The following is a 111,587-nucleotide window of genomic DNA, read 5'->3' as shown; positions in this document are numbered from 1 at the left end:
ACGCTCGCCGACCATCACACGGACATCGCGTTCCTCGGCGTGGACGGCATCAGCGCCGCCCACGGGTGCACCACGCACGACCAGTTGGAGGCGGCCACCGACCGTGCCTTCGCGGGACACAGCAGTCGTACCGTCGTGGTCGCCGACCACACCAAGATCGGCAGGGCGACGTTCGCCAGGATCTGCCCGACGGGAGGGGTGCACACCCTCGTCACCGACGCCGGGGCGGCCGGTGGCGAGCTGGACGCCATCGCCGCCGTCGGCGTGCGGGTCACCGTCGCGTGAGCACCCTCGGTCGAGAGAGGTTCAGTGCGCGATCGAGTCGATCAGCTCGCGCGCGCCCTGGCGCAGCAGCGTGACCGCCACGGACGTGCCGAGTGTCGCCGGGTCGAGGGGCCCGGCCCACTCGTGGGCGTTGAGGACCGTCTTGCCGTCCGGGGTGAAGACCCGGGCGCGCAGCGAGAGGTCGCCGCCCCGCTCGCAGCGCGCGTACCCGGCGATGGGGGAGTTGCAGTGCCCCTGCAGGACGTGCAGGAACATGCGCTCGGCGGTGGCCTCCCGCCAGGCCTCCGGGTCGCCGAGGCCCGACACGGCGTCGATGGTCTCTGTGTCCTCCTCGCGGCACTGCAGCGCCAGGATGCCCGCCCCGATCGGCGGGCACATCGTCTCCACCGAGAGCACCTCGCTGACCACGTCCATCCGGTCGATGCGTTCGAGGCCCGACACGGCGAGGAGCAGCGCGTCCGCGTCGCCGGCGGCCAGCTTCTCCATCCGGCGGCCGGCGTTCCCGCGCATCGGGACGCACTCCAACTCCGGGTGTGACGCGGCCAGTTGCGCGATGCGGCGCACCGACGACGTGCCGATGCGAGTTCCAGCGGGCAGCTCGTCAAGGGTGAGACCGCCGGGGTGGATGAGCGCGTCACGGATGTCGTCGCGCTTGAGGAACGCGGCGAAGGTGGTGCCCGCCGGAAGCGGCCGGTCCGCCGGTACGTCCTTGACGCAGTGCACCGCGAGGTCCGCCTCACCGGCGAGCAGCGCCGCGTCGACCTCCTTGGTGAACGCGCCCTTGCCGCCGAGCTTCGCGAGGTCCCCCATCCAGCGGTCCCCGGAGGTCGTGACCGGTACGACCTCCGTACGGATCCCGGGGTGCAGCGCGGCGAGTTCGGCGCGTACGCGCTCCACCTGGGCCAGCGCCATGGGGGAGGAACGGGAGACGATGCGGATCAGCTCAGGAGCGGACATGCGCACCACGATAGGCGCTTACCGCAGCAGTCTGTTAAAGGGCTCCGCACTTGAGCCGTGGGCCCCGCGGCGGCCGGTCCTGGCGTGCGCGACGCCCCGCGCCCTCATAGCGTGAGAAGCAGCCGGTCACCGCCCCCGCCCCGCGCAGGTCCCGGCGTCAGTGACCCAGGAGGTCCCCATGTCAGCCGCCGCCGCCCACCAGCGGTCCCCGATCGTTCTCGAACGGATGGCTCCCACCCATCTGGCCGACGTGCTCGCCCTGGGGCGTGAGCTCTACGACACCTCGGTGAAGCCGTACACCTCCTGGTCGCTGTCGGCGATCGCCCGGCATCTGGACGCCGACGCCTCCTCCTGCTGGGTGGCGCTCGACGGTGACGATCTCGCCGGGTTCGTCCTCGGCTCGATGGGGTTCGACCAGCGCGCGGACTGGGGGAACCTGGAGTGGATCGCCAGCGCCCCCGCCCATCAGGGCAAGGGTGTCGCCAGCCATCTGGTGCAGGCCTGCTGCGCCACGCTGACCGCCGCCGGTGCCACCGCCGTGGTGACCGACGTCGAGTCGCGCAACACCGCGTCCGCCACGCTGATGCGGCGCAACGGCTTCAAGGAGAGCGTGACGGTCACCCTCTTCGTGCGCGAGGCGCCTGACGCGGCGGTCTGACGCTCCGGGCACCGCTACCCCGCGCAGTCCTTGCCCGGCTCCAACGGCGGTGCCCCGACGCCGAGGTGGGACTTGCAGCGCGGCGTGTTCCCCGCGTCCTCGTGCCAGGAGTCGGGTCGCGGGCGGATGAAGACCGCCGCCGCTGCCGCCGCGAGGACGAACAGGCCCGCACAGCCCACCGCCGCCTTGCCGAAGGCCGAGTTCAGCGCCTCGGGGTCCGCGTACGCCGTCCCGGACAGCCCCACGGCCAGCGGCAGCGCGGCGACGACCAGCATCTGGGCCACCCGCGCCGCGGTGTTGTTGACGCCGCTCGCCAGACCCGCGCGGCCCGCGTCGACCGAGGCGAGGACCGTGGCGGTCAGCGGAGCCACGAACAGGCTCATCCCCAGGCCGAGGACCACGACCGCGGGAAGGACTTCCGTGACGTACGCCGCCCCGGGCTCGATCCGCAGCATCAAAAGCGCCCCGGCGGCCGCGGTCAACGGCCCCGCGACCAGCGGCAAGGTGGGCCCCACCCGCCGCGCCAGATCGCCCGCGGCCGCCGAGAGCAGCAGCATCAGGACCGTGATCGGCAGCGTCGCCGTGCCCGCCTGCAACGCGTCGTAGCCCAGCGTCGTCTGCAACTGCACCGGCAGCATGAACAGGAGCCCGCCGATGGCCGCGTACAGGCACAGCGTCATCACGTTGGCCGCGCTGAACAGGCGGGAGCGGAAGAGGGAGAGCGGCAGCATCGGGTTGCGGCGGCGGTGCTCGACGACGACGAAGGCAATACCGGCGGCGAGCCCGCCGAGCCCCGGCAGGAGCGCCGCTGCCTTCGACGCGTCTCCCGCGGCGCCGATCAGCGCGAAGCTGATGCCCGCGAGGAACAGCGCCGCCAGGCACGCCCCCGTCACGTCGAACGGCTTCTCGGCGGCGCCTTCGGCCCGGCTCTCCGGCACATGCCGGACCGCGAGGAGCACGAGCGCCGCCAGCGGCACATTGATCAGGAAGATCCACCGCCAGCCGGGCCCGTCGATCAGCCAGCCGCCAAGGAACGGCCCGACCGCGCCCGCCACCCCGCCGAGCCCCGACCAGGCGCCCACCGCGCGTGCCTGGTCCTTCGGCCGGAACGACGTACGCACCAGGGCGAGCGATCCCGGCGTGAGGAGCGCGCCGCCGATGCCCTGCAGCGCCCGCGCCGCGATGAGTGTCCCCGCGTTCTGCGCGAGCCCGCAAAGGGCCGAGGCGACGGCGAACCACACCACGCCGATGACCAGGGTGCGCCGCCGCCCGATCCGGTCGCCGAGCGCCCCGCCGAGCAGCAACAGCGCGGAGAGCGTGAGCATGTAGGCGTTGACGACCCACTGCAGGGACGCGAGTGACGTGTCCAGGTCCCGGCCGAGGGTGGGCAGGGCGACGTTCACCACCGTGCCGTCCAGCATCGCCATGCCGGACGCGAGGACGGCGCAGGTGAGCACCCAGCGGCCCCGGGCCGAAGCCAGCGCGACGCCTCCGTCGCCGTCCTGCGCCGGTGCGGCCTCCGGTGCGGTTGCCATCGCCCCTCCGTCCTACATGTGCACCGCGCCGCCGCCCGCGTCCGAGTGGACCGGAGCTCCCCTGCGGTACAGCACGACCGTAACGATCAGCCCGACCGCGAAGAAGACCGCCGACCATGTGTACGCGGTCGAGTAACTCTCCATCGCTGACTGGGCCTTCACCTGGGGCGTCGGTTCCCTGCCCACGAGGTAGTTGGCGGCGGCGCTCGTCGCCAGGGAGTTGAGCAGGGCCGTGCCGATCGAACCACCCACCTGCTGGCTGGTGTTGACCATCGCCGACGCCACTCCCGCGTCATGCGCGGCGACGCCGGCGGTGGCCATGCTCATCGCCGGTGCGAAGACCAGGCCGAGCCCCAGACCGGCGACGAGCAGCGGCGGCAGCACGTGGGCCGCGTACCCGCTGTGCACGTCGAGCGCGGTGAGCCAGGCCATCGCGGCAGCCGCCAGGCCCATGCCGAGCGGGACGATCGGCTTCGCGCCGAACCGCGGCACGAGCACGTTGGTCGTGACGACCGAGATCACCACCATCACGGCGACCATCGGCAGGAACGCGAGCCCTGTCTTGACCGGCGTGTAGCCCAGGATCTGCTGGAGGTAGTACGTCAGGAACAGGAAGACGCCGAACATGCCCGCGCCGGAGATGAACATCGCGAGGAACGACGCCCCGCGGTCCCGGTCGAGCACCACCCGCAGCGGGAGCAGCGGATGCGCGGCCCGCGTCTGCCACCAGGCGAAGGCCGCCACGAGGACGGCGCCGACCACGAGGAAGCCCCAGGTGTCCACGTCGCTCCAGGCGTGCGTCTCGGCGTTGGAGAAGCCGTAGACGATGCAGAACAGGCCCGCGGAGACCAGCAGGGTGCCGGGCACGTCCAGCTTCGGGCGGTCGGCGGGCCTGCCGCCGTGCAGCAGCCGGGCGCCGCCCAGCATGGCGAACACCGCGAAGATCAGGTTCACGTACAGGCACCAGCGCCAGTCCAGGTACTCGGTCAGGACGCCGCCGAGGAGCAGACCGACCGCACCGCCCGCGCCCGCGATGGCGCCGTAGATGCCGAACGCCTTGGCGCGTTCCTTGGGGTCGGTGAACGTCGTGGTGAGCAGGGAAAGCGCGGCGGGCGCCAGGAGCGCGCCGAACACGCCCTGCAGGGCGCGGGCCACCACCAGCATGGTGAAGCTGGACGCCGCGCCGCCGAGGGCCGAGGCGAGCGCGAATCCGCCGAGACCGGCGAGGAAGACCACTTTGCGGCCCACCAGGTCGGCGATGCGCCCGCCCAGGAGCAGCAGGCTGCCGAAGGCGAGCGCGTACGCGGTGACGATCCACTGGCGGTTGCCGTCGCTGAACCCGAGGTCCTGCTGGGCCGAGGGCAGCGCGATGTTCACGATCGTCGCGTCGAGGACCACCATGAGCTGGGCGATGCCGACGATGCCGAGGATGAGCCAGCGGTGCTCGTGGCTTCCGCCGCTGGGATGTGGGGGAGCGGAGGCGCTTGATCCTGCGGTCTGCCCCGCTTCGAAGGGCTCGGGCGCGGGCGAGCGGTCCATCGGTGCCTCCAGACGTCCCCCCGCCTCCCAAGACATCCCCGTCACACCGTAGACGCGCTGCTCAGAGCCCGCGACCGGGGCGCGGCGAGGTCCGGGCCCCGCACCTTGGACTGCTCGCTGCTCGGTCTGCGCGAACTGCTCGGTTCAGCGGCGGGCGATCAGCGTCAGCTCTGCGGCTCGCTGATGTTGACCATCCAGGGGATGCCGAAGCGGTCCGTGCACATGCCGAACACGTCGCCCCACATCTGCTTCTCCAGCGGCACGGCCACCGAGCCGCCGGCGGACAGCTTCTCCCAGTAGCCGCGCAGCTCGGCCTCGTCGTCCCCGCTGAGGCTCACCGAGAAGTTGTTGCCCGGGGTGTGGTCCATGCCGGGCGGTGTGTCGGCGCCCATCAGGGTGAAGCCGTTCGGCGCCGACAGCATGCCGTGCATGATCTTGTCGGCGGACGGGGTGTCCTGCTGGCCGGCTTCACCGAAGGTGTTGAGCGCGAGCTCGCCGCCGAAGACCTCCTTGTAGAACTCCAGGGCTTGGCGGGCGTCGCCGCCGAAGCTGAGATACGGGTTGAGGCGCGAGACCATGGAAACCTCCGGGAACGGGGTGAAACGGTCAGTAGCGCGGAGACTAGCGCGAGGCACTGACAACGGCCCGGCGAGCGGCGGGCGCTCGGCCGGGCGCCGGGCATGCGGGGACGCGACGGGCATGCGGCACGTCGTCCCCTGATGGACGGAAAGTCCGCTGCATGTAGCGTGCAGTCATTTGTCGCACCCGGTTATTCAATCTTCATCAAATACGGTCCGGCATCCGGACGGACCTCTTGTGTGCGGACTGTATGCGAAATACGTTCTGCCGTATTCCTTGATCGTCCACGATCAGCCCGGAACCACCCTGGCGGAGGTACCTACCCGTGCGCCGAAAAACGGTTGCCCTCGCGGCAGTTGCCCTGGTGATGTCCCTGACGGCGGGCTGCGGCTCCCTGCAGTCCTCGGCCACCGAGGTCGGTGGTGAGCGCAAGACCGACGACCGTCCCGTGCGGGACGGCGGCACCCTCACCGTCGCCCTCAACGCCGACCCGGACAAGCTCGACCCGACCCTGGCGCAGACCCTCGTGGGCCGCACCGTCTTCGCCGGGATGTGCGAGAAGCTCTACGACATCGACGAGCACGGGACCGTGATCCCACAGCTGGCCAGGGCCCTGCCCAAGACGTCGAAGGACGGCCGCACCGTCACCTTCGGCCTGCGCAAGGGCCTGCGGTTCAGCGACGGAACCAAGCTGGACGCGGACGCCGCGGTCACCTCGCTGCTGCGCCACCGCGACCTCGCGGGCTCCGCGCGCGCCACTGAACTCGCCCCGCTCGCCGGGGCGGAGGCGACCGGACCGTACACCGTGAAGCTCACGCTCAAGCAGGCCTACGTCCCCCTCACGGCCGTCCTCGCGGACCGCTCGGGCATGGTCATGTCGCCCGCCGCGCTCAAGAAGTACGGCAAGAACTTCACCAACCACCCTTCCTGCGTCGGCCCGTTCAAGTACGAGGAGCGTGTCGGCGGCGACCGCATCGTGCTCACCAAGGACCCGAACTACTACGCTGCCGACCAGGTCCACCTCGACAAGGTGATCTACAAGCCGATACCCGACGGGAACGTACGCCTGGCCAACCTGCGCTCCGGCGACATCCAGGTCGGCGACCAGATGACGCCCGTCGACGTACGCAGCGCGCTGACCGAGCCCGATCTCCAGCTCTTCAACTCGCCCTCGCTCGGCTATCAGGGCATTGGCTTCAACGTCGGGAACGTCAAGGGTCTGGGCGAGAAGCCGGGTCCCATCGACACACCTCTCGCGCGTGAACCCCGGGTCCGCGAGGCCTTCGAGCTCGCCATCGACCGTGACCTCATCAACAAGGTCGTCTTCCAGGGCATGTACGAGCCCGCCTGCGGGCCCGTCTCGCCCGAATCCGCCATCGCCCCGGGGGTGAAGGCGACGGCCTGCCCCAAGCGGGACGTCGCCAAGGCCAAGCGGCTCCTTGAGGAAGCGGGGGTGAAGACACCGGTGCGCATCGAGCTGAAGGTGTCCACGACGCCCGAATCCAGCCGCCTCGGGCAGGTCGTGCAGGCCATGACCAAGGAGGCGGGGTTCGCGGTCACACTGCGCCCCACCGAGTACGCCACGATGCTCGAAGAGACCGACTCCGGGCACTACGACGCCTTCACCAGCGGCTGGTCGGGGCGGCTCGACCCGGACGGCAACATCGCCAGCTTCCTCCAGACGCGCGGCGCGATGAACGCCTACGGGCTCTCGGACCCGGACATCGACCGGCTGGTCGAGCGCGGCCGCGCCGAGGCGGACCCGGACGAACGCACCAAGATCTACGCGGAGTTGACCCGGCGCGCCCAGGAGCGACGCGGACTCGTCTACCTCTACCGCCAGAAGAACTACATCGTCGCCGGCAAGGACGTCGCGGGCGTGCGCGTCTACGGAGACGGCCTGGTCCGCGTCTCGACTGCGGGGTACACCCGATGAGCCTGAGTCCCCCTCGTCCGAAGGCCGCCCGCCCGGGCGCTCCGCGCCTGAGCCCCATGACGTCCTATCTGCTCACCCGCGTCCGCCAGTCCCTCATCACGCTCGTCCTGGTCAGCATGGTCGTCTTCGCCGGGATCCGCGCCCTGCCCGGCGACCCGGCACTCGCGCTCGCCGGTGAGGAGCGCAGCCCCGAGGCGCTCGCCGCCATCCGCGAGAGCTACGGCCTGAACGACAACATCGTCGTCCAGTACGGGCGGTTCATCGGCCATGCGATCACCGGCGACCTGGGAACCTCCTCACGCACCGGCCTCCCCGTCTCCGACGCGATCGCAGCGGCCCTGCCCATCACCCTGGAACTGGCCGCGCTCTCCCTGCTGCTGGCGGTCACGGTCGGCATCGGCGCGGGCATCGTCGCCGCCGTGCGACGCGGCAAGCCGGAGGAGTGGCTCGCCAACGCGCTCGCCCTGCTCGGGCTGTCCGTCCCCACCTTCTGGCTGGGCATGGTCCTGGTCCTCGGCTTCGCCATCGCCGTGCCGGTCTTCTCGGCCTCCGGATACGTGCCCTTCGCCGCCGACCCGCTGGACAACCTGCGCCGCATGGTGCTGCCCGCGATCGTCCTCGGCTCGGGGCTCGCGGCCGTCGTGATGCGCCAGACACGGGCGGCGATGCTCGACTCGCTCTCCGCCGACTACGTCCGCACCGCCCGGGCCAAGGGTCTGTCACGGCGCGAGGTCATCGGCGGGCACGCACTGCGCAACTCGCTGGTCACCGTCGTGACCGTGCTCGGCCTCCAGCTCGGCCACCTCATCTCGGGAGCGGTCGTCACCGAGCAGATCTTCGTCCTGCCCGGCTTCGGGAAACTCACCATCGACGCCGTCTTCACGCGCGACTACGCGACCCTGCAAGGCGTGGTGCTGTGCACCTCCGCCGCCTACATCCTCATCAACCTGCTGGTCGACGTGGCGTATTCGGTCATCGACCCGCGCATCCGGCTCGGAGGTGCCCGGTGACGACAGCGGTGCTCACACGACTGACGCGGACTCGTTCCGCCGGAGCGGGCGGCGGCAGCGGCAAGCTGCGCGCCCTGCGCAGGAACCGGCTCGCCATGACCGGCGGCGTCATCGCCGCCGTGTTCGTCCTCGCGGCGCTCTTCGCACCACTGGTCGCGCCGTACGACCCCGCGCGCCCCGATTTCGCCAATGCCCTTGCCGCGCCCGGCTGGTCGCACTGGCTCGGCACCGACGATCTCGGCCGCGACCAGCTCTCCCGTGTCGTGTACGGGGCGCGGGCCTCCATGCAGGTGGGCGTGGTCGCGGTGGCGCTCGCGTTCGTCGTCGGGGTGCCGCTCGGCCTGCTCGCGGGCTACTACGGCAAGTTCACCGACAGCGTGGTCTCGCGGCTCACCGACACGATGCTGGCCTTCCCCTTCCTGGTGCTCGCCGTCGGGCTTGCCGCCGTGCTCGGCCCCTCGCTCACCAACGCGACCATCGCGATCGGGATCTCGCAGATCCCGGCCGTCATCCGCATCACCCGCGCGGAGACCTTGCGGCTGCGGCACGTCGACTACGTGGCCGCCGCCGTGGCCAACGGAGGTGGTGATGCCACCGTCCTCTTCCGGCACATCCTGCCCAACGCCACCTCCGCGCTGACCGTCCAGGCGACCGTCGGCATCCCCGCCGCGATCATCGGGGAGGCGCTGCTCAGCTTCCTCGGCCTGGGAGTTCAGCCACCGGAGGCGTCGCTCGGCGTGATGCTCTCCGGCGCCCAGTCCTTCCTCGCGCCCGCGCCGTGGATGGCGGTCTTCCCCGGCCTCGCGGTCGTCGCGGCCACCCTGGCGTTCAACTTGCTCGGCGACGGCCTGCGGGACGTCCTGGACCCCCGAGGAGCCACCCGATGACCGAGCCGGTACTGAGCGTGCGCGACCTGTCGGTCTCCTTCCGCTCCGACACCCGCACCGTGCACGCCGTCGACCATCTTTCCTACGACGTCGCGCCGGGCGAAGTGCTCGCCGTGGTCGGTGAGTCGGGATGCGGCAAGTCCGTCACGGCGATGGCCGTGATGGGGCTCCTGCCGCCCACCGCGCACATCGAGGGGTCCATCAGACTCGGTGGCGCAGAGATCGCCGGAGCGAGCGAGAAGGAACTCGGACGGGTCCGTGGCAAGGACATCGCGATGATCTTCCAGGAGCCGATGACCTCGCTCAATCCGGTCCTGACCGTCGGCCGGCAGATCGGCGAGGTGCTCCGCCGCCACCAGGGTTTGTCGAAGAAGGCGGCACGCGCGCGTGCCGTCGATCTCCTCGGCCTGGTGGGCATCCCCGCGCCCGCCCAGCGTGTCGACGAGTATCCGCACCAGCTCAGCGGCGGCATGCGGCAACGCGTCATGATCGCCGTCGCGGTCGCCTGCGACCCGTCCGTCCTGATCGCGGACGAGCCGACCACCGCGCTCGACGTCACCGTCCAGGCGGGCATCCTCGAAGTCCTGCAGTCCCTGCGGGAACGGCTCGGCACCGCGATCGTGCTGATCACCCACGACCTGGGCGTGGTGGCCGACACAGCCGACCGTGTCCTGGTCATGTACGCGGGCCGCCCCGTCGAACAGGCCCCGGTGCACGAACTGTTCGCCGAGCCGCGCCACCCGTACACCCGTGGTCTCCTCGGCGCGGTGCTGCGCCCGGGCGGCGAGGGCAAGCGGCGTCTTCCCGAGATCCCCGGCCTCGTGCCGAGCCTCGACGCACAGCCGGACGCCTGCACGTTCGCCCCGCGCTGCGCACACGCCGACGACCGGTGTACGACAGGCAGGCCCGGCTTCAAGGCGGTCTCACGGAACGCCGGTGCCGACGCCACGCACCGGGCGTCCTGCTGGCACCCGCAGGACGCCGCCGTTCTCACGCCCACCATCCAGGAGGCCGGACAGTGATCCCCACGCAGACGCGCGACGACGAGACGGCGCCGGTGCTCGAACTGGTCGATCTGGAGCGGCACTTCGCCTCGCCCGGCGGCTTCGTGCGCGCCGCCGACGGTGTCACGCTCACCGTGGGCAAGGGCGAAGTCGTGGGGCTCGTCGGCGAGTCGGGGAGCGGGAAGTCGACCGTGGGGCGCTGTGCCGTACGGCTCGACGAACCCACCGGCGGCACGGTCCGCATCAACGGCACGGATGTGACCCGCCTCTCCCGCCGCGCCCTGCGGCCCCTCCGGAAGGACTTCCACCTCGTCTTCCAGGACCCCTCCTCCTCGCTCGACCCGCGCATGACCGTCGGCCAGATCATCACCGAACCCCTGCGCCTGCACTCCATCGCCAAGGGGGACGCGGCACGCGAGCGCGTGGCCGAGCTCCTCGGCCAGGTCGGCCTGCGCCCCGAGCACGCCGACCGGCACCCGCACGAACTCTCCGGCGGGCAGCGCCAGCGCATCTCCATCGCCCGCGCGCTCTCCGTCGACCCGGACCTCCTGGTGGCCGACGAACCCACATCGGCCCTCGACGTCTCCGTGCAGGCCTCGGTCCTCAACCTCCTCGCCGACCTGCAGCGCGACCGCGGCTTCGGATGCCTGTTCATCACGCACGACCTGGCCGCCGTCGAGTTCCTCGCCGACCGCATCGCGGTCATGTACCTCGGACAGATCGTCGAACAGGCGCCGACCGCCGAGCTGTTCGCCGACCCCAAGCACCCCTACACGCAGGCGCTCCTGTCCGCCGCGCCCGTGCCCGACCCGGCGCTCCAGCGCACCCGCGAGCGCATCGTCCTCAGCGGTGAGCTGCCGAGCCCGCTCGCCCCTCCGCCAGGGTGCCGCTTCCACACGCGCTGCCCGCTGGCCGTCGACCGGTGCCGTGCCGAGGTGCCCGAGCTGCGCCTCCTTCCCGGGGAGGACGGGCGCGAGGTTTCCTGCCATCTGGTCGCCGACGACGGCACGGCTCCGGACGCGGCAGCCGCCCCGACCCTCCGTACGATCCCCAGTACCCGCACCGCACGCTAGGAGCAGCCCACTTGTTCACCACTAGGCCGACCCTCCAAGGCACCTTCGGCATGGTGTCCTCCACCCACTGGCTCGCCTCGCAGTCCGCGATGGCCGTCCTGGAGGACGGCGGCAACGCCTTCGACGCGGCGGTCGCCGCCGGTTTCGTCCTGCACGTCGTCGAGCCGCACCTCAACGGCCCGGCGGGCGAGGTGCCGATCATCCTGGCCCCCGCCGACGGGGACGTGCGGGTCCTGTGCGGGCAGGGCGTCGCGCCCGCCGGAGCCAGCGTGGACCACTACCGCTCCCTCGGCCTCGAACTGGTGCCGGGCACAGGGCCGCTCGCGGCCGCAGTGCCGGGTGCCTTCGACGCGTGGATGGTGCTCCTGCGCGACCACGGGACCAAGTCCCTGGCCGACGTCCTCACGTACGCCATCGGGTACGCCGAGGACGGCCACGCCCCCGTGGAGCGCGTCGGCGAGACCGTCGAGACGGTGCGCGAACTCTTCGAGACCGAATGGCCGTCGTCGGCCGAGATCTACCTGCCCGGCGGCCGGTCCCCGCAGCCCGGCGAGCTCCTGCGCAACCTCGCGCTCGCCGCGACCTGGCGCCGCGTGATCGAGGAGGCGGGCACCGGCTCGCGCGTCGAGCAGATCGAGGCCGCGCGCAAGATCTGGAGCGAGGGGTTCATCGCCGAGGCGCTGATACGCCAGGCGGGCCGCCCCACGAGGGACACCAGCGGATCCCGGCACACCGGAACGCTGACGGCGGCGGACCTCGCCGGATGGGAGGCGACCTACGAGGCCCCGGCGACGTACGACTGGAACGGCTGGACGCTGTGCAAGGCGGACGGCTGGAGCCAGGGCCCGGCCTTCCTCCAGCAGCTCGCCGTGCTCCCCTCGGCGCTCGCGGACCTGCCCGCCTACGGCTCGGCCGACTACGTGCACCTGCTGATCGAGGGCTGCAAGCTCGCCATGGCCGACCGCGAGGCCTGGTACGGCGACGCGGACGGCGCCGGCACGGTGCCGGTCGCCGACCTGCTGTCCGAGGCGTACAACGAGGAGCGGCGCACGCTCATCGGCGAGAAGGCGTCGCACGACCTGCGTCCCGGGAGCCCCGGCGGGCGCACCCCGAAGGTCTCCGCCCACGCGAGCGCCGTGGCCGCGGGTGAGCCCGGCTTCGACGCGCTCGGCCTGCCCGGAGCGGGCGCCGGTGAGCCGACGGTCGCCAAGAGCGGCACCTCACCGGTGCCCGGCGAACCGGCCGTCTCGGCGGACGGCGCCACCCGCGGCGACACCTGCCACCTGGACATCGTCGACCGCTGGGGCAACATGGTCGCGGCCACGCCGAGCGGCGGCTGGCTGCAGTCCAACCCGGTGGTTCCGGAGCTGGGCTTCCCGCTCGGCACCCGCCTCCAGATGGCCTGGCTGGAGGAGGGCCTGCCCAACTCCCTGACGCCCGGCCGGCGCCCGCGCACCACCCTGACTCCGTCCCTCGCGCTCAAGGACGGCATACCGGTGATGGCGTTCGGCACGCCTGGCGGAGACCAGCAGGACCAGTGGCAGCTCCACTTCTTCCTGGCCGTGGCGCTGCGTGGCTCCGTGCGGGGAGGCCTCGACCTGCAGGGCGCGATCGACGCCCCGAACTGGCACAACGACAGCTTCCCCGGCTCCTTCTACCCGCGCGGCATGCGTCCGGGCAGCGTCACGGTCGAGTCCCGCATGGACGAGGCGGTCATCGAGGAGCTGCGGCGGCGCGGGCACGACGTGACGGTGGGCGAGCCCTGGTCGGAGGGGCGGCTGTGCGCGGTGGCGCGCGACCCGCGGACCGGGGTCCTCTCGGCGGCGGCCAACCCGCGCGGGATGCAGGGGTACGCCGTGGGGCGGTGAGACGCCCGACGCGAAAGGCTCCGGCCGAGCCCGGCCGGAGCCTCTTCCGGGGCGCGTGCCCTCAGCCCCGCGGTGGCCTCAGGCCGATGCGCGTGTGGGGCGGCGCACCAGCTCGCCGCCACAGTTCGGGCAGACATGCTGCATGCCGACGGCGCACGGCTCGCAGAACGTGCACTCGTACGAACAGATACGCGCCGGCGCGTCGAGCGGCAGGGCCGCCTTCTCGCAGCGCTCGCAACGGTCCCGCATCTCCAACGCCATCGTTCCTCCTGGACCGGACTCTTCGGAGCTTCATCTTCGACGGCGGTTGCGGCTTTGGAAGCAGGGTGGACGGCCAATGCTCGACATGATCGGGCCATGGCCGCGCCTCGGCGCCCACCCTGCGCCGCAATCAGGAACGGCCGCCCGTGCCCTGCCCGTCGAGCGAGTCCTCCGTGGCCGGGACCGGCTCCCGCTGAGGCGGCAGCGACACCGTGGCCGTGGCTTTGCGGCTGCGGGAGAGCCGTGCGGCCACCGGCTGCGCGAAGCGTGCGGTCAGCGGGCCGACGATCACCAGGATCAGGACGTACGCCGTGGCCAGCGGGCCCAGTGACGGCTCGATGCCCGCGGTGACGGCCAGACCCGCGATGACGATGGAGAACTCGCCGCGCGCCACAAGGGCGCCGCCGGCCCGCCACCGCCCCTTGACGGAGATCTTGGCGCGGCGTGCCGCCCAGTACCCCGTGGCGATCTTCGTGCACGCCGTCACGACGGCGAGCAGGAGCGCGGGAAGCAGCACCGGCGGGATGCTCGCCGGGTCGGTGTGCAGGCCGAAGAAGACGAAGAAGACGGCGGCGAACAGGTCCCGCAGCGGCGCGAGGAGACTGTGCGCGCCCTCGGCGACCTCGCCGGACAGCGCGATGCCGACCAGGAAGGCGCCCACGGCGGCGGAGACCTGGAGCTGCTGCGCGATCCCGGCGACCAGGATCGTCAGACCGAGGACGACCAGGAGCAGCTTCTCGGGGTCGTCGCTCGACACGAAGCGCGAGATGACGCGGCCGTAGCGCACGGCGAGGAACAGCACCAGACCGGCCGCCCCGAGCGCGATGCCCAGGGTGAGACTGCCCGCGGCCCAGCCGACACCGGCCAACAGGGCGGTGATGATGGGCAGATAGACCGCCATCGCCAGGTCTTCGAGAACCAGGATGCTGAGGATGACGGGAGTCTCGCGGTTGCCGAGCCGGCCCAGGTCGTTCAGGACCTTCGCGATGACGCCGGACGAGGAGATCCAGGTGACGCCCGCGAGCACGACGGCGGCCACCGGACCCCAGCCCATCAGCAGCGCGGCGATCGCGCCCGGCACGGCGTTGAGCCCCATGTCGACGAGCCCGGCCGGGTACTGGGTCTTGAGATTGCTGACCAGGTCGCTCGCGGTGTACTCGAGCCCCAGCATGAGCAGCAGCAGGATGACGCCGATCTCGGCGCCGATCGCCACGAACTCCTCACTGGCGCCCAGCGGAAGCAGCCCGCCCTCGCCGAACGCGAGCCCGGCAAGCAGGTAGAGGGGGATGGGGGAGAAGCGGAACCGGCCGGCGAATCTGCCGAGCAGCCCGAGCGCGAGAATGATCGCGCCGAATTCGATCAGGAAGACAGCGGAGTGCATCGAATCACTCCCGCCCGAGTATCGCGGCGGCGGTCTCCACACCCTCGCGGGTGCCGATCACGATGAGGGTGTCCCCGCCCGCGAGGCGGAAGTCGGGCGCGGGCGACGGAATCGCCTCGGCCCTGCGAAGGACCGCCACGATGGAGGCGCCGGTCTCGGTGCGCATCTGGGTCTCGCCGAGCACGCGTCCGTTCCAGTGCGAGGAGCCGGCCACCTCGATGCGCTCGGCGACCAGACCGAGATCGGTGGTGTGCAGGAGATTGGGGCTGTGGTGCGAGGGCATCAGCGCGTCGATCAGCGCGTCCGCCTCGCCCGAGCTCAGGCGCAGCGAGAGCGCGCACTCGTCGGGGTCGTCGGCACGGTAGGCGCTGAGGGTGCGCGCCCCGTCCCGGTGCGCGACGACCGAGATCTGGCGGTGTTCCCGGGTGGTCAGGTCGTACCGGATGCCGATGCCTGGGAGTGGCGTCTGGCTGAGACGTGAAGCGGACACAGCTCTTCCCCTGGTTGCTGATTGGCTGATGGGCGTCAATACGGCGTTAAGGTCACCCTATAGGCCCGTTCTTTGCCAGAACTTGGTGGTAGAGGTCCTTCTCCAGGTCTAGCGCTGATGTTCCGCAAGCACGGTCTCGACGGAATCGGCTTCCGCGGGCGACTTGTCCTCGCGGTAGCGGACGACGCGGGCGAAGCGGAGCGTGACGCCGGCCGGATAGCGGGTGGACTTCTGCAGCCCGTCGTAGGCGATCTCGACGACGAGCTCCGGACGTACGGTCACGACGAAGCCGTCGTCGCCGACCGCGAGCTCACGCAGCCGCTCGGTCTGCCAGGCGAGCATCGCGTCGGTCATGCCCTTGAAGGTCTTCCCGAGCATGGCGAACGTCCCGTCGTCGCGCCGGGCACCCAGATGCAGGTTGGACAGCTTGCCGGTCCGCCGCCCGTGCCCCCACTCGGCGGCGAGCACGACGAGGTCCAGGGTGTGCACGGGCTTGACCTTCAGCCAGCTCGCACCGCGGCGCCCGGCGATGTACGGGGCGTCGAGCGCCTTGAGCACGACGCCTTCATGGCCGCGGCGCAGCGTGTCGGCGAAGAACTTCTCCGCGGCGCCGATCTCCGCCTCGTCGGCGGGGTCCGCGACGACGGCGCGACGCACCCGCATCGGCTCGGGGACGAGCCGTGCCAGATGGGTGTGCCGCTCGGCGAACGGCAGGTCGAGCAGATCCTGTCCTGCCGCGTACAGGACGTCGAAGAAGACGGGGGACACGGGCAGCCCCGCGGCGGCGGTGGTGACGTCGAGGCGGGACCCGACCCGTCCGGCGATCTCCTGGAAGGGCCGGGGTCTGCCGTCACCGTCGAGCGCGATGACCTCGCCGTCGAGAATGAAGGGGTCGCCCGTCAACCCCAGCGCGGCAGCGGTGAGTTCGGGCAACCGGTCGGTGATGTCGTCGAGGGTGCGGGTGTAGACGCGTACGTCGTCCCCGTCCCGGTGGACCTGGACGCGGATTCCGTCCAGCTTCTCCTCGACGGCACATGGCCCGCCCAGCTTGGCGACGCCTTCGGTGACGGAGACGGCGCCGTGCGCGAGCATCGGCAGCACGGGCCGCCCCACGCTGAGCCGGAACTCGTCCACCGCGCCGGGCCCCCTCGCGAGGAGGGCCTCGGCGACGGGAGTCACCGCCCCGGCCAGCATCACCGCGCGGCGCACGGCGGCGGGCGGGGCCTCGGTGGCGCGGGCGAGCCCCTCCACGGCGATGGCGTCCAGCGCGCCCTGCCGCACCTCACCGGTCAGCAGCCCGACGAGGAACCGCTGCTCCTCCGCGGTGGCCGCGCCCATCAACTCCGCCACCAGCCGCTTGCGCTCGGCCTGGGAGCCCTGCCCGGAGACGGCGCCGATGGCGGTCAGGGCTCGGTCCGTGGCCTGCACGGTGAGGCTGGGTTCGACGGCCGCCGCGGGCGCGTCCTTCAGGAGGCTCCACCCGATGCCCAGCCTCCCCTGCGGAAGGCGCCCCGCGAGATACGGGATGACGATGGGGGCGTCGGCGGGCGTGGCCGAACGGAAGAGATCGGCGAGGAGCGCGATCTTCTGGGACCGGGCGGGTGTGGTGGCCACGGTGGCGGATACGTGTGCGAGTCGGGCTAGGAGCATGCGTTCTCCTTTCCCCGGTCGCGGCCCTTCCCGAAACGCGGTGCAACCAGCTTGTCCGGCGCGCGAGGCCGAACGCGTCGGCCCAGGCGGGAGTGGCGCAGGTCACACATCTCGGCACGCGTGGCGCGTAATGAATCACCTCTTCCCGGACTCGAACAGACACGGAAGAAAGCAGCGCGAGCAGCGGCAGCTGCGCAGAACAGGAGTCCGATCATGGCCGTCACCCTCGAGCAGCCCGCCCGCGCCCGACTGGTCACCCGCGAAGGCCGCGAGCGCCCGCTGCCCGTGACCCTGCGCTATGTGGCTGCCGACCCGCTGGCCGTACAGATCGTCTTCCCTCCGGAGGCATCCCTCGACGGCGCGGAAGTCACGTGGATCTTCGCCCGGCAGCTCCTGGGGGAAGGGCTTCGTGCGCCCGTCGGTGGCGGTGACGTGCACATCTGGCCGTGCGGGCGGGCGCGCACGGTCCTTGAGTTCCACGCGCCGCAAGGGCTGGCCCTGGTGCAGTTCGACAGGGCCGTGCTGCGGCGGTTCCTGCTCCGTACGTACGCCGTCGTGGGGGCGGCGCGGGAAACCGAGGGGCTCGGCCTCGACCAGGATCTCGCCCGGTTGCTCGGCGGGGTCTGAGCGGAGGCGACCCCGTGGTCATTCTTAGGTTAGGCTCACCTAACTGGATCACATGGGGTGAGCGGCTCGCGGTCGCTCAGGGGAGGGGAATCCGATGGGACATGGCTGGGAGGGCGTGGTCCTCAAGCTGTTCCGCGGCAAGGACTTCGAGTTCACCGTGACCGGCGCCGAGGACGTCACCGAGCACTACCGGCGGCTGTACCTCACGGACGGCGGCATGCTCGCGCTGACCGGGGTGCATCCCACCATGTGGGTGCGCCTGTGGTTCGACGGAGTGGACGGCGGGCATCACCAGCGCGCGTACACGTTGGTGGACCCCGACCCCGGGGCGGGGACGTTCGCCCTGGAGTTCGCCCTGCACGACGGCCGGGCGAGCGACTGGGCACGCAAGGCGGGCCCGGGGGACAAGATCGAGGCCACCCTGCAGGGCACCGGCTTCGACCTGCCCGATCCGTCGCCCTCCCGGCTCCTGGTCATCGGGGATGCGGCAGCCGTCCCGGCCGTCAACTCACTCCTGACCGCCATGCCCCAGGTGCCGGCGACCCTCTGGATGGAGACGCAACACCCCTCCGACCACGAACTCGACCTGCGCCTCGACCCCGCCCTGCACGACCTGCGCCGGATCGAGCGGCGCGACGCGGGCGGTCATCTGGTCGACGAGGTCAAGGCGGCGCTGCCCGCGCTGATCGAGGACCCCGCCGACGTCTACGTGTGGATCACCTGCGACACGTCGACGACCCGGGCCCTCGCCTCGTACGTCCGCAAGGAGCTCTCCGTCCCCAGGAACCGCGTGCACGCCCTCGGCTACTGGCGCCCCGAGAAGCGGTAGGCGCGAGCCGCTCGCCGCCGCCGGAACAGCGCCGTCGCGCCCACCACCACAGCGGCCGAACCCGCGGCGAAGAAGACCATCGTGGTCCACGCCGGGCCGCCCGAGCCGATCGCGTGGGCGGCCGGCTCGGCATCGGGTGCGGGCCCCTGCGCCGTGCCCCGCCTCTCGCTCTCGGAGACCAGCGAACCCACCGGCCGCACATGCCCCGCCGCCTTGAACCCCCAGTCGAGAAGCGCCCTGGTCTCCTCGTACACGCGGTACCCGCCGCTCGCCTGGGGGTTCATCACCGACACGACGAGGGTCCGGCTGCCGCGCTGCGCCGCGCTGATGAGGGTGTTGCCCGCATGGCTGGTGTAGCCGTTCTTGATGCCGAGCAGGCCGGGGTAGCGGGACACGCCGTCAGCCCCGGTGAGCAGCCGGTTGGTGTTCTGGATGGGGTAGGACCAGTTGCCGTGCGGGAACTTGGCGATCGACGTCGAGCAGTACTGGGCGAACTGCGGGTCCGCGAGCCCCGCCCGGCCGAAGATCGCCAGGTCGTACGCCGAGGACACCTGGCCTGCCGCGTCGTATCCGTCGGGTGAGACCACATGGGTGTCGTGGGCGCCCAACGCGCGGGCTTTAGCGCGCATCTGACGGACGGTCTGCTGCCAGCCGCCGTTGAGTTTGGCCAGCACGTGCACGGCGTCGTTGCCGGAGCTGAGGAACACGCCACGCCACAGGTCGGCGACGGTGTAACTGCGCCCCGCCTCGACCCCCACCAGGCTGCTGCCGTCCCCGACCTCGGCGAGCTCGCTCTGGGTGACCCGGTGCCGGGCGACGGCATCGAGGTGGGGCAGGGCCGTCAGGGCGAAGAGTGACTTCAGGGTGGATGCGGGCGGCAGTTGACGGTGCGCGTTGTGGGCGGCGAGCACTTCGCCCGAACGGGCGTCGGCCACCACCCAGGAGAGCGCGGAGACGTCGCTCGGCACGGCCGGGGCCCCGGCGTCGGGCCGCACCTGGACGCCGGGCCGGTCGAGGAGGTTCGAGGAGTACACGGGGCCCGGCTTGGGCGGCGTGGGCTCTTCGCCGACCGCCACGGCGGGTGTGGGCAGGAGGACCAGAGCGGCTGCCGCGAGGGCCGAGGTGCGGACGGATGAGGAGCGCGGGCGGTACCTGATGACCATTCAGTCACCGTACGAGCGCGGCCCGAAGCGCGCAGGTCAGCTTGGTCCTACTGGATGTACGGGGTGGCCGGGGGCACGGGGAACGGACGCAGGGCCGTGGGGTCCTGGGCGCGCGGCGGTGTCGTACGAAGAAGCCTGAGTGCCACGGGAGTTGCGCGGCCGGTCAGGGCCTGGCCAAGGGTGACCGGGCGCGGGCCCCGGCTGCCTCATGGCCTGGCGACCAGGTCGTCCAGTTCGGCCGCGAAGAGCTCGGCCGGGTCGAAGCCCATGCCGCTGAAGTGGCCCGAGAGTTCCAGGGACAGGACTCCGTGCATCCGGGTCCAGAAGGACACGGCCCGATGGAGGGCGGCGGGCGGCGCGGGGTGGCCCTGGGCCCAGTCCCGGTGGTCCCGCAGATAGGTGCCGAACGGTGTCGCGGGGGTGTCCGGCAGGAGTTCCGCACAGGCGTCGAGCAGGGTCGCCATGATCTCGGACGAGATGGCGGTGATGTCCTCGGGCGCGTGATAGCCGGGGACCGGGGTGCCGTAGATGAGGAAGTACCGCTGGGGGTGCGCCAGGGCCCAGCCGCGCAGGACATGCGCGAGGCCGGCCAGGTCGGCGCCTTCGGCGGAGGCCGCGTGCACGGCGTCGGCGAGGCTTCGGTAGGCGTCCCGGATCAGTTCGGTGATCAGCTCGTCGCGGCCGGCGAAGTAGCGGTAGAGCGCGGGGCCGCTCATGCCCATCTGCTTGGCGATCGCGTTGAGGGAGAGCGCGGACGCTCCGGCCGTGGCGATCTGCTCCCACGCGCGTTCCTTGACCTCGGCGCGCACCTGGGTGCGATAGCGCTCGCGTGGAGTGCTGGTCTCGCTCTTCGCCATGGCCCTTCCTTTTCTTCCGCGTCGATCCGGGCGGTCCGGGCTGCGTCCCACATCGAGCACCCGCACCACACGGCTACAGGATCAAGATTTCGTTAGAGGTTATCACTCGACCCGTTGACGGCCTGTTCTCCGTTGCGTTATATCTTCTAACGAACGCATGAGCCTCTAGTGCCCCTAGTTCCCGCCTCAGCAGGAGAACGCCATGACCGGATCCCGTAGCTTCGCCGTCCACGCCGCACTGTTCGCCGCCCCGCTCGCCGTCGCCGGTGTCCTCGGCACGGCGGCCGCACCCGCCGGAGCCACCCCTCAGCCCGGCCATGGCAACTCCCTCACCTGCCGTGGCGAGGGCGTCGACCCCGACGCGCTCGTCCGGCACCGGACCGAGACCGTGATCCACGCGCCGCTGAGCACCATCTGGAAGCTGCAGACCGACGTGGAGCGCTGGCCGTCGTGGCAGACGCCCGTCACGTCGGTGGACCGTCTCGACCACGGCCCCTTGCGCAAGGGCTCGGCATTCCGGTGGACGACTCCGATACCGCCCAACCCGGCGACCCCCGCCACCAGCCTGGACATCACCTCGACCGTGGAGCAGCTCAAGCGCGGTGCGTGCATCCGGTGGACGGGCCCCGCGATCGGTGAGGGGCTGCGTATCGAGGGCGTCCACGTGTGGACCTTCACCAAGGCCAAGGGCGGCGTCCTCGTCCGTACCGAGGAGACCCACGCCGGAGAGCAGGTCGAGGCGAACGTCCCCGCCGCGACCGAGATCCTCGGCCAGGGCCTCGAAGCGTGGCTGGGCGCCCTGAAGACCACGGCGGAAGCGCGCGCCGACCACCACGACCACTGAACGACGAAGGCGCGGCACACCGGCGACCGCCGGTGTGCCGCGCCCTTTCGGTGCGCGTGTGACGTTACTTCGGCAGGTGCGCCTCGATCGCGGCGACGACCGCAGGGGCGTCCGGCTCGGTCTGCGGGGCGAACCGGGCCACCACCTCGCCGCCCGCGGAAATGAGGAACTTCTCGAAGTTCCAGCGGATGTCGCCGGTGTGTCCCTCGGCGTCCGCCGTGTCCACGAGACGCTGGTACAGCACGTGCCGGTCGTCGCCGTTCACGTCGACCTTCTCGGTCATCGGGAACGTCACGCCGTACGTCGCCGAGCAGAACTCGGCGATCTCCTCGGACGTACCGGGCTCCTGGCCCATGAACTGGTTGCAGGGCACGCCGAGCACCGTGAAGCCACGCTCGGCGTACTTCTCCTGCAGGCGCTCCAGACCCGCGTACTGCGGGGTGAGCCCACACTTGGAGGCGACATTGACGATCAGGACGGCCTTGCCCACGTACTGGCCCAGGTTCGCCGGGCCGCCCTGCAAGCTTTCGATCTCTACCGCGTCATAGACAGACATGGTCCGGAGCCTACGCCTCAGCCGGCGCGCACCCGCGGGGGGCGGGGCAGACCGGAGCGGGGCCTGCGGGCCCGCTACGGGCGCGGCTCCGTTCGCTCCGACAGCTCGGCGCGCCACTGGCGCGGCCATTCCCCCGAGGGCGGGGGAGCTCCGCCGATGCCGAGGTCACCGCGCGCGCTCTCGTAGAACCGATCGCGCGCGGCGCTGGCTATCTGATGTGCTCGGGCCCAGTCGGTCGGCGCGCTGACGCCCTCCCGTACGAGAAGTTCTATGGTCCACACGGCCTCATGCCACTTCCGCGCCGCCGATCCGGAGCTGCACCTTGAGGGCGTTTCCGTAGCGGATGTACGTCTCGAACCGCTTCTCGTCCCACCGTTCCAGCTTCTGGATCTTCCACTTGCGCCGCTCGGTCAGGCTCTGGGCCGCGTAGGACCCCACCGAGCCCACCACGACACCGATCAGTGCGGGCAGTTGGTCAGCAAGCGACATGGTCCCCCCTCGTCACTCCGAGATTATCGCCGTCCGGTTCAGCTGCCCCCGGGCGATCAGTTCGACGGTCGTGGCCACCGCGAGCGTCTGTACCGCCATGAGGGCGATCAGGACGAACAGCTGCACCGCCCCCGCGAGGACCGGTGACGCGCCGCCCAGGAGCATGCCGACGAAGGCTCCGGGCAGGGTCACGAGGCCTACCGTGCGGGTCTGGTCGAGGCCGGGGAGCAGGGCGTCCGACGCGGTGGGGCGGATCACCTCAAGGCGGGCGTCCCGCTCGAGCATGCCGAGGGCCAGGCCCGCCTCGAACTCGCCGTTGCGGGTGTGGAGTTCATCCAGGCAGCGGCGCCCGCCGAGCACCGTCGCGGTCAGCGCGCCGCCGATCAGGATGCCCGTCACGGGGATCATGGCGATGCCCTTCACCGGCAGCAGGCCGGCCAGGGTCAGTGCTGCCACCACCGGGACGACCGGGACCGCGATCGGCAGCGCCGCCCACCACCAGGTGCCGTTGGAGGTGACGCGGCGCCCCGCCGTGCGCGCGGCGACGGCGAACATCAGGAGCAGGAAGGCGAAGAGCGCCACGACATGGTGGATCACCCAGCCGATGACCAGGGACACCACGCCGAGCTGCACGGCCGCCCGCACCCCGGCCACCAGGATTTCCCGCGCCCTGCCGTACGTGCCGTCGGGGGAGAGGCGGAACGCGGCGGCGGCCGTGGCGGCGACGAGCAGCAGGACGAGGAGCACCACGCCGAGCGTCGCGTTGACCGGTAGCAGGGCCTGAGCGGCGAGATCACGCACCCGCCCACCCTAGGACCCTTCTGGCGGAGCGCCGCGCCGGTGATCGGAACTCGTGCGACCGGGGTCGTCGCGAACGGGCCCGGTCTGTGAGGATGCGTGAAGAACATGTGCTGCCGGACGAGCAAGTGAGCCGGAAGAAAGACCGGAAGAAAGAAGGGCTGACCTCATGGCGCAGCAGGTACAGGGCGTGATCGCGCGCGCGAAGGGCGAGCCGGTACGGATCGAGACGATCGTCGTGCCGGACCCGGGGCCCGGGGAAGCCGTGGTACGGGTGCAGGCCTGCGGGGTCTGTCACACCGACCTGCACTACCGCGAGGGCGGCATCAACGACGACTTCCCCTTCCTTCTCGGCCACGAGGCGGCGGGCGTCGTGGAGTCGGTCGGCGACGGCGTCACCGAGGTCGCGCCCGGTGACTTCGTGATCCTCAACTGGCGTGCGGTGTGCGGCCAGTGCCGCGCGTGCCTGCGGGGCCGCCCCCAGTACTGCTTCGACACGCACAACGCCCAGCAGAAGATGACCCTCCTGGACGGCACCGAGCTCTCACCCGCGCTCGGCATCGGCGCCTTCGCGGAGAAGACCCTCGTCGCCGCGGGGCAGTGCACCAAGGTCGACCCGGCCGCCTCGCCCGCCGCGGCCGGACTCCTCGGCTGCGGGGTCATGGCCGGTATCGGCGCCGCCATCAACACCGGCAACGTGGGCCGCGGCGACTCGGTCGCCGTCATCGGCTGCGGCGGCGTAGGCAACGCGGCGGTCGTGGGGGCGCGGCTCGCCGGAGCCGCGAAGATCATCGCCGTCGACATCGACGACAAGAAGCTGGAGACCGCGAAGAGCCTCGGCGCCACGCACACCGTCAACTCCCGTTCGGCGGACCCGATCGAGGCGGTCCGCGAGCTGACCGACGGCAACGGCGCCGATGTCGTCATCGAGGCGGTCGGCCGCCCGGAGACGTATGAACAGGCCTTCTACGCCCGCGACTTGGCGGGCACGGTCGTCCTGGTGGGCGTGCCGACTCCGGACATGCGCATCGACCTGCCGCTCCTCGACGTCTTCGGGCGCGGCGGCGCGCTCAAGTCGAGCTGGTACGGCGACTGCCTGCCCTCACGCGACTTCCCGATGCTCATCGACCTCTACCGGCAGGGCCGCCTGGACCTGGACGCGTTCGTCACGGAGACGATCGCCCTGGCCGACGTGGAGAAGGCGTTCGAGCGAATGCATCATGGGAACGTCCTGCGTTCGGTGGTGGTGCTCTGATGGCCGCGCGCATCGATCACCTGGTCACCTCGGGCACGTTCTCCCTCGACGGAGGCACCTGGGACGTCGACAACAACGTATGGATCGTGGGGGACGACAGCGAGGTCGTCGTCATCGACGCGGCGCACGACGCGGACGCCATCGCGGCGGCGGTCGGCGAGCGCCGGGTCGTCGCGATCGTGTGCACGCACGCCCACGACGACCACATCGACGCGGCCCCGGCGCTCGCCGACCGCACCGGCGCGCCGATCCTGCTGCACCCCGCCGACGCGGAGCTGTGGAAGCAGACCCACCCCGACCGGGTCCCCGACGGCGAGCTGGCCGACGGGCAGGAACTCGCGGTGGCGGGCGTGGCGTTGAAGGTCCTGCACACCCCGGGCCACTGCCTGGGCGCCGTCAGTCTCCACGTGCCCGCCCTTGCCACGGTCTTCACCGGCGACACGCTCTTCGCGGGCGGTCCCGGGGCCACGGGCCGGTCGTTCAGCGACTTCCCGACGATCGTCGACTCGATCAGGGACCGCCTCCTCACGCTGCCCCCGGAGACGGTGGTGCGGACCGGGCACGGCGACAGCACGACCGTCGGCGCCGAGGCGCCCCACCTGGAGGAGTGGATCGCCCGCGGTCACTGACCGCATGACCTGACCGCATGACCTGACCGCATGACGTGAGCGTCAACTGACGTACGCGACCGGCGCTCTGTCCGGCGCATCCGATCGGCCCCGCGTGGTTCGCCGCGCGGGGCCTTTCGCGTACTGGCCCTGCCCCGCGATCTCCGATAAGTTAGGCAAGGCTTACCTAATGGAGGTTGAAGGATGGGTGTCCGTCACGCCAGCACGACCGTGCCCACTGCAGCGGCACGCGCTCGCTCACTGCTCACCACCGCCTGGTCCTGCGCGGTGACCACGGAGATCGGCAGGGATGAACTCGTCGGCGCGCACAGCGTCACGCCGGAGGGCATCCTGCTGCTGTCACCGCCCCCGGACAGTGCGCTGGCCACCGCGATGATCTGCGCGCCGCGCGGCGAACCGTCCACGCTGGTCGAGTTCGCCGACGTCGCCCCCGTACCGGTCAGGGACCGGATCCGGGCCCGGCTGTGGCTCTCGGGGTCACTGGTACCCGACGGGGAGGGATTCATCTTCGCGCCGACCTGTGCCGTCCTGCACGACTCGGCAGGCGGCCGCGTCGGCATCGACCTCGACGAACTCGCCCTGGCCGCCCCCGACCCGCTGGCCGAGGCGGAGGCACGGCTGCTCACCCACCTCGCCGACGCGCACGAGGACGCCGTCGAGCAACTGACCAGGCTCGTGTGCGCGGACAGCCTGCACGGCGTCGTACGCGTCCGCCCGCTCGCCATCGACCGCTACGCCCTGACACTGCGCCTGGAGAAGGCGCGCAGCCAGGCGGACGTCCGGCTGGACTTCGACGAGCCCGTCGAAGACCTTGCCCAGGTGACCGAACGCATGCACGTCCTGCTCACCAAAGCCCGCCACCTGCGCAGGCCCCTACTGCGCCCCACGACCCCCGACGCCTGAATTCGCCGACCGCATGGACCGCAGGGCGAGCACGAGCACACCGATGTCATCGAGAAACACCGGGTCGGGGAGCAGATCGGCCGGCAGGACGAGATAGGCGACCGCCCCCCAGAACACCCACTGGCGTTCGACCGGCAGCCCCGCCGCGCGCAGGGTGCGCCGTGTGCGGACCAGACGTACGAGCAGCGCGATCGCGACCGCGAGAGTCGCGGCCACCAGGATCGCGCCGCCGACAAGGAGGACCGTGACTTCCGTGCTCATCAGACCCTGACCTCCGTCCTGACACATCCTGCGACGTCCTGTGCGGGCACTCGGCCCAGGCTATGGGTACCCGCGGGACGCCGCGCGAACATCCCGTCGGGCTTTCGCGTGACGGACTTCCTGCCCTCCCGTGACGGAGCATGGAGACTGGCTTCACAGCATCACCGCCAGCTCCTCGAACTCCTTCCCGGAAAGGCAGAGATGAGCCAGATGAGCCAGACGCTGCTCACGGCAGGGCGGGTTCTGACAGGGCCGCGTGGCCGGCACGTCACAGACGGCGCCGTACTGACGGAGGGCACCGACATCGTCGCCGCGGGCGCCCGGGCCGAGATCGAGCCCCTGGCACGCGGCGTGTCGCGGCGGTACGCACTGCCCGAGGCCACGGTGCTGCCCGGCCTCATCGACGCCCACGTCCACCTGGTCTTCGACGCGAGCAAGGACCCCGTGGCGGTCCTGGACGCGCACAGCGACACCACCCTCATGGCGGCGATGGAGGAGCGTGCGCTGCAGTTCCTGCGCAGCGGCGTCACCACCGTGCGCGATCTGGGGGACCGCGGGCGCCTCACCCTGCGCCTGCGCGAGGAGATCGCCGCGTCCCGGGTGCCAGGCCCTCGCATCGTCGCCGCCACGACGCCGCTCACCACCAAAGGCGGCCACTGCTGGTTCCTCGGTGGTGAAGTCGAGGGCGAGAGGGAGATGCGGGCCCTGGTCCGGCGCAACGCCGAGCTCGGCGCGGACGTCATCAAGGTCATGGCCACCGGCGGCGGCCTCACCCAAGGCGGCCCCGCCACCTGGCAGGCGCAGTTCGACGCCCCCGAACTGCGGGTGATCGTCCGTGAGGCGCACCGGGCGGGACTGCCGGTCGCCGCCCATGGGCACGGCACCGCGGGGATCGTGGCCGCCGTGATGGCGGGCGTCGACACCATCGAGCACTGCACATGGATGACGGGCAAGGGTTTCGACCTGCGCGAGGACGTCCTGGACGCCATCGTCGCCAAGGGCATCCGGATCTGCCCCACGATCAGCCCGAACTGGCGGATGCTGCCCATGTTCTTCGGCGCCGAGCGGGCCAAGGCGATGTTCGACCAGGTCCGCACGATGGCCGAGCACGGCGCGCGGCTCATCGCGGGGACGGACGCCGGAGTCCAGCGCGCGGGCTGTGACGGCCTGGCCCAGAGCCTCGGCTTCTACCAGCACTTGGGGATCGAACCCCACCGCGTCATCGACATGGCGACCACCGAGGCCGCCGACGCCCTGGGCATCGCCGACCACGTCGGACGCCTGGCCGCGGGCCACCGCGCCGACCTGATCGCGGTGCACGGCGATCCGCTCAAGGACGTGGAGGCACTGGGCGACGTACGGCTGATCATGGCGAACGGCAAGATGGTGAGCCATGAGTGAGCAATCGGCACATCCCACGCAGCAAGGCTCCCCGCGGCCACACCCCACGAAGGACGTTCAGGCGCTGATCGTCGTCGACATGCAGTCCGCCTTCGTCGCCGGCGACGGCGCCGTGCCCGACGCGCCTCGCGTCCTCGACCGGACGACCGACCTGATCACGCGGGCCCGCGCCGCGGGCGCCCTCGTCGTCCAGCTCCAGAACGACGGAGAGCCGGGAAGCGTCGACGAACCCGGCGCCCCCGGCTGGCAGATACACCTCCCGGCGGACGCCGACCGGGGCGAGAGGATCCTGCGCAAGACCGTCGACGACGGCTTCGAGGAAACCGGACTCGCCGACCTGCTCTCCGAAGCGGGCGTGCACGATCTCGCCCTCTGCGGGGTGCAGTCCGAGATGTGCGTGATGGCGACCGCGCGTACGGCCCTGGAGCTGGACTTCCGTGTCGTCCTGCCGCACGACGCGCACGCGACGTACGACATTCCGGCCGCCGAGGGCATCAGCGACCTGGTCCCGGCGGCGATGGTGTCCCGGGTCGCCGAATGGGCCCTCGGCGACGAGGTCGAGATCGTCGCGAGGGCCCGGGACGTCGGTTTCACCAAGCCGTAGGCCAGGTGACGGCCGGGGATCAGCGGGCGGTGTACGCGCCGTCCACCAGGTGGTAGCTGCCGTGGATGAACGAGGCCCGCTCCGAGAGCAGGAACACGATCAGCTCGGCGACCTCCTCGGAATGACCGAGGCGGCCCGCCGGGTGCAGAGAGACGAGGGCGTCGTACGCCTCCTTGTCCATGCTCTGCAGGAGCGGAGTCTCGATGAAGCCGGGGCCGACCGCGTTCACGCGGATGCCCTTCGCGGCGTACTCGGCGGCGGCGGTCTTGGTGAGGCCGACGACGCCGTGCTTGGCGGCGACGTACGCGGGGGAGCCCGCGAAGCCGACGGAGCCGAGGATCGAGGCCACGTTCACGATGGCGCCCGCGCCCGCGGCCTCCAGGACCGGGAGTTCGTAGCGCATCGAGTAGAAGACGCCGTCGAGATTGGTGCGTATGACGCGGTTGTAGACGTCGATGTCGTACGCGCCCGTGGGCTTGCTCTCCCCGCCGATGCCCGCGTTGTTGACCGCGAGGTCGAGCCCGCCGAACGTGTCCACGGTGAACCGCACGGCGGCCTCGACCGAAGCGGGCTCGGTGACGTCCACGGCCACCGCGGCGGCCTTGACGCCCTCCGCGAGAAGCTGGGCCGCGGCCTTCTCGGCGCCTTCGGCGTTGAAGTCGGCGATGACGACGGTCGCGCCGCCCGCGCCCAGGCGACGGGCGGTGGCCAGACCGATGCCGGAGGCGGCGCCGGTGACCAGGGCGGTCTTGCCGGCGAACTCGGTGGCGTAGTCAGGGGCGCCGGTGGCGGCAGTGGTGGTGCTCATGGTGCTCTTCGCTTTCCTCATCCGATGTGGGGGGCGGCGAGTGCTGCCTCCCCGGTCAGGACGGCGTAGGCCTGCTCCACATGTGCGGCGAGGTCTGCGTCGTTGTCGTGCCCGCCGCGGGCCCAGCTGCGCAGGGCGGCGGTGAGTACTCCGGCGGCGGCACCGACGACGACGGCGGGACGCTGGTCCCGGGCGGGGTCGGTGCCGAGCCGGTCGGCGATGATCCGGACGGACTCGTCCTGGGCGTCGACCCGGACGCGTTCGTACGCGGCGAACAACGCGGGCTCCGTGTCGACGAGCGCGAGCAGCGCCCGCCTCCGGGCCCGGCGGTGCGGGCCGGGGGATTCCGGGTCGGCGAGCCAGTCCTGCACGGCCGCGCGATAGGCGGCCAGCGGGGGCTCGTCGGCGGGGCGGGTGCGCAGGGCCGCGTTGATGCGGTCGCCGTCGGCGCGGGTGAAGTCGAGCGCCGCCGCCTCCTTGCCGCCGAAATGGCGGCTGAAGGTGCGGCGCGTGACATCGGCGCGCTCGGCGACGGCCTCCACGGTGACGGCCGCGAGGCCGTGCTCCAGGATCAGGTCGATGGCCGCGTCGGCGAGCGCCTCCCGGGTCTGCCGGGCCTTGCGCTGCCTGCGGTCCTCGATGCCCGGGTCCGTGGCCGGGGCTCCTGAACCGGACTCCTTCGCCTTGTTCATGCCTTCGACTGTACACCTGAGATGTCCCAGTGGGACACCTGTCCCGACGGGACTCTATAAGGTCCGCGTGGGGCGTGGTCGACGGCCGGTGCGCGCGTGCGCGCGTCCTAGAGCGGCAGCGCGCACACGGCGAGCGGGGCGGCGAACGGCTCCCCGGTCAGGCGCAGCCGGCCGCCCTTTCCCACCTGGAAGACGCTCACCGAGCTCGACTTCTGGTTGGCCGCGAAGAGCAGACGCCCGGACGGCGAGAAGGCGATGTGCCGGGGGAAGTCCCCGCCGACGGGGACCGTGTCGAGCAGCCGCAGCCGAGCGCCGCCCGCTTCGATCGCGTAACGCGTGAGGCTGTTGTGCCCGCGGTTGGCGAGGAAGGCGAAGGTGCCCTCGCGTGTGACGAGCAATTGCGCCGGGTAGCTGGTGCCTTCGCCGGTACCGGTGGACTGCGCGGCGCCGGGCGTGAGCCGTCCGCTCGCGGGGTCGTACGCGCAGACCACCACCGTGTTGTCGACCTCGTTCGCCAGATAGGCGAAGCGCCCGGAGGGGTGGAAGGTGAGATGACGCGGACCGGCGCCCGGCCGCAGGACGGCGTACGAGACCCGGGTCAGCTTCCCCTTCTTCGTGTCGAGGCGGTAGCTGTAGACGGCGTCGTTGCCCAGGTCGACGGCGAGGACATGCCCGCCGTCCGGACTCGTCACGATCTGGTGGGCGTGCGGGCCCTCCTGCCCCGGGCCGGGAGGCGGGCTGGAGTGGGTGACCACGTCACTCAACTCTCCCAGAGCGCCCGATGGTTGGACCGGGTGGACGGCCACGCTCCCGGAGAGGTAGTTCGCGCTGAGCAGCCAGCGACCGCTCGGGTGTACCGACAGATGGCAGGGCCCGGCGCCACCCGTGCTTCGCGCTCCCAGGACCTCGGGGCCCGCGGAGGAGAGCGCGATCGCGCTCACGCTGCCCTGCTCCCGCTCATTGACGGCGTAGAGGGTTCTGCCCGAGGGGTGGAGGCAGAGGTAGGAGGGGTCGGGTACGCCCGTCAGTGTGCCGGTGGCCGTGATCTCGCCCGTTGTCTCGTCGTACGTCGCAAGCCCGAGGCCCTCGCCCCCGTCGGGCCGGCTGGTGTAGGTGCCGAGGAACAGTGGCCGGTCGCGGCGCGGCGCTCGTACCGCCTGCAGGGAGGACGCGGAAGCGGACGCGGGCGTGGCGACGACAGCGGCGGCAGCGGTGGCGGCGACGGCACCGATGAACCCGCGCCGCCCCCAGCGGTCCGCATCGGGCCGGCCGTCGGACCCGGTGTTCATCCCTGCCGCCATGTCCGCTCCTCATGTGTCGGTGACGCGTGCGATGTGTCGGTGGTGACGCGTGTGGCAGACAGAGTGATGCCCGGAATCCCCACGAGCAAGAGGTGCAACTCGGGGTGCGTTCCGTGCGACGCGGGCAGCGGGTCAATCGACTCCGGGCCGCGCCCGAGTGGACGTGCGTGCCTCTCGGGCCGCGCTCGAAGAGGTTTTACCCGACTGGTTCACGCCGTTCTTCCTTGCCTGACCTGATCCTCGGCCCGGTCTCCGTCAACGCCCTGACGCGCCCGGCGCGGCGCTCGCTCACCAGGCCTGAACGGGGCTCCTGGTGTCCGACTTCCGAGACACCGTCAGCAACGTCCGCCAGCTCACCGCCATCCGGCCCCGGCCCCGGCGCGGCGGTCTGCGCGGCGGACATCCCGCCGCGCCGCAACCGCTGCTCCGGCCTCGCGCTGACGGAAAACCCCTGGTGGTCCGGACTGGTCACCGCCGGATCGATGGCGCCGGAGTGCTTGCCCGCACCACCCGCACCGTCGCGGCCGCCCTCTGCGTCAGCACCCGCGGCGTGGGGCCGGTCGCCGACCCCCGAGACGGCGTGGAACGCACCCTCCCTGTCGGCGGGGTCGTGGCGCCGAGCGTCAGCGGCCCTTTGAGTGGCGCACGATCGTTGTCGAGAACGCCACGTAGAACACGGAGAGTAATCGCGGCGAATCGGCCGCGAATATGCGCCGCGAGGTGGCCGGGGATGCCCCACGGAGGTATGAACTGGCCCTGAGCGGGCAAGATGTAGGTGCCATTCGCGGTGCCGCCCCAGACCCCGGCGGCGTCGGGCGCCGGCCTCAGGGCCGCGCCGCTCGCGTTGTCGTTACTCTTCGTATGCGGGGTGTAGGAAGTTGGGGGGTGGACCATGGGCACGCCCGACCCGGGCTTTGGGCTGCATCACCGTGTGGTCGACGGATCGATCGTTCTGACGTTCCGAGGCGAACTGGACGCCTGGGCGGATCTGGAACTCGCGCCGCGCATAGCGGAGTTATTGGACCGGCCGGGTGCTGACGTGGTGGTGGACCTGAGGCAGGTCACGTTTCTGGACGCCGGCGGCCTGCGGCTGCTGGTGCGCATCAAAGGCCGAGCCGTCGCGAAGCGGCGCACCCTGCGGCTGGTCCGCAGCAGTCCACGCGTCTGGCGGGTGCTGCGCATCACCCGCCTCGACCGCAGCTTCACCGTCCTGGACAGCATGCCCGCCGCCCTCGACACGCCGGACGACGAAGAGGGAAACCTGAACAGGCCCGCCTAGGAGCACCCGCCTAGAAGCGCCCGCATGAGCGGGCACGTTGCGCGTGACGTCTCCGCGTCCGATTGCCGCCTGCTGCCTGAGGACTGGCGCCTGCCGCCCGACGACTGCCGGGACGCGATGGCCGGTTCTGGCTCGCCGGGACGGGAGTTGACCACTGAGAGCCACTGCTCGGATACGGTGTGCGAGCTGTTGTCGTACCCGTGGACACGCGAGGAGTTGCTGAGTGGACCGCAGTTCTGTGATCCGTATCCGGACCGTTCTGGCCGCGCTGGGCGTGGCGTCGGCGATGGCGGCCGCGCCCACCGCGACGGCGGCGGCCGAGCAGAAGCCCGTGGCGTCGGCGGGCGGGGCATCGGCGACCCAGGCGCCGCGCGAGCCGTGCACCGGAGAGTTCCACAAGGACGCCCGACTCGGCCCGAAGTGGCTCCCCAAGAAGTGGCAGGAGCCGGTGGGGCCGCTGCTCAAGGGATGGAAGCGCACGGGCGGCCTTTCGCCGTCGGCCTTCCTGAAGAAGTACTGGGAGGGCCCGGCCGCATCGGGCAGCTGGAAGTACCCGCCAAACGACGGCTTCGAGACCGTCAACGGCCAGGTCGACAAGCACCCCGAGGAGCTTGAAGAGGGCGACCTGCTCGACCGGTTCGGATCGGAGTACGGATCGTTCCTGGCCCCCGCCGGTGACTCCTATGCCGAACGCGCGCTGCCCCCGCAGAACCTCAACACCCGTGACGCCGCCGTCGCCTGTGACTACCGCGTCTACGAGGTGAGCAAGCCGTTCTCCGTCTGGCAGGGCGGAATCGCCCCCTGGTTCGCGCAGCCCGGCGGCGGTCAGCAGATCAAGCTCGACCCGGTGTTCCTCGACCCGGGCGAGGGGCAGCGCCTGAACGTGAAGTGGCTGCTCGACCACGGGTACCTCGAGCCCGCGACCGACTAGCCGCGAAGGAGCGCCGCGCCGATGGACGTCCGTGGACTGCCCGCCGCCCTGCGCGACGCGGGGGTCGCCGACGGCTACTACTGGATCGAGGGCGTCCATGAACCGTCCCCCACGCCCCCCGACTTCGTCTACCTGCGGAGGACCGAGGACGGCGAGGCGTGGGAGAGCGGAACGTACGAACGCGGAACGCATCACCCCCTCGCCCGGCACGCGGACGAGGGGGAGGCCTGTGCGCAGATGCTGCGGCTGCTCCTGTGAGGCGGCGTGGGCCGGTGTGCGCGCGGGCGGGGTCAGCCCTCGGGGCGCAGCAGCCCGCGCTCGTACGCCTTGGCCAGCCGCTGGGGTACCAGGTAGGCGGAGCCGTCGACGGTGACCGGCACGAGCTGCGGGGTGGTGGCCTTCCACTGCGCGCGGCGGTGACGGGTGTTGCTGCGGGACATCTTCCGCTTGGGTACGGCCATGGGTTCGGGTCCTCTCTCGGCGGTGCGGCACCGAGGCTATATGAAAATGGGTCCCATTTCGAATTAGGGGCAGGGGCTGTTCCTGTCAGGGGGCCGAGCCCGTTCCTAACGCGGCCCGAGTCCGTGGGGCGGAGCCGTGGTTGACAGTCCGGACGCGGCCACGACAGCATCCCGGCGATGGAGATCACCGACCTGACCCCGGCGGAGCACCGCGTCCGGCAGGCGTTCCCGCTGGGCGAGGGCGTCGACTTCCGTGAAGGCCCCGACGACGACCCCGGGGCGGGTGACTCCTGGGGACCCGAACGGACCGTACGCGCCGAGGTGTTGCGCGCGCTGCTGCTCAACGGCCCGACGCGGGACGGCGAGATCGCCGGCGTGAAGCTGACGGGCGCGCGCATCACCGGATGCCTCGACCTCAGGTACGGAACGGTCGAGCACCCCGTACGGCTGCGGTCCTGCCACTTCGAGGACACGCCGAACCTGTACGGGGCCCAGGTCCGCGCCCTCGTGCTGAGCGACTCCGTCCTGCCCGGCCTGACGGCGGGAACCCTCCGGGTGGAGCTGGTCCTGCGGATCACCTGCAGCCGGATCACGGGCCCCGTACGGCTCGCGGGCGCGCAGATCGCCGGCGCCTTCTTCGCCAACGGCGCGGAGCTCGGCACCCCGCCCGGCCCCGGCGACCCGCCCGCCCCCGATGAGCCGTCCGCACCGGGCGGGCCGGGCCCCGCGGCGGCGGCCGAAGCCGTGCTGCAGCTGAACCACGCGGACATCGGCACCGACGTATGGGCCGTCGGCCTGGTCGCTCACGGACAGGTCCGGCTGAACGGCGCCACCGTGGGAGGCCAGGTCAACCTCGACGACGCCGAACTGAGCGCCCCCGGTGAAGTCGCCCTGCACGCCGAGACCTTGTCCGTCGGCACCGATCTGCGGGCCCAGCGGCTGCGCGCCGACGGCACGCTCAATCTCAGCGGAGCCAGAATCCCCCGTCACGTCAATCTCGCCTACGCCCGCCTCTCCCACCCCGGCGGCACGGCCCTGCGCGCCAGCAGCTGCGTCATAGGCGAGCTGTGGCTGCGGGAGGCCGCGCCGATCCAGGGCACCGTCAATCTGCGCCGCTCCCAGCTCGACCTGCTGCACGTCCCTCCGGAGGTGTGGCCGGGCGAGGTGAAGCTCGACGGCCTCGCGTACCAGCGGCTCGCCCCGCACCTGCCCGCCGAGCAGCGGCTTCCGCTCCTGGAGCGCGAGGCGGGCGGCTATCTGCCGCAGGGCTACGAGCAGTTGGCCGCCGCGTACCGCACAGTGGGCGACGAGGCCGCCGCCCGCACCGTGCAGCTGGCCAAGCTCCGCCGCCACCGGCGGACCCTGCCGCCGTACGCCAGGTCCTGGGGGCACCTCCAAGACGTGACGGTGGGCTACGGATTCCGGCCCATGCGCGCGGCCGGATGGCTGCTCGTCCTGCTGCTCACCGGCGCGCTCGCCTTCGCCCTGCACCATCCGCCCGCCCTGAAGTCGGACGAGGCGCCCGACTTCAACCCCGTCTTCTACACCCTCGACCTGCTCATCCCGATCATCGGCTTCGGCCAGGAGCAGGCGTACGCGCCCGACGGCTGGTACCAGTGGCTCTCGTATCTGCTTGTCGCCACGGGCTGGGTCCTGGTCACCACGGTCGCGGCCGGCATCACCCGCTCGCTCAGCCGCCAGTGACGAACATCGCCGACCTGGACACAGACGGGACGACGATCGATATCCTCCAGCGAAACGCTCAAACGAACACCTGACGAGTACGTCGCGAGGGGGCCGGCAGCATGCGGGAGCCGAGGGATGTCAGGCGGCAGCGGATACTCGCGGTCGTGGAGTCGCGCGGTGAGGCGCGGTTGAGCGATCTCGCCGACGACCTGGAGGTCTCGGTGATCACCGTGCGCCGGGACGTCGAGGACCTGGCCCAGGAGGGCAGGCTGCGGCGCGGGCACGGGGTGGCGCGTTCGATCGGCCCCGTGGAGCGCGGCGCCGCCCCCGCCGAACCCGTGGCGAGCGGCGGCGCCGTGGCGCTGATGGTGCCGGAGCGGCACACCTACCTGTACGAGACGATGCACGGCGCCCGAGGCGTTCTGAGCGAGGCCGGCATCCGGGTCGCTCTGCACATCGCGCCGCAGGTGGAAGGCGCCGAACGGCCCCTGGTCGAGCGGGTGTTGGCCGAAGACGTACGGGGTCTGCTCATCGCCCCGCGCTGGCGCACCGAGGCCGAGGAGGAGGCGGACTACGCCTGGCTGGCGGCTTCGGGCGTGCCCACCGTCCTGATGGAGCGGCGCCCGCGCGCGGGCAGTGCGCTGCACGCCATGGACTCGGTCTGCACCGACCACTGGTACGGCATCCATCTCGCCGTCGACCACCTCGTGCGGCTCGGTCACCGGCGGATCGTCCTGGCCGCGCGCGACGACAGCCCGACGGCCCGCGCCCTGCGTGCCGCCTTCGCCGAGATCGCGGCCGCCAGGAGCGAGGCCGAGGACTGGAGCGTCATGCTGAGCGCCGAGGGCGCGGGCCCCGGCCGGTCGCGCGAGCCGCTCGATCTCGCGGCGCGGCTGCGCGAGCGCGGGGCGACGGCTGCCGTGCTGCACGGTGACGTCGACGCGCTGATGCTCGTGCAACAGCTCATGGACCGCGGGGTGCGGGTGCCGCAGGACTGCTCGGTCGTGGCGTACGACGACGTGGTGGCCGCGCTCGGCAGCACTCCGCTGACCGCCGTGTCCCCGCCGAAGCACGAGGTGGGGCGCACGGCGGCCGGCCTACTGCTGCGCAGGCTCGACGAGTTGACGGGTGCTGGCGCCGGTCCGGCGCAGCGCGTGGAGCTGCTGCCGGAACTCAAGGTCCGCGGATCCACCACCGACATCGCGATCGTTTGACCGCTTCAGTTTCTTTTGATCGGTCTATTGACCGGCACCGTTCACGCGATCAGGATTCCCGTGTCCCGAACAAGAGCCGCGGGAGGCACCCATGCCTGGTCGACCGAGCCGCCGGTCCCTGCTCGCCGTGACAGCCGCAGTTCCCATGGCAGGTGCGCTCAGCGCCTGTTCGGGCAGCACCGGCCGTACATCGAGCAGCAAGGGCGGCACCACACGCGTCACGTTCTGGTCCGCCTTGCGCGGAAGCCAGGAAGTGGTCGACGCCTTCAACAAGACCCACGACCGCGTCCAGGTCGAGTTCCAGCAGATCCCGTCCGGCGCCATGGGCGGATACGCCAAGCTCAGCAACGCGGCCCGGGCAGGCAACGCCCCGGACGTCGCCACCCTCGAGTACCCCCAGGTGCCCGGCTACGCCATCGACGGCGTCGCCCGGGACATCACCTCACTCGTCAGCGACCGCCTGCGCGCCAGACTGCTGCCGCAGGCCCTCGGCCTCACCACCTTCGAGAAGCGGATCTACTCCGTGCCGCTCGACGTGGAGCCGATGGTGCTGCACTACCGCTCCGACCTGTTCGATCGGTACGGGCTCGAAGTGCCGCGCACCTGGGACGAGTTCACGGAAGTCGCCCGCACCGTGCGGGGCAAGTCGCGCGACCGGCGCATCGCACTCTTCCCCACCGACGGCGGACCTCAGTTCGCCGCGTGGGCGTGGCAGGCAGGCGCCCAGTGGTTCGACACCCGTCAGGGCGCCTGGAACGTCTCCCTTACGGACCGCCCCACCCGCGAGGTCGCGGCGTACTGGCAGCGCCTCATCGACGAGGAACTGCTCTTCGTCAACGCCTCCGAGAGCCGGCACTACGACTCCCAGCTCGCGGAAGGGCTGGTCCTTGCCCGGCTCAGCGGTGCCTGGGACGCGGGCGCGCAGATGAACGCCAGGCCCGGCCAGAAGGGGCAGTGGGCCATCGCCCCGCTGCCGCAGTGGGACCCCGGGAGCCCGGTCGTCGGCACCCACGGCGGCTCCACGTTCGCCGTCACCAAGGACTCCCGGCACCCCGAGGCCGCGATGGAGTTCATCGAATGGCAGGTCTCGCACCCCGACGCCCTGCGCGCCCGGCTCTCCAGCGGCACCAGCAGCCAGTACCCGGCCGTCCCCGACCTGGTCTCCGTGGGCCGCACCGCCTTCGACCGCGCCTACTACTCCGGTCAGGACATCTACCGCCTCTTCGAGCAGCAGGCGGAGTCGATCCGCGACGGCTGGGTCTGGGGGCCGCGCATGACCGCCACCCAGAAGGTGATGCAGGACGGCTTCGCCCGCGCGGGCGGCGGCAAGGGTTCCCTGCTCGACGCCGTGCGCGCGGCGCACGACGGCACCATGCCCGATCTCAAGGCCCTCGGTCTCGCCACCACCGAGCACAGCACATGAGCGGCCCGAGCGCCCCCGGCGCAAGAACCCCGTACGCCGACGAGCACCAGCAGAAAGGCAGGTGACCCCCGATGACCACGACCGCGCCCCCGGCCCGCGCCACCCGCACCGCCGATGCCCCCGTCCCCGACCGCCGCGCTCGCACGCGTGCGCGACGCGGCGAACACATGGCGTGCGGCGTCCTGATGACTCCTTTCCTGATCCTGCTCCTGACGGTCTTCCTGATACCCGTGGGCACCGCGGTCTGGCTGAGCTTCTTCAGCGACGACCAGCCGGGCCTCGGCTTCGGCCCGGAACGCACGGTCTTCGTGGGCCTGCGCAGCTACACGGCCGTCCTCACCGACCCGACCTTCCTCGGCAGCCTCGGCCTGGTCGCCCTCTACTGCCTGATCTACATCCCGCTGATGGTGGCCGGCGCGCTCGGCCTCGCCCTGCTGCTCGACTCGGGCGTCGTACGGCTGCGCGCCTGGGCCCAGTTGGGGCTCTTCCTGCCGCACGCGGTGCCGGGCATCATCGCGGCGCTCATCTGGCTGTACCTCTACACGCCCGGTCTCAGCCCGGTCGTCGACGTGCTCTCCAAGGGCGACATCCACATCGACTTCCTCGGCGTGAACACCGTGCTCCCGTCGATCGTGAACATCGCCCTGTGGAGCAACCTCGGCTACAACATGGTCATCTTCTACGCCGCCCTGCAGGCCGTGCCCCGCGAAGTGATCGAAGCGGCTGTTGTCGACGGCGCGGGACCGGTGCGCACCGCACTGCAGGTCAAGGCGCCCCTGGTGCGCTCCTCGATCGTCATGGTCGCGATGTTCACCCTGATCTGGGCGATGCAGCTGTTCACCGAACCGATGCTGCTCAGCCAGTCGTCCCCGATGATCAACTCGCGCTTCTCGCCCAGCATGTACATCTACGACGCGGCCTTCACCCGTAACAACTACGGCCTGGCAGCCGCCGCTTCGGTGATCCTGCTCCTGTGCACGGTCGCCCTCTCCTACGGCGTCACCCGCTGGACCAACCGCTCCCAGAAGGAGGCCGCACGATGAGCGCCGACACCCTCAGCGCGCACCGCCCCCGCCTCCTGGGCCGCACCGTCGTGAACACCGTGGTCGGCGTCGCGGTGCTCTACACGCTGCTGCCCGTGCTGTGGCTGGTGCTCGCCGCGTCCAAGAACCGCGACGCGCTGTTCAGCAGCAACTTCTTCTCGCTGACCGACTTCTCCTTCGTGCAGAACCTGCGCGACCTCTTCGCGATGGACGGCGGGCTCTACGGCCGCTGGTACACCAACAGCCTCCTTTACGCCGTCCTGGGCGCCGCGATCAGCGCCCTGGTGAGCGTCGCCTGCGGCTACGCCTTCGACAAGTACCGCTTCGCGCACAAGGAGAAGGTCTTCGGCCTGGTGCTCGCCGCGGTGATGGTGCCGCAGACCGTGCTCGCGCTGCCGCTCTACCTGATGGCATCGGCCACGGGGGTGGTCGACACCTTCTGGGCGGTGTTCATCCCGGTCCTGTTCAACCCCTTCGGCGTCTATCTGGGCCGGATCTTCAGCCAGGGATACGTGCCCGACGAGGTACTCGAAGCGGCTCGGGTGGACGGCGCGGGGGAGCTGACCACCTATGTGCGCGTCTCTCTGCGCATGCTGGGCCCGGGACTGGTCACGGTCTTCCTCTTCCAGCTCACCGCCATCTGGAACAACTTCTTCCTGCCGATGGTGATGCTCTCGGACGAGAAGCTTTACCCGGTCAGCCTCGGCCTCTACACCTGGAACAGCTCGGCCACCGTCTCGCCCGAGTACTACCCCGTGGTGATCATTGGTTCGCTCCTCGCGGTGCTGCCGCTGATCCTCGCCTTCATTCTGCTGCAACGCTTCTGGAAGTCGGGTCTGACCGCGGGCTCGGTCAAGTGAGGCATGCGAACACGGCCGAAGGAACCGGCCGAGTGAGCATGTGAGCCATGTGAAAGGGAAACTGTTGAAGAACGGCAGCCACCGTCCGCGTACCGCGCTCGCCATGGCCCCGGACGCGGCCAGAGCCGTGTACGGCCCCGACGCCCTGGCGGCACTCGGCCGCGTCTGCGATCTGGTGCCTGACACCGTCCTGGACGACTTCACCACGGAGCGGGCACGCGCCGTGCTCCGGGACGTGGAGGTCCTGGTCACCGGCTGGGGCTGTCCGCCGCTGGACGCCGCCGCGCTCGCGGCAGCGCCCCGGCTGCGGGCCGTCGTCCACACCGCGGGGTCGGTACGCGGCCACATCACCCCTGAGTGCTGGGACCGCGGCATCGCGGTGTCATCGGCAGCCGCGGCCAACGCCCTGCCCGTCGCCGAGTACACGATCGCCATGATCCTGCTCAGCGGCAAGCGTGTCATGGAGCGGGCCCGGGAGTTCAAGGCCATCCGGCGCCGCGACGAATGGCTCGGCCTGTCGCACGGCGTGGGCAACTACCGCCGTACGGTCGGCGTGCTGTCCGCCTCGATGATCGGCCGCCGCGTCATCGAACTCCTTCGCCCCTACGACCTCCAGGTGCTGCTGCACGACCCGTACGTGTCCGACGAGGAAGCCGTGCGGCTCGGCGTACGGCCCGTCGGCATCCGGGAGTTGTTCGCGAGCAGCGACGTCGTCAGCGTCCACACCCCGCTGCTGCCCGCCACCCGCGGTCTCGTCGGCCGGGAACTGATCGCCGCGATGCGCCATGAGGCGGTGCTCATCAACACGGCCCGCGGCGCCGTCCTGGACCAGGACGCACTCACCGAAGCCGCGCTGGCCGGCCGTGTCCGCGCCGTCCTGGACGTCACCGACCCCGAAGTCCTGCCCCACGACCACCCGTTGTGGGACTGCGACCACGTCATGATCACCCCCCACCTCGCGGGTTCCCAGGGCAACGAGTGGGGGCGTCTCGCCGATCTCGCCGTCACCGAAGTCGGCCGCTGGGCCGCGGGCGACGGTCTCGCCCATGCCGTACGACGCGAAAGGCTGGCCTACCTCGCATGAGCATCCCCGGACTGCCCGAGGAAAACCGGGAGTTGAGCCCCCACACCGGCTACACGCGCGCGCACTGGGAGGCCGCCGCCGACGGTCTCCTGGGCGCCGCATGGAAGTGGGCGACCCCTCGTGGCGCCCTGCTCGACCTGCCGGGACGGCCCTCCGCGTCCGGCGTACGGTCGGACGGCCTTGAAGGGTATGCCCGCACCCTCCTCGCCGCCGCGTTCCGCGTGGCGGGCGCCGAGGGCAAGGACCCGCACGGCTGGCTCGACCGGTACGCGGAAGGTCTCGCGGCGGGCACCCGCACACCCGGCCTCGACGACGCCGAGTCCTGGCCGGTGATCCTCGACCACCATGACCAGGGCCAGCCGATGGTGGAGTCGGCATCCGTGGCCCTCGGCCTGCGGCTGACCCGTCCCTGGCTGTGGGACCGGCTCGACACCGACGTGCAGGACCGGGCGGAGCAGTGGCTGCGCGGCGCGATACGTCATGTCCCCGCGCCCAACAACTGGTACCTCTTCCCGTACACCGTGGCCGGATTCCTGGAGTCGGTGGGCCGCGGCGACGCGGAGACGGCCAGAGTGCGTGAGCGGGCGCTCGGACTTTTGGAGACCTGGTATCGCGGCCAGGGCTGGTACGCCGACGGAGACGGCCGGGCCTTCGACCACTACAACGGCTGGGCCCTGCACCTCTACCCGACGCTGGACGCCCAGCTAGCCGCGGATGAAGGTGAGTTGGCGCGGCACGGTGCCCGTCTGAGCGAGCACCTGGAGAGCTTCGGACTCCTCTTCGGCTCCGACGGCGCCCCGATCCACTTCGGCCGTTCCCTGACCTACCGTTTCGCCGCCGGCGCGTCCGTGGCCCTCGGCGCGCTCACCGGCCACACGCCCTGGAGCCCGGGCACATCGCGCCGGCTCCTCAGCGGATCACTGCGCTATTTCCTGGACCGCGGTTCCGTCGGCGCCGACGGACTGCTCAGCCTCGGCTGGCACGGCCCGCATGACGCGAGCCTCCAGTCCTACTCCGGTCCGGCGTCGCCGTACTGGGCGTCGAAGGCGTTCGTCGGCCTCCTGGCACCGGCCACCCATCCTCTGTGGACCGCCACGGAGGAACCCGCGCCCAGCGAGAGCCGCGACACGGTTCTCGCGCTGCCCGCGCCGGGCCTGCTCGTGCAGAGCACCCGCGCCGACGGGATCGTACGGCTGCACAACCACGGCAGCGATCACGCCCGCCCGCACGAGGCCGAGACCGCGGCCCACGAGGATCCGCTCTACGCCCGCCAGGCCTACTCCACGCGGACCGGCCCCACGGCACGCGGCAACACCCCGGACAATCACGTCGCGGTGGAGGTGGCGGGAGCGCGCAGTGCCCGCGCCCGTATCCAGCCGCTGGGCGCCGGTCAGGGCGACGGCTGGGGCTGGGCGGCGTCCCGGCACACCCCCGCCTTCGTGAGCGGACCGCCCATGGTGCCGGGGCTGCGCGTGGAGAGCGTCACCGTGGCCAAGGGCCGCCACGAACTGCGCGCGCACCGTGTCGTCGGCGCACCGCACGGCGCCCGCGTCACCCACACGGGCTGGGCGACAGGCCCGGACGAGTCCTTGCTCTCCGCGCTGCACCCCCTGCACGGCTGGACCGGCCAGGACGAACAACGCGCACCCCAGGGCACGGCCTTCACCCGGTGGGCCCGCCTGCCGCGACTCACGGCCGCGGCGGAGGGCACAGCCGTGTATGCGGCGCTGGCCACACTCACCGCCGAGCCGGAGCCCACGTCCCTGGCGGACACCGCCACCGTGGTGAGCGCGACGGAGGACACCGTCGAGGTGCGCTGGACGGAGGACGGCTCCGTGACCCGAATAGCCTTCGATCCGCTGTCCGTGGAGCACGACTGAGGGAGTGCGAAGCTCTCGGCTCCTGAACGGGCTTGGTTACTCCACTGTCACCTCGCCGCCCACCACCACGACCTCGGCCCTCGTCCCCGGGATGTCCTCGGGACGTACGCGCAGGATGTCCCGGGACAGGACGACGAAGTCCGCCAGCTTGCCCACCGTCAGCGAACCCCGCTCGTCCTCAAGGAAGTTGGCGTACGCGGAACCCATCGTGTAGCCGTGCACGGCGGTCTCCACGTCGAGCGTCTCGTCCGGCTGCCAGGCCTCGCCACCGCCGAGGGGGCGACGGGTGAGCGCGGTGTAGATGCCCGCCATGGGGTCCATCTCGGCGACGTTCCAGTCGCTGGAGAGCGCGAGGACGGCCCCCGCCTCGTGCAGGCTCCGCATCGGCCAGGCCTTGTGCCACCGGTCGGCGCCGATGTTCTCCGCCCAGTCCTGGCCGGGGCCCGCGATCTCGGGGGCGCAGTGGCGTGGCTGCATGCAGGCCACGACGCCGAGTTCGGCGAAGCGCGGGGTGTCGGCGGGGTCCAGGCACTCGACGTGCACGACCTGGTGGCGGGCGTCGCGCGGTCCGTTGAGGGCACGTGCGTGCTCGACGGCGTCGAGGACCGTGCGGATGCCCCGGTCGCCGGTGGCGTGCACGAAGCACTGGAAACCGCGGGCGTCCAGTTTCGCGAGCAGCCCCGCGAACTCGTCCGCGGGGTAGAACGTGTCGCCCCGGTGCTTGCCGCACCCGGAGTAGGGCTCGAGCAGCGCGGCCGTACGCGGCTCGACGACATCGTCGATGTAGAGCTTGAGCGGGCCGACCCGCAGCCGGTCGTCCGCGAACCGGCGTGCGGCGTCCGCGAAGTCGTCCAGGTCCGCGTCGGACGTGCCGCGCGGATGGAAGAGCGCCGCGACGACGCGTGAGCGCAGCCGCCCCTCGGCGCGGGCGCGGGTGAACAGCTCCAGGTCGTCCAGGGAGTTCTGCGGTTCGACGACCGTGGTGATGCCGTAGCCGATCGCGTCGTCCAGGCTCTTGGCCAGCCGCCCGTACTGCCGGTCGGGCGAGGCCCACGGCAGGCCGAGCTCGCGCAGTGCCCGATGCCCGTCGCGGGAGAGACCCTTGACGGCGAAGTCCTTGATGAAACCGGTGGGTTCGCCTGTCTCCGGGTCGGTCTCGGCGCGGCCGAACGGCAGCGACGTACGGTCGCGGTCGACGCCGAGCCTGCGCAGCGCGGCCGTGTTGAGCCAGGCGGTGTGGACGTCGTAGCTCAGGACGAAGGCCGGGGTGTCGCCGGTCACGGGGTCGAGGTCGGCGGCGTCCGGCATGCGGCCGCCGGGGATGGCGGAGTAGTCGAACGCCTCCGCCTCGATCCAGTCCGCGCCAGGATTCTCGGTGCGCCAGGCGCGGATGCGGGCGTGGATCTCGTCGAGGGTGCGGGCGCCGGCGAGCTGGACGCAGGCGTCGTCGGAGCCGAGGCGCACGTGGTTGTGGGCGTCGATGAAGCCGGGCAGGACCAGTCGCCCGGCGGCGTCGACGACCCGTGTGCCCGCGCCGGTCCAGGCGTCCGCGTCCGCGTCGCGACCGAGCCAGGCGATGCGCCCGTCGAGGACGGCGAGTGCCTCGGCCGAGGGGTGGTCCGGGTCGACGGTGTGGATGCGGGCGTTGCGCAGGACGAGATCCGCGGGCCGGGGGATGGTGCTGGTCATGAGAGGTGAACTCCTGGGGAGGTACGGGTGGTTCGTGTCGTCAGGGACGGGGCGGAGGACACTTCAGGTGGAGACCGGCAGGGACGCGCGCACGCCGCGGCCGGCCAGCGCCCAGTACGTGAGCCCGGCGACGACCGAGCCGAGCAGGGTGAGGTCACCGCCGCCGAGCGGCGCGACCAGCGGCCCTGTCCACAGCTCCGAGTCGCAGGTCAGCGCGGCGAAGGCCATCCCGGCGACCAGGGCTGCCGTCCCGGCGGGATGGAAACCGGCTTGGTACCAGTAGGCCCCCTCGCGGCCGGTGGTGTGCAGGGCCGCGGTGTCGTACCGGCAGCGCCGCAGCAGCATGTCGGCGAGGAACACTCCGCCCCAGGGCGCGAACACGATGATCAGGAGCGAGAGGAAGCTGAGCAGCGACTCGGTGAAGTCGGTGTAGAAGAGCGCGCCGAGCGAGCCGAGCCCCGTCACGACGACGCTGATGACGATGGCCCTGGCACGGCTCCACGGGATGCCGAGGACCTGCAGGTTGAGGCTGGAGGAGTAGAGCGTGAGGATCGAGTTGGTGACCGAGCCACCGAGCACAAGGAGCAGGAACACCGGCTGGAACCAGCCCGGAAGCAGCTTCTCCACCCCCGCGACCGCGTCCGTCATGTCCGCCTGTGTGGCGGCCGCGACGCCTGCCACACCGAGCGCCACGGAGGAGACGAGACCGCCGAGCGCGCCGGCGACGGTGATCGAGCGCAGTGAGGTGTCCCGGGGCAGGTAGCGGGTGTAGTCGGCGGGCATCGGCAGATACGAGAACGGCCCGGCGAGCATCACCACGAACGCGAGCGTCCAGCCGGAGAAACCCGCTGAACCACCCGCGGCGGCGCCGAACTCGGCGTCGGGCAGCACGCACACGAGCAGCACCCCGAAGCCGGCCGCCAGCACGTACGCCATCCAGCGCTCGGCGAGCTGCACGGTGGCATGGCCCCACATGGCCACGGCGAAGGTCATCGCAAGGGTCACCGCGAGGGCGAGCGCACGTGCCGCGTCACCGCCCGCCCAGCCGAGGTCGGCGAAGAGGGCTTCGAGTGCCAGCGTGCCGACCACGGTGTTCACGATGGTGTAGCCGATGGAGACCACCCAGTTGAGCAGCCCGGCGGGGAAGTTCCCGAGGACGCCGAAGGCGGCGCGGGAGATGACGAGGGTCGCGGTCCCGGTGCGGATGCCGCTGAGTCCGGCCGCGCTGATGACGAAGAAGGAGAGCCCGCCGATCACGACCACGGCGGTGGCCTGCCAGAAGCTGAGGCCGAAGCTGACGGCGAGGGCGCCGTTGATGACGTAGGTGAAGGTCAGGTTGGAGCCGAACCAGAGCCAGAACAGGTCCTTGGCGCTGCCGTGTCTGTCCTCGTCCGGGATCGGGTCGATGCCGTGGGTCTCGACCCGGAACACCTCGTCGCTGGTGACGCCGGTGCCGATCCCGGTGGGGGTCGTTCCGGCGGTCTTCCCGGTGGTCGTTCCGGGGGAAACCGGGGCCTCTTGCGTCATGCGGGCACCTCACTCTCCGGCACCCAGACTTTGAATGCCGTTCTATTACCTAGAACGGCATTCAAAATGCGCCACGGTCCTCGGTGCCGTCAAGACCCTGCGGGAAATCGGTCGCGGGCGGCGGGGATAGGGTCGGCGGGTGGAGCGGGACGCGGGGACCGGAACGGGAGCAGGCGTGGCACGACGGCGGGACGGGCAGGTCGCCCGGGACCGGATGCTGGAGGAGGCGATGACGGCGATCGCCGAGGACGGCCTCGCCGCGCTGACCATGTCCGCGCTCGCCGAGCGTCTCGGCACCAGCGGCGGCCACATCCTGTACTACTTCGGCAGCAAGGACCGCCTGCTCCTGGAGGCGCTGACCTGGAGCGAGGCCGCGCTGAGCGAGGACCGGCGCGCGCTGCTCGCGGGGCGTGCGGCCCCCGCCCGCAAGCTCGACCGGTTCCTGCGGATGTATCTGCCCAAGGGACCGCGTGACCCCCGCTGGATGCTGTGGATCGAGTTGTGGGCGCGCGCCGGGGCGAACGAACCGCTCCGCACGGCCCAGGACGAGCTCGACCGCGGCTGGCAGGCGGATCTGGAGGCCCTGCTCACCCAGGGCGCGGCCAAGGACGCCTTCGCGGTGGACGACGCCGCGGGGCGGGCAGAGGAACTCCTCGCTCTTCTCGACGGCCTGAGCACCCGTGTCGTCCTCGGACAGCGGGGCGCGGACCGCAAGGGGGCCCTCGCCTCGGCGCGCTCGGCGGCCGAGCGGCTCGTCGGGCGCCCCGAGACGACCGGTCCGTAGCCCGAGCGGCCGAACGCGCAGGTCGTGATGGTCATGACGGAGCCGGAGCGTGGAAGCCTCCACACATGACCGAAAGCGCATACCTCTACGTGGCGAACCCTCGGATCACGGTCCTTGGCGTCAATCCCGGCCGACCGCCTTTTCGCATCGTCGAACTCGACGGCGAGGTGGTCGGTGAGGCCAGGGAACTTGTCGACGTCCTGGAGGTGGCCGCTCAGGCGGGTCATGTCGTGCACGACGTGGACGACCCGGATCAGGTGCGCTGGGTGGGCGGCGACAAGTTCACCTGGAAACCGAAGGAATCGACGGGGCCCGGGGAGCCTAGGGGATCGATGGAGCCGAACTAGCCGAGGCGGGGCAGGACAGGGGGCCGGGGCGGTCGGGCTCCAGGTCGTAGATCCTGTTCAGGAGCTCGGCCTCGTTGCCCGTCAGGCCCGCGCGGCGCAGCGCCTCGTCCGCCTCCGCCATGGGTCCGGCGAGCAGCGAGGCCGCCGCTGCCGGTGAGGGGCCGGACAGTGCGGCCCGTGCGGTGTGCAGCAGCCGCAAGCAGGCCTGGGCGGCGGCCAGTTCCGGGGTCGGCGTGCTGGTCATGTCGAGAGCTCCTCTGCGCGGGGTCACAAGGGCCGATGGCTCGCACCGGTGGACCCTCCACTCTTGCGCACGGGTCTGACAATCGGGCTCTAGGCGGTCGCGGCGCGGCGGGTGAGCCGCAGCGTGAGGCCCTCCGGCATGAGCGTGAGGCGCTCGACGACCCGCAGACGGTAGGCGGGGTCGGCGTGCAGGTCGTAGCGGCGCAGCAGCAGGCCGAGTACCAACGTCGCCTCGTGCAGCGCGAACTGACGGCCGATGCAGGCCCGCGCGCCCGTCCCGAACGGCTTGAAGACATGGGCGGGCCGCGCCCGTACCGCCGAAGGGGCGAACCGGTCGGGGTCGAACTCCTCGGGCCGCTCGCCCCATGCCGCCGGGTCGCGGTGCAGCAGTGTGGCGAGGACGAGCGCCCAGGCCCCCTCGCGCATCGGGTGCACACCGCCGATCGTCGTGTCGTGGAGGGCCTGGCGCGAGAAGCCGGGCGCGGTCGGCCACAGCCGCAGCGACTCGTCGAGGACGCGCCGCAGGTAGCGGAGCTTGGCGACCTGCTCGTACGCGGGCTCCGCCGCGTCACCCCAGACCTCGTCGACCTCCGCCTGCGCGCGGGCCAGGACTTCGGGGGAGCGCGAGAGGTAGTGCAGGGCGAAGGACAGCGCGCCCGATGTCGTCTCGTGCCCCGCGACCAGGAAGGTGATGACCTGGCGGCGGATGTTCTCGGCGGAGAGCCGCTCGCCGGTGTCGGGGTGGGAGACCTCCAGCATGCGGTCGAGCAGGTCGCCGTCACCGGGGCCCGAAGCGGCGCGGCGGGCGGCGACCACGTCGTCGACGGTGCGGTTGAGATAGTCCATGTCGGCGGCGTTGCGCCGGGTGGCGCCGCGCAGCAGCAGCGGGGCGAGCGCGGGCGGCACGACGTTGCGGCGCTGGGCGTGGGAGAGCGTGCCGACCATGGCCGACACGAAAGGGTGAGGCCGGGAGCGCTCGAAGGAACCGAAGTCGTGCCCGAAGCCGGTGCGGGAGATCGTCTCCAGGGTCAGCTTGGTCATGTCGCCGGGCACGTCCACCGGCCTGCCGGACTCCTCGCGCGCGTCCCAGCGCGCGGTCAGCTGCCGGGCGACGTCCAGCATCAGCGGGTGATAGCCGGCCATCGCGTCGCGGCTGAAGCCGGGCGCGAGGATGTCGTGCGCGAGCTGCCAGTTGGGCTCGTGGTTGTACGCCGTGAACAGGCCGTCACCGGCCACCGGCCGCAGATTGGCGACGCCGAGACCCACATGCTTGGCGAACCTCGACTCGTCGGCCAGCTCGGCCGCGAGCCCGGCGCCCCAGACGAAGACGATCTCCTTGCCGAACGCCTTGCGGCGGAAGATGGGCCCGAGACCGCTGCCGATGCGCATCGAATCCTGCACCGGCGTCCGGACGTGGGCGCCCAGGACGTCGCCGATCAGGGGCAGGCGGCGCGGCGGATGCGGTATGAGGTCGAGCCGCGGCCAGCCGAGCTCGGCACTGCGGAACCCCTTGGGAGGAGTCCCGGCACCCTTCCCCACCTGCGATGTCTGCGACACCTGCGCCATGTGTGCCATCTCCCTTGAGCCGCAGACCCGTTGAGCCTGTTGTACGCGGATTCAATAAGGGTCATCAGTCTGGTGCCGCTATTGAATCCGCGTCAAGTAAGGTGCTCCCATGGCCGCGAACCCGCAGGAGCGCACGCGCCGCAGACTCAGCACCGAGGAGCGCAGGGAGCAGCTCCTCTCGGCCGGGGCGCGGCTCTTCGCCCAGAATCCGTACGACGACGTCTGGGTCGAGCGGGTGGCGGAGATCGCCGGTGTGTCACGTGGCCTGCTGTACCACTATTTCCCGACCAAGAGCGATTTCTTCGCCGCAGTGGTGCAGCGCGAGAGCAGACGCATGCTGCGCCTGACCGCGGCCGTGCCCGGGGTCCCCGTCCGCGAGCAGATCGGCACGGGCCTCGACACGTTCCTCGCGTACGTCGAGTCGCACGCCGAAGGCTTCCGCGCCTTCCACCGGGCGGAGGAGACGGGCGACGCCACGGTCCGCAGGATCTATCGCGAAGGCCTGGCGGCCCACGAGGACCAGATTCTGCAGGCTCTCGCCGCGGACCCCGAGACCGCGTCCACCCCGCACGAACTGCCCGCCCTGCGCCTCGCCGTGCGCGGCTGGCTCGCCTTCATGGTGACGGTCTGCCTGGAGTGGCTGGAGGAGCCGGAGCTGCTGCCCCGCGCACAGGTGCGGGATCTCTGCGCGAGGGCGCTGCTGGGCGCGATCGCGCCCTGAGTTGCTCCTGAGGCGGCCCTGCGGGCTCAGGTGGCCGCGAGCCGGGAGAGCGAACGCTCGTGGCGAGCGGGGGCCGAGGGGCAGCCACCCGTGTGGGCGTAGCGGGCCGGGGCCTGCAGGTGATCGGGGTCAGGCCGCCATGGCCAGGGGGCGAGCCGCGGCCACCACTCGTCCGTCGGGCAGCAGTTCACCGGTGTCGTCGAAGACGATGGCGCCGTTGCACAGCAGGCTCCTTCTCTGCACTTCACTCGATCGTGGTTCGTTGGGGATCACTGGATCTCCTCGGGGCGGGGGCGTGGGATGCCGAGGTTGGTGGTGAGTCTCTTGGTGAGGCGGGCGGCTTCGGCCTGTTTGGCGCGGAGGAAGGTCAGGGTCGAGTCGATGCCCTCGACCTCGCCGAGCCAGTGCTCCTCCTGGGCTCGCTTGCGGCGCAGGAGGAGGTCCTTCTCGATCTCCGCGAGGCGGGGCAGCATCTTGGGGTTGACCTGGAGCATCGGGCAGCGGATGCAGGCGTGTTCGTGGTTGCAGGGGGTGCCGTAGGGGCGGGCGCAGTTGCCGAGTTCGACCTTGCGTTTGTCGAAGTGCTCCTCGAAGTCGGCCCACTCCTCGGGCGTGACCTCGGGGTATTCGATCTCCGGTCGGAGCGAGCGGCGGTGGTTCAGGAACCGCTGGTAGTTGGTGACGATGTCCTCGGCGAAGACCGCGACGTAGCCCTGGAGGGTCTGGAGGTTCAGGTGGCCGAGCAGGGCGGCGCCGATGTGGACGGGCAGGCCGCCGTTGACGATCTCGGTGGCGAAGAGCCTGCGGAAGTCGTGCGGCGTGAAGGTCATGTCGGCGAAGGCCCGGTGGGTCTCGGCGAGTTCCTCGCAGCTGCGGGCGAACATGTGGATGAACGTGGTCGGGGCGATCACTGATCGCTGTGTGCCGTTCTGCCGTTGCATGAGAAACGGCATGGGCTCTGACCAGGTCTTCTCGTGCGGGTCGTAGCGGTTGAGCAGGCAGACCGGTCGGCCGTCTGGGGTGAGGCGGCGGATGATCTGGGCGACCGCGTGGAACAGGTCCGCGGACATCGGGATGACGCGCTCGCGCTCGCTCTTGGACGGGGCGATGACGAGCAGGGCGATGACCTCGTCGTTCGGGCGCCGATACTGGCGGATGCTCAGGTGGGTGAGCTCGCAGAGCTCTTCGACGCGGATGCCGCTGTGCCGCAGGATCTCCAGGCCAGCCCATTCCCAGAACGCGGTGTCCTCGGTGAGCGTGACGTTGAGGACCTGTCCGTCCTCGTCGGTGACGCGGACTGGTGGCTCGTCGTGGCTCTTGGCCCAGGTGCGATCGCGGTCGCTGTCAGTGCGCCGGTAGGAGTGTCCGTCGTGCTCGAAGACCTCTCCGAGCTCGACCATGCGGGCCTTCTTGAGCAGGCCCGTTAAGTGCTCGTAGCGTCCTTCGACGTGCGCGACCAGGGTGGGCAGCAGCGGCTGGCGGACCCGGATACGGTCGGACATCCGCTGGTGGATCTCCCGCTTGCGTTTGGCGAACCCCTTGAGCTCCTGCGGCCGGATCGGGCAGGGCACGACCCACTGAGCCCACTGCTCAGGCTCGTCGATGGCCCAGCTGTGCAGGTCGAGATAGAGGGCGCGGACGGCCAGGAGGATGCCGGAGTCGTCCGCGCGGGTGCGGCGCTCGTCGCGGTCCCACCGCTTGATGGCCGCGCGCCACTGGTCATAGACCTCGGGGCTCAGCGCCAGGTCCTGCTGTCCCGGGTTGATCTTCTCGATCTTGGCCCAGAACGTTTTCGCGAGCTGGCGGGCCAGGGCTGTGATGGTGGTGTAGTCGGTTCCGGCTCGGCGCCGGGTCAGGTAGTCGATCAGCAGCTGGCGGACGCCCTGGTGCTGGATGGTGTAGCGGTCGACGAGCTGGGTGACGGTGAGCTGGCCGCGATAGACGTAGGCCCGCAAGGTCGGCGGGGTGCCCGGCGGGAAGTGGCCCATCTGGTGCAGCACCTGCCAGGTGCCCAGGCCGGCAAAGCGGGCAGCACCCGCCTTGCTGCCATGGGTCACGCCGAGCCGCTTGGACTCCAAGCCGAAGTGCAGCAGCGCCGACGGAGTCAGGTCCTCCAGCGCGATGCCCTGCGTGGTCAGGGCGGCTGACAGGTCGAACTTGGCCCGGAGCCGGTGCATGTGGTGGAAGTCGAAGGCGTCGGCTGCGGCGAAGAACTTCTCCAGCAGCGGATCGGCCTGGAACTCGCGGAACCGCGCCGGGTAGTCAAGAAACTTGTTCGCGCGGAAGCCGGAGATCGACGGCCGGATGACCCGCAGGCAGAACGCGAGCTTGATCCCGGCGATCAAGTCCGCGCTGTCGCGGCGGTCGCCCGCGCGCGCCAGGACGCGTACTGACTCGGCGCCTTCGTCGTCGAAGCCGCTGGCCTGCCATCTCGCCTGCCAGGTGTCGCCGGGCATCTCCTTCAGAACGGAGAAGATGCGCTGGACGGCAGTCCGTCGGCGCCCCGCGTTCGGCTGGCCCTTGGTGACCCGCTCGACGATGCGCAGGATCTCGGAGGCCGGGGCCTGGGAGAGGTCCCCGAAGGGGCCCGGCGGTGTGCTGGGCAGCGGCGCCGGTGCCGCCTTCAGCTCTGCGCCGGCGAACCGCGTGACGGGAGCGGGGACGAACGGTTCGTCGCCGCTGTAGTTGGTGCGGCGGTTGCGGGCGGTGAAGGTCTGGAGGTCAGCCACCGAACACCGCCTTGAAGTCGTCCGGGTCATAGCCGGGGGCGATGGTGGGCTGGAGGCGGGGGCGCTGGTAATGAGCCTGGAGGGCGTCGAAGAGGTCCTCGACGCGGGCGTGCAGGTAGCGGCCGGTGGTGGCCAGGTCGGCGTGCCGGAGGATGGCGCGGACTTCGACCAGGGTCAGGTTGGGGTCGTTGGCCATCCGCTCGGCTGCCGTGTGCCGCAGGTCGTGAAGGCTCCAGTTCGTGCTCAGCCGCTCGTTGGCCCGCTGGATGACGCGCCGCATCGCCCAGTAGGTGAGCGGTTTGTCCGGGCCTCGGCGGGTGCGGAAGACCGGCTCGTGCGGAGCGGGCATGCCCATCGCGTCGATGTATGTGGCCAGCACCACCAGGGCCTGCGGGCTCGCCGGGATCGGCTCGCGCAGCTTCGTGCCCTTGGAGACGACGTAGACGATCTGGGCCGGCCAGTCGACGTCGGCCGGGGTGACTCCGAGCAACTCGGAGGCGCGGGCGCCGCTGGAGACGTAGAGCAGTACCGCGGCGCGGTCCCGGTCATGGTTCATGGCGGCGAAGAATTCGTCCCACATCGCGTCCGGGATGGCCCGGGGCTCGGTGGCCGGGACGCGCTGACGGAGGCGGGAGCGGCGGAAAGCCGGCATAGCCTCCGCCGGGTTGCGGTGAGCCAGCGCCCGGCGCCGTGCCTCGGAGACCGGCACCGGATTCATCAACGGGCCCTTGCCCAGGTAGCGGTGGAAGTCGTAGAAGCTGGCGACCACGGTCAGTGCGTGGTTGATCGTTGCCGGGGCGTAGCCGGCCTTGAGGTACCGCTTGCCGGTGCGCGGGTTGACCGAGCCGGGCTGCGGCGCCTCGGGCCGGGTGCGGCGGCGCTGCGGATTCGGTGCCGTACGAAGCCATCCCACTATCACTGCCACCTCCCCTTCCGTCGCCTTGTCCCAGGTCACGTTCAAAAGCCACAGGAACCGGAACCACCGCAGCAGGTCATTGGCGTAACTGCGGCTGGTTGCTGGGCTGTTGTCGTTCAGAGCGAGGTCCCGCAGGTAGGGCGTCACCGACTCGACCGGGCTTCCAGCGGGGTCGAGTACGGCGTACGGCGGGTGCTGGGTCTCCAGCTGAACGACCGAGCCGACGCGGGGCAGGACAGCCCGCCCCTCCATCAGCTGGTTGTGCAGGTGCGACGTCACACAGAACTCCTTGGGCAGTCGGACATCGCAGTGCCCAACGAGCTCAAGAAGGTGCAGTTAACAGACCAGCCCTGTTCGGGGTGGGCGGAGAGGATCCTTGCCGCGAGGTGGTCGGGGCTGGCGGCGGGCGGGCACTGGGGCTGGTGGGCGCACATGGGGTACCTCCGGGTGGGGGTCGCGAACCTTGCGCGCGGCCCGGTCTTTTTCGCGGTTTTTCCTTGTGTGGTCAAGACTCCACGGGGCGCCTCAACTCATCGCTCGGAGAGGCTACTTGTGTTCTCAGGTGGGGGTGAAACCGGTCCGAAAGTGCGCCAGGAGTGTGGTACGCGCCGACGCGTCCACGTCCGTCAGGCGGCCCGCGGCCCAGAGGAAGAAGTCGTCCGCCTCCGCGTCCATCCAGTCGTACGTCGGGTCGAGGGGGCCGGAATCCGGTGCGGGGTAGAGGAGTTCGAGGGCTGCGCCCCGCGCCTCCTCGACCGTGAAGCGGCGGGTGGTGCCGGAGCCCGTGGACTGCCGGACCGTCACCGTGTCGCAGTCCCAGCGGCGCCGGCCGATCTGGAGCCAGAGGGTCGCCGCCTCGTCGGAAGGGTCCGCGTACAGCGCCGCCGGCCCGGCCTCGCCCGCGTGGACGAAGCCGTGGCAGCGGCCGGACGCGGGGGACAGGAGCCCCGTGCGGGGATCGAGGGCCCACGCCCGGCCGTGGTGGTCGTAGTCCTTGAGCAGCATGGAGGTCAGCTGCTCACGAGCGCGGCGGAATGCCGAGTTCCTGGTCGACGGCTGCGCTGGTGCGGGTCGCCGCCTCGATGACCGCGGCCCAACTGCCGTACTTGGCGAACTGCTGGTCAGCGGTCGGGCCCAGGGGATTGCCGTACTTCTTCATGTTCCGCTGCTCCAGGGCCTGAACCGCCTCCGGGGTCATCCCGGCGCGGGTGATGTCCTTGGCCTCGTTGCGCATGTCGACGAGGACGCGGGCGATCTCCTCGTCGGAGCGGCCTTCCTCGTGCATACGGTCCGCCACGCGCTCCATGGTGTCCAGAAGCTGGTGGTAGCGCAGCCGCACCTCACGTGCCCGCTCCCGCTCCTCCGGGCTCATCTGCCGGATCAGGCAGACCGCCGGGTCCTTGCTGGTGCACGGCTCCTCGGACGCGGGGGGCGGGGCCAGCAGGCTGGTGGCGGAGGGGGCGTACCGCACCATGGCGTCCGCGTGGGCGTGCGCCGGGGCGAGCAGGGTGCCGCTGAGGGTGGTGAGCAGCGGGAGAAGGAAGAGGACGACGAGGCGGGGGAGGAACCGTGGGGGGATCCGGGAAGGCCGCCTCGTCGTCGGGGGGATGGGCGCGACAGGTGCGTCGGGCGGGACGGTCACGTCGGGTACGGCCATGGGGCGGGCACGCACGTAAGAACTCTCCTTCGCCTGGGAGTTGGGGCGAAGTGGACATTACGGTGCGATAACGGCCGCGGGTGGCCACCCTCGCGGCGCGTCCGGGTGACGTACGAGGTGACACTCGCGAAGAGGTGCAAGGAGCGGTGCAAGGAGCAGTACGAGGCGATGCGCGAGATGAGGTCAGAGCTGACGGGCACGGCTCGCCGGCACACGCCGGTTCAGCGCGCCGCGCTCCCCTCACGCGCGGCCGGCCGCAGGCTCAGCGCGTGCAGTGCCAACTGCATCTCGAACTGGGCGACCGGGTCGTGCAGCCGGTCGCCGAACACCTCGTCCAGCTGCCGCAAGCGGTAGCGGACCGTCTGCGGGTGCACGGCGAGGCGTGTGGCGACCTCGCTCGCGTTGTGCCCGCACCGCAGCCAGCACAGCAGGGTCTCGGCGAGGCGCTCGCGCTGCGGTGAGCGCACCTCCTCCAGAGGCAGCAGATGCCGCTGGGCGAGCGCGTCGATCAGCGCCTCGTCGTGGAAGAGCAGCAGCGTCGCCAGGTGGTCGGCGCAGTGCAGCAGGCCCGCCCGGGGCAGGATGCCGCGCCGTGAGAGGTCAAGGGCGTCCAGCGCCCAGCGCAGCGAGCGCGCGCCCTCGTGCAGCGCGACCGTGGGGCCGATCACCGCACGCAGGCCCTGTAACGCGGCGGCGATCGAACGGGCCCGCCCCGGCCCCTCCGGGTCGGGCACCACGATGCGGCCGGGCTGCTCGGAGAAGCGCGCGAGGAACTCCGGGGGCACGATGGGGCTGACGGTCTCCGGGGTCAGGGTGTGGTCGATGACGACGACCGCCACCTCGCGCGGGATGGGCCACTGGGCGGCCTGCGCGAGATCGGCGATGGCTTCCGCCGACGCGGGAGGATCGGCGGTCAGCAGGTCGATGAGGCGGGCGCGGCGCTGCTGCAGTTCCCCCGCGGCGTGCAGCCTGGCCTCCGTGTAGCCCGCGGTCGTCGCCGCGGCCATTTCGTCCAGGTGCAGGAACAGGGCCTCGCCGAAGGCGGCGAGCACGTGCCGTGGCAGCAGATCGGCGTCGACCAGGGCGTTGACCCGGCGCCAGGTGACGCGCGCGCCGAGGCGCAGCGCGGACTGGAAGGAGTCGAGGCTGCGGCCCTCGTCCGCCTCGCCCCTGCCGATGTTCTGGTAGGTGGCCTTCACCGAGACCCAGTCGGTGTCGGGGTGGGCCATCCGGGCGAGGAACCCCTCGAGGGCCTGCTCCACGCCCCGGTTCACGACGTGCATGTACGTGTCGTCCGTCGGGCGCGCGTATTCCGGTATCTCCGTGCGGATCGCCCGCACCACCTCCGACGTGATGTCGTCGAGGAACGGCCTCACGTGATCGTGGAGACCCGAGGGGAAGGCCCTGAACGCGGCGTACGACTCCTCTGCCGGGGTGCCCGATGGTGCGGGGGCGCCCGCCTGGGGTATGCCGGGGGGCAGCGTCGAACCGTTCACCATGGGGTGCTCCCTCTGCGCGCGGGGGACAAAGGTCGGTGAAGACACCGCCACGGGTCCGTGGCGGCCCGTTGAGGGCGGACAGACATGATGCTGCCTCCTGTCACCCCCGTGACAAGAGGCAGCGCGTGCGAACTAGCTCACGTGAGAGGGCAGTTGCCGAACTCCGGTCTGCCCGCGAACCGGTCGCCGAGCCACTTGACCGTGTCGTCCTTCGCCAGTTGGTCGGTCGTCAGGTGCTCGCCCGGATAGACCTTCCACTGGGTGGTGATTTTCGCCTTGCAGTACGCCGCGCGCGTCGCGTCCTCCGTCTCGATCGGGACGACTTCCTCCAGCGCGCCGCGGTACTGCAGGACCGGGAAGTCGATCTCGTGCGTCGCCCCGGATCCCGTGCGTCCGATGCCGACGCCGAGCTTCTGCGCGTCGACGACCTGGCCCCACGTCCTGCCGTCCGTGCCCTTGAGCGCGTAGAGCTGCTCGAAGCTGAGACCGTCCTTGGTGTTGTTCTCGAGCTTCTGGCCCGCAAGGGTCGAGATCGTGCCGGCCAGACAGTGCGACCTGGCCTTCTTGACGGTCTCCTTGCCCTGGTCGTTCAGGAGTTCCTCGAACGGCATCCGGGGGTGCGCGGACGACAGGCCGACCACGGCGTCGACCAGGAAGCCCGCGAACGGGCCGCCGTCGAGTGACTTGGCGACCACCTTCAGATCGCCGGGCACGCCGCCCGACGCGTCTCCCACGATGTCGAGTTCAGGGGCGTACGAAGCCGCGAGCTGCGTCGCCCACAGGCTGGCCGCACCGCCTTCGGAGTAGCCCCACAGGCCGATCTTCGTCCGCGGGTCGAGACCGCTGCCGGGGAGGGCGGGGGCGCTGCGCGCGATGTCGAGCAGCGCGTGCCCGGCGTCGGTGCCGGAGACGTACGGGTGGGTCTGGCCGTCCAGGTATCCGGCGCCGTCCGTCGCGGCGACGGCGTAACCGGCTTTCAGGAGCGCCGCGATGTTCTCGCCCTCGTACTCGTCCTGGAAGGCGCCCGCGAGCTGCTTGGAGAAGGCGCACTGCGGACCGAGCCCCAGCGTGCCGGGGTTGAAGGCCACGACAGGCCGGCTGCCCCGCCCCTTCCACTCCGCCTCCGGCACGGCGACGGTCCCGGAGACCGCGACCGGCTTGCCCGTGTTGTCCTTGGAGCTGTACTGGATCTTCCAGGCACGCATCGGCACGTTGCCCGGCACGTGCGGGAGCGCCGTCGCCCGGCAGGCGATGACGCTGCCGGGTTCGCTCGGGACGGACCCCGGCACCTGGTAGATCCGCTCGTCCGGGGCGTCGCACGCCGCCGAAGCGTCCGGGGCCGCGGCGGCGCCCGCCGTCAGGGCCGGCACGCCGAGGCCGAGGCCCGCCAGGGCGACGGCCGAGGTCAGCGCCGCCACTCTCTTCCTACGTTTCGCTCTTGGCCTGCGCACTGGGTGCTCCTTCGTTTCGAGGGGGGGGACAGCTGTGCACGCCGTGAAGCTACGGAGCGGTGATCAGGCGCAGATAGTCAGCGGAGCCACAGCCCGCCGGACCGGAACTGTGCGCCGGGGACAAGTGGCGCCGCGCCCTCCTGCGCCACGATCGGGGCATGACCGAGCCACAGGTGACGGCCCAGGACCCACGGCCGTGGGTGCGCTTCTACGCTGCCGGGGTACCGCACCGCCTGCACGTCCCCGATGCCACGCTTCCCGAGCTGCTCGACGCCGCTGCCCGCCGCCACGGCGGCCGGTCCGGCTTCCGGGGGCTGCGCCGTGCCGTGGGCGAATGCGCCGACACCCTGCGGGCGCTGGGCATCCGGCACGGCGACCGGGTGGCGCTGGTGTTGCCCAACTGCCCCTCGTTCGCCGTGACGTGGCATGCGGTGCTGCGGATCGGGGCGGTCGTGGTGGCGATCGACCCGGCGGCGTCCCGGGAGGTGCTCAGGCACCAACTGGGCGACTCGGGCGCGGTGTTGGCCGTCGCCGACGCGACGGCGAGGGAGCGGCTCGACGCCGTCCGCGGCGGCACGTTCGTACGGGATGTCGTCACCGTCCCGATCGACGGGCAGTGGCCGGGGCGGGGCCGTCTACGCAAGCCTGGCCTGCCGAAGGCGGGACGTGAGGGGCCACGGCCCGGCGATCTCGCCGTCCTCGCCCACGTCGCCGCCGTCGGGCCCGCGGCGATGCTCACCCACGCCAATCTGGTCGCCGCCGCCCACCAACAGGCTCTGTGGCACCCGCAGTTGCGCGTCGGACGGGAGACCGCCCTGGCCGTCACGCCCCTCTGGCGTCCGCACGGCCTGCTGTTCGGCCTGATCGCCCCGCTGCTCACCGGTGCGCGCACCGTCCTCCTGCCGGCCCCCGGCCCGGAGGCGATCCTGCGTACGACGCGGCGCCGGAAGGTGACCCTCCTGGCGGCCGAACCCGCCGACTGCCGACGTCTTCTCGAACGCCCGGCCCACGAGCTGGAGGCCCTCGCCACGGTACGGACCTGGCTGACCGGGACCCTGGACACCGGGACCGCCGACCGCGTCCGGGGCTCGGTCGACGCGGTGCTCGTGGAGGGCTACGGCATCCCGGAGGCCGTGGGCGCCGTCCTCGCCAACCCGCGCGGGGCCAACGCCCGCCCCGGCACCTTCGGCCTGCCCCTGCCCGGTACGGAGGTCCGCATCGGCCAGGAGGACGCCCCCGGAGTGGAGCTCCCCCCGGGGCAGGCCGGTGAACTCCTGGTCCGGGGGCCGCAGGTGTGCGGAGGCTACTGGGGCGACCCGGCGGAGAGCGCGCGGCGGCTGTTGCCGGGCGGGTGGCTGCGTACGGGCGACATCGCGGTACTGGGCCCGGACGGCTATGTGACCGTCATCGGCGGCCCCGGCACCGGGGGCTTCGGGGACACCTCTGCCCCCGCGTCACACCCCCAGGAACGCCCCCGCCCGTGAGCCGCTCGCCCGCGGGATCTCCTCCGGTGGCCCCTCGGCGCACGGGGTAGCCGCTCACTGGCGCACCGGACGCCTGTCCCGCTTGACGCCGGACGGTGTCCCCGGCCGCCGGTGCCGGGCGGGCCGTCGCAGGGTGACCGCGGTGACGACGGCGCCCAACAGGACGCAGAGGGCCGCCAGTTGCAGCCCGGTGTCGTAGCCGTCCAGGAAGGCGCTGCGCGGATCCGCGCCGTCCCGCAGGGCCGTGCGTTCCGTCCGGGTGAGGACCACGCCGACCAGGACGACCCCGAAGACCCCGGAGATCTCACGGGCCGCGCTCACCAGGCCCGAAGCCATGCCGGTGCGCGTCGCGGGGACATCGGCGACGGAACGCACCGTCAGCGGAGTCGTCAGGGCGGACCCCGCGCCGATCAGCATCAGCCCCGGCTGCAGATCCCAGTACTGCGCGTGCAGCCCCGTCCCCGAGACCCACACGAGCCCGCCCGCGACCAGGACGAGCCCTCCGGCGATCGACCAGTGCGCCCCCACCGCCTTCGCCGCCCGCTCGGCGAACGGCGTCGTCACGAGCAGCGCGCCCGCAAGCGGCAGAAAGGCGAGACCCGCCTTGGTGGGCGAGAAGCCGAGCACACGCTGGAGGTAGAGCGCGGTGAAGAAGAACACGCCGTTGACGCCGATGCCCCACAGCACCTGAGCGGCCGCGCCCCCGCTCAGCGAACGACTGCGCAGCAGACGCAGATCCACCAGCGGCAGGAACGTACGCGACTCGACGACGAGGAACGCGATCCCGGTGGCCGCCGACAGCCAGAGACAGAGCGGCACCGGGGGCGTGCTGAAGCTGTGTTCCCCGCCCCTGACCAGGCCGTACGTGAGGAGGAAGAGCGAGGTCGTGGACAGGGCGACACCCGGCAGGTCGAGCAGCGGCAGCAGGCCGCGGCGCACGCGCGTGACGGTCCGGGGCACCGCGGGCACAAGCAGCAGGGCGAGGACCCCGAAGGGGACGTTGAGCAGGAACACCCAGCTCCAGTCCCACCGTTCGGTGACGAAGCCGCCCACCACAGGACCGAGCGCGAGCGCGACCGCGAGCGCCGCCGTCCACAGACCGACCGCCATGGCGCGCCTGCGGGCCGGCAGATCGGCGGCGACCACCGCCAGCGAGGCCGGGATGACGAGCGCCGCGCCCACGCCTTGCACCGAGCGCGCCGCGATCAGCGTCCCGCCGCTGTCCGCGAGGGCGGCCGCCAGCGAGGCCACGGTGAACACGACGATCCCCGCCGCGAGGACCGCCCGGCGGCCGAGCAGATCCGTGAGCCTGCCGCCGGCCGGCAGGAGCGAGCCGAAGCTCAGCACGTAACTGGTGGCCACCCACTCCAGGTCCGTGACGCTCAGGCCGAGGTCACGCTGCACCGTGGGCAGCGCGACATTGATGACGGTGTTGTCGAGCGTCGTGATGAAACCCGCGAGGGCGAGCATCGCCAGCAGAGCGGTCAGCCTGCCACGGCCCACGTGCGGCTCCCCTCGGTCGCGATGCCGTTCCGCTGGGGGATTCTCCGGGCCCGCGGCGGACGTCGCTGCTGCCCGCGACGCCGAATCGGGTGCGGCGGCTTGTCAGTGAAGTGACAGAGGTTGTCAGACGATCTGTCAGCAACCCGTCTTACTCATGGGTCACATCCGGGCGGAACCTGGTGCACCGCTCGTCCCGGTCCCTCACGACGCTCGTCCCGGTCCCCGCGAGGCCCGCCCCCGGCCCCCGCGCCGTCCAGTTGGAGCCGCCATGTCCACCGCTCAGACCGTCCGGCCGCCCGAAGACACGCTGCTGACCGACCACTTGGCGCACTGGGCCGCCGCTCGGGCGCACCAACGTGCCTTCACCTACGTGGAGTTCCCCGAACCGTCGTCCCCCGGCCTGCACCACACCCTCGGCTGGCAGGGGCTCGACGTGCGGGCCCGTGAGATCGCCGGGCGGGTCGCGGCGATCGCGGGCCCCGGAGAGCGGGCGGCCCTGCTGCTTCCGCAGGGCCTCGACTACGCGGCGGCGTTCCTCGGCTGTCTCTACGCGGGGGTGATCGCGGTACCGTTGTTCAGCCCCGAACTCCCGGGACACGGCGGCAGGTTGGCTGCCGTCCTCGGGGACTGCGAGCCCGCGTGCGTCCTTGCCGACGCGGCGACGGCTCCCGGGGTCGAGCGGTTCATGGCCGGGCAAGGGCTGCCGCCGGTCCCCGTGGTCCTGGTGGACCGGCCGGGCGAGACGTCTCGGGCCGCCCTGCCCGAGCGGCTCGCACCGGACGACATCGCCTACCTCCAGTACACATCGGGCTCCACACGCAGCCCGGCGGGCGTCGTGATCAGCCACGCCAACGTGGTGGCCAACGCCCGCCAGGCCATCGACGCCTTCGCGGCCGACGCGGCGGGAAACACGACGGTCGGCTGGCTGCCGCTCTTCCACGACATGGGCCTCGTCCTGAGCGTGGCCGCGCCCGTCGTCGGCGGCTTCCCCTCGGTCCTCATGGACCCGGTCGCCTTCCTGGAGCACCCGGTGCGCTGGCTGCGGCTGCTCGCCGCATATCCCGGGACGATCAGCGCGGCCCCCAACTTCGCGTACGACTACTGCGCGAGCAGGATCGACCGGGACGAGGCCGCCGAGCTGCGTCTCGACCGGGTCAAGGTCCTCATCAACGGCAGCGAACCCGTGCGCCCCGGCACCGTCGACCGCTTCCGTGACGCGTTCGCCGACGCGGGACTCGCACCGTCGGCGCACTGCCCGGCGTACGGCCTCGCCGAGGCCACCGTGTTCGTGACCACCGACACGTTCGACGCGCCGCCCACCGTCGTGGCCTGCGATCCGCTCGCTCTTTCCGAAGGACGCCTGGAAGTGGCCGAGCCGACGCAGCCGGACGCGACGCACCTGGTCGCCTGTGGCACCCCGGCAGGGCAGGAGCTGCGCATCGCCGACCCGGCGACCGGCACCGCACTGCAGCCGGGCGAGATCGGCGAGATCATGCTGCGCGGCCCCAACATCGGCCGCTGCTACTGGAAACGCAACGGCCTCTCGGAGGAGGTCTTCGGCTTCCGCCCACCCGGCGCCACCGGCGAGGAGAGAGAGAAGGACGAGGACAGCGAGGCGGGATGGCTGCGCACGGGCGACCTCGGTGCGCTCCACGAAGGACGGCTCCACGTCACCGGCCGGCTCAAGGACCTGATCATCGTGGACGGCCGCAACCACTACCCCCAGGACATCGAGGAGACCGTCCAGTCGTCCGTCGACCTCGTGCGCAGGGACCGGCTCGCCGCGTTCAGCGCCCCCTGGACGGGCACCGAGACCGACGTCCTGGTCGTCGTCGCCGAGCACCGGCGCGGCGCCGAACCCACGGAACAGGACGCGCTCGCCGCCCTGCGCACCGCCACGGCCGCCGTCTCGGCCCGGCACGGACTGCGCCTCGCCGAACTCCTCCTCATCCCGCCGGGCTCACTGCCGAGGACGAGCAGCGGCAAGGTCGCCAGAGCCGCGGCCCGGGCGCGTCATCTGCTCGGGGCCTTCGGAGAGGGCGGCGGGAGCGGCACGGAGGCCACGCGATGAGGGAGGCGGGTCAGGCGGAGGTCCGGGCCGCGGTCGTCAAGAGCCTGAGCGCCTGGTACGGCCTCACGGCCGAGGAGATCGCGGACGACCGCCCGCTGGCGGAGCTGGGCCTCACCTCACGCGACGCGGTCGTCCTGACGGCACGGCTCAGCGACTTGGCCGGCACCCGGCTGCCCGCGACGCTGCTCTGGGAGGCGTCCACGATCGGCGCGCTCACCGAGCGGCTGGCGCGCGGCGAACCGGAGCACGGAGGCGCGCCCTCGGACAAGGCGGCTACGGGTGCGGTGCCCGCGCGGGGCGACACACCTGTGGCGGTCATCGGCATCGGCTGCCGACTGCCCGGCGCGGTCACCTCGCCCGCCGCCTTCTGGCGGCTTCTGAGCGAGGGCCGCGACGCCGTGGGTACGGTCGGCGACGACCGCTGGACGCCCTTCGCGCGGGCGGGCAGGAGCTTGCCGGACGACCTCAGCAGGCACGGCGGCTTCCTCGGGGACGGCAGCATCGAGGGCGTGGCCGGCTTCGACGCCGAGTTCTTCGGCATCGGCGCGGACGAGGCCACGGCCATGGACCCGCAGCAGCGCATGCTCCTGGAGGTCGCCCGCGAGGCCGTCGACCACGCGGCACTGCCCGCGCCGTCCCTCGCGGGCACCCGCACCGGAGTCTTCGTGGGCATCAGCGGCAACGAATACGCCCATCTCACCACCGCGGACCCGGAGTCGGTCGGGGCCTGGACCCCGCCGGGCGCGGCCCTGAGCGTGGCCGCCAACCGCCTCTCGTACCTCCTCGACCTGCGCGGCCCGAGCATGGCCGTCGACACGGCGTGCTCCTCCTCGCTCGTCGCCGTGCACCACGCGGTACGCAGCCTCGGCGCGGGGGAGAGCGACATGGCGCTCACCGCCGGGGTGAACCTGCTCCTCTCCCCGGCGGTGACGCTCGGCTTCCAGCGCGCGGGAGCGCTGGCCGCTGACGGGCGGTGCAAGGCGTTCGACGCGTCGGCCGACGGCATGGTGCGCGGCGAGGGGTGCGGGGTCGTCGTCCTCAAGCGTCTCGCGGACGCCGAACGCGACGGGGACCGCGTCCTCGCGGTCATCGAGTCCACCGCGGTCAACTCGGACGGCCGTTCCAACGGACTCACGGCGCCCAACGCCGAGGCCCAGCGTTCCCTCCTGGAGCAGTGCCATGCCGTCGCGCCCGCCTCGGTGGACTACGTCGAGGCACACGGCACCGGCACGGCGCTGGGCGACCCGATCGAGGCGTCCGCGCTTTCGGCCGCGCTCGGCGCGGGGCGGGAGCGGGCCGCCGACCAGCCGCTGCTCATCGGCTCGGTGAAGACGAACATCGGTCACCTGGAGGCGGCGGCGGGCATCGCCGGGCTCATCAAGACGGTCCTCGCCCTGCACCACGACGAGATACCGCCCCACCTGCACTTCACCGCCCCGGGCCCGCACGCCGACCTCGACGCGCTCGGCCTGCGCGTCGTCACGGGGCCCGAGCCGTGGCCCCGCTACTCGGGCACCGCACGCGCGGGAGTCTCGGCGTTCGGCTTCGGTGGCACGAACGCGCATGTCGTCCTCGCCGAACACCGCGTGCCGCGCGGCCCACGCCCGGCGGCCACCGGCGCGGCCGTGGCGATGCTCGACGGCGTCACCGAGGACCGCGTCCGCGCGTACGCCGGGGAGCTGGCCCAGTGGCTCGCAGGGCCGGACAGCCGCTCCGTCCGCCCCGCTGATCTGGCCCGCACCCTGTCCGGCCGCGTGGGGAGGGGCCGCCACAAAGCCGCGGTCGTCGCCCGCGACCGGGAGGAACTGACCACGGCCCTGGCGCGTCTGGCCGGGCGGGAGCCCGACGGGCGGGTGGTCATGGGAACACCCGCCCCTGCCGTGTCATCGACCGGCCCCGGGGCCGTGTGGGTGTTCTCCGGGTACGGGTCGCAGTGGCCCGGCATGGGACGCGAACTGCTCGCCACGGAACCGGAGTTCGCAGCCGCCGTCGACCGCCTTGAGCCGCTGCTGCGTGCCCGGGCCGGAATCTCGCTGCGCGACTGCATGGACCCCGGCGCCGATCTGTCCTCGCCCGCCGTCGTCATGCCCGCCCTCTACGGGATGCAGGTCGCCCTCGCCGAGCTGTGGAGGTCCTACGGCTTCGAACCCGCCGCCGTGATCGGCCACTCCATGGGGGAGATCGCCGCGGCCGTGGCCTGCGGCGCCCTCGACGCGGTCACCGGCGCGCGCGTCGTGTCGATCCGCTCGCGGCTCCTCGCCGGGCTCACGGGCGGCGCGATGGCGGTGGTGGACCGGCCCGGCGAGCACATCGAAGCCCTGGCCGCCGACTTCCGCACGCTTCAGGTCGCCGTGCACGCGTCCCCCGCGCAGAGCGTGGTCACCGGCTCCGCGGACGACGTGCGCGGACTCATCGACCGTGTCACGGGGGAAGGCGGCTTCGCCCGCTCCCTGCACGTCACCGGAGCGGGGCATTCGCCCCATGTCGAGCCTCTGCTCGGCGAGTTCGCCAAGGAGCTCGGCACCGTGCGTCACGCGCGGCCCGGCTGCCGTCGCTACTCCACCGTCCTCGCCGACCCGCGTGACCCGGCGCCCTGCGATGCCGGCTACTGGGTCGCCAACCTGCGACGTCCCGTCCGCTTCACACAGGCGGTGCGCGCCGCCGCCGACGACGGCCACCGGTCGTTCGTCGAAGTGGCGCCGCATCCCACGCAGTTGCACCCGCTGACCGAGACGCTGCACGCAGCGGGCGCCGAGGACGCGCTGGTCCTGCCGACCCTGCGCCGCGGCACCGACGACGCGCTCACCTTCCGCACCTCGCTGGCCACGCTGCTCGTCCGCGGTGTCGGCGGGCCCGCGCCACTTCAGGCACTGCACCCCGGCGCACGCGTCGTCGACGTACCCCCACCGCGCTGGCGGCACCGCCGCTTCTGGGCGGGGGAGACGCCCGGCCCGCACGAGATGCCACACCACGCGCCGCCCCCCGCCCGTCCCACGGGTCCGCTCGACCGCCTGCGCGGCTGTGTGGCCGACGTCATGGGCTACACCCCGGACCGCATCGACGCCGACACCCCGCTCACCGACCTGGGGCTCGACTCGCTCAGCGCGGCGCGCATCCGCACCGCGGTGGAGCGGGAGTTCGGGGTGGAGCTGGAACCAGGCGTGCTGCTGCGGCAGGCGACCCTGCGAGGGGTCGCGGAGCTGCTGCCGGAGGGGCGCGGACGAACCCTCCCGGGGATGAGGGAGGAACCCCGGGCGCGGCGTGGGCAGGGCCCACTCCGCGTGCTGGCCGATACAGGGCACGGCACCCCCCTCTTCCTGGCCCACGCCGCGGGCGGCACCTCCGAGGTGTACGCGCGCCTCGCCGACCGCCTGTCCGGCTCCCGCCCCGTGTACGGCTTCGACCGGCTGGCGGCCCCGGAGGACGTCGAGCCCCGCGCGGCGGAGTTCGCGACGCGTATCCGCGCCCTGCACCCCAACGGCCCCTGGCTGCTCGGAGGGTGGTCCTACGGCGGGCTGCTGGCCCAGGAGGCGGCAAGGGTCCTCACGCCGCACGGCACGGTCCGCGCCCTGGTGCTCCTGGACTCCGTACTGCCGCTGCCCGTGCCCCCGGGCCTGACCCCGGTGGAGGAAGCACACCGCCGCTACGCCGACTTCGCCGCCTACATAGCCCGCACCTACCACGCCCAACTCGCTCTTCCCTACGAGGAGCTGGCGCGCCGGGACGACGCCGAGCAGATCGCCCTCGTGATGAAACTCCTGGAGCAGGCCGTCGACCTCCCCCAGGCGGTCCTCGACCATCAACGCACCTCGGCCCTCGACCTGCGCAGCGGCGAACGCCACAAACCGGGGCCGTACGCGGGCCGGACCCTTCTCTACCGGGCGACCGAACCGGCCCCGCACACCGTGCGCGACGCACGGTACGAGCGGGACGACCAAGGTCTCGGGTGGGACGCCCACTGCACCGACCTCACGGTCACCGCACTGCCGGGGCACCACCTCGCCCTGCTCGACCCGCCGGTCGTGGACACCCTCGCGGAGTTCCTGACCCGCGATCTGCGCGAGGCCTGACCGTTCACACGCCCAACCGCCTGTCTGTCTGCCCGCCCGCTCGAGAAGAGGCCGCCTCCATGCCGCAGAAGCACCGCAGACCACGCAAGAAGCTGGCCGCCCTCGCAGCGGTCACCGCGCTCCTCGCCACCGGCGGAGCCCTGGGCACCTCCACCGCCCTGGGGGCACCCACCGAGGCCCCGGCGGCAGTCCGAGCCGCCGAAAGCCCGCGCGTCGTCGGCGAGAAGTGGCTCGACTCCCGCACCGTCGACCTCACCGTGGACTCACCCGCCGTGGGCAAGCAGCTCCCCGTACGCGTCATCCTGCCGGCCCGCTTCGAGGAGCAGCCGGACCGCACCTGGCCCGTGCTCTACCTCCTGCAGGGCGCCCACGACGACTACACGTCCTGGACCCGTGAGACGGACGTCGAGGAGTTCCTGGCCGACAAGGACGTCATCACCGTGATCCCGGCGTCGGGCCCCACCGGCATCCCCACCGACTGGTGGAACCACGGCAGCCCCACCGCCCCCGACTACGAGACCTTCCAGGTCGAGGAGTTGACGGGGATCCTGCGCGACACCTACCGGGCCAACGGCACCCGCGCCGTCGCCGGAGTCTCCACCGGTGGCTACGGCGCCATGGCGTTCGCCGCCCGGCATCCCGGTACCTTCGGCGCGGCGGCCTCGTACAGCGGCGTCCTGGACACCACGGCCCTCGGCATGCCGACGGTGATGAACGCCATCGTCGCCCGGGAGCTCCAGCTCCCCTCCGCCCTCTGGGGCAGCCCCTTCCTGCACCGCGAGAACTGGAACCGCCACAACCCGGCCGCTCTCGCCAAGGGCTTGGCGGGCACCCGGCTCCATGTCTCGCAGGGCAGCGGCGTACCCAGCAGCGACTTCGGCAACCTCGAGGGCGCGATCCTCGAGGGCACGCTGTGGAGCCAGGCGCACGCGTTCGTACGGCAGTTGGACCGCGCCGGTGTCCCGGCGACGGTCAACTTCTATCGCGGCGGCTCGCACGCCTGGCCCTCCTGGCAGCGGGAGTTCAAGGCTTCCTGGCCGACGCTGGCGGCGGGCCTTGGGTTTCCCGAGCGGTCGTCCTGACGTCGGCGGAGATGCGGGCGAGCCGCCGCTCGTCGGGCCACCGCACCGAGCTCGCCCACGAGGCGAGCTCGAAGAGGCGGATCAGCCGGGCGCTGGAGTCGAGCTGGCCGCGCAGCACTCCGTGGCGGGCGGACGTCGGGTCGGCGTGATGGAGGTTGTGCCAGGACTCGCCGCCGGAGAGCGGCGCGAGCCACCAGACGTTCCCCGAGCGGTCCCGGACCCGGAAGGGACGGTCCCCGCTGATGTGGCAGATCGAATTGATCGACCAGGTGACGTGATGGAGCAGACCGATGCGGACGAGACCCGCCCAGAAGAAGGCGGACCAGGCGGCACCGGAGTCCCAGGCGCCGGCACCCCACAGGCCTCCCACCACTGCGGGCGCGCCGAACGAGAACAGCACGATCAGCGGCTGCCAGCGCGCCACCAGGACCAGGTCGCGGTCGGCGAGGAGGTCGGGGACGTACTTGCGCTGGTCCGTCTTGTCGTTGTTGAAGGTCCAGCCGACGTGCGCCCAGGCCATGCCCTTGAGCAGGGCGCGTACGGAGGTCCCGAACCGCCAGGGGGAGTGCGGGTCTCCCGGCTGGTCCGCGAACCGGTGGTGGCGGCGGTGATCGGCGCACCAGGTGATCGCGTCGCCCTCGACGGCCATCGTCCCGGCCACCGCGAGGGCGATCTTGAGGGGGCGGGCGGCCTTGAACGCCTTGTGGGTGAACAGGCGGTGGTAGCCGATGGTGATGCCGTGCACGGCGACGGCGTACATCACCGCGCCGATCACCAGGTCGTGCCAGGTGCCCCCCCACCCCCACAGCACGACGACGGACGCGATCACCGCGACAAAGGGAATTCCGACGAACACCCCCACGACGACCCGGTCCGCTGTGCCCATGCGGTCGCCCCGAGCGGCGTTCACGCTCTCTTCTTCCATGAGGTTTTCTCACCTTTCAGTGCGGGTGAGCCGGACATTAGCGACGGAATTATGGAGACCTCTACTCGGAAAGTGATGACCGGACCAGGGGTGGATTAGCGATCCCGGTGAATTGCGGCCGATCCGCTTGTGGAAGGCGGGTTTCCGCCGCACTGTATGGACCCGTTGGACAAGTGTGCCGAAGGAGGAACCTCATGGATGTGCTCGCAGAAGCAGTCGTCGCGGGGGCCGAGGCGGACGAACTGCGTCGGCTTCCCGTGCCCGCCGAATTCACCGCCGCGCATCTGCGGAGGGAGGACGTGGAGAGTTTCACGGGAGTCGCGGACAAGGATGTCCGAAAGACGCTCCATGTCGGCCCGGTGCCGATGCCGGAACTCGCCCCGGACGAAGTCCTGGTGGCCGTCATGGCGAGCGGGATAAATTACAACACCGTGTGGTCGGCGATGTTCGAGCCGTTATCCACGTTCTCCTTTCTGCGGCATTTCGGCGCGAAAGGAGGCTGGGCGGCGCGACACGATCAGCCCTATCACGTGGTGGGTTCGGACGCGGCCGGAGTCATCGTCCGTACGGGGGCCGGGGTGCGCCGCTGGAACATCGGCGACGAGGTCGTGGTCAGCCCCGCCTACGTGGACGACGAGGAGCCGGCGACCCACGCCGACGGCATGCTGGGCGACGCGCAGCTTGCCTGGGGCTTCGAGACCAACTTCGGCGGCCTCGCCCACTACTGTGTGGCCCGCGCCAGCCAACTCCTGGGCAAGTCGGACCGGTTGACCTGGGAGGAGGCGGCCGCGAATCCGCTGTGCGCGGGCACCGCCTACCGCATGCTGGTCAGCGATCGCGGCGCGCGGATGACCCAGGGCGACGTCGTGCTGATCTGGGGCGCGGCGGGCGGCCTCGGCGCGTACGCGGCGCAGCTCGTCCGCAACGGCGGCGGCATCGCGGTGGGCGTGGTCGGCAGCGAGGAGAAGGCGGAGCGCGCCCGTGCCTTCGGCTGTCACGCGGTGATCAACCGCGCCGAGATCGGGCTGACCGGCACCGCTCCGGCCGATCCGGCGGCGGTCGGCAAGAAGCTCGGCAAGCGCATCCGCGCCGCGGTCGGCGAGGACCCGCACATCGTGTTCGAGCACGTCGGCCGTGCGACCTTCGGGGTCTCCGTCTTCGTGGTCCGCCGGGGCGGCGCCGTCGTCACCTGCGGATCGAGCACCGGCTATCTCCACGAGTTCGACAACCGCTACCTCTGGATGCGCCTCAAGCGTGTCATCGGCAGCCACGGCGCCAATCTCCAGGAGCAGGCCGCGGTGGCCCGCCTCCTCGACCTCGGTCACATCCGGCCCGCCCTGTCGGCGACGTACGACCTCCAGGACGCCGCGGAGGCCGCCCGCCTCGTCCAGACGAACCGGCACACGGGAAAGGTCGGCGTGCTCGCGCTCGCGCCGAGGACCGGTCTCGGGAGGCGGGGCGCGGCCCTGACATGAGCCGAGACGGGCCCTCCCGTCCGGCGGGAGGGCCCGTCTCGCGCGCGACCGGGCTCAGCGCACCGTCACGAAGACGACGGGCGAGATGGCGCGGCCGCCGACGATGCGCAGGGCGTTGCGGCCCTTGAGGCCGAGCTTGACCCGCATCTTGTAGGTCCCGTTGCGCGCGGTGTACACCGAAGCGGGCAGCGACACCCAGCGCTTGCCCTGCTTCTGCTGCAGCGTGACGCGCGTACCGGGACGCATGTTGCGGCCGACTCCGTAGATGTAGAAGTTCTGCCACGCGCGCACCTTGGCCGTGGTCGACTTCGCCGTCAGTGTCGGCCGCGGGGCCGCGGCCTCGACGGCTCCGGCCACGGAGGAGAGGTGCGGGCTCACGGCGCCGGCACCGGGCGCCGCGGGGCCCGCCAGGACGGCCAGGGCCGCGATGCCCGCCACTGACGTGTACTTCACCGACGCGTACTTCAGCTTCAACCGGTTCAGGGGCAACTTCTTGTCTCCATCTGTCCGTTGGTTTCCCGCTCGGACCCGGCTGCGCGAAGGCTCGCTTCCTGGTCGAACCATGTGTAGACCCCGGGAAGATGAACGAATCAGAGGAACAGGTCTCTTTTGTGTAATTTGACCCAAGTGCCTCACGTGCCCGGTGGATTCCACCCGCACGGCGGCGTCCACTCGACCGCGCCGGTCGCGGGACCGTGTTCGATCGCGGTGATCAACTGGTGGACCGAGGCGGCACCGAGCGGCCCGGCCACGGACACGACTCCGGCCAGAGCCTTGTGCGCCCGGCGCCAGGCACTGCTGTGCCGACCGCGCAGATGCTCGACGAGGGCGTGGGCGTACTGCGTCATGGAGCGCGCCCATATGTCGTGCCGCGTCTGCGTGCCGGCCGACGCGCGGCGGACACTGTGCAGGGCGTCGGCCGGGCGGACGCGCGCCTGCGCCACGGCGAGCCCGGCCCAGCTGACCGCGGCGGGCGGGCCGTGGTCGGCGTGGACGGGGACGGTGTGGGCGGCCTCCCGCAAGTGCACGATGGCGCGTTCCGTCTCACCGTCGCGCAGCGCGATGATGCCTTGTACGTGGGCGACCCGGCCGATGGTCGCGTCGTCCCCCGAGAGCACGGCGACCCGCCAGGCCTGGCCGAGCAGTTCCTCGGCCTCCGGCGCGCCCGTGCAGGCCGCGAGCCAGCCGGCCAGCCACAGGGCCTGGCCGCGGCTCACGGTGTCCGCGCACCCGAGCGGCAGCAGCCGCCGCAGATGCTCGCGCCCCTCGGCGGCGTGTCCGCAGACCGCCCACCAGAACCACAGGTCCACGACCAAGCCGAGGGCGGTCGCACTGTGGTCGGCACCGGCCGGACCGCACTCCAGCGCGGTCCGGAGGTTCGGTTCCTCGTCACGCAGCAGCAGGGTCGCCTGCTCGTGCCGTCCGGTGCTCCACAGCTGGTGGGCGGTGGAGGCCACGGTGCGGTACCAGTCGAGATGGCGGGCTGCCGCCGCGGTGGACTCGCCCGCGGATTCCAGGCGTTCGGCGCCGAAGCCGCGGGCCGCGGCGGGCAGCCGGTAGCGGGGCTGCAGCACGCCACCGGGGTCACGCACGGGTTCAAGCACCGAGGCCAGGGCGAGGCGGGCCAGGCAGGACGCCACCCGCGTCCGGTCGAGTCCGCCGCCCGCGCACACGTGGACGGCGGCGTCCTCGTCGAACTCGCCAGGGAAAACGCTGAGCCGCGCCCAGACGCTGCGCTCGTCCTGCCCGCACAGCGCGTAACTCGCGCCCACGGCGGCCCGCAAGGAACGGTGGCGCCGTACGGGCGCCTCCGGCCTGCCGAGCCAGCCCTGGGTGAGCCGCAGCAACTGCGCGAGCCGAGCCGGCGGATGCAGGACGGTCTGCGCCGCGGCGAGCTCCACGGCGAGCGGTACTCCTTCGAGCCGTGCGCAGATGTCACTCACGGCGCGCAGTTCGGCTTCGTCGGGGGCGGCCGGAGGGGGCGGGGAGTGGAGGTCGGTACCCGGGGCCGGCCGCGCGTCCGTGCGGTGACGGGCCGCACGCGCACGCTCCATGAACAGCTCCACCGCGGGCCCCGGTTCCTCCTCCGGGCCGGGCGCGCCGACGGGGAGCGGCCTGAGGTGCAGCACCAACTCCTGGCCCAGGCCCAGCGGCTGCCGCCCGGTGGCGAGAACGCGTACGCCCGGCGCACGCAGCAGCAACGACTGCACGAGGCGTACGCACTCGTCACGTACGGGATCGAAGTCGTCCAGCACGACGAGCACCCGGCGCTCGTGAAGTCGCGCGATGAGTTCCGCTTCACCGACCGGGCCCCGTGCCCCGGCACTCTGCCCGCCTCCGGCAGGGGGTGCGTCAGGCTCATGTCCGGCGACGACCCGCACCCCGCCCGGCTCCCCGTCCATGGCCTCGACCACTGCCCGTGCCACCGACTGCCCCCGCGCGGGGCCGCCGTCCCACCAGCGCACGACGACCACGCCGTCCGTCAGTTGGCTGCCCACCGCCGCCGCGGCGTGTGCGGCGAGGGCGCTCTTGCCGACCCCCGGGCCGCCCGTCACTGTCACCAGCCTGCTCCGGGCCAGCAGGCGACGCAGTCCGGACAGCTCATCGGCCCGGCCCAGCAGGCCACCCCCGCGCACACGCACTCGCCCTGTCATCCCCTTCATTCCCGGGCCCTTCCATGCCGTGAGCCCTGCCGCCCGCCCCACGCCACACTCGCCCTGCAGAATCGTCTCTGCAATGAATTCGACAGATCCTCTAACTTCGTGTCCGGATCTGGGTTACGGGCCGAAGGTCCGGGCCGCCGCTCAGGCAGATCAGCCGTCACCGGCGTCCTGTCCCACGTGACCAAGGACGCGCCGGAGCAACCGGCCCACCAGAAGCCGACGCCGGAGAGACCGGGGCAGGAGCGGCTTTCCGCGGGGGAGACCTGGCGGGCGCTGTACCGCTACTTCCGCCCGCACCGCTGGATCGTCGCGCTCGGCGCCCTGTGCACACTGATCGGCGCCGCGACCGGCCTCGCCCAGCCGCTCGCCGCGAAAGCCCTGGTGGACCGGCTCGGCAGCGACGACTCGATCACCGGGATCATCGTGCTGCTCACCGCGCTCGTGGTGGTGGGCACCGCCATCGAGTCGATCGGCGCGTACGTCCTTGAACGCACCGCCGAATCCGTGGTGCTCGCGGCCCGGCGCACCCTGATCGGACGGCTCCTGCGCCTGCGTCTGCCGGAGGTGGAGCGCACCCAGCCCGGCGATCTGATGTCCCGGATCACCTCCGACACGACGCTGCTGCGCGCGGTCACCACCCAGTCCGTGGTGTCCGCCGTCGCGGGCGGACTCACGTTCATCGCGACGATCGTGATGATGGGCCTCATGGACGTCGTCCTGCTCGGCGTCACCCTCGGCGTGATCGTGCTCATCGGCGGCGCGGTGGCCCTGGTGATGCCGAAGATCGCGCGGGCGACCGAGCGGGCGCAGGAAGCGGTCGGCACGATCTCGACGGCGCTGGAGCGGGCGTTCGGCGCGTTCCGCACGCTCAAGGCGTCGGGTGCCGAGGAGCGCGAGACCGCCGCCGTGCGTGCCGCCGCGCAGGAGGCCTGGCGGCACGGGGTGCGTTCCGCCAAGTGGCAGGCAGTGGCGTGGAGTTCGGTCGGATTCGCGGTGCAGGTCTCCTTCCTCGCCGTCCTGGGCATCGGCGGCGCCCGCGTCGCGTCCGGCGCCATCTCGGTCTCGACGCTCGTGGCCTTCCTGCTCTTCCTCTTCTACCTGATCGACCCGGTCTCCCGGCTCGTCGAGGGCGTCTCGCAGTACCAGGTGGGCTCGGCGGCCATCGCGCGGATCGTACGGGCCGAGCGCCTGGAGACGGAGGACGTCAACGGGCCCGCCACGGACGCGGGGCGGCGCGGTCCCGCCGCCGTGGCCTTCGAGGACGTGACCTTCCGCTACCGGGAGGCCCTTCCGTACGTCCATCACGGCGTGAGCTTCGACATCCCGGGCCCCGGCATGACCGCCTTCGTCGGCCCTTCCGGCGCGGGCAAGACCACCGTCTTCGGCCTGCTCGAGCGGTTCTACGACGCCACCGGCGGCCGCGTCCTGGTCGACGGCCGCGACGTGCGGGAGTGGCCGCTCGCCGAACTGCGCTCCGTCATCGGCTACGTGGAGCAGGACGCGCCCGTTCTCGCGGGCACCTTGCGCGAGAACCTCCTCTTCGGGGCGCCAGGAGCGTCCGACGACGAGATACGGGACGTCCTCGTACGCGCGCGGCTCGACGTACTCGTCGACCGGTTGCCGGACGGTCTGGAGACGCTGGTCGGGCACCGCGGCTCCCAGCTGTCCGGCGGCGAACGCCAACGTGTGGCCATCGCGCGGGCGCTCCTGCGCAAGCCCCGCCTCCTGCTCCTCGACGAGGCGACCTCGCAGCTCGACGCGGTGAACGAACTGGCCCTGCGTGACGTGGTCGCCGAGGTCTCCCGTGAGGTGACGGTCCTCGTCGTGGCGCACCGTCTTTCGACGGTGACGCTGGCCGACCGGATCGTGGTGATGGACGCGGGGCGGGTCCGCGCGTCGGGCACCCATGAGGAGTTGGTGGCGGCCGACCCGCTGTACGGGGAGCTGGCGGCGACACAGTTCCTCGCCACGCCGGCATGACTGACCGGCCGCCGGAAATGGCTGGCCCCGGACATGACACCCAAGGTTGGATGGCGGGCATGACCAGCGGGCGCAGACGTGCGGAACTGTTCGTGGACGAAGAGCGGGACGGCCGGCTGGCCGGGCCCACCACCGGCGACGAGCGGCGCATGCTCGTCGAGTTCCTCGCGGCCCAGCGCACCACGCTGGAGCTGAAGTGCGCGGGCCTGGAGGCCGAGTTGGCCCTGCGGTCCGTGGAACCCTCCACGCTCTCGCTGCTCGGTCTCGTCCGGCACCTCGCCGACGTGGAGCGCCGCTGGTTCCGGCGCGTGCTCGCCGGCCGGGAGGCGCCGCTCCTCTTCGGCTCGGACGCCGACCCTGACCAGGACTTCGACGGTGCTGTCGCCGATCCGGCCGTCATCGCCGCGGCGTGGGAGGCCTGGCGTGCCGAGGTGGCGTTCGCCGACCGCCTGGTGGCCGAAGCGCCCGACCTCGACATCGAGGGCGACGACGGGTGGCGAGGAACGGTGTCGCTGCGCTGGGTGCTCATCCACATGATCGAGGAGTACGCCCGGCACAACGGCCACGCCGACCTGCTCCGCGAGCGGATCGACGGCGCGATCGGCGTGTAGGCGAAACCCCCTCGCGTGGACAGACCCGCTCGTGTGGACAAGGCCCCCTTATGTGGTCGGTGACCGCGTCTGCCCGTCCGCCGACGCCTTGCCCGACCCGTCCGCCGATGCCTCGCGTGACGGGCGCGCCGCACGCCCTCCACGGGGCGGCGGGATCAGGCCGGTGAGGGCGGTGGCGTCACAAGGCGGGTGACGAGGTCGTGCCACCCGGCGTCCAAGCGGTCGAGCGGCATGCCGCGCTCGACGGTGAGGTGATGCACCAGGACGCCGTCGACCGATCCGAGCAGGGTGTGCGCGAGGAGTTCGGCGTCGCCCGCGACGCCCGCCTGGCGCAGCAGCATCGTGACGTGCGTGAGGCGCAGACGGTTCGCCGGGACGGCGTAGGTACGCAGCGGGTCGGTCCGCGAGGACAGGATCAGTTCGTGGTGGTCGCGCTCGTGGCGGATCAGGGCGGGCCCGAACGCGTGCAGGCGCTCCAGAGCCGGGGCGTCGGGGCCCAGCGGGGCGGGGCCGGAGAGGAAGGCGGCCTGCAACTGCTGCTCGCGGTGGTCGAGCAGGGCGACCAGGAGCCCGGTGCGGTCGCCGAAGCGCCGGAAGACGGTCCCTTTGCCGACCCCGGCCGCCGTGGCCACCGCGTCCATCGTCAGCTGCGCGGCGCCGCAGCCTGCCATCAGCTCTGAGGCGGCCTCCAGCAGCCGTGTGCGGTTGCGCGCCGCGTCGGCCCTGAGCGACGGCGGCTCGCCCACCGGGGTGAGGGCGAGCTCGGCCGTCCCGCCCGGTCTGTCGGGCGAGGGGAGAGGCGGGAGCACGGAGCCGGTCATGACCCCAGCGTAGCGCCCCGAGGCGCTAAGTGGACCGCGGTCCGGATAGGTGGTACAACTTTAAACGGACCCCGGTCCGCTTGATTCGTAGCCCCCTTGTGAGTCCCGCCCCCTCTTTTCAGGAGTTCAGCCATGTCTGTACGCATCGTCGCCCTCGTCGGCAGCCTCCGCGCCGGCTCGCACAACCGCCAGCTCGCCGAGGCCGCCGCCAAGCACGCGCCCGCCGGTGTGGACGTCGAGCTGTTCGAGGGCCTTGCGGACGTGCCCTTCTACAACGAGGACGTCGACGTCGAGGGCAGCCTCCCGGCCGCCGCGGCCCGCCTGCGCGAGGTGGCCGGGAGCGCCGACGCCTTCCTCCTCTTCTCGCCGGAGTACAACGGCACCATGCCCGCCGTGCTCAAGAACGCGATCGACTGGCTGTCCCGCCCCTTCGGCGCCGGTGCGCTCAACGGCAAGCCGGTGGCCGTCGTCGGCACCGCCTTCGGCCAGTACGGCGGCGTGTGGGCGCAGGACGACGCGCGCAAGGCCGCCGGCATCGCGGGCGGCGTGGTCGTGGAGGACGTCAAGCTGTCCATCCCCGCCTCCCTGACCCGGTTCGCCGAGCTCCACCCGGCCGACGACGCCGAGGTGGCCACGGCCCTCACCGAGGTCGTCGCCCGCCTCACCCAGCAGGCCGCGCCCGCCGCTGCCTGACACTCGTGCGATGCCCGGCCGGGCCGTCCCGGTCGGGCTACGCGCAGTCGACGCGGTAGGTGTTCGGGCGGCCCGGGCAGGTGAGGCACTCGAAGAGGTAGATCCCGCCCATGTCGCCGAACATCATCCCCGCGTGTTCCTGGCGCACCCCGCGGTCCTCGACAGGAGTCCAGGCCCGCGAGGATTCGGCATCGCCCTCGTCGCTGTCGAACGTCAGCAGATGTTCCATCGGCCGCCCGCACCGCGTGCAGGCCGCGGGCTGCGGGTCCTGACCCCAGCCGGGATACCCGCCAAGCTTCGTGCCCGGAGCGGTGGAGAGGTGGTACTGGTAATCCCAGCCGGTCTCCTTCTCCACCTGCTCGAACCGCCCCTCCAGCGCATCCCAGATCGGGTCCGCGAGGTCCCAGCTCGGATACTCCGTCACCCGTTCCGGATGGACGACACAGGGGCGCGGCACATAGTTCTCATGCCGCTCCGCGGGCACCGCCGGAGCGTCGAGCACCTGCCGCACCTCGGCCGCCGCCCGCCACCGGACGCGGGGGACGACCCACGGACCGTCGCTGTGCCGCCGCGGGCACCACAGCACCTGGAGCACGTCGCACCCCTCCGGGAAGACGACGACACCCGGGACGTCGGCCCGGTAGATCTGCGCGACGGCCACCATCGGCGCCCCGCCGTGCTCATCGCACACCGGCCAGGGTTCCCGCGCGGGCCAGAGCAAGGGACCGCCGACGGAACTCTCGCGATACGTCGGGTCGCCCGCACGCGGATGGAGCCGCACCGCCTCCTTCCTGAAGCGCACGACCTCGGGAAAGAGCCGCTCCACGCCCAAGGGGCGCGGCGGCGTGCGGCGGGTCATGCGCCGAGGGTACGCGGGGCCCGGGAAAAGCGATTCCATGGCCGCGTGGCCGACGAGTAGCCTGCCAACGCCGCCTACCCCTTGGAGAGTTGAGATGGTCGGTCGCCGAAGCGCGCGTTGACGTCGTGGGTCGTCATGGCCCGTCATCGCGTGCTGCCCGTGAGCTGCGGCACCGCGTCACCTTCTCTGCCTCAAGGGGCTCTTCGTGCCGTCCGCTTCTCGTGCCGTTTCCGCGCGCCACCGGTCCAGCCTGTGGCGTGACGCCGACTTCCGCAGACTCTGGTCGGGGCAGACCGCCTCGCAGCTCGGGGCGCAGGCAGGTCAAGTGACGCTGCCGCTCGTGGCCGTGCTGGCGCTCGACGTCGGCGCCGGTCAGCTCGGCGCCCTCCGCGCGGTGGAGCAGACCCCGATCCTGCTCTTCTCGCTCTTCGCCGGGGCGTGGGTGGACCGGCGGCGCGCCCGCGACGTCATGGTCGTCGCGGACCTCGGGCGTGCCCTCGCGCTTGCCGCGGTCCCCCTCGCGTACCTGCTCGGAGTGCTCGGGATTCCGGCGCTCCTCGTGGTCGCCTTCCTCGTCGGCGTCCTCAGCGTGTTCTTCGACGTGGCCTATCAGGCGTCGCTGGTACGGCTGTTGAGGCGCGAGCAGTTGCTGCGCGGCAACAGTGCGCTCGAAGGCAGCAGATCCGCCGCACAGATCGGTGGGCCGGCGCTCGGCGGCGCCCTCGTGTCGCTGTTCTCCGCGCCGATCGCCACCCTGGCCGCCGCGTTCTCCTTCGCGGTGTCCTTCGTGTCGATCCGCCGCATCCGCCGCCAGGAAGTACTGCCCGAGCGGGCTCCGTCCGACAGACCGCCGCGTGTCGGGCGACAGATCAAGGAAGGTCTCCGCTTCGTCGTCAGCCATCCGTCGTTGCGGTCCGTGGGGATCGCCTCGGCCCTCTTCCAGTTCTCGTTCGCGGCCGTGATGACCGTCTACCTGCTCTTCCTGCCGCGCGAACTGCACCTGTCGGGCATGGCGGTCGGCCTGGCGCTCGCCGCCACGGGCCCGGGCGCGGTGGTGGGTTCGCTGCTCTCGGCGCGGCTTCCGGAGAGGTTCGGATACGGCAGGGTCGTGGTGGCCTCGGCGGTACTGGCCGACGGCGTGATGCTCTGCGTGCCGGCCCTGCACGGGAACACGACCGTCACCATCGGCTCGCTCATGGCGATCAACTTCGTCTTCGGTGTCTTCGGTCAGTTGGTCAACGTCACGCTCATGGCCGTACGACAGGCCATCACGCCCGTGCCGATGCAGGGGCGCGCCGTCGCGACCATCAACTTCGTCGGCATGGGCCTGACGCCCGTCGGATCGCTCCTTGGCGGATTCCTGGCCGGTGCGTGGGGTCCGCGCACGAGCCTGCTCCTGACCGCCGTCTGCCTGGCGCTGTCCCCGCTGTTCATGGCCTTGTCCCCGCTGGCACGCCTGGGGCGCCGCCTTCCGCAGGAGGACGGCCTCCCGCGCGAGCGGCCGGCGCCCTAGATTGGCCCGCATGTACTCGACACAGGTGTCCGGGCATGTGAACGCCCCGCGTGCGGCCGTCTATCGGGCGCTGCTGGACGCGGACGCGATCGCCCGCTGGCGCGTCCCGGACGGCATGAGCAGTCACGTGCACGCCTTCGACGCCCGTGAAGGCGGACGCTTCCGCGTCTCGCTCACCTACGACGGGCAGTCGGGCACCGGCAAATCGGCCGCGCACACCGACACGTACCACGGCCATTTCGCGAAGCTCGTACCGGACGAGCGGGTGGTCGAGGTGCTCGCGTTCGAGACCGAGGACCCCGGCCTGGGCGGCACGATGACGATGACGACCACACTCACCGACGCGGACGGCGGAGGAACCGATGTCCTGGTCCGCCACGAGGGCATCCCGGACAGCGTTCCCGCCGCCGACAACGAGACCGGGACGCGCATGGCGCTGGCGAACCTGGCCCGGCTCGTCGAGAAGGCGCGGTAGCGCTCAGCCCGCACGCGGCGCGGTCGCGCCCGGCAGGGCCGCCACCAGGGTCACGGCCGCGAGCAGCGCGAGCGCGGGCGCCAGCGCGGCGACCGTGCCGTGGTGGATCTGCAGCAGCCCGCCCACGAGGGCGCCGGCGAACATCGCGGCGACGGACACGGACCTGCGTACGGACGCCGGGCCGAGCCGGTCGGAGGCCAGGCCGGTCAGGGTGCGCGTCAGGACTGTGGTGGTCAGGTCGGGTACGGCGAGCTTGCCGACCACGGCGTTCTGCAGCCCCATGCCGAGCGCGAGCAGCACGATCAGGGCGTGCCTGGCGTCGGCCGCGAGGTCGAGCAGCAGAGCCGCCGCCACCAGCACGGCGTGCGCGCCGACGAGGAGCGCGAACAACCGCAGCGGCCGCGCGACCCGTGGCGAGATCCGGCCGCCCGCCCACGCGCCCGCCACGAACGCGGCGACCGCGAGGAGCGACGCGGTCGCCGAGAGCTGCACGTCACCGGCGAGCGCGAAGCCGAGGAAGACCACATTGCCGGTCATGTTGGCGACGAAGACACGGTCGAGGCCCAGATAACTGACGGCGTCGACAAGACCTGTGACAAAGGTCAGCACGACGAGAAGCGGGGGCAGCACGCCGTGGTGGCCCTCGGTGTCGGGGAAGAGGAAGGCGGCGGCCCGGGCGAGCAAGGAGTTCATACCGTTTCTTCGGCAGGCACAGGCCCCCGCCCGACCCGCGGGTGCCAGCCGCTCACCGCCTCCAGGCCCGGCGGATGTCACCGCGCGGATCTTCATGGACCGTCCAGCGACGGCCGATGACCGTCGTGATCCGGCGACGGGTGTCGTACGGAGCCCAGCCGGGATCGCCGTCGCGGGCGAAACGGATCCAGGCGGCGTGCATGCGGGGAGCCAGGTCGCCGGGAGGACTGCCGGGGCCGAACAGGGCGTGGTGGCCCTGTAGCCGGGTGGCGTCGAGACCGAAGACGAAGGGGAGTTCCATCGTGTGGGTGGCCCCTAGCAGTCCGTCGAAGGCACGGGAGCGCCAGTCGAACCGGTAGCTGTACGTGGCGCCGGACGACCGCTCGGCGTGAGCGTCGGCCAAGGCCCAGCTCCCCTTGCCGAACAGCGCGTCGCCCAGGACGGCCGAGCGCAGCCGCCCGGGGGAGGCCCCGGGGTGCGCGGCGCGGTAGGTGTCGACGAGCAAGTCCGGGTCCGGGTGGGAGAGGTGGGCCGCGGCACGGACGTCGGCCGCCGTCGAGTCGGCGTAGGCGCCGGAGGGGACGAGGTAGAGGTTGCCCTCATCCGCGTTGGTGCCGATGAGGAGATCGACGTCGGAGCTCCCTGTTCCGGCGGCGACGGCGTCGGCGGGCTGACGGTCCGCGACCACGCTGAACGGACTGAGCCCGAGCAGCGGGTCGTACGCGGTCGGGGTCCGCAGGTCGATCCCGCCGAGACCGGCCATCGCCTCGACCAGGCGCGTGTCGGGGACGGCCTCGAAGGCGTCGGCTCGGGGCGCGATGCCCAGGGCCGCCGCTGCCGCCCGCGTCACACGGGCGGCCTGTTCGGGCGAAAAGGCGCCGAGGCCGCTGCCGCTCTGCACGATGGCGCGCCGCACGAGCCCCCTGCTCTCCGGCGCGGCGATGACGGCACCGGTGAGGGTGGCGCCGGCGGACTGGCCGAACAGCGTCACCTGGTCGGGGTCACCGCCGAACGCAGTGATGTTCTCCCGTGTCCAGCGCAGGGCGGCGAGGACGTCGAGGAGGCCGCGGTTGCGCGGCGCTCCCGGCAGGTCGAGGAAGCCGCTGATCCCCAGGCGGTAGTTGACGGTCACCAGGACGACACCGCTGCGCGCGAAGGCGGTGCCGTCGTACAGGCCCGCCCGGGTCGAACCCGCCACGAAGCCTCCGCCGTGCACGAAGACCATGACCGGCAGGGCCTGGCTGGGGCGGACGGGGTCGTCGGGGGCCCATATGTCGAGGGTGAGGTAGTCCTCCCCGGGAACCCAACCGGGCCCGAAGTAGGGCGACATGTCGATGGCGCCCAGGTTCCGCTCGGCCTGCGGCGCGGTCGGCCCCGCCGCCGTCGCGTCCCGCACGCCCTCCCACGGGGCGTGCGGCTGAGGCGCGGCGAAACGGCCGGTGCGGGCCGGGGGCGCCGCGTACGGGATGCCGCGGAAGACCGTGAAACCCTCGTGCCGGGCGCCGGCCACCGCTCCTTGCGCGGTGATCACGGTGCTGGTGCCGGTCCCGGTCCCGGGGCGGTGCTCGGTGGTCATGCTGTCGTCACCTGTCCCTCGCGTGCCACGTGGTGCTCAGTTCCCTCGTGTCCGTCGTGCTCCTCATCCCCGTCCGTCCGCGGGTACGGCGTGAAGGGCGCCCACCCCTTGATGGCGAACGCGCTGCCCGAGCGTTCGACTTCGGCGGCGCCGTGGCCTCCCAGATGCGCGGGAACGACGAGCGCGTTGTGGTCCGCGGCCCAGCCCAGGATCCGGCGGCGCGTGGCGCGGGCGCCGACGGGATCTTCGCAGAAGCAGCTGTTGTGGTCCGGGTCGACGAGTTGGACGGGGCTGTGCAGCAGATCGCCCACGAAGACCGCGCGGTCCGTCCCGCTGACGAGGGTGAGAACGCTCGATCCCGGGGTGTGGCCGGGGGCGGTGTCCAGGCGCAGACCGGCGTCGATCCGGTGGCTTCCTTCCCACAGGTGCACTTGGCCCGCGCGGTGCACGGGGGTGACGCTGTCCTCGAAGACGTTCTGGTTGCCGCGGCCGAGCAGCGGCTTGTGGCCGTTCTCGGGGTTCCAGAAGTCGTAGTCGTCCTTGGGCAGCAGGTAGGTGGCGTTCGGGAAGGTGGGGACCCAGTCCCTGCCGTCCAGGCGGGTGTTCCAGCCGACGTGGTCGACGTGCAGATGCGTGTTGATCACGATGTCGACGTCCTCGGGCGCGACGCCTGCCCGTGCCAGGCCCCCCAGGAAGTCGGTGCGCAGGTGACTCCACACCGGGGAGTACGGGCGCTCCTTGTGATTGCCGACGCCCGTGTCGACAAGGATGGTCTTCCCTTCACTGCGCAGCAGCCAGCTCTGGACGGCGGAGTTGACGAGGTTCGTCCGCGGGTCGAGGAAGTGCGGCGGGTGCCAGGCGGCGTCGTCGCGCCAGGCGCCCTCCGGGGCGGTGGGGAGGAACTGGCCGGGCGTCATGCCGACGGGGCCGTAGTACTCCTTGATGCGCGTGACGGTGACGTCTCCGAGTTCGATCTGATGCGTCTGGTCCCTCTCGGCCTTCTCGCTCTTCCGGTCCTTCTGGTCCCTCTGTGTCATCGATTGCTCCGGAATCGGGGGCGGGTGTCGGAGCACCACCGTCGCCGGGTCCGCACAGGTCAGCCAGACCCGCCGCTGCCTACCCCGGACAGGGTCAGGCTGCGGCGCGGGCGCCCATGCAGACTGGGGGACATGAGCGAACGCGGCCGGCTCGGCGACTTCCTGTACGCACGACGTTCACAGCTGCGTCCCGAGGACGTCGGCCTCAAGGACTACGGCGACCGACGGCGTGTGGCGGGCCTGCGCAGGGAGGAGCTTGCGCTGCTCGCCGGGGTCAGCGCCTCGTACTACACGCGGCTGGAGCAGGGGCAGTCGCTGGGAGCCTCCCCGGAGATCCTGGACGCCGTGGCGCGGGCCCTCGGCCTCGACGAGTCGGAGCGGCGGCATCTGCACGACCTCGCCGACGCCGGCAGGCGGCGGGCCCCCGCGGGCCGCCCGCGGCCCGAGCAGGCCGGGGCCACCACGCTCGATCTGCTGAGCACCCTGGAGAGTGTGCCGGCCCTGGTCAGCGGGCGTCGCGCCGACGTGCTCGCCTGGAACAGGCTGGGCCACGCGCTGTTCGCGGCGCACGTGGACCCCGACAGCCCGCAGCGGGCTGCCGAGCGCCCCAACCTCGCCAGGATGCTCTTCCTCGACCCGCACACCCGCGCGTTGTACGCCGACTGGACGGCGAAGGCCAAGGCCGTCGTCGCGAACCTGCGGATGGTCGCGGGACGCCACCCCGATGACACGCTGCTGACTTCGCTCATCGGTGAACTCACGGTCAAGAGCCCTGAGTTCGCCGCCATGTGGACCGGCCATCAGGTGCGCCCGTGCGACTTCGCCCGTTACGAGATGCGTCATCCCCTGGTCGGTACCCTCACCGTGACCCAGCAGAGCCTCAACCTCCCCCAGGCGGCCGACCAGCACCTGGTGCTCGCCGTCACCGAGCCGGGCTCACCGTCGAGGGAAGCCGTGGCTCTCCTCGGGCAGGGCGTCACCGCCGAGGACCAGCCGCGCGCCGACGGTGAGCGGGTCGAACGCCGCGTCCGTCGCGAAGCGGGCCGACCGGGTGCGGCACACGGCTCGGGAGGGCGGTCCTAGGAGGGGCTGCGTCCCTCCAACGCCGTCTGCCAACCCGGGAGTTCGGCTTCCCGTGCCGGTGCGGCGCGGCGCCCGCCGCGGGCGAAGAAGTCGGCCAGGGGCAGCGTCGCGGCGCCGACCGTCACCGCGTCCGGGCCGAGGCGTCCCAGGTCGATGGTGACGCGCCCCGCCGGGTAGGACAGGGCGTAGGTCGGGATGTACCGCTTCACCGCGCTCAGGAAGCGCTGCCCGAGCTGGAGTCCGGCCCAGCCGCCGACGAGGATCCGCTCCGGCTGGAAGAGGTTGATCAGGTCGGCGAGGCCCGCGCCCAGGTACTCGGCGGTCTCTTCGAGCACCGCGAGCGCCGTCGGATCGGCCGCGCCACCGCCCTCGGGGTAGGCGGCGTCGAGCATGGCGGTGAGCGCGCTCTCCTCGTCCGTGCCCTTGGGCGGGACCCCACCCGCCTCCTGCCACCGTTCGAGCAGCGCCTCCGCACCCGCGTACGCCTCCAGGCACCCCAGGGCCCCGCACCGGCACCGTCTGCCCTGCACCCGCACCGTGAGGTGCCCCCACTCAAGGGCGCGGCCCTGCTCCACGTCCTCGGTGACGACGCACGCGCCGACACCCGAACCGAACAGGACCACCACCGCGTTGCGCGTCCCGCGCCCGGCGCCGAACCACATCTCCGCCTGGCCGAGCGTCTTGGCGCCGTTGTCGATGAAGTACGGTACGGAAGCGGGGAGTTGGGCAACGCTCCGGCCGGTCTCCCGCAGCAGGGATTCCAGCGGGACCGCGTTCCAGCCGATGGTCTGGCCGTGTACGACGGCACCGAGTTCGCTGTCGCGCGCGACGATGCCCGGTACGCCGATCCCGACGCCGAGGAGACCCTCCTCCGTGGCGCCCCCGGCGCCGAGCACTTCTCCTATCCCGTCGCGGATGAGTTCCGTGATGCCGCCGACGTCGTGCCCCTTGAGGGTCAACGGCCGCTCCGCGCGCGCGAGTTCGGACAGGGAGAGGTCGAAGAGCTCGACGCGTACGCGGGTCTCGCCGACGTCCACGCCGATCAGCTGACCGCGGCCGGGCGCGACCCGCAGCAGCGTACGCGGGCGTCCGCCGTCGGACTCCACGCTGCCGGCCTCCTCCACCCACCCCTCCGTGACCAGTTCGGCCACGACATTGCTGATGGAACCTGAACTCAGTCCGGTGGCAGGGCCGAGCGTGAAGCGGCTCATCGGCCCTTCGAAGTACAACCGCTGCAGTACGGCGGCGCGGTTCTCCCGCCGCAGGTCGTGCACCGTGCGCCCGTTGCGCTGCCCAGCCATGTGGTTCCTTCCGGCCTGCTCTGCCTCGAAGTTGGTTCTGTGTGACCCCTTGACGGTATCTTCCCCGCCGGTTTAACTCACGTCCTAAATTAAGTCATGAGGTCATTCAAGAGTTGAACACAGCGCCGGATCGGTCCGGTGTTGGGCCATCCGCCCCATGACTCCCTCCGGAAGGGACACCTGGAGCCATGCGCAGATTCCGAGCCGCCGCCTCCGTCGGCGCCGTCACTCTCTCGCTCGCCCTCACCGCGACCGCCTGCGGCGGCGGTTCGACGACGGGCGGCGAGGGGTCCAACGACTCGCCGAAGACGCTGACCTACTGGGCGTCGAACCAAGGACCCAGCATCGAGGCGGACAAGAAGATCCTCAGGCCCGAACTCGACAAGTTCGAGAAGAAAACGGGCATCAAGGTGAAGCTCGAGGTCATCCCCTGGTCGGAGCTGCTCAACAAGATCCTGACCGCGACGACGTCGGGTCAGGGGCCGGACGTCCTGAACATCGGCAACACCTGGAGCGCGTCGCTGCAGGCCAGTGGTGCCCTGCTGCCGTGGGACGAGAAGAACTTCTCCAAGATCGGCGGCAAGGACCGCTTCGTGGAGTCCGCGCTCGGCTCGACGGGGGCGGCGGACAAGGACCCGGCCGCCGTGCCGCTGTACTCCATGGCATACGCCCTCTACTACAACAAAAAGATGTTCAAGGAGGCCGGCATAGAGAAGCCGCCCGCCACCTGGGACGAGCTGGTCGAGGACGGTAAGAAGATCTCCAAGGGCGGCAAGTGGGCCCTGGGCGCGGAGGGGGCGAACCTCTCCAACAACATCCACCAGGTCTTCGCGCTCGGCAAGCAGCACGGCGCCGACTTCTTCACCCCGGACGGCAAGCCCGACTTCACCTCCTCCGGCGCGGTCGCGGCGGTGAAGCAGTACGTCGACATGATGGGCAAGGACAAGATCATCGCGCCCGGCAACGCCGAGTACGCGCAGAACCAGTCCCTGAGCGACTTCGCCAAGGACAAGACGGCGATGGTGCTGTGGCAGGCGGCGGCCACCACCTTCAAGTCGCAGGGCATGAGCGACGACGACTGGGGCGTGGCGCCCGTGCCCGTCGAGTCCGGCGCGCCGGGCCAGGGCAAGGCCACCAACTCCATGGTCGCCGGCATCAACATGGCCGTCTTCAAGAACACCAAGAACATCGACGGCTCGCTGAAGTTCGTGAAGTTCATGACGAGCGACGCCGAGCAGAAGATCCTCTGCACGTCTTACGGCTCGGTGCCGCCGGTCAAGGCCGCCCAGGAAGACCCCGCCTTCGACCGTCCCGAGCTGGAGGTCCTGCGCGACACCCTCGCCAAGAGCGCCGCGCCCCTGCCCCAGGTGGCCAACGAGTCGCAGTTCGAGACCGCGGTCGGCACCGCCGTCAAGAATCTCTTCGCGAACGCCGCCGCCGGCCGGGCGGTGACCACCGCGTCGGTGAAGGCCGAACTGGTCAAGGCTCAGCAGCAGATGTCCCAGCAGTGAGTGGCACGACTGTGACCACTGGAACCACTGGCACCACGACCATCGTCGAGAGCGCGGGGGAGCCGTCGGTGAAGGCCCCGGAGGGGAAGCGCGGACCGGGCCGCCGTCCCGGTCGGCTCCGTCGCATCGGCCTGCCGTACCTCCTGCTGCTCCCCGCCCTCTTGCTCGAACTCCTCGTCCATCTGCTGCCGATCGTCGTCGGCATCGTGATGAGCTTCAAGGAGCTGACCCAGTTCTTCATCCGCGACTGGGGCGCCGCGCCCTGGTCCGGCCTGGACAACTACAAGATCGCGGTGGACTTCGACGCGCCGGCGGGCGAGGCGCTGCTGCACTCCTTCCTCGTCACCTGCGCGTTCACGGTGCTCTCGGTCGGCCTGTGCTGGCTGATCGGGACGACCGCCGCGATCTATCTGCAGGAGACGTTCAAGGGCCGGGGCTTCCTCAGGGCGCTCTTCCTCGTCCCGTACGCACTGCCCGTGTACGCGGCGGTGATCACCTGGGGCTTCATGTTCCAGCGTGACAACGGCCTCATCAACCACGTGCTGCACGATCAGCTGGGCCTCACCGACAGCGCGCCGTTCTGGCTCATCGGCGACAACAGCTTCGTCGCGCTGCTCACCGTCTCGGTGTGGAAGGGCTGGCCGTTCGCCTTCCTCATCCTGATGGCTGGCCTGCAGAACATCCCCAGGGACATGTACGAGGCTGCGGCGCTCGACGGCGCCGGCATGTGGCAGCAGATCCGCCGCATCACGCTGCCGTCCCTGCGCCCCGTCAACCAGGTCCTCGTGCTCGTCCTGTTCCTGTGGACGTTCAACGACTTCAACACGCCGTACGTCCTGTTCGGCAGATCGGCGCCGGAGGCCGCGGACCTGGTCTCGATCCACATCTTCCAGTCCTCGTTCGTCACCTGGAACTTCGGCACCGGCTCCGCCATGTCCGTCCTGCTGCTCCTGTTCCTGCTCGTGGTGACGGGCGTCTATCTGGGGGTCACGTCACGCGAGAGGAAGTCCGCTCATGTCTAGCGCCCGCACGGCCGTGCGGCCGAGCGGGGCCGCGAAGCCCCGGTCGCCGATGGCGGCGCCCCGCTCGTTCCTCTGGTCACGGCGCATCTTCCTGACGCTGCTCACGGGCTTCGTGCTCCTGCCGGTGTTCGTGATGGTGTCCAGCTCGCTCAAGCCGCTCGAAGATGTGTCGGGCAAGTTCCGCTGGATGCCGAGCGGGCTCACCATCCGCCCGTACATCGACATCTGGAACACCGTCCCGCTGGCCGAGTACTTCATGAACTCGCTGATCGTCGCGGGCGCGGCCACGGTCTGCTCGGTGGTGATCGCCGTCTTCGCCGCCTATGCCGTCAGCCGTTACCAGTTCCGCGGCAAGCGCGTCTTCACGGTGACGGTCCTGTCCACCCAGATGTTCCCCGGCATCCTGTTCCTGCTCCCGCTGTTCCTGATGTACGTCAACATCGGCAACGCCACGGGGATCGCTCTGTTCGGCTCGCGGGCCGGGCTCATCATCACCTATCTGACGTTCTCGCTGCCCTTCTCGATCTGGATGCTGATCGGGTACTTCGACTCGGTGCCGCGCGACCTGGACGAGGCGGCACTCGTCGACGGCTGCGGGCCGATCGGCGCGCTCTTCCGGGTCGTCGTGCCCGCCGCGATCCCCGGCATCGTCGCGGTCGCCGTCTACGCGTTCATGACCGCATGGGGAGAAGTGCTCTTCGCCTCCGTCATGACGAACGAGTCCACCCGCACCCTCGCCATCGGCCTGCAGGGCTACTCCACCCAGAACGACGTCTACTGGAACCAGATCATGGCCGCCTCGCTGGTCGTGAGTGTGCCGGTGGTCGCGGGCTTCCTCCTGCTCCAGCGCTATCTGGTCGCCGGCCTCACCGCCGGAGCCGTCAAGTGACCGACCCCCTTGCCGCCACCACGTCGGTCCTGTCCGGCCCGTCCGGCCCGTCCGCCCCGTCTGTCCCGCCTGCCCCGTCTGAAAGGACGTCCGTGTCCGAGCTCATCGACCTTGCCGCACTTCCGCACGACTTCGCGTGGGGCACGGCCACATCGGCGTACCAGATCGAGGGGGCCGTCACCCAGGACGGCCGTTCCCCCTCGATCTGGGACACCTTCTCGCACACCCCCGGAAAGATCGACAACGACGACCACGGCGACGTGGCCTGCGACCACTACAACCGCTGGCGCGATGACATCGCGCTGATGAACCAACTGGGCACCAACGCCTACCGGTTGTCCCTCGCCTGGCCGCGCATCGTGCCCGGCGGCGACGGACCGGCCAACGCCAAGGGCCTCGACTTCTACGACCAGTTGATCGACGGCCTGCTTGAAGCGGGCATCACGCCGTCGGTGACCCTCTACCACTGGGACCTGCCGCAGGTCCTCCAGGACCGCGGCGGCTGGCCCGAGCGGCAGACCGCCGAGCACTTCGCGGCGTACGCGTCCATCGCGGCCGAGCGCTTCGGCGACCGCGTCACCCAGTGGGCGACGCTGAACGAACCCCTCTGCTCGGCCTGGATCGGTCACCTCGAAGGGCGGATGGCCCCAGGCCTGACGGACCTGACCGCCGCCGTACGCGCCTCGTACCACCTGCTGCTCGGGCACGGTCTCGCCACCCAGGCCATCCGCGCCGCGGCGCCCGGCGCGCAGATCGGCATCGTCAACAACCTCTCCACGGTCGAGCCCGCGAGCGACCGCCCCGAGGACGTGGCCGCCGCCCGCCGCGTGGACGGCCACACCAACCGCTGGTGGCTCGACCCGGTCCACGGCCGCGGTTTCCCCGCCGACATGCAGGAGGTCTACGGGGTCGAACTGCCGGAGCGCGCAGGTGACTTGGCGACCATCGCGCAGCCGCTCGACTGGCTGGGCCTGAACTACTACTTCCCGGCCGTGGTCTCCGACGACCCCGCGGGTCCCGCGCCCTACGCCCACCAGGTGCGCCGCGAGCATGTTCCCCGCACCGGCATGGACTGGGAGATCGACGCGAGCGGCATCGAGACGCTCCTGCTGCGCCTGACGCACGAGTACGGGGCGCGCAAGCTGTACGTCACCGAGAACGGCTCGTCCTACCCCGACGTCGTACGCCCCGACGGAACGATCGACGACCCGGAGCGCACCGACTACCTGGTCCGCCATCTCGCCGCCTGCGCGAGCGCGGCCCGCAAGGGAGCACCCCTGGCCGGGTACTACGCGTGGTCGCTGCTCGACAACTTCGAGTGGGCCTACGGCTACGACAAGCGCTTCGGTCTTGTGCACGTCGACTACGAGACGCAGCGCCGCACCGTCAAGGGCAGCGGTCTGCGCTACGCCGACATCATCCGCGGCCACCAGGGGCGCGTGAGCCGCGCGGCCTGACGGGCTCGCACGACTGACGGCGGCTCCCGGCTCTCCGCCGATCCGGGGGCCGCCGCACTGGTGTGGCTCCGCCTTCCCGCGTCAGGTCGTGTTCGTCCTGCGGCCCTCCTTCGCCGCCGCCGCGGTGCACACGAGGCCAAGGAGGAGGGTGAGTCCGCCGATGATGATGTTGGTGAGGATGACGCCCATGTCAGGGCTCGTGCCGACGACCCACGGCGACACGATCATCCACACGCCCATGGCGCACATGGCCCAGCTCAGGCTGTACATCCTGGCCGGGGCGACGGTGAAGCCGAGACCCAGCAGGCCGATCGCGATGCCCATGATGAGGTTGTGGGTCGCGAGGACGGGCTGGCTTGCGGTGAAGTGGACCACCCATGGGGAGATGGCACAGAAGAGACCCGTGAGGAACACGGGCCCGTCCACGAGTGCCACATCGTGTCCACCGAGTACGCGGGCGTATCGATCCCGCATCTCCGATACATCAGGGTGAGCGGCTATGTCTCCCCTGTGTGAGACGTCGGCCATGAGACTCGTCTCCTCTGCTCCGTGCAGGCCTGATCACCTCGCGCGGCGGGATGTCGCGCATATCCATTCTGCGCTTATTTTTTCTTTATGTGTAGTCGAGGGTGCTTTCTGACCGGGCGGGCGCCGCCCGTACGGGGGACCAGAACGCGCCGTCGCGCGCCCCGCCCGCTGGAATGAACGAGTGACCGCGCCCCCGGACGACTGCCTCGCGCGCAACGAGTGGATCTGCGGCGAGTATCTGAGCACCCGCCGCCAGATCATCGTCGACGCGGTCCTCCAGCACCTGGAGCTGACCGCCGTCTCCGTCCTCATCGCGCTCGTCATCGCCGTGCCGCTCGCCGTCGTCGCCCGTCGCTGGGCCCTCGCGGCCGGTCCCGTCCTCGCGTTGACCACGGTCCTCTACACGATCCCCTCGCTCGCGATGTTCTCGCTGCTGCTTCCCGTGTACGGCCTCTCCGCGTCCCTGGTGGTCGCGGGGCTCGTCCTGTACTCCCTGACGCTGCTCGTCCGCAACATCCTGGCCGGTCTGCGCGCCGTCCCCGAGGACACCCGGCAGGCCGCCCGCGGCATGGGCTACGGGCCGATCCGGCTGCTGCTCACCGTCGAACTGCCGCTCGCGCTGCCCGCCGCGATGGCCGGCCTGCGCATCGCCACCGTCTCCGCCGTCTCCCTCGTCACGGTCGGCGCGATCGTCGGCTTCGGCGGACTCGGCAACCTCATCTACGCGGGCATGAACACCTACTTCAAGGCTCAGGTCCTGACCGCGTCCGTGCTGTGCGTCGTCATCGCCGTACTGGCCGATCTGCTGCTCCTGGGTGTACAGCGGATCCTCACCCCGTGGACGAGGGCGGTCCGCTCATGAACACCATCAGCGACGCCTGGCAGTGGCTCACCGACTCGGCGCACTGGGCGGGCGACGACGGCATCTGGCACCGGCTCACCCAGCACCTCGTCCTCACCGTGGTCTGCCTGATCCTGAGCTGCCTGATCGCACTGCCGGTCGCGCTCGTCCTCGGCCACCTAGGCAAGGGCGGCGCGCTCGCGGTCAACATCTCCAACGTGGGCCGCGCGGTGCCGACCTTCGCGGTCCTCGTCCTGCTGCTCCTCACCCCCATCGGACAGTGGGGCGAGGGACCCACGGTGGTGGCGCTCGTCCTGTTCGCCGTGCCGCCGCTGCTCACCAACGCGTACGTCGGGATGCGCGGGGTCGACCGCAGCGTCGTCCAGGCCGCGCGCGGCATGGGGATGACGGGACGGCAGATGCTGTGGCGGGTCGAACTGCCGCTCGCGATGCCACTGATCCTCAGCGGGGTGCGGATCGCGGCCGTGCAGCTCGTGGCCACCGCCACCATCGCGGCCCTCGCGGGAGGCGGGGGACTCGGCCGGATCATCACGGCCGGCTTCAACCTGGCGAGCACCCCGCAGGTGGTGGCGGGGGCGGTCCTTGTCGCCGTCTTCGCCCTGATCGTCGAGGGACTCTTCGAGATCGGCGAACGGCTCGCTCCCGGCCGGGCGCGGGGGAGAGGGCGGACGGGATGACGCGACGCGCGGTGCGTGGGGCGAGGCTGGGTGCCGCGGCCGGTCTCGGTCTGGCCCTGCTCCTGTCCGGCTGTGCCTCGGGGCCGTCCCTGGAGACCCAGGGCGAGGTGACCGCGCCACCCGGCGACAGCCGTCACCTGGTCGTCGGCTCCGCGGGATTCACCGAGAGCGATCTGCTCGCCCAGATGTACTCCCTGCTCCTGAAGAAGGCCGGATACGGCGCCGAGATCCTCTCCGTGGCCAACCGCGAGCTGTACGAACCCGCCCTGGAGTCCGGCCAGATCGACGTCGTCCCTGAGTACGCGGCGACGTTCGCCGACTGGCTGAACGCCAAGAAGAACGGCGCGGACGCGAAACCGGTCGGCTCGCCCGACCTGGACGCCACGATGAAAGCCCTGCGCGGCCTCGCCGCCCCACGCGGCCTCACCGTCCTCGACGCGGGGAAGGCCGTGGACCAGAACGCGTTCGCCGTCACCGCGTCCTTCGCCGAGAAGCACCACCTCAAGACACTGAGCGACCTCGGCAAGTCCGGCCTGAAGGTACGCCTCGCCGCGGGTGACGAATGCGTGCAGCGCCCGTACTGCGAACCCGGTCTGAAGAAGGTCTACGGCATCGACATCACCTCCGTCGATCCCAAGGGCGTGGGCACGACACAGGCCAAGAAGGCCGTGCAGAGCGGGCAGGACCAGATGGTCCTGACCACGTCCACGGACGCCACGCTCGACAACTTCGGCCTCGTCCTGCTCAAGGACGACAAGAAGCTCCAGAACGCCGACTACATCGTCCCGGTCGTCAACCGCTCCCGCGCCGGCAGCGAGGGCGTCGCGAAAGCGCTCGGCCGCCTCAACTCCGTCCTGACGACGGCGGACCTGGCCTCCATGAACGAACAGGTGGACAGCTGGCGCAGACTGCCGCAGGACGTGGCACGGACGTACTTGGAGGAGAAGGGGCTTCTGTGAGGCCCGCCGGTCTGCTGTGATGCACGCGCGTGGAACCGTCAGGCGTCGGCCACCGAGTCGAACTCCACCTGATCCCGGGGCACGCCCTGCGCGTCCGCATCCACCGAGCGGCGCAGGGCCTCGTGCAGTTTCGCCGGGGTCAGCACGCCCAGGAAGCGGGCCCCGTCGAGGACCGCGACCCAGCCCGCGTCGTGCTGGAGCATCACACCGAACGCCTGCTTGAGCGGGGCGCCCACCGGGACCCACGCCTTCATGCGATGGGCCAGATCGCTGACCCTGCCGCCCTCGCCGGCCAGCGCCACCTCGTCGATGCCGACCCAGCCGTGCAGATCTCCGGCCGCGTCCAGGACGACGCCCCAGCGGGCGTCCTCCTCGCGCAGCCGGGCCGCGGCATGCGCGGCGGAGTCGTCGAGCCGGACCACCGTCGGCTGCTCCAGGTCGTCCGGCTGGATCTCGGTCACCGACAGCCGCTTCAGGCCCCGGTCGGCGCCCACGAACCCGGCGACGTACGGCGTCGCCGGCGTGCCGAGCACCGCCCCGGGCGTGTCGTACTGCTCGATGCGCCCCTGTCCGTACACCGCGATCCGGTCACCGAGCCTGACCGCCTCCTCGATGTCGTGCGTGACCAGGAGAACCGTCTTGCGGACCGTCGCCTGCATCCGCAGGAACTCGTCCTGCAACTGCTCGCGCACCACCGGGTCGACAGCCCCGAACGGCTCATCCATGAGGAGTACGGGCGGGTCGGCGGCCAGAGCACGCGCCACCCCCACGCGCTGGCGCTGCCCGCCCGACAACTGCTCGGGATAGCGGGAGCCGTACGTCTTCGGGTCGAGGCCCACCAGGTCGAGGAGCTCGGCTGCCCGCGCCCGTGCCTTCGCCTTCTTCCAGCCGACCAGCGCGGGGACGGTCGCCGTGTTGTCGAGGATCGTCCGGTGCGGGAAGAGCCCCACCTGCTGGATGACATAGCCGATACGGCGGCGCAGGCGGACCGGGTCGACGTCCGCGATGTTCTCGTCGTTCACGAAGATGCGGCCCGCGGTCGGCTCGATGAGGCGGTTCACCATCATCATCGTGGTCGTCTTGCCGCACCCGGAAGGGCCGACGAGCGTGACCAGTTCCCCCTCGGCGACCTCGAAGGACAGATCGTCCACGGCCATCGTGCCGTCCGGGTAGCGCTTGCTCACCTGCTCGAACCGGATCATGCACTCACGCTAACCGCGGCCCTCACACTCCGCTCACCAGCACCACCTCCAGGGTGCGCGGGCCGTGCACGCCCTCCACCCGGTCCAGTTCGATGTCGCTGGTGGCGGACGGTCCCGAGATCCACGTCAGCGGGCGGGCGGGGTCGAGCCGTTCGAGTGCCTGCGGGACGGAGGAGACCACCTGGTCCGGGACCCGTACGACACAGATGTGATGGTCGGGGACCAGCGTGATGCGCCTGCGGCCCTGGTCGGGACCGCCGTCCAGGACGATCGTGCCGGTCTCGGCGACGGCGATCGCGCAGCCGGTGACGACGCTGCCGATCGCGTCGAGCTCCCGGGCGGTGTGTGACGCGCGGTCCCGGACGAGAGCGGCCGGACCCTCCTCGGGCAGCCAGTGGGAGGGCAGCGCGGGAGGAACGAGCACCGTGCGCGAGCCCCGTTCGGTGAGCAGCCGCGCGAGCAGGGCCGGGAGCAGGTCGTCGTGCGTGCGGTGCACCTTCGCGCGGTAGTCCGCCAGATTCTCCGCCAGCAGGTCGACGGTCTGCTCGGTGGTGCGGTCGCCGTGCTCACGCAGATAGCCGCGGGAGACGGTCGCGGCGGGCACATCTGCCTCCGCGCCGTCCCGGACGTCCGCCAGTGCTCGCCGGACGCGGCCCAGGATCTGGTCCCTGCTGCTCACTTCTCGCCGCCCTTCTCCGTCGGGTCGCCGTACGTACGCCGCCACCAGTCGCGGAACGGCTCCGCGGGCACCTTCGGCAGATCCCGTGTCCCGCTCCACGCCCGCCCCGGCCCCGGAAGCGTGCGTGGATGGATGCGGCGGGTCCCGGACGCGAGCCGCTGGCCGGCCCGCAGCGCCCCGGGACGGCCGAACGCCCAGCCCGCCGCGCGCATCGCCGCCCGCTCCGCGGCGTGCCCCTTCGCGGGCCGCAGCGTCACCTTCGATCCGTGCCGGGTCACCTCGCCGCCCTGGACCACCCGCTCCCGCAGATGTACGAGGACTTCGGGGATGTCGATGGCCACCGGGCACACCTCGTAGCAGGCCCCGCAGAGCGACGACGCGTACGGGAGGGAGGCATCGATCTCGCTCTGCGTGCCCCGCAGTTGAGGGCTGAGGATCGCTCCGATGGGGCCCGGGTAGACCGAGCCGTACGCGTGGCCCCCGGCGCGTTCGTACACCGGGCAGACGTTGAGGCAGGCCGAGCAGCGGATGCAGCGCAGCGCCTGGCGGCCCACCTCGTCGGCGAGCGTGTCGCTGCGGCCGTTGTCGAGGAGCACGAGGTGGAAGGTGCTCGGGCCGTCCTCCTCGGACGTGCCCGTCCACATCGACGTGTACGGGTTCATCCGCTCGGCCGTCGAGGAGCGGGGGAGGGTCTGCAGGAAGACCTCCAGATCCCGCCAGCTCGGCACGATCTTCTCGATGCCGACGACCGAGATCAGCGTCTCGGGGAGGGTCAGGCACATGCGGCCGTTGCCCTCGGACTCGACGACGACCAGGGTGCCCGTCTCGGCGACCATGAAGTTCGCCCCGGAGACGCCGACCTTGGCGCGCAGGAACTTCTCCCGGAGGTGGAGACGGGCGGCCTCGGCGAGTTCGGCGGGAGTGTCGGTGAGGCCGTCCGGGGCGGGGCGGCCCCACTCGCTCATCTCGCGCGTGAAGATCTCGCGGATCTCACCCCGGTTGCGATGGATGGCCGGCACGAGGATGTGTGAGGGGCGGTCCTTGCCCAGCTGCACGATGAGTTCGGCGAGGTCGGTCTCGTAGGCGCGGATGCCCGCCTCTTCGAGCGCCTCGTTCAGGCCGATCTCCTGCGTGGCCATCGACTTGACCTTGACGACCTCCGACTCGCCGGTCTCCTGGACGAGGCGGGTCACGATGCGGTTGGCCTCGTCGGCGTCGGCGGCCCAGTGCACGATGCCGCCCGCCGCCGTGACCGACTCCTCCAGCTGGACCAGATAGTGGTCGAGGCGGGCGAGGGTGTGGTCCTTGATCTGTTTACCGGCCTCGCGCAGCTGTGCCCAGTCGTCCAACTCCGAGACGGCGCGGGCCCGTTTGTCGCGGATGGTGTGCGTGGCGTGCCGGAGATTGGCGCGCAGGGTCTTGTCGCCGACGGCCTCGCGGGCCGCGACGGGGAAAGCGGGCATGCCCACGAATGTGCCGCTCGTGCCGCCCAGGCCGCTCGTGCCGCTCATGACAGTGGCTCCTCTTCCGTGCTCGCCAGGATCTCCGCGATGTGGACCGGGCGCAGGCCGCTCTTCAAGCGGGTCATGGTGCCCCCGATGTGCATCAGACAGGAGTTGTCCGCCGCACACAGGGCGTCGGCGCCCGTCGACTCGGCGTTGCGCACCTTGTCCGTGCCCATCGCCGACGAGACATCGGAGTTCTTCATGGCGAAGGTGCCGCCGAATCCGCAGCACTCGTCCGCGCCCGGCAGCGGGCGCAGTTCCAGGCCCTTGACCGCCTGGAGCAGGCGTGTGGGGCGATCGCCGAGACCCAGACTGCGCAGGCCGTGGCAGGTCGGGTGATACGTCACCGTATGCGGGTAGTACGCCCCGACGTCCGTCACACCAAGAACGTCCACCAGAAACTCGGTGAGCTCGTACGTCTTGGGCACGACGGGGGCCAGCGTCGCCGCCAGACCTTCACCGCGGCCCTCCGAACGCGCCCGTTCTCCCATGCGCGGATACAGCTCGCGGACCATCGCCCCGCACGAACCCGACGGCGTGACGATCGCGTCGTACTCATCAGAGCCGAAGACATCGGAGAAATGACGGGCGAGTGGCTCCGCCTGGTGGCGGTAGCCCGTGTTGTAGTGCGCCTGTCCGCAGCAGGTCTGCGCCATCGGGAAGTCGACCTCAACTCCCAGCCTGGTCAGCAGTTTCACCACCGCTCGGCCTGTGTCCGGATAGAGCGTGTCGTTGACACAGGTCAGGAACAGAGCGACACGCATCGCGGGTTCCTCCTAGTCGATCATCGGATGGATGCAGCGTAAGCGCTGCGCGGGCTTTGCGGGAGTCATGACGCCGGGACGCGTTGCGACGCCGCCTCCCATGCCGCACGGCTCGACGGATCGCTGGTCGGTTCGTAGCGCGTCAGGTGCTGGGTACGGGACAGCAGGGCGCGCATCTCGTGGCGGTCGTCGCCCACCAGGCCGTGCGATCTGGCCTGGACGAGTACGTTGCCCAGCGCCGCCGCCTCCGCCGGGCCGGCGATGACGGGCAGCCCGCAGGCATCCGCGGTCAGTTGGCACAGCAGAGCGTTGCGCGCGCCGCCGCCGACTATGTGAACCACATCCACGGAGCGGTCCGCGAGGCGCTGGGCGTCCTCGATGGCCCGGCGGTGGGCCAGGGCCAGGGAGTCGAGGATGCAGCGGGTCGTCTCGGCGGGGGTCGCGGGAGCGGGCTGTCCGGTGGCCCGGCAGGCGTCGGCGATGCGGTGCGGCATGTTGCCGGGAGTCAGGAAGGCGGGATCCGCCGCGCCGACGAGGCAACGCAGGGCGGGAACGGCGGCGGCTTCGAGCAGCAGCGCTTCCAGACCGGAGGCGCCCGCCCCTGTGTTCCAGGTGCGCAGGCACTCCTGGAGCAGCCACAGGCCCATGATGTTGCGCAGGTAGCGGACGGTGCCGTCTATGCCGAGCTCGTTGGTGAAGTTGGCCTCGCGGCTCTCCTCCGTGCGGATGGGCGCGGTCAGCTCCAGCCCTGCGAGGGACCAGGTGCCGGTGCAGATGTAGGCGAAGTTGTCGGACGTCGCGGGAACGGCGGCGACGGCTGACGCGGTGTCGTGCGAGGCGACGGTCGTCACCGGGGTGGGCGAGGTGAGGCCGGCGTCCTGGAGAACCTGGGGAAGCAGGTGCCCTGCGGGGGAGCCCGGGCGCCGCAAGGGAGGGAACAACGCCAGGTCGATGCCGAGGCGCGTCGCCACCTCGTGGGACCAGGTGCCTGTGCCGGGGTCCATGAGCTGTGTGGTGGAGGCGTTGGTCAGCTCGGTGCCGAGCTCGCCCGTCAGCCAGTACGTCAGCAGATCCGGGATAAGCAACAGGTGCTCGGCCGTTGCCAGTTGAGCCGTGCCCCGGGCGGCGATCAGTTGGTACAGGGTGTTGAAGGGTGCGTACTGGATGCCTGTGGTGGCGTAGAGCTCGGTGGGTGGGACGGTCGTCCACGCTTGGGCCGCGATGCCCTCGGTGCGGGTGTCGCGGTAGTGCACCGGGTTGCCCAGGAGGGTGCGGTCCGCGTCGAGAAGGCCGTAGTCGACCGCCCAGCTGTCGATGCCGACGGACGTGAGGGGGGCGGCGGATCCCGCGGCGCGCAGACCGTCGAGGATCCCTGCGTACAGGGACAGGATGTCCCAGTGCAGGGTGGCGCCGGTACGGACCGGGCGGTTGGGGAAGCGGTGTGCCTCCTGGAGGGTGAGGGTGTCGGGGCCCGCCTCGGCCACCATGACGCGTCCGCTGGAGGCACCGAGGTCGACGGCGGCGAAGGGGTGGGGTGAGTGGGAGCGGGGACGCGGGCGGGAGTGGGACATGGTGGCTCGCAGGGTTGAGGGTCGGGTCCGGGTGTTCGGTGGCCGCGTGGTGCTCTCACGGGCGGTGACGTGCCGGCGTTCCGGTGGTACGCGCCCCCTCCGGCCGTGGCGCCGGCCGGAGGGGGCGGCGGGCTACCTGAGGAACGCCGCCGCGACGCCCGCGTCCACCGGTATGTGCAGGCCCGTCGTGTGGGTCAGGTCGCCTGCCGTCAGGGCAAAGACCGCGTTGGCCACGTGCTCGGGGAGCACCTCGCGCTTGAGGAGGGTGCGCTGGGCGTAGAACGCGCCCAGGTTCTCCTCCTCGATTCCGTACGTCGCCGCGCGCTGCGCGCCCCAGCCGCCCGCGAAGATTCCCGAGCCGCGGACCACGCCGTCTGGGTTGATGCCGTTCACACGGATGCCGTGCTCACCCAACTCGGCTGCCAGGAGACGGACTTGATGGGCCTGGTCCGCTTTGGTGGCGGAGTACGCGATGTTGTTCGGGCCCGCGAACACCGCGTTCTTGGACGTGATGTAGATGATGTCGCCGCCCAATCCCTGGTCCCGCATGACGCGGGCCGCCTCACGGGAGACGAGGAAGGATCCGCGGGCCATGATGTCGTGCTGGACGTCCCAGTCCCGGGCCGTGGTGTCGAGCAGGGGCTTGGAGATGGAGATGCCCGCGTTGTTCACGACCAGGTCGACTCCTCCGAAGGCCAGGGTCGCTGACTTGAAGGCGGCCGTGATCTGCTCCTCGGACGTGACGTCCATGGGGATGGCCACAGCCTTGTCCGGGCCACCCAGCTCGTCCGCCACGGCAGCCGCGTTCTCCGCGTCGAGGTCCGCCACCGCGACGCAGGCGCCCTCCGCCACCAGGCGGTGCGCGATCGCCTTGCCGATGCCGCTGCCCGCCCCGGTCACGAGGGCGACGCGGGTCGCCAGGGGCTTGGGCTTCGGGAGGCGTTGCAGCTTGGCCTCCTCCAGCGGCCAGTACTCGATGCGGAACTTCTCCGACTCATCGATCGGGGCGTACGTGGAGACCGCCTCGGCGCCTCGCATGACGTTGATGGCGTTCACATAGAACTCGCCTGCCACACGGGCCGTCTGCTTGTCCTTGCCGAAGGAGAACATGCCCACGCCCGGGACGAGGACGATGGCCGGGTCGGCGCCGCGCATGGCGGGAGAGGCCGGATCGGCGTGGCGGGTGTAGTAGGCCGCGTACTCCTCCCGATAGGCGGCGTGCAGCTCCTTGAGGCGGGCGACGGCCTCCTGGAGCGGGGCGGTCGGCGGCAGGTCGAGGACCAGCGGCCTGATCTTCGTGCGGAGGAAGTGGTCGGGGCAGGAGGTGCCCAGGGCCGCCAGACGCGGGTGCTCTGTGGCGGCCAGGAAGTCCAGGACGGCGTCCGTGCCGGTGAAGTGGCCGACCTGGGGGCGGTCCTGCGAGGCCAGCGAGCGGATGTGCGGGGCCAGTTCGGCCGCACGGTCGAGGCGTGCGTCGGTGGGGAGCGGGCCGTACCCCTCCAGGGCCGGGCCGAACGGGGTTGGTTTGCCACGGTCGGCGAGAAACGCCTCCGCCGTGCGGATGATGTGCAGTGAGTTGCGCTCGCACTCGTCCGCCGTGGCCCCCCAGGCCGTGATGCCGTGCCCGCCGAGGATGCAGCCGATCGCGTCGGGGTTGGCCGCCTGCACCGCCGCGATGTCCAGGCCGAGCTGGAATCCGGGGCGCCGCCAGGGCACCCAGGCCACCGTGGGGCCGAAGCACTCTGCCGTCAGCTTCTCTCCGTCCGCCGCGCAGGCCAGGGAGATGCCCGAGTCCGGGTGCAGATGGTCCACGTGGGGTGCGTCCACCAATGCGTGCATCGCGGTGTCGATGGAGGGCGCGGCGCCGCCCTTGCCGTGCAGGCAGTAGTCGAAGGCGCCGACCATCTCGTCCTCATGGTCCGGTCCCGCGTACACCTCCTTCAGTGCGTGGAGGCGGTCGAGGCGCAGGACCGCCAGGCCTTCCTCGGTGAGGGTGCCGAGGTCGCCGCCGGAGCCCTTGACCCACATCAGGTCGGTGTCCGCGCCTGTGACCGGGTCGGGGGCCGTGCCCTTCGCCGACGCGTTGCCGCCGGCGTAATTGGTGTTGCGCGGGTCGGCGCCCAAGCGGTGGGCGCGGTCGAGGAGTTCCGTGATCCGTGCGTGCTGTGTCATGTCGCTCATGCCCCCCATCCGGCCTGCTCGCCGCCCACGCGGTCCTTGACGATCTGCTCCTGCCAGCCTGACTCCCGATAGGCCCTCATGGGATCAGGGTCGAGCCCCGACTCCTCCCTGACTTCTGCCAGTAGGGGGCGGACGTCCGTGTTGTACGCGTCCATCAAGGCCGCGTTGGCGGCGAGCACGTCGCCGGTCCGCTGCGCCTCGGCCAGCGTGTCCGCGTCGACGAGGAGGGCTTTCGCCGTGGCCTCCTGCACGTTCATCACCGAGCGGATGATCGCGGGGATCTTCGCCTCGATGTTGTGGCACTGGTCGAGCATGAACGCGATGTCCGAGTCGAGGCCGCCGCCCCGGACGACCTCGTACATGATCCGGAAGAGTTGGAAGGGGTCCGCGGCGCCCGCCATCAGGTCGTCGTCCGCGTAGAAGCGCGAGTTGAAGTCGAAGCCGCCCAGGCGGCCCTCGCGCAGCAGGGTCGCGACGATGAACTCGATGTTGGTGCCGGGCGCGTGGTGGCCGGTGTCGACGACCACCTGCGCCTTCGGGCCGAGCTTGAGGCAGTGCGCGTAGGCAGTGCCCCAGTCCGGGATGTCCGTCGCGTAGAAGGCGGGCTCGAAGAGCTTGTACTCGATGAGCATGCGCTGGTCGTCGCCTAGGCGGTCATAGGTGGTCCGCAGCGCCTCCGCGAGCCGGTCCTGGCGGCTGCGGAGGTCGTCCTGGCCCGGGTAGTTGGTGCCGTCGGAGAACCACAGCTTCAGGTCGCGTGAGCCCGTCGCGTCCATGATGTCGACGCACTCCAGGAGGTGGTCGAGCGCCTTGCGCCGGACCGTCGGGTCCGGGTTGGTGACCGAGCCGAGCTTGTAGTCGTCGTCCTGGAAGACGTTGGCGTTGATCGCGCCGAGCGTCACGCCGCGTTCGGTGGCGTACTCCGCGAGCGCCGCGTAGTCGTCGACCTTGTCCCAGGGGATGTGCAGGGCGACCCTGGGCGCCACGCCCGTGTGGGCGTGCACGCGGGCGGCGTCGTCCAGCTTCTCCCGGGTCGTGCGGGGGACGCCTGGCTGCGCGAAGACCTTGAAGCGCGTACCGGAGTTGCCGTACGCCCAGGACGGGGTCTCCAGGGCCTGGGTGGTGAGTGCCGCTTTCACGGCGTCCTTGCTGGTTCCGGCGGTCATCGCGCAGCCTTCCGAAAGAGCGGTCGAGGTGGGTCAGTTGGAGAATCGGTGCGTGCCGGAGGCGGCGGCGAAGACGGCGCAGCCGTCCTCCATCCGCAGGAACTCCGCCGCCCCATGCGTCACCTGAGTGCGCTTGTCGGCGGGGATCCACACCTCCGCCGTGGTGTTGGCGGGCAGGGTGAGGGTGAGACGGAACCCTTCGTCGTCCGTCTTCCAGTGGGTGCTGACCGGGCCGTAGAGGGCGTCGAAGCTGCTCCGGGCCTCGGTCACGCCGCCGCCGGGCCGCGGACGGACGAGGATCGTGCGGAAGCCCGGGTCGGCCGGTGCGATGCCCGCGATGTTGGCGTACATCCACTCGCCCACCGAGCCGTAGGCGTAGTGGTTGAAGGAGTTCATGCCGGCGTCCTGGAAGCTTCCGTCCGGCTTGATGGAGTCCCAGCGCTCCCACATCGTCGTGGCGCCCTTGTCGATCTGGTAGCCCCAGCTGGGGAAGGACTTCTGGACGAGGAGGCGGTAGGCGACGTCCGTGTGGCCGGTGGCCGTCAGGACGGGGAGCAGCCGCGGAGTGCCGAGGAAGCCCGTCGACAGGTGCCAGTCCTTGGACTTGATGAGCTCCACCAGGCGGGCGGCCGCCGGTGCGCGGTCGCCGTCGGTGAGCAGGTCCATGGACAGGGCGAGGACGTAGGCGGTCTGCGTGTCGCCCTTCACCCGCCCGCCGCCGGTCACGTACGCCGCACGGAAGGCGTCACGGACGCTCCCGAAGAGCTTCTTGTACGGGGCGGGGTCCTTGCCCAGCGCCTCGGCCACCCGCGCCACGAGGTCGGCGCTGTGGGCGAAGTAGGCGGTGCCTACGACATCCTTGGGGGTCTCGTCCTGGATGTTCAGCCAGTCTCCGTAGCCCTCGGCGGGACGCAGATATCCGGAGCTGTGCTTCTCCAGGTAGTCGAGCCACTTCAGCATCGAGGACCAGGACTGCTCCAGGACGCGCTTGTCCCCGTAGGCCTGGTACAGCGCCCAGGGCACGGTCACTCCGGCGTCGCCCCAGCCGGCCACGCCCTTGCCGACGGTGCCGACGAACGGGGCCACATCGGGGAACGCGCCGTCCTCGGGCTGCCCGTCACGCAGGTCGTCGAGCCACTTCGTGAGAAAGCGCGCCGATTCCATCGTGTAGGCGGCCGTCGGCGCGAAGACGTTGATGTCGCCGGTCCAGCCGAGCCGTTCGTCGCGCGCGGGGGTGTCGGTGGGGACGGAGAGGAAGTTGCCGCGCTGCCCCCAGGTGATGTTGCTGTGCAGCTGGTTGAGCATGGGGACGTTCGTCTCGAAGTCCATCGTGAAGGGCGCCGACGTGTGGATCACGCGGCCCTTCACCGCGTCGAGCGGTGGTGTGCCCGGGTAGCCCGTCACCTCGACGTAGCGGAAGCCGTGGAAGGTGAACCGCGGCTCGAACGTCTCCTTGCCGCCGCCCTTGAGCGTGTACGTGTCGGTGGCGCGCGCGGACCGCAGATTGGCGGTGTAGATCGTGCCGTCGGGGTCGAGGACCTCCGCGTGACGCAGCCGGACCTTCGCGCCGGCCTTCCCGGAGACCGTCAGCCGGACCGCGCCGACCATGTTCTGACCGAGGTCGAAGACGAAGACACCGGGCTTCGGCTCGCTCACCTTCCGGGCGGAGATCTCGCTCTCCACGCGCGTGTGCCCGTCGATCTGGGCCACGACGGCGGCCTCGACCTTGTCGACGGCGTCAGCGGCGACCCACTTCGAGTCGTCGAAACCGGCACGCGTCCAGCCCGCCGTCTCCAGGCGGGCGTCGTAGTCCTCGCCCGACAGGAGGTCCGCCGCGGTGACCGGGCCCGTGGCGGCGCGCCAGTCGGTGCCGGACAGCACACGGTCGGTGGAGCCGTCGGTGTACGTGACCTCCAACTGGACCAGCAGGGCCGGACGTTCGCCGTACTGGTGCGGGCCGAACATGCCGACGTTGCCCGCGTACCAGCCGACCGCGACCGTCACGCCGAGCGCGTTGGCTCCGGACTTGAGCTGCTTGGTGACGTCGTACGTCTGGTACTGGACCCGCTTGTCGTAGTCGGTCCAGCCGGGCGCCAGGCGGTCGTCGCCGACCCGCTCGCCGTTCAGCCAGGCGTCGTAGAGGCCGAGGGCCGTGGAGTACAGCCGGGCCCTGGCGACCTTCTTGCCCGGCCGCAGGCGGAACTCGTGGCGCAGCTGGGCGGCGGGCGTGTGCTCGGGGGCGACCTTGCCCCAGGGGCCCGAACCCCAGCGGGCGAGGACCTTCGAAGCGGCCCAGGAGCCGTCGTCGTAGTCCGCCGACTGCCAGTCGCCCGAGGACTCCTTGTCGGTGGTCTTCCACGTGCCGTCGGTGGTGAGGGTGCGTACGCCGTCGGCGGTCGTCAGCTCCAGCACACCGAGGAGACCGGCGGGCCCGGTGGTGGCATTCGTGGCGGACACGGCGATGGCCGCGGCGCCCGCGCGGAGTTGGCCGGTCACGTCGACGACCGCGGGGCGGCGCCAGTTGTCGGCGGCACTGTCCGCTTCGGTGTGCGCCACGCGCGTGCCGTTCACGTACGCGGTGTAGCCGTCGTCGGCCGTCATGACCAGCCGCGCGCGGGTCACTCCTTCGGGGACATCGACGCGGCCGCGGAACCAGCGGGTGGCGGCCGGAGCGCTGGTCGCGGGGTCGCCCTCGGGGAACCAGATCCAGGAGGCGTCGTCCAGGGCGGGCGCACCGACGAGGGAGGCGGGCGCGCCGATCCACCGCGCCGTCCAGTCCTTCGCCGCCACGAGCCCGGTCTCCCACCAGGAGGCCTCGCTCCACCCGGAGGCCCTGCCCTCGGTGTCCCAGACGCGGACCGACCAGTAGTAGCGCGTACGGGACGCGAGGTCGGGGCCCGCGTAGGGGACCAGGACGGAGTCACCGGACGTGACCTTGCCGCTGTCCCATACGTCGGGTTCGGCCAGGCGGTTCGCGGCGGTGGCCACGCGCACCTGGTAGGCGCTCTGCGCCTGGCCCTCCTTGGATGACGTCAAGGGCCAACTCAGCCTCGGACGCGGTACGTCGAGACCGAGGGGGTGTCTCACGTACTCCACGGTCGGTCTGGTCACGCGCAGGGCCCGGCCTCCCGGGGAGGGGGCGGCATGGGCCGTCGGAACGGGCCCGGCGGCCATCGCCGTTCCCAGGGCGGCCGTGGCGGTGGTGCTGAGCAGTCGTCTTCTGCTGATCACAACTTGACTCCGTAACGACTCGACGATGAATCGTTTCACGAGAGGCGAAGCTAGGGAGCCCATCGCCTGCTGTCAAGAGCCCACGGCTGCTGGCCCCTTGGTACGCCAAGTCTCGACAGGATTTTCAAGTCCTGCCCATTGACGCCGTAGTTGGCGCGGGTTTAGCTTCCTCGAAAATTGATTGAAACCTTTCACGCCAGGTGTCCGGTGGGTTACTCCCGATGACGCCCGACGCCTGAGCCTCCATGCCAGAAGCCGCATGCCCTTCGTGACCGATCGGTGCTACCTATGAGAGAGCCCCCCGTCCTTGCCGTGCAGGGCCTCAGCAAGTCCTTCGGGGCCGTGCGTGCCCTTCACGACGTCTCCCTGGAGCTGTACGCCGGTGAGGCGCACGCCCTCGCGGGCGAGAACGGCGCAGGGAAATCCACCCTCATCAAGACCCTCGCCGGGGTCCACCGGCCGGACGCGGGAGAGCTGTCGCTCGACGGGTCCCCGGTCGTCTTCCACGGCCCGGGAGACGCCAGGGACGCCGGCGTCGCCGTCATCTACCAGGAGCCGACGCTCTTCCCCGACCTCTCCGTCGCGGAGAACATCTTCATGGGGCGCCAGCCGCGCCGCTCGCTGGGCCGCGTCGATCACAAGGCCGTGCACGCCTCGGCCGACGCGCTCTTCAAGCGCCTGGCCGTGGACCTCGACCCCGAACAGCCCGCGCGCGGCCTGTCCATCGCCGACCAGCAGATCGTCGAGATCGCCAAGGCGCTCTCCTTCGACGCCCGCGTCCTGATCATGGACGAGCCGACCGCCGCGCTCACCGGCAGCGAGGTCGCCCGCCTCTTCGGCGTCGTCCGTACCCTGCGCGAACAGGGCGCCGCGGTGCTCTTCATCTCGCACCGCCTGGAGGAGATCTTCGAGCTGTGCCAGCGCGTCACCACGCTGCGCGACGGCGGTCTGATCGCGAGCGAGCCGCTCGAAGGCCTCACCGAGGACGACCTCGTACGCCGGATGGTGGGGCGCGACCTCGACGAGCTCTACCCGAAACAGGACACCAAGGTCGGCGACGTCGCGCTCAGCGTCCGCCGCCTGACCCGCGAGGGCGTCTTCACCGACGTCTCGTTCGACGTGCGGCGCGGCGAGATCGTCGGGCTCGCGGGCCTCGTCGGCGCCGGACGCAGCGAGGTCGCGCGGGCCGTGTTCGGCGTCGACCGGTGGGACGCCGGCACGGTCGAGGTGCAGGGGAAGGAGCTGATCAACGGAGCCCCCAGCACCGCCATGGCGGCCGGGCTCGCGCTCGTCCCCGAGGACCGGCGCGCCCAGGGCCTGGTGATGGACATGTCCATCGAGCGCAACATCGGGCTCACCGGGCTGCGTACGACGGTGCGCGCGGGCCTCATGGACCGCGGCGCCGAGCGCAGCCGCTCGCTGGACTGGGCGGTGCGGCTTCAGGTGAAGTACGCGCGCATCGCCGACGCCGTCGGCACCCTGTCCGGCGGCAACCAGCAGAAGGTCGTCCTCGCCAAGTGGCTGGCGACCCGGCCCCAGGTCCTGATCGTGGACGAACCGACCCGCGGCATCGACGTCGGCACCAAGGCCGAAGTGCACCGCCTGCTGTCCGAACTCGCCGCCGACGGGGTCGCCGTCCTGATGATCTCCTCCGATCTGCCGGAGATCCTCGGCATGGCCGACCGGGTCCTCGTCATGCACGAAGGCCGGCTCACCGCCGAGATCCCGCGCGCGCGGGCGACCGAGGAGTCCGTGATGGCGGCCGCCACCGGGAGGACGGCATGAGCGTGACCACCCAGAGCCAGGCACCCGCCGTGGACCCCGAGAAGGCCGCGGGCACACGCCTGGTGGACCGCGTCTTCAAGATGCGCGAACTCGCCATCCTGCTCGTCTTCCTGGTGATGATCGGCATCACCCAGGCCGGCAACAGCGAGTTCCTCTCCGAGCAGGGCATCAAGGACCTGCTCCTGAACGCGACCATCCTCGTCCTGGTCGCCACCGGCCAGGCCCTCGTCGTGATCACCCGCAACGTCGACCTGTCGGTCGGTTCGACACTCGGGATCAGTGCCTTCGCCGCGGGCAACTACCTCCAGGGCGGCGGCAACTCCACGGTCGCGATCCTGCTCGCGGTCGTGCTCGGCGTCGGCTGCGGGCTGCTCAACGGGGCGCTCGTCAGCCTCGGCCAGGTGCCCGCGCTCGTCGTCACGCTCGGCACCCTCTACATCATCCGGGGCATCGACTCCATCTGGGTCGGCTCCCGGCAGATCACCGCGTCCGACCTGCCGGACGGCTTCGTCGACTTCGGCTCCGGCGGGATCTCGGCGGTGCCCTACCTGGGTCTTATCGCGCTCGCCGTCCTGGTCGTGGTCGCGTACTACCTGCGGCACTTCGGCGGCGGCCGTGAGCTCTACGCCCTCGGCTCCAACCCCGAGGCCGCCCGCCTCGCCGGCATCCCGGTGCGCACACGCATCCTCGCCGCCTACACCGCGTGCGGAGCGCTCGCCGGGCTCGCGGGCGCGCTCTACCTGGCCCGCTTCGGCAACGTCGACTCCGCCACCGGCACCGGCTACGAACTCACCGTCGTCAGCGCCGTCGTGGTCGGCGGCGTCGTCTTCACCGGCGGCTCGGGCAGCGTCTACGGAGCCGCGCTCGGCGCCCTGCTCCTGACGTCCATCAACAGCGTGCTCCCCGCGCTCGGCGTCAGCTCCGTGTGGGTGCTCGCCATCAACGGCGTGCTGCTCGTCCTGGCCATCGCCGTCGACCGGATCGTCGCCCTGCGCGTCGCCAAGGCCCTGAAGAAGAGGAACGCCCGCCATGGCTGACTCCAACCGGCTCAACGTCATGCGTGCCGTCCGCTGGGACACCGTTGTCGGCGCTCTCCTTGTCGTTCTGCTCCTGATGTCGTTCTCCTTCGTCGACGGTTTCGGGAACGCCCTCAACCTGTCGTTCCTCATCGGCAACACGCTGCCCATCGCGCTGATCGCCCTGCCGATGACGCTTCTCGTCGTCTCCGGAGAGATCGATCTGTCGGTGGCCTCGACGGCGGGGCTCTCCGGAGCCGTGATGGGCGCGCTGTGGAACGCCGGTATGGCCATCGAGACGATCATTCCGGTGGTGCTCCTCATCGGAGTCCTCTGCGGCCTGGTCAACGGCCTTCTGGTGACCCGCCTCGGCCTGCCCTCGCTCGCCGTGACGATCGGCACCATGGCCGCCTATCGCGGCATCGCGCAGATCGTCCTCGGCTCCGACGCGGTGACCGACTTCCCCTCGCAGTACCTGGACTTCGCGGCCGGACGCATCGGCGACACCTTCCTGCCGTACGCGTTCCTGCCCTTCCTCGCGCTGCTCGCGATCGCCGTCGTCGTCCTGCACGCCACGCCCTTCGGGCGCTCGCTCTTCGCCATCGGCGCCAACGAGGAGGCGGCGCGCTTCGCCGGTGTCCGCGTCAAGCGGCACAAGCTGTGGCTGTTCGTCGCCACGGGCCTCATGGCCTCGCTCACGGGAATCTTCTGGGCGCTGCACTACGCGAGCGCCCGCTACGACAACGCCACCGGCCTCGAACTGTCCGTCGTCGCCGCCGTCCTGCTCGGCGGCATCGACTTCGACGGCGGCAAGGGAACACTCGGCGGGGCCATCGCCGGAGTCTTCCTGCTCGGCGCGCTGCAGAACGCGATGAGCCTGCTGAACGTCTCCGCCCAGTCGCAGATCGTCGTCACCGGCGTGCTGCTCGTGGTGTCCGTGCTCGGGCCGCGCGTGGCCCGCCAGATCGCCGTCGCCAGAGCGGGCCGCCGCGCCGCGGCCGCTCCCGCCCGCTGACCTCTCGTACCGTCCGCACGTCCGAAAGGGACCAACGATGCTCTCTCCCCGCCGATCTTCCCGCCGTTCCGTCCGCCGCTCCGCCCTCACCCGTGCCTGTGTGACCCTGGCGGCCGTCACCTCGCTCGCCCTCACCGCCACCGCCTGCGGAGGCACCACCAAGGAGTCCTCGAAGGACGACGACGCGGCCAAGGCATCGAACGCCAAGGCCGACCCGAACGCGCCGACCAAGAAGGGCCTCACGGTCGCCTTCCTGCCCAAGCAGGTCAACAACCCGTACTTCACCGTCGCCGACAAGGGCGGCGAGAAGGCGCTCAAGGACCTCGGGTCGTCGTACAAGGAGACAGGCCCCAACAGCGCCACCGACACCAGCGGGCAGGTCAGCTACGTCAACACGCTCACCCAGCAGCAGGTCGACGCCATGGCCGTCTCCGCGCAGGACCCCGGCGCCCTGTGCACCGCCCTCAAGCAGGCCATGAAGAACGACATCAAGGTCGTCACGTACGACTCGGACACCAACCCGGGGTGCCGTGACGTCTTCGTCTCGCAGTCCAGCGCCGAGGCGCTCGGCCGCACCCAGGTGGAACTGCTCGGCAAGCAGCTCGGCTACAAGGGCGACATCGCGATCCTCTCCGCCGCCCAGACCGCGACGAACCAGAACACCTGGATCCGCTACATGAAGGACGAGCTGAAGAAGCCCAAGTACAAGAACATGAAGCTGGTCAAGACCGCCTACGGCAACGACGACGCCCAGCAGTCCTTCCAGCAGACCCAGGGCCTGCTCCAGGAGCACCCGAAGCTGGCCGGCATCATCTCGCCGACCACCGTCGGCATCAAGGCGGCCGCCCAGTACCTCTCGGGGTCGAAGTACAAGGGCAAGGTGAAGCTCACCGGCCTCGGCACGCCCAACGACATGCGCCAGTACGTGAAGAACGGCACCGTCGAGGGCTTCGAGCTGTGGGACCCGGCCAAGCTCGGCGCGCTCGCCGCGCACACCGCCGTGGCCCTGAAGTCCGGCCGGATCACCGGCAAGAAGGGCGAGAAGTTCGAGGCCGGAGACCTCGGCAGCTTCACCATCGGTGACAAGGGAGTCGTCGATCTCGGCGAACCGACCGTTTTCGACAAGAAGAACATCGACCAGTACAAATTCTGAGGGGATCGCACGCGGCGGTGCACAATGCCCGCACACGCAACGGAACAAGGGGACGCATGGTCGGCATCAAAGACGTGGCGAAGCACGCCGGCGTGTCGGTGGGCACCGTGTCGAACGTGATCAACCGTCCGGACGTCGTCTCCGAAGAGACACGCCACCGGGTGCAGTCCGTGATCGACCGGCTCGGCTACGTCCGCAGCGAGTCCGCGCGGCAGCTGCGGGCGGGCCAGAGCCGCATCATGGCGCTGCTCGTGCTCGACATGGGCAACCCCTTCTTCGTGGACGTCGCGCGCGGCGCCGCGCGGGCCGCGCCCGACGCGGGGCGGCGCGGCCTGATGTGCAACCGCGGACCGAGCCCCACCCCAGAGGCCGAGTATCT

Annotated in this window: 101 protein-coding genes and 1 pseudogene (1 of these 102 only partly in view); 52 read left to right on the top strand and 50 right to left on the bottom strand. The window is 71.3% G+C overall.

Annotated elements, in window-relative coordinates:
• Positions 1–285, top strand: the final stretch of a protein-coding gene (locus ACWGIH_RS05165; RefSeq protein ID WP_453449572.1) for a DeoR/GlpR family DNA-binding transcription regulator. Its footprint begins 474 nt before the window's first position; 285 of the gene's 759 nt are visible here — the last part of the coding sequence; the start codon falls outside the window, past its left edge; it ends in the stop codon at positions 283–285.
• Positions 286–306: 21 nt separating this feature from the next.
• Here ACWGIH_RS05165 and hemC read toward each other — a convergent pair whose 3' ends face one another.
• Positions 307–1,242, bottom strand: coding sequence for a hydroxymethylbilane synthase (hemC, locus tag ACWGIH_RS05160; protein WP_453449573.1), 936 nt, complete (start codon positions 1,240–1,242; stop codon positions 307–309).
• A 178-nt stretch (positions 1,243–1,420) separates the two neighbouring features.
• Here hemC and ACWGIH_RS05155 point away from each other — a divergent pair, with 178 nt between their 5' ends.
• On the top strand, positions 1,421–1,900 hold the full coding sequence (locus ACWGIH_RS05155; RefSeq protein ID WP_453449574.1) for a GNAT family N-acetyltransferase: 480 nt from the start codon (positions 1,421–1,423) through the stop codon (positions 1,898–1,900).
• Between the two features lie 14 nt (positions 1,901–1,914).
• On the opposite strand, the gene ACWGIH_RS05150 is transcribed toward ACWGIH_RS05155, so the two are convergent.
• The 3 genes from ACWGIH_RS05150 to ACWGIH_RS05140 all read right to left on the bottom strand — a co-directional run bounded on the left by ACWGIH_RS05150 (position 1,915) and on the right by ACWGIH_RS05140 (position 5,552).
• Positions 1,915–3,435 (bottom strand): MFS transporter, encoded by a 1,521-nt coding sequence (locus ACWGIH_RS05150; protein WP_453449575.1) that lies wholly within the window; start codon positions 3,433–3,435, stop codon positions 1,915–1,917.
• A gap of 12 nt (positions 3,436–3,447) precedes the next feature.
• Complete coding sequence (locus ACWGIH_RS05145; protein ID WP_453449576.1) at positions 3,448–4,974, bottom strand: MFS transporter; 1,527 nt, start codon at positions 4,972–4,974, stop codon at positions 3,448–3,450.
• 164 nt (positions 4,975–5,138) lie between these two features.
• Entirely contained in the window at positions 5,139–5,552 is a 414-nt protein-coding gene (locus ACWGIH_RS05140) for a VOC family protein (RefSeq protein WP_453449577.1), read from the bottom strand.
• 326 nt (positions 5,553–5,878) lie between these two features.
• Between ACWGIH_RS05140 and ACWGIH_RS05135 the strand changes: the two genes are divergently transcribed.
• From ACWGIH_RS05135 to ACWGIH_RS05110, 6 genes are read left to right on the top strand one after another with little or no spacing between them, the layout of a single operon-like run.
• Entirely contained in the window at positions 5,879–7,489 is a 1,611-nt protein-coding gene (locus ACWGIH_RS05135) for an ABC transporter substrate-binding protein (RefSeq protein WP_453449578.1), read from the top strand.
• Positions 7,490–7,545: 56 nt separating this feature from the next.
• Positions 7,546–8,499 carry an ABC transporter permease gene (locus ACWGIH_RS05130; protein ID WP_453449579.1) on the top strand — a complete coding sequence of 318 codons (954 nt, stop codon included), beginning with the start codon at positions 7,546–7,548 and terminating at the stop codon, positions 8,497–8,499.
• The gene (locus ACWGIH_RS05125) at positions 8,496–9,386 is read left to right on the top strand and encodes an ABC transporter permease (protein WP_453449580.1); all 891 of its coding nucleotides are present in this window, start codon (positions 8,496–8,498) and stop codon (positions 9,384–9,386) included. Before ACWGIH_RS05130 ends, ACWGIH_RS05125 begins: the two co-directional genes overlap by 4 nt.
• On the top strand, positions 9,383–10,408 hold the full coding sequence (locus ACWGIH_RS05120; RefSeq protein ID WP_453449581.1) for an ABC transporter ATP-binding protein: 1,026 nt from the start codon (positions 9,383–9,385) through the stop codon (positions 10,406–10,408). Before ACWGIH_RS05125 ends, ACWGIH_RS05120 begins: the two co-directional genes overlap by 4 nt.
• Positions 10,405–11,463, top strand: a complete 1,059-nt coding sequence (locus ACWGIH_RS05115) for an ABC transporter ATP-binding protein (RefSeq protein ID WP_453449582.1) — start codon at positions 10,405–10,407, stop codon at positions 11,461–11,463. The genes ACWGIH_RS05120 and ACWGIH_RS05115 overlap by 4 nt, the downstream gene beginning before the upstream one ends.
• Positions 11,464–11,474: 11 nt before the next feature.
• Entirely contained in the window at positions 11,475–13,331 is a 1,857-nt protein-coding gene (locus ACWGIH_RS05110; protein ID WP_453449583.1) for a gamma-glutamyltransferase family protein, read from the top strand.
• A 78-nt stretch (positions 13,332–13,409) separates the two neighbouring features.
• Here ACWGIH_RS05110 and ACWGIH_RS05105 read toward each other — a convergent pair whose 3' ends face one another.
• The 4 genes from ACWGIH_RS05105 to ACWGIH_RS05090 all read right to left on the bottom strand — a co-directional run bounded on the left by ACWGIH_RS05105 (position 13,410) and on the right by ACWGIH_RS05090 (position 17,113).
• On the bottom strand, positions 13,410–13,592 hold the full coding sequence (locus ACWGIH_RS05105; protein ID WP_249591801.1) for a DUF1272 domain-containing protein: 183 nt from the start codon (positions 13,590–13,592) through the stop codon (positions 13,410–13,412).
• A 130-nt stretch (positions 13,593–13,722) separates the two neighbouring features.
• Positions 13,723–14,973 (bottom strand): cation:proton antiporter, encoded by a 1,251-nt coding sequence (locus ACWGIH_RS05100; RefSeq protein WP_453449584.1) that lies wholly within the window; start codon positions 14,971–14,973, stop codon positions 13,723–13,725.
• Positions 14,974–14,977: 4 nt separating this feature from the next.
• Positions 14,978–15,463 (bottom strand): cation:proton antiporter regulatory subunit, encoded by a 486-nt coding sequence (locus tag ACWGIH_RS05095; RefSeq protein ID WP_453449585.1) that lies wholly within the window; start codon positions 15,461–15,463, stop codon positions 14,978–14,980.
• Between the two features lie 108 nt (positions 15,464–15,571).
• Positions 15,572–17,113, bottom strand: coding sequence for an ATP-dependent DNA ligase (locus tag ACWGIH_RS05090; RefSeq protein WP_453449586.1), 1,542 nt, complete (start codon positions 17,111–17,113; stop codon positions 15,572–15,574).
• A 213-nt stretch (positions 17,114–17,326) separates the two neighbouring features.
• On the opposite strand from ACWGIH_RS05090, the gene ACWGIH_RS05085 reads away from it, so the two are divergent.
• Together ACWGIH_RS05085 and ACWGIH_RS05080 are read left to right on the top strand one after the other, a co-directional pair.
• Positions 17,327–17,740, top strand: a complete 414-nt coding sequence (locus ACWGIH_RS05085) for an SsgA family sporulation/cell division regulator (protein ID WP_453449587.1) — start codon at positions 17,327–17,329, stop codon at positions 17,738–17,740.
• A gap of 94 nt (positions 17,741–17,834) precedes the next feature.
• Positions 17,835–18,569 (top strand): siderophore-interacting protein, encoded by a 735-nt coding sequence (locus ACWGIH_RS05080; protein ID WP_453449588.1) that lies wholly within the window; start codon positions 17,835–17,837, stop codon positions 18,567–18,569.
• On the opposite strand, the gene ACWGIH_RS05075 is transcribed toward ACWGIH_RS05080, so the two are convergent.
• Complete coding sequence (locus tag ACWGIH_RS05075; protein WP_453449589.1) at positions 18,545–19,732, bottom strand: D-alanyl-D-alanine carboxypeptidase family protein; 1,188 nt, start codon at positions 19,730–19,732, stop codon at positions 18,545–18,547. The genes ACWGIH_RS05080 and ACWGIH_RS05075 overlap by 25 nt on opposite strands.
• A 206-nt stretch (positions 19,733–19,938) precedes the next feature.
• Positions 19,939–20,589, bottom strand: a complete 651-nt coding sequence (locus tag ACWGIH_RS05070) for a TetR/AcrR family transcriptional regulator (protein WP_453449590.1) — start codon at positions 20,587–20,589, stop codon at positions 19,939–19,941.
• 202 nt (positions 20,590–20,791) lie between these two features.
• Here ACWGIH_RS05070 and ACWGIH_RS05065 point away from each other — a divergent pair, with 202 nt between their 5' ends.
• Positions 20,792–21,433, top strand: a complete 642-nt coding sequence (locus ACWGIH_RS05065) for an SRPBCC family protein (RefSeq protein ID WP_453449591.1) — start codon at positions 20,792–20,794, stop codon at positions 21,431–21,433.
• A gap of 64 nt (positions 21,434–21,497) precedes the next feature.
• Here ACWGIH_RS05065 and ACWGIH_RS05060 read toward each other — a convergent pair whose 3' ends face one another.
• From ACWGIH_RS05060 to ACWGIH_RS05045, 4 genes are all read right to left on the bottom strand, one after another.
• Positions 21,498–21,989, bottom strand: coding sequence for a glutathione peroxidase (locus ACWGIH_RS05060; RefSeq protein ID WP_453443183.1), 492 nt, complete (start codon positions 21,987–21,989; stop codon positions 21,498–21,500).
• Positions 21,990–22,063: 74 nt separating this feature from the next.
• Positions 22,064–22,270 (bottom strand): hypothetical protein, encoded by a 207-nt coding sequence (locus ACWGIH_RS05055; RefSeq protein WP_453443181.1) that lies wholly within the window; start codon positions 22,268–22,270, stop codon positions 22,064–22,066.
• A gap of 4 nt (positions 22,271–22,274) precedes the next feature.
• Positions 22,275–22,478 carry a hypothetical protein gene (locus ACWGIH_RS05050; protein WP_453443179.1) on the bottom strand — a complete coding sequence of 68 codons (204 nt, stop codon included), beginning with the start codon at positions 22,476–22,478 and terminating at the stop codon, positions 22,275–22,277.
• Positions 22,479–22,490: 12 nt separating this feature from the next.
• On the bottom strand, positions 22,491–23,279 hold the full coding sequence (locus ACWGIH_RS05045) for an ABC transporter permease (RefSeq protein ID WP_453443177.1): 789 nt from the start codon (positions 23,277–23,279) through the stop codon (positions 22,491–22,493).
• Between the two features lie 166 nt (positions 23,280–23,445).
• Between ACWGIH_RS05045 and ACWGIH_RS05040 the strand changes: the two genes are divergently transcribed.
• From ACWGIH_RS05040 to ACWGIH_RS05030, 3 genes are all read left to right on the top strand, one after another.
• The gene (locus ACWGIH_RS05040) at positions 23,446–24,531 is read left to right on the top strand and encodes an S-(hydroxymethyl)mycothiol dehydrogenase (RefSeq protein WP_453443176.1); all 1,086 of its coding nucleotides are present in this window, start codon (positions 23,446–23,448) and stop codon (positions 24,529–24,531) included.
• Positions 24,531–25,160: an MBL fold metallo-hydrolase gene (locus tag ACWGIH_RS05035; RefSeq protein ID WP_453443174.1), complete on the top strand. Its 630-nt coding sequence runs from the start codon at positions 24,531–24,533 to the stop codon at positions 25,158–25,160. Before ACWGIH_RS05040 ends, ACWGIH_RS05035 begins: the two co-directional genes overlap by 1 nt.
• Before the next feature lie 183 nt (positions 25,161–25,343).
• Entirely contained in the window at positions 25,344–26,063 is a 720-nt protein-coding gene (locus tag ACWGIH_RS05030; protein ID WP_453443172.1) for a DUF2470 domain-containing protein, read from the top strand.
• Here the strand turns inward: ACWGIH_RS05030 and ACWGIH_RS05025 are convergent.
• Complete coding sequence (locus ACWGIH_RS05025) at positions 26,034–26,324, bottom strand: DUF1232 domain-containing protein (protein ID WP_453443171.1); 291 nt, start codon at positions 26,322–26,324, stop codon at positions 26,034–26,036. The genes ACWGIH_RS05030 and ACWGIH_RS05025 overlap by 30 nt on opposite strands.
• Positions 26,325–26,525: 201 nt before the next feature.
• On the opposite strand from ACWGIH_RS05025, the gene ACWGIH_RS05020 reads away from it, so the two are divergent.
• On the top strand, positions 26,526–27,725 hold the full coding sequence (locus tag ACWGIH_RS05020) for an amidohydrolase family protein (protein WP_453443169.1): 1,200 nt from the start codon (positions 26,526–26,528) through the stop codon (positions 27,723–27,725).
• A 79-nt stretch (positions 27,726–27,804) separates the two neighbouring features.
• Positions 27,805–28,329, top strand: coding sequence for an isochorismatase family protein (locus ACWGIH_RS05015; protein ID WP_453443220.1), 525 nt, complete (start codon positions 27,805–27,807; stop codon positions 28,327–28,329).
• A 19-nt stretch (positions 28,330–28,348) separates the two neighbouring features.
• Here ACWGIH_RS05015 and ACWGIH_RS05010 read toward each other — a convergent pair whose 3' ends face one another.
• The 3 genes from ACWGIH_RS05010 to ACWGIH_RS05000 form a co-directional block, all read right to left on the bottom strand.
• Positions 28,349–29,137 (bottom strand): SDR family NAD(P)-dependent oxidoreductase, encoded by a 789-nt coding sequence (locus tag ACWGIH_RS05010; RefSeq protein WP_453443168.1) that lies wholly within the window; start codon positions 29,135–29,137, stop codon positions 28,349–28,351.
• A gap of 17 nt (positions 29,138–29,154) precedes the next feature.
• Positions 29,155–29,829, bottom strand: a complete 675-nt coding sequence (locus ACWGIH_RS05005; protein WP_453443167.1) for a TetR/AcrR family transcriptional regulator — start codon at positions 29,827–29,829, stop codon at positions 29,155–29,157.
• A gap of 107 nt (positions 29,830–29,936) precedes the next feature.
• Entirely contained in the window at positions 29,937–31,130 is a 1,194-nt protein-coding gene (locus tag ACWGIH_RS05000) for a lactonase family protein (protein WP_453443166.1), read from the bottom strand.
• 892 nt (positions 31,131–32,022) lie between these two features.
• Here ACWGIH_RS05000 and ACWGIH_RS04995 point away from each other — a divergent pair.
• The 3 genes from ACWGIH_RS04995 to ACWGIH_RS04985 all read left to right on the top strand — a co-directional run bounded on the left by ACWGIH_RS04995 (position 32,023) and on the right by ACWGIH_RS04985 (position 33,598).
• Positions 32,023–32,409 (top strand): STAS domain-containing protein, encoded by a 387-nt coding sequence (locus ACWGIH_RS04995; protein ID WP_453443165.1) that lies wholly within the window; start codon positions 32,023–32,025, stop codon positions 32,407–32,409.
• Positions 32,410–32,695: 286 nt separating this feature from the next.
• Positions 32,696–33,340 carry a TNT domain-containing protein gene (locus tag ACWGIH_RS04990; RefSeq protein ID WP_453443218.1) on the top strand — a complete coding sequence of 215 codons (645 nt, stop codon included), beginning with the start codon at positions 32,696–32,698 and terminating at the stop codon, positions 33,338–33,340.
• Positions 33,341–33,361: 21 nt separating this feature from the next.
• Complete coding sequence (locus ACWGIH_RS04985; RefSeq protein ID WP_453443164.1) at positions 33,362–33,598, top strand: hypothetical protein; 237 nt, start codon at positions 33,362–33,364, stop codon at positions 33,596–33,598.
• A gap of 32 nt (positions 33,599–33,630) precedes the next feature.
• Here ACWGIH_RS04985 and rpmF read toward each other — a convergent pair whose 3' ends face one another.
• On the bottom strand, positions 33,631–33,801 hold the full coding sequence (gene rpmF / locus ACWGIH_RS04980; protein WP_160503106.1) for a 50S ribosomal protein L32: 171 nt from the start codon (positions 33,799–33,801) through the stop codon (positions 33,631–33,633).
• Between the two features lie 177 nt (positions 33,802–33,978).
• On the opposite strand from rpmF, the gene ACWGIH_RS04975 reads away from it, so the two are divergent.
• From ACWGIH_RS04975 to ACWGIH_RS04945, 7 genes are all read left to right on the top strand, one after another.
• Positions 33,979–35,505 (top strand): membrane-associated oxidoreductase, encoded by a 1,527-nt coding sequence (locus tag ACWGIH_RS04975; protein ID WP_453443162.1) that lies wholly within the window; start codon positions 33,979–33,981, stop codon positions 35,503–35,505.
• Positions 35,506–35,606: 101 nt separating this feature from the next.
• On the top strand, positions 35,607–36,701 hold the full coding sequence (locus ACWGIH_RS04970) for a substrate-binding domain-containing protein (protein WP_453443161.1): 1,095 nt from the start codon (positions 35,607–35,609) through the stop codon (positions 36,699–36,701).
• A 91-nt stretch (positions 36,702–36,792) separates the two neighbouring features.
• The gene (locus tag ACWGIH_RS04965) at positions 36,793–38,124 is read left to right on the top strand and encodes an ABC transporter substrate-binding protein (RefSeq protein WP_453443160.1); all 1,332 of its coding nucleotides are present in this window, start codon (positions 36,793–36,795) and stop codon (positions 38,122–38,124) included.
• A gap of 71 nt (positions 38,125–38,195) precedes the next feature.
• The gene (locus tag ACWGIH_RS04960) at positions 38,196–39,167 is read left to right on the top strand and encodes a carbohydrate ABC transporter permease (RefSeq protein ID WP_453443159.1); all 972 of its coding nucleotides are present in this window, start codon (positions 38,196–38,198) and stop codon (positions 39,165–39,167) included.
• Positions 39,164–40,027 (top strand): carbohydrate ABC transporter permease, encoded by an 864-nt coding sequence (locus tag ACWGIH_RS04955; protein WP_453443158.1) that lies wholly within the window; start codon positions 39,164–39,166, stop codon positions 40,025–40,027. The genes ACWGIH_RS04960 and ACWGIH_RS04955 overlap by 4 nt, the downstream gene beginning before the upstream one ends.
• A 103-nt stretch (positions 40,028–40,130) precedes the next feature.
• Positions 40,131–41,111: a hydroxyacid dehydrogenase gene (locus ACWGIH_RS04950; protein WP_453443217.1), complete on the top strand. Its 981-nt coding sequence runs from the start codon at positions 40,131–40,133 to the stop codon at positions 41,109–41,111.
• A complete protein-coding gene (locus ACWGIH_RS04945; protein ID WP_453443156.1) occupies positions 41,108–42,991 on the top strand; it encodes a DUF2264 domain-containing protein in 1,884 nt (627 codons plus the stop codon). The genes ACWGIH_RS04950 and ACWGIH_RS04945 overlap by 4 nt, the downstream gene beginning before the upstream one ends.
• Positions 42,992–43,027: 36 nt before the next feature.
• Here ACWGIH_RS04945 and ACWGIH_RS04940 read toward each other — a convergent pair whose 3' ends face one another.
• Complete coding sequence (locus ACWGIH_RS04940; RefSeq protein ID WP_453443155.1) at positions 43,028–44,680, bottom strand: amidohydrolase; 1,653 nt, start codon at positions 44,678–44,680, stop codon at positions 43,028–43,030.
• Between the two features lie 63 nt (positions 44,681–44,743).
• Positions 44,744–46,207, bottom strand: coding sequence for a purine-cytosine permease family protein (locus ACWGIH_RS04935; protein WP_453443153.1), 1,464 nt, complete (start codon positions 46,205–46,207; stop codon positions 44,744–44,746).
• A gap of 214 nt (positions 46,208–46,421) precedes the next feature.
• Here ACWGIH_RS04935 and ACWGIH_RS04930 point away from each other — a divergent pair, with 214 nt between their 5' ends.
• Both ACWGIH_RS04930 and ACWGIH_RS04925 read left to right on the top strand, forming a co-directional pair.
• A complete protein-coding gene (locus ACWGIH_RS04930) occupies positions 46,422–46,991 on the top strand; it encodes a TetR/AcrR family transcriptional regulator (RefSeq protein WP_453443216.1) in 570 nt (189 codons plus the stop codon).
• A gap of 65 nt (positions 46,992–47,056) precedes the next feature.
• Positions 47,057–47,338 (top strand): hypothetical protein, encoded by a 282-nt coding sequence (locus ACWGIH_RS04925; RefSeq protein WP_453443152.1) that lies wholly within the window; start codon positions 47,057–47,059, stop codon positions 47,336–47,338.
• Here ACWGIH_RS04925 and ACWGIH_RS04920 read toward each other — a convergent pair.
• On the bottom strand, positions 47,313–47,582 hold the full coding sequence (locus ACWGIH_RS04920; protein WP_453443151.1) for a hypothetical protein: 270 nt from the start codon (positions 47,580–47,582) through the stop codon (positions 47,313–47,315). The two genes, ACWGIH_RS04925 and ACWGIH_RS04920, sit on opposite strands and share 26 nt — an antisense overlap.
• An 89-nt stretch (positions 47,583–47,671) precedes the next feature.
• Complete coding sequence (locus tag ACWGIH_RS04915; RefSeq protein WP_453443149.1) at positions 47,672–49,156, bottom strand: cytochrome P450; 1,485 nt, start codon at positions 49,154–49,156, stop codon at positions 47,672–47,674.
• Between the two features lie 100 nt (positions 49,157–49,256).
• On the opposite strand from ACWGIH_RS04915, the gene ACWGIH_RS04910 reads away from it, so the two are divergent.
• Positions 49,257–49,868, top strand: coding sequence for a TetR/AcrR family transcriptional regulator (locus tag ACWGIH_RS04910; protein ID WP_453443147.1), 612 nt, complete (start codon positions 49,257–49,259; stop codon positions 49,866–49,868).
• A gap of 129 nt (positions 49,869–49,997) precedes the next feature.
• Here ACWGIH_RS04910 and ACWGIH_RS04905 read toward each other — a convergent pair whose 3' ends face one another.
• The 8 genes from ACWGIH_RS04905 to ACWGIH_RS04870 form a co-directional block, all read right to left on the bottom strand.
• Positions 49,998–50,111, bottom strand: a complete 114-nt coding sequence (locus ACWGIH_RS04905) for a DUF5999 family protein (RefSeq protein WP_453443145.1) — start codon at positions 50,109–50,111, stop codon at positions 49,998–50,000.
• Positions 50,112–50,137: 26 nt separating this feature from the next.
• Positions 50,138–52,597 carry a tyrosine-type recombinase/integrase gene (locus ACWGIH_RS04900; protein ID WP_453443144.1) on the bottom strand — a complete coding sequence of 820 codons (2,460 nt, stop codon included), beginning with the start codon at positions 52,595–52,597 and terminating at the stop codon, positions 50,138–50,140.
• On the bottom strand, positions 52,590–53,792 hold the full coding sequence (locus ACWGIH_RS04895; protein WP_453443143.1) for a tyrosine-type recombinase/integrase: 1,203 nt from the start codon (positions 53,790–53,792) through the stop codon (positions 52,590–52,592). The genes ACWGIH_RS04900 and ACWGIH_RS04895 overlap by 8 nt, the downstream gene beginning before the upstream one ends.
• Positions 53,789–53,947: a DUF5999 family protein gene (locus ACWGIH_RS04890; RefSeq protein WP_453443142.1), complete on the bottom strand. Its 159-nt coding sequence runs from the start codon at positions 53,945–53,947 to the stop codon at positions 53,789–53,791. The genes ACWGIH_RS04895 and ACWGIH_RS04890 overlap by 4 nt, the downstream gene beginning before the upstream one ends.
• 124 nt (positions 53,948–54,071) lie before the next feature.
• Positions 54,072–54,518 carry a hypothetical protein gene (locus ACWGIH_RS04885; RefSeq protein ID WP_453443141.1) on the bottom strand — a complete coding sequence of 149 codons (447 nt, stop codon included), beginning with the start codon at positions 54,516–54,518 and terminating at the stop codon, positions 54,072–54,074.
• A gap of 13 nt (positions 54,519–54,531) precedes the next feature.
• Positions 54,532–55,185, bottom strand: a complete 654-nt coding sequence (locus ACWGIH_RS04880; RefSeq protein WP_453443139.1) for a hypothetical protein — start codon at positions 55,183–55,185, stop codon at positions 54,532–54,534.
• 206 nt (positions 55,186–55,391) lie between these two features.
• Positions 55,392–56,669: a helix-turn-helix domain-containing protein gene (locus ACWGIH_RS04875; RefSeq protein WP_453443137.1), complete on the bottom strand. Its 1,278-nt coding sequence runs from the start codon at positions 56,667–56,669 to the stop codon at positions 55,392–55,394.
• A gap of 137 nt (positions 56,670–56,806) precedes the next feature.
• Positions 56,807–58,087 (bottom strand): lipase family protein, encoded by a 1,281-nt coding sequence (locus ACWGIH_RS04870; RefSeq protein ID WP_453443136.1) that lies wholly within the window; start codon positions 58,085–58,087, stop codon positions 56,807–56,809.
• A 191-nt stretch (positions 58,088–58,278) separates the two neighbouring features.
• On the opposite strand from ACWGIH_RS04870, the gene ACWGIH_RS04865 reads away from it, so the two are divergent.
• A complete protein-coding gene (locus ACWGIH_RS04865; protein WP_453443134.1) occupies positions 58,279–59,604 on the top strand; it encodes an AMP-binding protein in 1,326 nt (441 codons plus the stop codon).
• Between the two features lie 54 nt (positions 59,605–59,658).
• On the opposite strand, the gene ACWGIH_RS04860 is transcribed toward ACWGIH_RS04865, so the two are convergent.
• Entirely contained in the window at positions 59,659–61,107 is a 1,449-nt protein-coding gene (locus tag ACWGIH_RS04860; RefSeq protein WP_453443132.1) for an MFS transporter, read from the bottom strand.
• A gap of 268 nt (positions 61,108–61,375) precedes the next feature.
• On the opposite strand from ACWGIH_RS04860, the gene ACWGIH_RS04855 reads away from it, so the two are divergent.
• From ACWGIH_RS04855 to ACWGIH_RS04845, 3 genes are read left to right on the top strand one after another with little or no spacing between them, the layout of a single operon-like run.
• Complete coding sequence (locus ACWGIH_RS04855) at positions 61,376–63,178, top strand: fatty acyl-AMP ligase (RefSeq protein WP_453443130.1); 1,803 nt, start codon at positions 61,376–61,378, stop codon at positions 63,176–63,178.
• Positions 63,175–67,248 carry a beta-ketoacyl synthase N-terminal-like domain-containing protein gene (locus ACWGIH_RS04850; RefSeq protein ID WP_453443128.1) on the top strand — a complete coding sequence of 1,358 codons (4,074 nt, stop codon included), beginning with the start codon at positions 63,175–63,177 and terminating at the stop codon, positions 67,246–67,248. The genes ACWGIH_RS04855 and ACWGIH_RS04850 overlap by 4 nt, the downstream gene beginning before the upstream one ends.
• Positions 67,249–67,307: 59 nt before the next feature.
• Complete coding sequence (locus ACWGIH_RS04845) at positions 67,308–68,330, top strand: alpha/beta hydrolase (RefSeq protein WP_453443126.1); 1,023 nt, start codon at positions 67,308–67,310, stop codon at positions 68,328–68,330.
• On the opposite strand, the gene ACWGIH_RS04840 is transcribed toward ACWGIH_RS04845, so the two are convergent.
• Positions 68,272–69,255 (bottom strand): acyl-CoA desaturase, encoded by a 984-nt coding sequence (locus tag ACWGIH_RS04840; RefSeq protein WP_453443124.1) that lies wholly within the window; start codon positions 69,253–69,255, stop codon positions 68,272–68,274. The genes ACWGIH_RS04845 and ACWGIH_RS04840 overlap by 59 nt on opposite strands.
• A gap of 194 nt (positions 69,256–69,449) precedes the next feature.
• On the opposite strand from ACWGIH_RS04840, the gene ccrA reads away from it, so the two are divergent.
• Positions 69,450–70,730 (top strand): crotonyl-CoA carboxylase/reductase, encoded by a 1,281-nt coding sequence (ccrA, locus tag ACWGIH_RS04835; protein ID WP_453443122.1) that lies wholly within the window; start codon positions 69,450–69,452, stop codon positions 70,728–70,730.
• Between the two features lie 54 nt (positions 70,731–70,784).
• On the opposite strand, the gene ACWGIH_RS04830 is transcribed toward ccrA, so the two are convergent.
• Both ACWGIH_RS04830 and ACWGIH_RS04825 read right to left on the bottom strand, forming a co-directional pair.
• Positions 70,785–71,219, bottom strand: a complete 435-nt coding sequence (locus ACWGIH_RS04830) for a hypothetical protein (protein ID WP_453443120.1) — start codon at positions 71,217–71,219, stop codon at positions 70,785–70,787.
• A gap of 143 nt (positions 71,220–71,362) precedes the next feature.
• Positions 71,363–73,384, bottom strand: coding sequence for an ATP-binding protein (locus ACWGIH_RS04825; protein ID WP_453443118.1), 2,022 nt, complete (start codon positions 73,382–73,384; stop codon positions 71,363–71,365).
• Between the two features lie 282 nt (positions 73,385–73,666).
• Between ACWGIH_RS04825 and ACWGIH_RS04820 the strand changes: the two genes are divergently transcribed.
• Positions 73,667–75,373 carry an ABC transporter ATP-binding protein gene (locus tag ACWGIH_RS04820; RefSeq protein WP_453443214.1) on the top strand — a complete coding sequence of 569 codons (1,707 nt, stop codon included), beginning with the start codon at positions 73,667–73,669 and terminating at the stop codon, positions 75,371–75,373.
• A gap of 59 nt (positions 75,374–75,432) precedes the next feature.
• Positions 75,433–75,984 carry a DinB family protein gene (locus tag ACWGIH_RS04815; RefSeq protein WP_453443213.1) on the top strand — a complete coding sequence of 184 codons (552 nt, stop codon included), beginning with the start codon at positions 75,433–75,435 and terminating at the stop codon, positions 75,982–75,984.
• A 155-nt stretch (positions 75,985–76,139) separates the two neighbouring features.
• Here the strand turns inward: ACWGIH_RS04815 and ACWGIH_RS04810 are convergent, their stop codons facing one another.
• Positions 76,140–76,805 carry a TetR/AcrR family transcriptional regulator gene (locus tag ACWGIH_RS04810; RefSeq protein ID WP_453443116.1) on the bottom strand — a complete coding sequence of 222 codons (666 nt, stop codon included), beginning with the start codon at positions 76,803–76,805 and terminating at the stop codon, positions 76,140–76,142.
• 132 nt (positions 76,806–76,937) lie between these two features.
• Between ACWGIH_RS04810 and ACWGIH_RS04805 the strand changes: the two genes are divergently transcribed.
• Positions 76,938–77,498 carry an NAD(P)H-dependent oxidoreductase gene (locus tag ACWGIH_RS04805; protein ID WP_453443114.1) on the top strand — a complete coding sequence of 187 codons (561 nt, stop codon included), beginning with the start codon at positions 76,938–76,940 and terminating at the stop codon, positions 77,496–77,498.
• 37 nt (positions 77,499–77,535) lie between these two features.
• Here the strand turns inward: ACWGIH_RS04805 and ACWGIH_RS04800 are convergent, their stop codons facing one another.
• A complete protein-coding gene (locus ACWGIH_RS04800) occupies positions 77,536–78,357 on the bottom strand; it encodes a DUF1963 domain-containing protein (protein ID WP_453443112.1) in 822 nt (273 codons plus the stop codon).
• Positions 78,358–78,562: 205 nt separating this feature from the next.
• Here ACWGIH_RS04800 and ACWGIH_RS04795 point away from each other — a divergent pair, with 205 nt between their 5' ends.
• Together ACWGIH_RS04795 and ACWGIH_RS04790 are read left to right on the top strand one after the other, a co-directional pair.
• A complete protein-coding gene (locus ACWGIH_RS04795) occupies positions 78,563–79,870 on the top strand; it encodes an MFS transporter (protein WP_453443110.1) in 1,308 nt (435 codons plus the stop codon).
• 10 nt (positions 79,871–79,880) lie between these two features.
• Positions 79,881–80,345 (top strand): SRPBCC domain-containing protein, encoded by a 465-nt coding sequence (locus ACWGIH_RS04790; protein ID WP_453443109.1) that lies wholly within the window; start codon positions 79,881–79,883, stop codon positions 80,343–80,345.
• A 3-nt stretch (positions 80,346–80,348) separates the two neighbouring features.
• Here the strand turns inward: ACWGIH_RS04790 and ACWGIH_RS04785 are convergent, their stop codons facing one another.
• The 3 genes from ACWGIH_RS04785 to ACWGIH_RS04775 are packed head-to-tail and all read right to left on the bottom strand — an operon-like array spanning position 80,349 to position 83,651.
• The gene (locus ACWGIH_RS04785) at positions 80,349–81,038 is read right to left on the bottom strand and encodes a YoaK family protein (RefSeq protein WP_453443108.1); all 690 of its coding nucleotides are present in this window, start codon (positions 81,036–81,038) and stop codon (positions 80,349–80,351) included.
• A gap of 52 nt (positions 81,039–81,090) precedes the next feature.
• Entirely contained in the window at positions 81,091–82,614 is a 1,524-nt protein-coding gene (locus tag ACWGIH_RS04780; RefSeq protein WP_453443107.1) for a carboxylesterase/lipase family protein, read from the bottom strand.
• Positions 82,611–83,651 (bottom strand): MBL fold metallo-hydrolase, encoded by a 1,041-nt coding sequence (locus tag ACWGIH_RS04775; protein ID WP_453443105.1) that lies wholly within the window; start codon positions 83,649–83,651, stop codon positions 82,611–82,613. Before ACWGIH_RS04775 ends, ACWGIH_RS04780 begins: the two co-directional genes overlap by 4 nt.
• Before the next feature lie 132 nt (positions 83,652–83,783).
• Between ACWGIH_RS04775 and ACWGIH_RS04770 the strand changes: the two genes are divergently transcribed.
• Positions 83,784–84,734: a helix-turn-helix domain-containing protein gene (locus ACWGIH_RS04770; RefSeq protein WP_453443104.1), complete on the top strand. Its 951-nt coding sequence runs from the start codon at positions 83,784–83,786 to the stop codon at positions 84,732–84,734.
• Here the strand turns inward: ACWGIH_RS04770 and ACWGIH_RS04765 are convergent.
• Positions 84,731–86,035 carry an ROK family transcriptional regulator gene (locus tag ACWGIH_RS04765; RefSeq protein WP_453443103.1) on the bottom strand — a complete coding sequence of 435 codons (1,305 nt, stop codon included), beginning with the start codon at positions 86,033–86,035 and terminating at the stop codon, positions 84,731–84,733. The two genes, ACWGIH_RS04770 and ACWGIH_RS04765, sit on opposite strands and share 4 nt — an antisense overlap.
• Before the next feature lie 188 nt (positions 86,036–86,223).
• On the opposite strand from ACWGIH_RS04765, the gene ACWGIH_RS04760 reads away from it, so the two are divergent.
• The 4 genes from ACWGIH_RS04760 (at position 86,224) to ACWGIH_RS04745 (ending at position 90,914) form a co-directional block, all read left to right on the top strand.
• Positions 86,224–87,546: an ABC transporter substrate-binding protein gene (locus ACWGIH_RS04760; RefSeq protein WP_453443101.1), complete on the top strand. Its 1,323-nt coding sequence runs from the start codon at positions 86,224–86,226 to the stop codon at positions 87,544–87,546.
• Positions 87,547–87,587: 41 nt separating this feature from the next.
• Positions 87,588–88,568, top strand: coding sequence for a carbohydrate ABC transporter permease (locus ACWGIH_RS04755; RefSeq protein WP_453443212.1), 981 nt, complete (start codon positions 87,588–87,590; stop codon positions 88,566–88,568).
• On the top strand, positions 88,561–89,457 hold the full coding sequence (locus ACWGIH_RS04750; RefSeq protein WP_453443100.1) for a carbohydrate ABC transporter permease: 897 nt from the start codon (positions 88,561–88,563) through the stop codon (positions 89,455–89,457). Before ACWGIH_RS04755 ends, ACWGIH_RS04750 begins: the two co-directional genes overlap by 8 nt.
• 92 nt (positions 89,458–89,549) lie before the next feature.
• Complete coding sequence (locus tag ACWGIH_RS04745) at positions 89,550–90,914, top strand: GH1 family beta-glucosidase (protein WP_453443099.1); 1,365 nt, start codon at positions 89,550–89,552, stop codon at positions 90,912–90,914.
• 81 nt (positions 90,915–90,995) lie between these two features.
• Here the strand turns inward: ACWGIH_RS04745 and ACWGIH_RS04740 are convergent, their stop codons facing one another.
• Complete coding sequence (locus ACWGIH_RS04740; protein ID WP_453443098.1) at positions 90,996–91,442, bottom strand: SPW repeat protein; 447 nt, start codon at positions 91,440–91,442, stop codon at positions 90,996–90,998.
• Between the two features lie 181 nt (positions 91,443–91,623).
• On the opposite strand from ACWGIH_RS04740, the gene ACWGIH_RS04735 reads away from it, so the two are divergent.
• The 3 genes from ACWGIH_RS04735 to ACWGIH_RS04725 are packed head-to-tail and all read left to right on the top strand — an operon-like array spanning position 91,624 to position 93,940.
• Complete coding sequence (locus ACWGIH_RS04735; RefSeq protein WP_249591883.1) at positions 91,624–92,304, top strand: ABC transporter permease; 681 nt, start codon at positions 91,624–91,626, stop codon at positions 92,302–92,304.
• Complete coding sequence (locus tag ACWGIH_RS04730; protein WP_453443096.1) at positions 92,301–92,981, top strand: ABC transporter permease; 681 nt, start codon at positions 92,301–92,303, stop codon at positions 92,979–92,981. Before ACWGIH_RS04735 ends, ACWGIH_RS04730 begins: the two co-directional genes overlap by 4 nt.
• On the top strand, positions 92,978–93,940 hold the full coding sequence (locus ACWGIH_RS04725; RefSeq protein WP_453443095.1) for an ABC transporter substrate-binding protein: 963 nt from the start codon (positions 92,978–92,980) through the stop codon (positions 93,938–93,940). Before ACWGIH_RS04730 ends, ACWGIH_RS04725 begins: the two co-directional genes overlap by 4 nt.
• Positions 93,941–93,978: 38 nt before the next feature.
• Here the strand turns inward: ACWGIH_RS04725 and ACWGIH_RS04720 are convergent, their stop codons facing one another.
• From ACWGIH_RS04720 to ACWGIH_RS04685, 8 genes are all read right to left on the bottom strand, one after another.
• Positions 93,979–95,142, bottom strand: a complete 1,164-nt coding sequence (locus ACWGIH_RS04720; RefSeq protein ID WP_453443094.1) for an ABC transporter ATP-binding protein — start codon at positions 95,140–95,142, stop codon at positions 93,979–93,981.
• A 22-nt stretch (positions 95,143–95,164) separates the two neighbouring features.
• Positions 95,165–95,821: a LutC/YkgG family protein gene (locus tag ACWGIH_RS04715; protein WP_453443093.1), complete on the bottom strand. Its 657-nt coding sequence runs from the start codon at positions 95,819–95,821 to the stop codon at positions 95,165–95,167.
• Positions 95,818–97,332, bottom strand: a complete 1,515-nt coding sequence (locus tag ACWGIH_RS04710) for a LutB/LldF family L-lactate oxidation iron-sulfur protein (protein WP_453443092.1) — start codon at positions 97,330–97,332, stop codon at positions 95,818–95,820. Before ACWGIH_RS04710 ends, ACWGIH_RS04715 begins: the two co-directional genes overlap by 4 nt.
• Entirely contained in the window at positions 97,329–98,090 is a 762-nt protein-coding gene (locus ACWGIH_RS04705; RefSeq protein ID WP_453443091.1) for a (Fe-S)-binding protein, read from the bottom strand. The genes ACWGIH_RS04710 and ACWGIH_RS04705 overlap by 4 nt, the downstream gene beginning before the upstream one ends.
• A 65-nt stretch (positions 98,091–98,155) precedes the next feature.
• Complete coding sequence (locus tag ACWGIH_RS04700) at positions 98,156–99,661, bottom strand: rhamnulokinase (RefSeq protein ID WP_453443089.1); 1,506 nt, start codon at positions 99,659–99,661, stop codon at positions 98,156–98,158.
• Positions 99,662–99,793: 132 nt separating this feature from the next.
• A complete protein-coding gene (locus tag ACWGIH_RS04695; RefSeq protein ID WP_453443211.1) occupies positions 99,794–101,833 on the bottom strand; it encodes a bifunctional aldolase/short-chain dehydrogenase in 2,040 nt (679 codons plus the stop codon).
• Between the two features lie 5 nt (positions 101,834–101,838).
• Positions 101,839–103,008, bottom strand: coding sequence for an L-rhamnose isomerase (gene rhaI / locus ACWGIH_RS04690; protein ID WP_453443088.1), 1,170 nt, complete (start codon positions 103,006–103,008; stop codon positions 101,839–101,841).
• Between the two features lie 33 nt (positions 103,009–103,041).
• Positions 103,042–106,239 carry an alpha-L-rhamnosidase gene (locus tag ACWGIH_RS04685; RefSeq protein ID WP_453443086.1) on the bottom strand — a complete coding sequence of 1,066 codons (3,198 nt, stop codon included), beginning with the start codon at positions 106,237–106,239 and terminating at the stop codon, positions 103,042–103,044.
• 288 nt (positions 106,240–106,527) lie between these two features.
• Between ACWGIH_RS04685 and ACWGIH_RS04680 the strand changes: the two genes are divergently transcribed.
• The 5 genes and pseudogenes from ACWGIH_RS04680 to ACWGIH_RS04660 all read left to right on the top strand — a co-directional run.
• The gene (locus ACWGIH_RS04680; RefSeq protein WP_453443084.1) at positions 106,528–108,024 is read left to right on the top strand and encodes a sugar ABC transporter ATP-binding protein; all 1,497 of its coding nucleotides are present in this window, start codon (positions 106,528–106,530) and stop codon (positions 108,022–108,024) included.
• Complete coding sequence (locus ACWGIH_RS04675; protein WP_453443082.1) at positions 108,021–109,061, top strand: ABC transporter permease; 1,041 nt, start codon at positions 108,021–108,023, stop codon at positions 109,059–109,061. The genes ACWGIH_RS04680 and ACWGIH_RS04675 overlap by 4 nt, the downstream gene beginning before the upstream one ends.
• Positions 109,054–110,055 carry an ABC transporter permease gene (locus ACWGIH_RS04670; protein WP_453443080.1) on the top strand — a complete coding sequence of 334 codons (1,002 nt, stop codon included), beginning with the start codon at positions 109,054–109,056 and terminating at the stop codon, positions 110,053–110,055. The genes ACWGIH_RS04675 and ACWGIH_RS04670 overlap by 8 nt, the downstream gene beginning before the upstream one ends.
• A gap of 37 nt (positions 110,056–110,092) precedes the next feature.
• Positions 110,093–111,208, top strand: coding sequence for a rhamnose ABC transporter substrate-binding protein (gene rhaS / locus ACWGIH_RS04665; protein ID WP_453443078.1), 1,116 nt, complete (start codon positions 110,093–110,095; stop codon positions 111,206–111,208).
• Between the two features lie 56 nt (positions 111,209–111,264).
• Positions 111,265–111,587 (top strand): annotated as a pseudogene (locus ACWGIH_RS04660) (LacI family DNA-binding transcriptional regulator); the annotation flags it as partial.

It is taken from the genome of Streptomyces sp. NPDC054872 (genome assembly GCF_053610705.1).
The sequence above is the reverse complement of the archived record's forward strand: the minus strand, read 5'-3'. Positions and strand labels throughout refer to the sequence as shown.

Coding starts and splice junctions, on each gene's coding strand:
- ACWGIH_RS04765 (WP_453443103.1), bottom strand. CDS start 86,035: ATGGCTGGGCAGCGCAACGGGCGCACGGTGCACGACCTGCGGCGGGAG.
- ACWGIH_RS04730 (WP_453443096.1), top strand. CDS start 92,301: ATGAACACCATCAGCGACGCCTGGCAGTGGCTCACCGACTCGGCGCAC.
- ACWGIH_RS04800 (WP_453443112.1), bottom strand. CDS start 78,357: ATGACCCGCCGCACGCCGCCGCGCCCCTTGGGCGTGGAGCGGCTCTTT.
- ACWGIH_RS04790 (WP_453443109.1), top strand. CDS start 79,881: ATGTACTCGACACAGGTGTCCGGGCATGTGAACGCCCCGCGTGCGGCC.
- rhaI (WP_453443088.1), bottom strand. CDS start 103,008: ATGACCGCCGGAACCAGCAAGGACGCCGTGAAAGCGGCACTCACCACC.
- ACWGIH_RS05155 (WP_453449574.1), top strand. CDS start 1,421: ATGTCAGCCGCCGCCGCCCACCAGCGGTCCCCGATCGTTCTCGAACGG.
- ACWGIH_RS04705 (WP_453443091.1), bottom strand. CDS start 98,090: ATGCGTGTCGCTCTGTTCCTGACCTGTGTCAACGACACGCTCTATCCG.
- ACWGIH_RS05145 (WP_453449576.1), bottom strand. CDS start 4,974: ATGGACCGCTCGCCCGCGCCCGAGCCCTTCGAAGCGGGGCAGACCGCA.
- rhaS (WP_453443078.1), top strand. CDS start 110,093: ATGCTCTCTCCCCGCCGATCTTCCCGCCGTTCCGTCCGCCGCTCCGCC.
- ACWGIH_RS04910 (WP_453443147.1), top strand. CDS start 49,257: ATGGCCGCGAACCCGCAGGAGCGCACGCGCCGCAGACTCAGCACCGAG.
- ACWGIH_RS04810 (WP_453443116.1), bottom strand. CDS start 76,805: ATGACCGGCTCCGTGCTCCCGCCTCTCCCCTCGCCCGACAGACCGGGC.
- ACWGIH_RS04875 (WP_453443137.1), bottom strand. CDS start 56,669: ATGGTGAACGGTTCGACGCTGCCCCCCGGCATACCCCAGGCGGGCGCC.
- ACWGIH_RS04785 (WP_453443108.1), bottom strand. CDS start 81,038: ATGAACTCCTTGCTCGCCCGGGCCGCCGCCTTCCTCTTCCCCGACACC.
- rpmF (WP_160503106.1), bottom strand. CDS start 33,801: ATGGCCGTACCCAAGCGGAAGATGTCCCGCAGCAACACCCGTCACCGC.
- ACWGIH_RS04960 (WP_453443159.1), top strand. CDS start 38,196: ATGACCACGACCGCGCCCCCGGCCCGCGCCACCCGCACCGCCGATGCC.
- ACWGIH_RS05130 (WP_453449579.1), top strand. CDS start 7,546: ATGACGTCCTATCTGCTCACCCGCGTCCGCCAGTCCCTCATCACGCTC.
- ACWGIH_RS05060 (WP_453443183.1), bottom strand. CDS start 21,989: ATGTCTGTCTATGACGCGGTAGAGATCGAAAGCTTGCAGGGCGGCCCG.
- ACWGIH_RS05005 (WP_453443167.1), bottom strand. CDS start 29,829: ATGAACAAGGCGAAGGAGTCCGGTTCAGGAGCCCCGGCCACGGACCCG.
- ACWGIH_RS04955 (WP_453443158.1), top strand. CDS start 39,164: ATGAGCGCCGACACCCTCAGCGCGCACCGCCCCCGCCTCCTGGGCCGC.
- hemC (WP_453449573.1), bottom strand. CDS start 1,242: ATGTCCGCTCCTGAGCTGATCCGCATCGTCTCCCGTTCCTCCCCCATG.
- ACWGIH_RS04710 (WP_453443092.1), bottom strand. CDS start 97,332: ATGAGCGGCACGAGCGGCCTGGGCGGCACGAGCGGCACATTCGTGGGC.
- ACWGIH_RS04680 (WP_453443084.1), top strand. CDS start 106,528: ATGAGAGAGCCCCCCGTCCTTGCCGTGCAGGGCCTCAGCAAGTCCTTC.
- ACWGIH_RS05050 (WP_453443179.1), bottom strand. CDS start 22,478: ATGTCGCTTGCTGACCAACTGCCCGCACTGATCGGTGTCGTGGTGGGC.
- ACWGIH_RS05010 (WP_453443168.1), bottom strand. CDS start 29,137: ATGAGCACCACCACTGCCGCCACCGGCGCCCCTGACTACGCCACCGAG.
- ACWGIH_RS04670 (WP_453443080.1), top strand. CDS start 109,054: ATGGCTGACTCCAACCGGCTCAACGTCATGCGTGCCGTCCGCTGGGAC.
- ACWGIH_RS04975 (WP_453443162.1), top strand. CDS start 33,979: ATGGAGATCACCGACCTGACCCCGGCGGAGCACCGCGTCCGGCAGGCG.
- ACWGIH_RS04970 (WP_453443161.1), top strand. CDS start 35,607: ATGCGGGAGCCGAGGGATGTCAGGCGGCAGCGGATACTCGCGGTCGTG.
- ACWGIH_RS05105 (WP_249591801.1), bottom strand. CDS start 13,592: ATGGCGTTGGAGATGCGGGACCGTTGCGAGCGCTGCGAGAAGGCGGCC.
- ACWGIH_RS04965 (WP_453443160.1), top strand. CDS start 36,793: ATGCCTGGTCGACCGAGCCGCCGGTCCCTGCTCGCCGTGACAGCCGCA.
- ACWGIH_RS04865 (WP_453443134.1), top strand. CDS start 58,279: ATGACCGAGCCACAGGTGACGGCCCAGGACCCACGGCCGTGGGTGCGC.
- ACWGIH_RS04770 (WP_453443104.1), top strand. CDS start 83,784: ATGAGCGAACGCGGCCGGCTCGGCGACTTCCTGTACGCACGACGTTCA.
- ACWGIH_RS05150 (WP_453449575.1), bottom strand. CDS start 3,435: ATGGCAACCGCACCGGAGGCCGCACCGGCGCAGGACGGCGACGGAGGC.
- ACWGIH_RS05075 (WP_453449589.1), bottom strand. CDS start 19,732: ATGGTCATCAGGTACCGCCCGCGCTCCTCATCCGTCCGCACCTCGGCC.
- ACWGIH_RS05120 (WP_453449581.1), top strand. CDS start 9,383: ATGACCGAGCCGGTACTGAGCGTGCGCGACCTGTCGGTCTCCTTCCGC.
- ACWGIH_RS04700 (WP_453443089.1), bottom strand. CDS start 99,661: ATGTCCCACTCCCGCCCGCGTCCCCGCTCCCACTCACCCCACCCCTTC.
- ACWGIH_RS04985 (WP_453443164.1), top strand. CDS start 33,362: ATGGACGTCCGTGGACTGCCCGCCGCCCTGCGCGACGCGGGGGTCGCC.
- ccrA (WP_453443122.1), top strand. CDS start 69,450: ATGGATGTGCTCGCAGAAGCAGTCGTCGCGGGGGCCGAGGCGGACGAA.
- ACWGIH_RS05025 (WP_453443171.1), bottom strand. CDS start 26,324: ATGAGCACGGAAGTCACGGTCCTCCTTGTCGGCGGCGCGATCCTGGTG.
- ACWGIH_RS05000 (WP_453443166.1), bottom strand. CDS start 31,130: ATGGCGGCAGGGATGAACACCGGGTCCGACGGCCGGCCCGATGCGGAC.
- ACWGIH_RS05070 (WP_453449590.1), bottom strand. CDS start 20,589: ATGGCGAAGAGCGAGACCAGCACTCCACGCGAGCGCTATCGCACCCAG.
- ACWGIH_RS05080 (WP_453449588.1), top strand. CDS start 17,835: ATGGGACATGGCTGGGAGGGCGTGGTCCTCAAGCTGTTCCGCGGCAAG.
- ACWGIH_RS04695 (WP_453443211.1), bottom strand. CDS start 101,833: ATGACACAGCACGCACGGATCACGGAACTCCTCGACCGCGCCCACCGC.
- ACWGIH_RS05100 (WP_453449584.1), bottom strand. CDS start 14,973: ATGCACTCCGCTGTCTTCCTGATCGAATTCGGCGCGATCATTCTCGCG.
- ACWGIH_RS04805 (WP_453443114.1), top strand. CDS start 76,938: ATGTCTGTACGCATCGTCGCCCTCGTCGGCAGCCTCCGCGCCGGCTCG.
- ACWGIH_RS04915 (WP_453443149.1), bottom strand. CDS start 49,156: ATGGCACACATGGCGCAGGTGTCGCAGACATCGCAGGTGGGGAAGGGT.
- ACWGIH_RS04990 (WP_453443218.1), top strand. CDS start 32,696: ATGGCGGCCGCGCCCACCGCGACGGCGGCGGCCGAGCAGAAGCCCGTG.
- ACWGIH_RS04725 (WP_453443095.1), top strand. CDS start 92,978: ATGACGCGACGCGCGGTGCGTGGGGCGAGGCTGGGTGCCGCGGCCGGT.
- ACWGIH_RS05085 (WP_453449587.1), top strand. CDS start 17,327: ATGGCCGTCACCCTCGAGCAGCCCGCCCGCGCCCGACTGGTCACCCGC.
- ACWGIH_RS04775 (WP_453443105.1), bottom strand. CDS start 83,651: ATGACACAGAGGGACCAGAAGGACCGGAAGAGCGAGAAGGCCGAGAGG.
- ACWGIH_RS04850 (WP_453443128.1), top strand. CDS start 63,175: ATGAGGGAGGCGGGTCAGGCGGAGGTCCGGGCCGCGGTCGTCAAGAGC.
- ACWGIH_RS04950 (WP_453443217.1), top strand. CDS start 40,131: ATGGCCCCGGACGCGGCCAGAGCCGTGTACGGCCCCGACGCCCTGGCG.
- ACWGIH_RS04760 (WP_453443101.1), top strand. CDS start 86,224: ATGCGCAGATTCCGAGCCGCCGCCTCCGTCGGCGCCGTCACTCTCTCG.
- ACWGIH_RS04930 (WP_453443216.1), top strand. CDS start 46,422: ATGCTGGAGGAGGCGATGACGGCGATCGCCGAGGACGGCCTCGCCGCG.
- ACWGIH_RS04815 (WP_453443213.1), top strand. CDS start 75,433: ATGACCAGCGGGCGCAGACGTGCGGAACTGTTCGTGGACGAAGAGCGG.
- ACWGIH_RS04855 (WP_453443130.1), top strand. CDS start 61,376: ATGTCCACCGCTCAGACCGTCCGGCCGCCCGAAGACACGCTGCTGACC.
- ACWGIH_RS04845 (WP_453443126.1), top strand. CDS start 67,308: ATGCCGCAGAAGCACCGCAGACCACGCAAGAAGCTGGCCGCCCTCGCA.
- ACWGIH_RS04925 (WP_453443152.1), top strand. CDS start 47,057: ATGACCGAAAGCGCATACCTCTACGTGGCGAACCCTCGGATCACGGTC.
- ACWGIH_RS05015 (WP_453443220.1), top strand. CDS start 27,805: ATGCAGTCCGCCTTCGTCGCCGGCGACGGCGCCGTGCCCGACGCGCCT.
- ACWGIH_RS04945 (WP_453443156.1), top strand. CDS start 41,108: ATGAGCATCCCCGGACTGCCCGAGGAAAACCGGGAGTTGAGCCCCCAC.
- ACWGIH_RS05035 (WP_453443174.1), top strand. CDS start 24,531: ATGGCCGCGCGCATCGATCACCTGGTCACCTCGGGCACGTTCTCCCTC.
- ACWGIH_RS05020 (WP_453443169.1), top strand. CDS start 26,526: ATGAGCCAGATGAGCCAGACGCTGCTCACGGCAGGGCGGGTTCTGACA.
- ACWGIH_RS04935 (WP_453443153.1), bottom strand. CDS start 46,207: ATGACGCAAGAGGCCCCGGTTTCCCCCGGAACGACCACCGGGAAGACC.
- ACWGIH_RS04890 (WP_453443142.1), bottom strand. CDS start 53,947: ATGTGCGCCCACCAGCCCCAGTGCCCGCCCGCCGCCAGCCCCGACCAC.
- ACWGIH_RS05030 (WP_453443172.1), top strand. CDS start 25,344: ATGGGTGTCCGTCACGCCAGCACGACCGTGCCCACTGCAGCGGCACGC.
- ACWGIH_RS04840 (WP_453443124.1), bottom strand. CDS start 69,255: ATGGAAGAAGAGAGCGTGAACGCCGCTCGGGGCGACCGCATGGGCACA.
- ACWGIH_RS05090 (WP_453449586.1), bottom strand. CDS start 17,113: ATGCTCCTAGCCCGACTCGCACACGTATCCGCCACCGTGGCCACCACA.
- ACWGIH_RS04780 (WP_453443107.1), bottom strand. CDS start 82,614: ATGACCACCGAGCACCGCCCCGGGACCGGGACCGGCACCAGCACCGTG.
- ACWGIH_RS04920 (WP_453443151.1), bottom strand. CDS start 47,582: ATGACCAGCACGCCGACCCCGGAACTGGCCGCCGCCCAGGCCTGCTTG.
- ACWGIH_RS04825 (WP_453443118.1), bottom strand. CDS start 73,384: ATGACAGGGCGAGTGCGTGTGCGCGGGGGTGGCCTGCTGGGCCGGGCC.
- ACWGIH_RS04995 (WP_453443165.1), top strand. CDS start 32,023: ATGGGCACGCCCGACCCGGGCTTTGGGCTGCATCACCGTGTGGTCGAC.
- ACWGIH_RS04720 (WP_453443094.1), bottom strand. CDS start 95,142: ATGATCCGGTTCGAGCAGGTGAGCAAGCGCTACCCGGACGGCACGATG.
- ACWGIH_RS04675 (WP_453443082.1), top strand. CDS start 108,021: ATGAGCGTGACCACCCAGAGCCAGGCACCCGCCGTGGACCCCGAGAAG.
- ACWGIH_RS05140 (WP_453449577.1), bottom strand. CDS start 5,552: ATGGTCTCGCGCCTCAACCCGTATCTCAGCTTCGGCGGCGACGCCCGC.
- ACWGIH_RS05065 (WP_453449591.1), top strand. CDS start 20,792: ATGACCGGATCCCGTAGCTTCGCCGTCCACGCCGCACTGTTCGCCGCC.
- ACWGIH_RS04750 (WP_453443100.1), top strand. CDS start 88,561: ATGTCTAGCGCCCGCACGGCCGTGCGGCCGAGCGGGGCCGCGAAGCCC.
- ACWGIH_RS04940 (WP_453443155.1), bottom strand. CDS start 44,680: ATGACCAGCACCATCCCCCGGCCCGCGGATCTCGTCCTGCGCAACGCC.
- ACWGIH_RS05040 (WP_453443176.1), top strand. CDS start 23,446: ATGGCGCAGCAGGTACAGGGCGTGATCGCGCGCGCGAAGGGCGAGCCG.
- ACWGIH_RS04885 (WP_453443141.1), bottom strand. CDS start 54,518: ATGCTGCTCAAGGACTACGACCACCACGGCCGGGCGTGGGCCCTCGAT.
- ACWGIH_RS04740 (WP_453443098.1), bottom strand. CDS start 91,442: ATGGCCGACGTCTCACACAGGGGAGACATAGCCGCTCACCCTGATGTA.